This is a genomic window from Parendozoicomonas sp. 2304DJ65-17 (assembly GCF_058148445.1).
In genome coordinates, this window is the sequence record NZ_JBYVJV010000006.1 from 114,571 (window position 1) to 229,913 (window position 115,343).

The window sequence follows — 115,343 nt, forward strand, 5'->3', positions numbered from 1 at the left end:
AACCGCGCCGTTCTGGCTGCTGGTCTCAGGAGAGTATTCTTTTTTACGATCAAATTCATACTCATGCCAGTTAGTCACAGCAAAGTTCTGCCCGGCAACTTTAAAGTCATACCCAAGAACCCAGCCAGCCATATAACCATTCCACTTTTTAAAGAAGGTCTGGTTTACGTAGTGGGCACCAAGGAAAGGTTTGAACCAGAATCCGGTTTCAGGATCAAAGTAGTTGTAACCGAAACCAACAACACGATCTTCTTCTTTAAAACCTTCTTCCTGGAAACGATACAGATGACCGTACAGGTTGAAGCCAGTATCCCCCAAGTAGTAGCGGATCGTACCTTTTGTCGCTATACGCAGCTTACGGTTATCGGCATTGCTCTTACTTTTTGTTGGGTTTTCAAGATCAAAGAACCCATAAACCTCACCCCAGTCGTAACCTGCACCACCTTCAACTTCAAGGAAGAAGAAATCCTTTTTGTGTGCTCCACTTGCTGTATGGTCCGTTGTGCGCTTAGACCAGTCCAGATAGTTGAGGCTGACATTAGAAAATCCCCACTGCTTTTCTGCCGCCGCGTTACCCGCAAAAACAGCAGAAGAAAGAGCCAATGCAGCCATTATTTTTTGTGTGTTTTTCATACATTTACTTCTTATATTTGTATGTTTTTGTGTGTTTGGCGGCAAAATGGTACACATTTTGTGCGAAAAATAAATATTTATGTTTGTTTGTATTCACTTCTAAAGGTTTTCATTCTCGAAAATACGGTATCTTCTTCGAAATTGTGTAGAAATCACTGGCTAATCTGTGGAATTATGCGCAACAAATAATGATAAAGAGGCACCGAGATGTCTGAGCAGCGAGTCCTTTTTCAGGTTAAAGAACATATTGCTTACGTATCCCTGAATCGTCCGGAAAAGCATAACGGTCTTGATGAACAGCTGTTTCGTGACTTAATCGGTACAGCAAAGCGCATCCGCAAAGACAAAAACATCCGTGCAGTTATTCTCTTCGGTGAAGGTGAATCTTTCTGTGCAGGTCTCGACTTCAAAGCTCTCAGCAAGAACCCAATGATGGTTCCCAAGCTGTTCCTTAAACTGCCGTGGACGTCTGCCAATGCTTTCCAGCGTGTAGCATATATCTGGAAAACACTCCCTGTACCCGTTATCAGTGTTGTAAAAGGCAACTGTTTTGGTGGTGGTTTGCAGATTGCTCTGGGAACGGATTACCGCATTGCTACCCCTGATTCCAAATGGTCTGTGATGGAAGTGAAGTGGGGGCTTATTCCGGATATGAGCGCTACTGCAACACTGACAACACTGACTCGCTACGATATTGCTCAGGAACTGACTATGACTGGCCGGGTTTTCTCAGGTCAGGAAGGTTTTGAGTATGGCCTGATTAGCAAGCTCAGTGATGACCCAATGAGCAAGGCTGAAGAGCTGGCTAATGTTATCTGTGAAAAATCTCCAGACCAGATTGCCGCAACCAAATTTCTGTTTAGAAAAACCTGGAAAGCAGGCCCTCGTCGCTCATTGCTTTGGGAAAGACTTGTGCAAATGCGTTTGCTGGGCAGAAAGAACCAGAGCATTGCTATGAAGAATGGTTTGGCCGGCAAGGATAAAGAGTCCAAGCCATTTGTTAACCGATCACTTTTTTAAAAGTGCCGGTAATGCTGGCGGCCTTTAAACAAGGCCGCCAGCAGTTCTATTTTGTTGCTAATATGCTGCTTTTTAGATCTTTCACCCACTGAGGCAATAGGCTGTCCTTAAATACGGCCACCGCCACATCAGTAAAACCAAAGTCTTTCTCAGTATTATCTTTAACGGTTCCCGGAAGAATTTTAAGCAGGTTATCGCTCATAGTTGTTTTATGAGAGTTAATAACGACTTTCAGTTTCCCCGGCTCACCAACAACATCCTTGCCTAAGCTCGAAGCAAGCCATCGGTAAACTCCTTTTCTTGCTGTGTAACTGGTGTCGTGAGTTACCACAATATGATCAGCTCGTTTCAGCCAGGCGTTTTGCAGTCCACCCAGATCTACCTTATTAAAATCTTCTTCGATCACTGATGGAGGTTGTATTTCTACAAGAATATTCCCGTTATCTAAACGAACTGGCTCGATAACATTGCCGCTATATGCAGCCCCAAAAACTTCTTCAACTCTATTACCATCAGCAAAATAGTTGAGCAGATGGCTTTTTCCATCAGAGCCTGTGATGGCAATAACACGCCCCTTCAGATTTGCAATTCTTTGAACATCCACTTGAACACTCTTTCTCTCCAAGTTTTTCAATCCATCTTCAGTGACCTTAAGATTAACTATATCTTTGTACTCTTTCTCAGATTGCTGCTTCTGCCACCAGCTAAAGACCTTGCTCAACAGGTTGTGATAAATGATTGAACGGGCAGCCGTGAGTGCTCTCCAGGCTCCGTATTCCGGCCCAGGTTTTCTTTGCTGTTCCAGAGAGCTCAGCCCTCCCCGCAGAGCTCCTTCTGTTGTAATCGAGCTATTTCCTAACCATATTTCCGGCAAGCTTAAGCTTTGAGTGTCGGTGTGATCAGCCAGCAGATAATTACCTTCTCCCAGATAAGCCAACTGCATTGCCTTACCATTGATCAAAGGTACTAGCATGTCATCACAATCAATATCGTGGGGGTAATGTTGGCCATTGTTTTCAACAAGCTCTGCCAAAACATCAATAACACACATTGATAATGGCGAAAGGAAGGAACTCTTGGAATCTCCGACAAAAGATCTGGAAAAAACATCTGTCAGCCATGGTGGTAGCTGGTCTGATAGCACGCCATCCTGAAGTTGGCTCACTCGGATGTTCTTACAAATAACATCTGTGCGACTTTCTTTGCAGGCTTCTAGCTCACTACTTCCAGGCTTTGGTGTTAGTGTTAATACGCTAGTATCGTGTTTGGAAGCCTCGCACGATAGCTGTAAAAGCTTCTCGCTAAGGCCTAACGCCCCATTAAATTCCGCACATATTGATTCTTTTGGGTTATTTATATTTACCGATAAAAATGGTTTTTCTGTATTGTGGTAAACCAACTCATATCCACTTTCACCGGTATTTATGGAGCGAGTTCCGTAAGGTAATAAAGATCTGGTTTGTAAAAAGATCTCCCAGGCTCCCGAGATCAAAGTGGGGCTTTCCATCATAAGAGAGTCAAGCCAGGAGTAAGGGCTGGTGTTCCCTTGGGAAAAGCGATAAATGCCGTAAGGAAGCCTGACTATTTGGCGTAATAGAAGATCGCTCCATGTGCGGGAGGTGGCATAATCAAGTGTAAAGCCCGCTCCAATCATCAGCTCTCTTGCTGGAACCCTTGAAAAGACAAATCTACTGAATAAATGAGTGCAAAGAATGGCGCTGCTGGCCATCAAAGCATGCTTTGCTTCATTGGTTACATGCCAGGAGGTTCTTGTTTGATATCCTCCAAATAGGCGTTTTTCCATTCCCTTTGGAACAGGAATATCTACTATCTCCTCAGCATGGGATAAAACTGCAGACCAGAAAAATACAAAAACAAAGCCCCCCACCAGTACTTTTGTTACAGCACTCTTAGACATTTCGCCCCCTACTTTTCCTTAGACAAAGTAGACGGCGTTTAAGCTATTTTCATTTCTAATACGGTCTCTGGTAGCAGGTATCAAGGCCTGGCCACTGGCGCTGGTCAGAATCATCTGTAAATAGAAACCCCTGTAGCTGGTTCATCCAACCAGGAATTAGACTCTCTCTAAATACCCCTACCCGGTGCATCCTGAAAGCATATTTATCATCCATGGTTTTACTTATGTCAGACGCAACACTTAAGAGAAACTCGTCGGTCCAAAATGAGGTACGAGGGTTAATGATGGTTCTTAAGCCATACTGAACGTTATGGTCATCAGCTCCCAGAGAGGAGACGATCCACTCATAAATCCCAGTAGCAAAATGATCTACATTCTGAGTAATAAATATGCGATCAGCTCTCCTTAACCACGCACGTTGAAGCCATTCAAGAAGGGCCCGCTGATCGTTATTGACATAGAGTGACGAGTTAAAAGGCTTCATTTCTACAAGGTAACTTCCGTTGGACAGGCTGACAGCATTAACTAAATTCTCACGCCCAATTCCTCCACCAACATCATCTACCAGTTTTTCATTGGCCAGATAATTGAGTAATTGACCTCTGCCACTGCTCCCGGTGATAACAAACACCATGCCCTTTATACTGGCTATGTTTTTCACATCCTCCCTGATAACTATGTCAGAAAGCTCATTAACCCTGTTTTCAGTTACAGAGAATCCATTTATTGGCCCTTCGTAGTGTTTTTTCTGCAGGCTTCTGACTTGCTCACTTTCCCACCAACTAAAAACATTATTCAAAAGGGTGTGGTAGAAAATAGAACGCGCCGCTGTCACGACTCTCCAAACCCCATACTCAGGCCCGGGTATCCGTTTCTTTTCCAAAGCCATAAGCCCGGTTGAAGACGCAAAACCACTCCCAAGCCATATTTCTGGTAATGTCAGATTTTGAGAGTCTGTATGGTCGGCAAGCAAATAGTTTTGCTCCCCCAAGCTAATAGCCTGCATATAAGTGCCATTGATCACTGATACAGGCATATCCTCGCAATAAACATCTTCCAGCTCGTTTTGATCTGCGTTTTCTATGAGTGCGCTCATAGCATTCATGATGCATTGGGAGAGAGGAGAAAAAGCGTACGCCCTTGCATCTCTGGTTAAAGGTTTGGAAAAAATATCTGTCAGCCAAGGCGATTCCTTTAATGAAGAGTCAGATAAAACCAGAACGCTCTGACATACCATTTCAGCCTGGCTCTTCTTACATACCTGTATTTCTTTCTCTGTAGAGTTTGGAGCCAGCGTGAGAGTGTTTATATTTTTTCTGAGAGCAGAGCACGCCAGCTGATGCAACACTCCCTCTAGCCCGGTCTTATTGTCATGGGAATCTGAACAAAGGGAACTATCAACTCTTTTTATATCAATCGAAAAGAATGGCTTTTCTTTATGGTGGAAGACCAATTCATACGCATCGTCCCTATGAATGGTCCGGCTTCCATAAGGCAATGAACTATTCATTTGTAACCAAAACTCCCAGGCTCCTGTAAGCAGAGTTGGGCTTTCTGTCATAAGGCTATCGAGCCAAGTGTATGCGTATGGATCGCGATTGCTAATGAATGACCGATACACCCCATAAGGGGCTCTTACCACCTGTCGAAACAGGAAATCTTTCCAGGTAGGAGAGAGGAAGCAGTCCATCACAGACCCTGCTCCAACCAGCAGGTTTGCGGCCGGAACCTTGGAAAGAAAAGATTTACTGATGACATAACTACTGAAAATAATACTGCTGGCTACTAACGCATGTTGAATCTCATTTTGCCTGTGCCAAGCCCCTTTTGTTTGATTATTCTTAAGGAAGCGCTGCTCCATTCCTGCCGGTATAGATATTTCAGAATGGCTGTGAGCTTTAACGGAGAAAGGTATACAAAAGAAAATAAGCCCAAAGATTACTGACGCAGCTTTCGAGACGGTCCTCGCAGTCATTACTCCCCCCTATTTATCGTGCAGACAAAATAGACGGCGTTTAAGTTATTTTCACGAGGTGGGAGTGAGGGGCTCTGAAAGGAAGGTTAGTTATTACCTGTCAGTAACATATTGGCCTGAGCCTTATTTACAACTTCAAACCAGAGTTGGGCATCTGTTGTTCTGGCAAAAGTAAGATAATCTTCCAGCAGGTCATCCGGAATATCCTGATAGGTCCAAGCAAAGCGTGCTAGAGATACCCTTTGTAGCTCCTGATAAATAGCCGGGCGCTGCTTGGTTAAACGCTCGCGTATCAACTCAGTATCAAGCTTTTGTTCTTCTGGCATATTCTGGGAAACAAGTTCCGCCATTGATAACGCGCTCTGCACAATGAAGTCAGCACCTTGATCAACAGCATGGGTTTCCTTCATTAGCGAGAATAATAGCTGAGTTCTTTTTAGGGATAGCTTTTGTTCCTGAACCCAGACATTTAAAGGAGCCTTAGGTGCGCTTTCTGCTGAAAGAAGTCTCTCCTGGCCGGACAGTTCTTTACCTCCTGCAGAGTACCATTCCAAAAGAACCCGGGCTTCAGTGTCGGAAAGATTATTACGCAAAGCTCTGACTGTACGACGCTTGTAACGCTTCTCAGAGGTAAGAAGATTGAAACGACGCTGAAGTTTGTTAAAGGTGTCTTCCGGGAGGGCTTTCTTATAATTCTCCAGCATTGCACTCATGGAACCGTGCCAACCTGCATAATTTTTCTGCAGGTTGGCTGAGCTATAAAGTTCTTCTGCCAATTGTTTTTCAGCGGCAAAGCCATGATTGCTGAACAGACTCACAGCGGAGATAACCAGTATGAAAAGACAACTTTTTATCCCCCGAAAATGCACGCTCCCTCCTGACTTTTTTCTTCTTTTTATAGCAATGCGACTTTTATTGTTTCCGGATCATCAGTGAACACACCAGAAACTCCCCAGCTCATGAGTTCTACCGCTCTCTTGCCAGAGTTTACTGTATAACAATAAAGTTCATAGCCCGCATTAACCACTTCTGTTGCCTGGGACTTCGTCAGCAGTTTTTGGTTACTGTGAACTGTAATCGCATTCACTTCCTTTGCCTGCTCCAACCAGTTATCAGGAAGCTCTTCAAACAAGTGGCCAACAGGAATCTCTGGTTTTTGTTCTTTACAGATAACCAGAACATCATGGTCAAAGCTGGAAATAATCAGCTTTCCGCCTTCTACAAGAGGGTGCTCCTGCAGTTGATCCAAAACTCTGGTTGTCAGCTCTTCCGGAGAATGCTTGTGCATCTTTATTTCAAGGTTCAGCCCCATATCCAGGCTATGAATCAAATCCAAAACTTCGCGAAGGGTTGGGATTTTTTCACCTTTGAATTGATCACCATATGAAGAGGCGAACAAAACTCCTGCATCCACCTTTCTCACCTCAGGCAAGGTCAGAGACAACAGTTCTCCTTTCCCATCCGTACAGCGGTTCAACGTCCTGTCGTGATGAATAACAAGCTCACCGTCGCCTAATAGAATTACATCCATTTCCACCCACTGCACACCTTTGTCATGTGCAGCGCGAATGCCAGCAAGGGTATTTTCCGGTGCAATTTTAGCGGCACCACGGTGCCCAATAATTGCGCTCATTTTCATGAGGTTATCCTTCACTCATTTTTGCTGAAAATTTCCGTAACACCCTACAACGGCAAGGTGCGGAGATCTTGAAATTAAAGCGGGATGGGAACCAGGCAAGCCTTGGGGCACGTCCATTCCGCGACTTTGATAATACTCTTTCCAGAACGGCATTATCTGACCTGTTACAGGGTCCCGGAACTCTAATGGTGTTTCAGGAAACACATGCTCCCCGTTATTACCATGAAACCAGGCATCCTGAACCAGAGAGCTGCAATACCAATGTTCTGTCGAGGGCATATAGGTTTCGTTGTAAGGCTTATCGATATAATGCTCAACTCTCGAGAGAGCTGCCCGAACCTGTTTTGTGCCCATATTTCTTACCCGGCAAACCAGAACTCTGGGAGAGCCTTCCTCATCGGGGTGGGCTTTTTCCAGAAAGTCATCCAGGGAAACATGTCTGACTCGGGGAGGAACCGCTTCCACCAGCTCACCCTCTGCAGTGCAAAGTGCCACATGATTGATGATGAAATTATGAATCCCCGAAAAAATACGGGAAACGGCAGCCATACGTGGCTCATCACGGGTATGGAGAAACAGAATATCTCCGGGAAGAGGAGGGCAGGGGCCGGGAAGTTTGGGATATGGCATTTTGGCCCCTGTCATCATTCTTGTCTGAATGGGATGTTTACATCAGAACAAGTCGGGTATCTGTTCGGGACAGAGCTTTCATTGGCTTGCCGGAAGCACCAATACCCCGCAAGGTACGGAACCCTTCATCAATCACCGCCATAAGCTTGTCCAGCGTTTCCGCTTCAGCATAGAAGACGCCATCGTGACAGCCAAGCACGTTAAAGGCGGTGATAATTTCAGGGTGGTGATCAATAAGCTTTTCGGTCAGATGACGGCTGCTGACTTTCTGGTCGGTAAAGATCCATGCACCAGTGCCATTCGGGCGGGAAAACTTCTCACCAGTCAGCTCTTCACCATACTGATCCATCACCAACAGGGTTTCTGTTTTCTCAATGGGATTGAACTTGTCTTCCAGAAGACTGGGAACCTGTGTGCTCATCAGGTCTTTCAGCTCTGCCATGCTGGCAACAGAGCCAAAACAGATAAGATCTGTGGGACCAAGAGGACAATGTGCAACCTTAATGGCATCAAGGTTGAGTAACGCTTCACGAATCTTGTGGACATCGTTATCGCCAGCATCAACCAGAATAATAAAACTGAGATGTGCTCCAGCCATGTTCAACTCCCCCAACAATTTAAAGGTTCTCCGGCCATAATATCACCTGTTAGGGCCGGGTATATGATATGTATCAGCCCAATTCATTCCTGAGCTTTTCGATAACCTTTGCCGTATCCGGCCTTTTATTGCGCCAGATTGAAAAAGATTCCGCAGCCTGTTCAACCAGCATACCCAAACCATCAATAACAGTTTGAGCACCGCGTTCTCTAGCCCAACGGTTAAATACGGTTTCTTCTGCACCGTACATCATGTCGTACACAGTCGTATGTTCGCTAATCGCTGTTTGCGGCAGAGGAGGGCATTCCCCCTGAAGGCTTGCAGATGTTCCATTAATAATGAGGTCAAATGGACCTTCAGCTTCAGAGAACCCGCATGCGGAAACATTCCCCAGTTCACCGAACAGCTTCACCAGTTCTTCCGCACGGCTGACTGTACGGTTGGCGACAACAATGGCGGCAGGGTTTTGTTCCAAAATAGGTTCCAGCACACCTCTTACAGCACCACCAGCTCCCAGTACCAGAACTCGCTTACCCTCAATAGTAATATTATGGTTTACGGTGATATCCCTGACTAAGCCAACACCATCGGTTGTATCACCCCAGAGTATGCCGGTTTCATCTTTCCAGAGTGTGTTCACAGCTCCCGCACGGCGAGCTCTGTCAGTCATTCTTTCAGCTGTGTTCCAGGCATCCTGCTTGAAAGGAACAGTGATGTTCAGCCCTAAACCCTTGTCGTTATAAAACTGCTCAACAGCTTCAGAAAACTCTTCGGTTGGAACCAGCAAGGCTTCGTAACGAAGTTTCTCGCCAGTCTGCTCGGCAAACATTGCATGTATTGCCGGTGATTTGCTGTGACCGATAGGGTTTCCCATCACCGCATACTGATCTGCAGCTACATTCATTCTTATACTTCTCCTACATCCTTTACGACTAAACCCATTCCCGGGGTTTCAGGTAGTTTTCATACAGGTCGGCTTCCGGGGTGTTTGGTTCCGGCTGCCAGTTATAATCCCAGTCTACTTCCGGCGGCATCGACATAAGAATGGACTCAGTTCTCCCACCAGACTGCAGCCCAAAAATCGTGCCCCTATCATAGACAAGGTTGAACTCCACATACCGCCCACGGCGATACTTCTGGAATTTTTTCTCTCGCTCTCCCCACGAGATACCTTTACGCTTTTCAATAATGGGCAGGTAAGCTTCCAGATAGCTGTCGCCCACGCTGCGCATAAAGGCAAAGGTGTCTTCAAAAGACCATTCATTCAAATCATCGAAGAACAGGCCACCAACCCCACGGGGTTCCTGCCGGTGCTTGAGATAGAAATATTCATCACACCATTTTTTGAAACGTGGATATACATCTTCACCAAACGGTTCACAGGCATTACTGCACACCTGATGCCAGTGACGGCAATCTTCTTCAAAAGCGTAATAGGGAGTTAAATCGTAACCACCACCAAACCACCAGACCGGAGCTTCGCCTTCTTTTTCAGCAACGAATAATCTGACATTGGCGTGGGATGTTGGCACATAGGGATTCTTTGGATGAATCACCAGAGAAACACCCATGGCCCGAAAACTTCGACCGGCCAACTCTGGTCTGCGTGCTGACGCAGTGGCAGGAAGGGAAACACCAGAGACTGAGGAGAAATTCACTCCACCTTTTTCGATAACAGAACCACCTTCAAGAACCCGGGCACGACCACCACCGCCACCCGAGTGCTCTGTTATATCTGTTCGAAACTCAGAACCATCAATCCGGCTTAATGCCTCACATATCTGATCCTGTAAGTTTTTCAGATATTGCTCAACACTGCTGGTATCTAAACTGCTGGTTCCAGTCATGCAGGAATCTCTTTTATTTTAGTAAAAAGGGTATGTTCACAATTAAACATGCGACTCAGTGGCTCTGAATGCCGTCAGGCGTTAGAAAGGCTTGCGATAATCGTAGTTATTCTACATTGAGCAAGCCTGACGCCACGAATGACGGCATTCAGAGCCACCCGAAGGGCATTTCCAAAAGTTTCTATGGCTACGTTGCAGCTCCTCGAAAGGCAACCAGCATTCCGGCGGAGCTGCGCCTTGCCCTAAAAACTTTTGGGAATGCTGAGTGCGATGTTTAATTGTGAACATACCCTAAATCAATATCTTACCACTGTTGCCTTTTGTTCGGGAGTTGCTCGGGTAAGGCTTCTGCTTTCTTCTGTGTGAGTAGCAAAGTCCACAACCACTGGCATGTGGTCAGACAGCGCTCTTTCAACAACAGGTTTCTGCACAACATAACCATTAGTAGAACGAACTTTGGGGGAGTGGAAAACATAGTCCAGAGTTTCATCCAAACCTTCATCTTCAAACAGAATCTGGGTGAACCATTTCTTGCGCTCCACTCCCGTCGCATCCTCTACCGAGGGAATTACCGGGAACTTACTGGTCAGCATTTCCAGCGGGCTTTGGGGTGAATACCATACCTGACTTCTTTTACTGAGAAGCTCGTATTGCCCGGGAGGAAGAACATTAAAATCTCCCCCAATAACCCATTGAACACCTTCTGCTTCAAGCTCATCCAAACGCTTCCTAACCTGCGCAGTTTGCTTCTCACTCACTCCGGTATGCTGGGCAAAGGAAGCATCCATATGGATATTCAATATGTGCAGATCCTTTCCATCAGAGGTGAGAACAGGTGTTTCCAGAATGGCTCGCTGATAAAGCATTGGCCTGATAAAAGATTTGGGAACCCTGGCCAAATTGTGGCGCTGGGGAGCTTCGATCCGGTAGCGACTAAGAGTGACCAGATTTTGCTCTGCAGGTATTTTTCGCTCAGTTAAAAGCTGATTATCACGAAGGCGGGTGTAGGCCGTTGCGCTGTAACAAGGGTAAAGATCTTTTAAATCGTCCAGAAGCCACTGGATTTGATCCATCCCGATTCTCGTGTCTCTGTCTACCTCCTGAAGAATAACGAAGTCTGGGTTTTCTTTTCGGATAACATCACTCACCAATCCCGAAACCTTTTTCTGCTGGCCAACATTCAATTCTGGCACTGCATCCGGACCATCCCAGAAGTTATAAATCCCTCCAGTCATGAACTGAACATTCCAGGTCATAACCCGGTAAGGTCGCCCAGAGGGCAAGACTTCAGCAGAGACTGGACAATGAAACCGAATCGATTCGTTTAAAAAGGCTTCAGGCTGATTATTGTCTTTTACATCATTAGAAAAGGCAGCTGTTGCAAACAGGCAAAGGGGTACGTTGATCCATACCTTACGGGCAAGGAAAAATAGCGCTTTCATCGGATACATGAACCCAGCAGGAACGAAAAAAGCGCAACATTCAGCGAAGAGCTCTCCCCCAAAAGCTACGCCCCGGGTCGCAAGTATAGAGAAGATTTAGCTACGCAGGACTTGGCCTGTTTCAAGGTCACAAATTCGCGAAGGAGAGGTAGAGTTTCCGGTGTGTCCTTCCACCACCAGATCTACCTCACCTTCGAACAATGACACAACTTCAGACTGTTCCCTGAGGGCATCTTCACCCGCCCTGTTCGCCGAAGTTGAAACCAGAGGCTTACCCCAATCATTGCAGAGTTGCTGAACGAGGGGGTGGGCACTGATACGAACAGCCACCGAACGGTGCTGACCTCTCACCCATTCCGGCACCCATTGATTAATATCTGGAATCAGCCAGGTCACAGGACCGGGCCAGCTTTCATCAAGCAGTTTCTTCTTTTCTTCAGAAAGCCCTTTCAGTAATGGAGCAATCTGCTCCTGACTGGCGGCCACCAGAATCAGGCCTTTCTCGACTGGGCGACGCTTAATAGTAAGAATTTTCTCAACCGCTTTCTGGTTCCAGGGGTCACATCCCAGCCCCCATACGGCTTCTGTAGGATAAGCAACAACACCACCATCATTGATAACAGCAGCTGCAGTTTTGGTGTTTTCAGTAAGAGTGTTTTTCACAGTCATCAGGTGTTGAAGTTACGTTTGTTATTAAGCTTTAGAGCGCCGCTTATAAGCGGCTTTGGCATTCTACAGAGTTCTATTATTAATCGCTCGGGAAAACCCACCAGAAACAGATGTTATAAAACCTTCCAGCTCAAGGTGAAGCAGAGTTTCAGAAAGCTTCTGCCCATCCATGCCGGAGCGAACCAGAAGTTCGTCGTGGTGGTGGCTTGTATCAAAACCAATAAGGTTCAGAACTATTTGCTGATCAGAACAATCTGGCTCGGCATGGTTGGAGAAATCCTTCTGATGTCTTGTTTCCATTGAGATAACACCATCCAGCTCCTGCAAAATCTGCGTAGTGTTTTCTACCAGACATGCGCCATCCCGAATAAGGGCATGGCATCCACGAGCGCCCGGATTATTCACCGAACCTGGCATAGCAAAAACTTCTCGCCCCTGTTCAAGAGCACAGCGTGCCGTTACCAGAGAGCCGCTGGCAACTGCAGCTTCAACCACCAGCACACCAACACTTAAGCCGCTGATAATGCGGTTTCGTCTTGGAAAGTGGCCGGATTTCGGTTGGGTGCCGAGAGCAAACTCCGATATCAAAGCACCATTCCCTGTAATAGTTTCAGCAAGGGATTTATGCCGCTGGGGGTAAATATGATCAACCCCGCCAGCCAAAACAGCGATGGTTTGGCTTCCGCCCTGCAAAGCGCCCTGATGAGCGGCGCCATCTATACCTAAAGCCAGCCCACTGGTAATAGTTACACCATGTTCACTCAGTTCACAGGAAACCTGTCGAGCAACATCAAGTGCCGCGTAAGAAGGCTTTCGGCTGCCAACCATTGCAAGCTGGCGGGAGCTGAGAGCGTGAATATCTCCATCAACAAAAAGCAAGGGAGGTGGGTCATGAATCGTTTTCAGCAGGGCAGGGTAGTGGTGGCTGCACTGAGACAAAACATAGTGACTGTCACTTTCTTCCAGCCACCGTTTATCTCGCTCAAGAGCCGATTTTATAAATGTGTTGTTTTCAGCACCCAATACCGCTTTTACGAGAGATACAGGCAATAGCTCTCTGAGTTGTTTTCCATCAGCACCAAGCACCTTTTCAGGAGAACCAAACCCTTCAAGTAACTGTTGATAACGAACAGGGCCAAGGCCGGGAATATGAAAAAGCAGCAGCCAGGGTTCCAGCTGCTGCCATTGAGATAGATATGTAGAGGAAAGTGTGTCGCCATTCATGGCGACACAGTCTAGACAGTCTTAGGGAGCCCGCAAAAGATCGCCAGTGTGGAGCGGCTGAGAGGCTTGCATAACAATGGCAAAGCTCATCTTTTCGTAGGCACGGAATACCATAATGTGACCAACCCGCTCGGCTGGAAGGGCAACAATCTCACCGGTCATTTTGTCCTTAACATTGTTCTGACGGTAAATCGCCATAACACTGCCATCTTTCAGGCCTTCCCGGGAACCAAGGTTAATCAGTACATTGTTGTAAAGACCGATCTGGTTAACCCCGCCAACCACATCAAGAATGGTTCCTTCAACGTCTCTGTTTTCTGGAGCAGAAGGGTAGAAAGAAGTTGCCAGACGACGCTCCTCAGAAACCAGCAGTTTATCCCCTACGCGCAGTTCTTCACTTGAGCGGGTGACTTGCATTGTTGCAATATCATTGGTGATTTTCTCAACATCCAGAGAACCAACACTTTGAACCATTGTGCCCAAGAACTCACCGGTTTTGGGGTCGGTATAATTCTTTTCGCCACGATAAACACCATAAACACTGGCAGTTTGATCAAACTCACCACGCACATAAACCGTGTCGCCAGCACCACTGATCACCTGCTCCTGACCATTGGCCAGAATGTAGGGTGCTGTTTTCATAACCTCAGGGCTCTCAACCACCCGGCTTACATCAAGAAAGCTGCTGATAACATCCAGAGGAATAGCAGGAATAGCGTTTGCGAGAGGTGTAGAACGAACCTTTGGCCCCAGCTTCAGGGTTCTACCTGTCAGGCCACGGTTAACGGTCAGCCGAGGTTTACCTTCGATGTAAATCAGGGTGACTACATCGCCGGGATAAATAAGATGGGGGTTATTAATTTGAGGGTTGAGGCTCCAGACCTCAGGCCACTGCCATGGGTTTTCAAGAAAACGTCCTGAAATATCCCAAAGAGTATCCCCTTTCACAACAGTGTATGAGTCTGGCCGATCATCACGAAAGGGTGCTGCGGCCCATACCTGTGCGACCAGACTCCACAGGAAAGCTGTCAGCAGAGCTTTCTTCATATTTGTATCCTTGGTTCTATTTTTCTTTTGTATTAAACCAATACTAACAGCTGTCTTGTCAGAAAGACCAATCGCGCGCTATTTCCTTTCCGTTATGCGGTTCAGCGCACGGAATAAACTAATCGTCTGTGCCGTCCATGAAGCTACGCTGGTAAGCGGTAGTATCTGTCTCTTCTTCCATATCAGAGTCATTTCCACCACCCATTGAATAATCCTGAGAGGGGCTGGTGGAATGGTCGCTACCAGGGTGCGGACTGCGGAATCGAAGACTAAACCCGGAGGTTCCAGGGCTGGAACCAGTGGAAACTCTACTAGGAGATGGAGATGGAGATAGAGATAGAACTGGACTTCTTACAGAGTGTTCTTGCTCTGTAAATTCTCTGCGGTTTTCTTCCTGCTGCTGTTCGCTTGTTTTTTTACGCTTCGGCCTTGGTCCCATAAAAGAGTTATAGAGCGAGATACCTGCGACATTATTTAAGGCAAATAACCCAGAACTATACACCGCAGGCATAGATGTTAAATATCCGGCAGCTCCCTTACAGAGTGCCACCACACCGGAGACCCAGCCAGCGCCTACAATAGCAGCGCCCCCCATAACCGCTAAAACCAGAGCCAAACAAGCAAAATACCTTGCTGTTGAGCTTGTGCGTAGCTTGTCAACAAAAGCTGCAAACGTTAATCCAGCCCCTGTTGCTGCATAAATAGTCTGCCAGTAAGGATGAGAGGCCGGCAAAACCATCAGAGCAGTACTAATAGATGTTGCTGCCTGTATGGTGTTGGCGTGTTTATCCAGGAGCTTTGCCGCCGGACTATCTTTTAAACTTTCCCCTAGTTTGTAGCTTCCAATTTTTCTGCAAGTTCCTGCCAGGACCTTAGCACCTCCCATAAAGGCCAGTGCTGGCCCTCCGTAACAGAAGACGGATAATCCTGCGAGGAGCTCAACTAACTGTTCACCACTTTGCGCAGCCGGATCTTCTGGATATACACCTCCGCTGGTACCGCCAAAAATTGCTCCCGAAAAAGCATGTGCTGGGTTACTACTAAGAGCTGCAGCCGTCAGAATACCTTTGGCTGTACCCCACATAACCCTCTGAGGCATAGTGGGAGGAGCCGTCGATACTTCCTCATCTTCGTCTTCAAAAACAAAACTTCTTAAAGGTTCACGCTTAAGTTGTTTTTCTCTGAGCTGGTTTCTTTTCTTACCAAGCTTGGTTACTACCTTTTTTGCATCCTCAACAGGCATCCTGCCTTTGCATTCCACGGTGTCATTTTTTCCTGGTGGAGAAGGCCAGTGCACTAAACGAACGGTTGTATTGTCACAAGCGTCGGTAGTGAACATCGCTGCATGGGTGAACCTGTTTCCTGACTTCATCAGCTTGTCGAAAAGCTCCTGCTCTGCATCCTCAACAGACAGCTTGTCTTCATCATGCTGGAAGAACAAAATTTTACAGTCTGATGGTGGTTCAGCCCCTGGTTTCTTTTGTTGTTGCTGCTGGTTGTAAGCAAGCTTTAATTTTGACGCAAGGAACAAATCACCTCTGTTTTTTGCGATGTTTATTTCAGCTTCTGGGTTTTCTCTCCCAGCCCGGGTGGGATCCTGTAATTCAATGCCGCACTCAAGAAGTGTCTCAATCAGATGAAGGTTCCACATTTTATGGAGAGCATTATGCATAATACTCTTGCCTTCACCGTCTGTTGTTCTGTGATAAAGGTTCAGAAGCCTGTCTGCTTCGTCTTCAAATCTTTCTTCTGCCAGTGCATCCTGCAACTCATCAAGAACAGCTTGCTGATCTTCTGTTAACTTGCAGTTCTCAAGATATTCCTTGATATTCTCTTCAAGCCGCTCTCTTTGCTCGGTTGTTCCTGAGAAGTTCTGGCACACAGCATTCCAGAACACAGCTTCTTTTTGTGGGTCCCCGTCCTCCCCACCCAGCTTCTCGTAAAGCTCCTTGGCTCTCTTTGGCGAAACAGGTTCTTGGCTACTGAATAGAGAAGACAATACTTTTTCACAAGGCATAGAGCTGTCTAGAACCTGATCAGTCATGGTCTCCAGCCTTCCCTTACTCATATGGCTCACTATTCCCTTTGGCAGATGTGACATCTTTGTACAGACTCTTGCTGCCAAATCTGCCAGGTTCACATGCGGACCGAGGTGGCACAAAAGAAGCCTGCCTGCGCTCGTATCTGCCTTACATCTCACCCCGGAGCATCTTGGTATAACTTCTGGTTGAAGAGGGTCTTCCTCTCGAACGCTAAGTGCGCGCTTTCCCAAACTGAAAGGTCTTATTGAGCAGGCCATATCTGATTCCTTATTAATGCCTCGAGTTAAAGGGCTTACTCAGATATGAGCCTTAACAACACTGTTATATCCGCAACCGATGTTTCTGTTAGCGATTCTGTTAGTGATACTGCCTGTTTGCTGAGAAATTACTAATGCCTGCCCGAAGTAGTTTTCGTACAATAAGAACAAGTGGATATAAAAAGCAGAGCTGACATAACTTATGGCAAAACTCGAAATTCTTGAGTTTCCTGATCCTCGCCTCCGTAAGCCGGGCGAAAAAGTCGAGGTTGTTGACGAAGAGATCAAGCAACTGATCGACGACATGTTCGAAACCATGTACGCCGCCGATGGCTGTGGCCTGGCTGCTACACAGGTTGATGTACAAAAGCGCATCTTTATCATGGATTTCTCTGAAGACAGAGAAGAAGCCTGGACCTTCATTAATCCAGAAATCATTCCTCTGACGGAAGAACCTTCAGAATTTGCTGAAGGCTGTCTGTCCGTTCCCGGATTCTTTGAGAACCTGGATCGCCCAAACCGGGTGAAAGTGAAAGCCTTGGACCGTGATGGCAAAGAGTTCGAACATGAGTTTGAAGGCCTGCCTGCGGTTTGTGTTCAGCATGAGAATGATCATCTGGACGGAAAGCTGTTTGTAGATGCTCTCACCAAGCTCAAGCGTGACCGAATCCGTAAGAAGCTTGAAAAGGCCCAGCGTCTCGCAGCCAAATAATCAGCTCTGATTTCAGGCGGAGTCCCATCTTTTTCCTTCCGGCACTCCGCCTGTTTCTCCTTCTGTTTTCCCTTTTGCTTCGCCAGAGGCGATAATTCCCCTTTTATATTTGTTTCCTGACGCCGGAGCACCATGAGCAAAGCACTACGTATTGTCTTTGCCGGCACCCCTGAGTTTGCCGCCATACATCTTCAGTCCGTTCTCGACAGCGAGCACGAGGTTATTGCTGTTTATACACAGCCTGATCGTCCTGCTGGCCGTGGCCGTAAACTCACCCCCAGCCCGGTGAAAGAGCTGGCTCTCAAGCATGACCTTCCTGTTTATCAGCCAAAGAGCCTTCGTAACGAAGAGGCCCAGCAGGAATTGGCTGCTCTGAATGCAGACCTGATGATTGTTGTGGCTTATGGCCTGATTCTGCCAAAAGTTGTGCTGGAAACTCCGAAGCATGGCTGTATTAATGTTCATGGCTCTATTCTGCCTCGCTGGCGTGGTGCGGCACCGATTCAGCGTGCCGTAGCTTCCGGAGACAAAGAATCCGGCGTCACCATTATGCAGATGGATGAAGGTCTGGATACCGGCGATATGCTGTTAAAGGTGACCTGCCCAATCAACCAAACCGATACCAGCCAGAATCTTTATGATCGCCTTGCTGAACTGGGCGGCCCGGCACTGATCGAAACTCTTTCCATGATCAGCACAGGCAGTCTCCAACCAGAAAAGCAAAATAATGAGCTTGCCACTTACGCTCATAAAATGAGTAAGGAAGAAGGGCAGGTTGACTGGAGCCGTTCTGCAGCCGAACTGGATTGCCAGATTCGTGGCTTTAATCCTTGGCCGGTTGCATGGATGCTTCAGGATGCTGAACAACAGGACAAGCGCACCCGTATTTGGGAAGCCTCTCCTTTAGATGAAAACGCCGGTGTCGCTCCGGGCACTATTATTCGTGCAGACAGAAACGGTATCGACGTTGCCTGTGGCGAAGGTGTTTTACGCTTGAAGAAACTGCAACTGCCCGGCAGTAAAGCGATGAATGTTCTGGATCTGCTTAACAGCCGCAAAGAGATGTTTGCTCCTGGTACCGTGTTTACCAAGGTAGAGCTTTCCTGATGGGTGAGAGAAGAGCAGCGAAAAAGCCAGTACGCCTGCTTGCGGCAAAAGTTATTGCCAAGGTTATTAATGGTGAATCTCTGGCAACAGCACTTCCTGTTGCGGAAGCCGATGTTGAGAGTCGTGATCAGCCGCTGTTGCGGCAGCTTTGCTATACGACGCTGCGCCACTGGTTCTCCCTCAATACCATTCTCGACCAGCTGCTGAGCAAACCATTAAAGAACAAAGATACTGATGTGAAAGCCGTGATACTTCTCGGCCTTTGCCAGTTATTTCACACCCGTATTCCTACACACGCGGCTATTGGCGAGTCTGTTACAGCGGTAAAAGGCTTGAAGAAAAACTGGGCCAACGGACTTGTGAATGCTGTTCTTCGTAATGCGCAAAGAGAAGAAGAAACGCTACGCAAATCTGTTTCCAAACCTGCAGCTCTTAGCGAAATGCCAGACTGGCTTTATGGCAAGCTTGCCAAGCGCTGGCCCGAACATTTGGATTCCATTATTGCCGGAACCAATAGTCAGGCTCCAATGACACTCCGTGTGAACAGCGCCAAAATATCCCGTGCTGAATATATGAAGAAGCTCAAGGCTGCGGATATAAACGCCAACAGTTGTCAGTTTTCTTCTCACGGTATTCAGCTTGAAGAACCAACATCCGTCGAAAACCTTCCGGGGTTTGCTGATGGTCTGGTCAGTGTTCAGGATGAAGCTGCGCAACTCTCTGCTGCTATGCTGGAATGCCAGCCCGGTGAACGTGTTCTTGATGCCTGCGCTGCTCCCGGTGGTAAAACCTGTCATCTTCTGGAAAGCACTGAAAATCTGGATATGACTGCGCTGGATCTTGAAGCCAAACGTCTGGAGCGGGTTGAAGAAAACCTTGAACGTTTAGAACTTCAAGCCGGAGTTATTCAGGGCGATGCCAGCAAGCCTGAAGAATGGTGGGACGAACAACAATACGATCGCATTCTTCTGGATGCGCCATGTTCCGCAACAGGTGTTATACGTCGGCATCCAGATATTAAATTACTGCGCAGACCAGAAGACATCACTCAACTGGCAGAGCTTCAGGGCAAGATTCTTGATGCCATGTGGTCACTTTTAAAGCCCGGTGGAACTATGGTTTACGCAACCTGTTCTATTCTGCCGGAAGAAAACAGCCGCCAGATTGACAGCTTTCTTGCCCGAACAGCAAATGCGGTGCAGGATACCCCAATAAGCGTGTGTGGTATTGATACCGGATTTGGCTTGCAGTTACTGCCAGAGGCAGGCGGCCATGATGGTTTCTTTTACTGTCGTCTACGAAAAGAAAAGATCAACTGAGCTTTCATGAAAATTATCATTCTGGGTGCCGGGCAGGTTGGCGGCACTCTGGCCGAGAATCTGGCCAACGAAGAAAATGATATTACCGTTGTGGATACCAACGCCGAACGCCTGAGAGAACTTCAGGAGCGTATGGATATTCGCACTGTTCACGGTATGGCATCTTTCCCGTCTGTTCTAAAGCAGGCTGGTGCTGATGATGCCGACATGCTGGTTGCCGTAACCAACAGTGATGAAGTGAATATGGTGGCTTGTCAAATAGCTTTCACCATGTTCCATACTCCAACAAAGATTGCCCGTATCCGGCAAACCGCTTACCTCACACGAACAGGTTTGTTCAGTGAAGAAGCTTTCCCTGTTGATGTACTTATCAGCCCTGAGCAAGTGGTTACCAACCACATTAAGCGCTTGATAGAGCATCCCGGCGCTTTACAGGTTCTGGACTTTGCCAATGGCCGATTGCAGATGGTGGCAGTAAAAGCTTACTACGGTGGACCTCTGGTAAACCAGGAACTGCGTACCATTCGGGAACATATGCCCAATGTGGATACCCGTGTAGCAGCTATTTTCCGACGCGGTAAAGCGATCACGCCTGAAGGCACAACAGTGATTGAAGCCGATGATGAAGTGTTCTTTATCGCTGACCGCCGCCATATTCGCGATGTTATGAGCGAGCTGCGCCGTCTGGATCAGGACTACAAACGCATAATCATTGCTGGCGGCGGCAACATCGGTTTGCGTCTGGCTCAGGCAATTGAAGACCGTTACAACGTTAAAATCATTGAACAGAGCCTTTCTCGCTGCCATCAGCTGTCTCAGGACCTGAACAAAGCCATCGTGTTTAACGGTAGTGCGTCTGACAAAGACCTTCTTCAGTCAGAAAGCATTGAAGGCACCGATATCTTTATTGCTCTTACCAATGATGACGAAGCCAATGTTATGTCATCCATGCTGGCCAAGAGATTAGGTGCCCGCAAGGTAATGACCCTGATTAACAACCCAGCTTATGTGGACCTGGTGCAGGGTGGAGAGATTGATATCGCCATTTCTCCACAGCTGGTAACCATTGGCAGCCTCTTACGGCATGTAAGACGTGGTGACGTAGTAAATGTTCACTCACTCCGCCGTGGTGCAGCTGAAGCCTTTGAAGCCATTGCTCATGGCGACAAGCACAGTTCCAAAGTTGTTGGTCATACGATTGGTGAAGTTGCACTTCCTCACGGCACAACAATTGGTGCCATTGTTCGTAATGATGAAGTGCTGATTGCCCACGATCACATTGAGATTGAAGCTGGTGACCACGTTATCTTGTTCCTCACCGACAAGAAGCGTATAACCGAAGTTGAGAAGCTGTTCCAAGTGGGAATCGCCTTCTTCTAAGAAGGAGGTATGTGGAACATAAAAAGATATATACGAGGGCCTGTTTAAACAGGCTCCGATAAACAACAAATAATATTTGGCAGACAGACTTTCTGTCTGTGGGGAGCACAGCCGGTTCATGCACCCATCGGTTATTTTTCGAATTCTTGGGGTTTTGCTGGTTCTGTTTAGCCTGGCAAGTCTTCCTCCTATGCTCGTTGCCTGGATTTATAACGAGCCAGAAATCACTCTTTTCTCTTACACATTTCTGGTAACGGTTCTTACAGGAGCAGGTTGCTGGCTACCGTTTTACCGAACCCGCCATGAACTCAGACCAAGAGATGGTTTTCTTGTAACAGTATTGTTCTGGTTGGTACTTAGCCTGTTTGCCTCGATTCCATTCCTGCTGATGGATTTACCAGCTCTGTCGTTTACTGATGCCTTCTTTGAAGCGATGTCAGGTTTAACAACAACTGGAGCAACAGTTCTCACCAATATCGAGACCCTGCCGCGATCTATATTGTTTTATCGCCAGCAACTCCAATGGCTGGGCGGTATGGGAATTATTGTTCTCGCAGTAGCCATTCTTCCCATGCTCGGTATTGGTGGTATGCAGCTTTATCGCACAGAAGCGCCCGGCCCAATAAAAGATAGAAAGCTTCAACCACGTATTGCAGAAACAGCCAAAACTCTTTGGTACCTCTATCTGGCTATGACCATTATCTGCGCACTGGCTTACTGGTTGGCAGGTATGAACCTTTTCGATGCTGTTTCCCACAGTTTTTCAACTGTGGCGATAGGCGGCTTTTCAACATACGACGCCAGCATTGGATATTTCGACAGCGCTCTGATTGAAGGTATCGCTGTATTTTTTATGGTGCTGTCAGGGATGAACTTTGCGCTGCATTATTTCGCCCTGCAAAGCCGTAACCCTCTTTATTATTTGCAAGACCCTGAGGTTAGGGGATACCTCGGCATACTTTTATTTGTCGGCGTCATTACCGTGGTTGCTCTTCATTTTACTGGCACCTATACAGACTGGGACGCTGTGCGTTACGGCGTGTTTGAGGTGGTTTCGGTTGCAACCACAACCGGATTCTCCATTTCTGACTTCTCACTCTGGCCGATATTCCTGCCAATGCTGTTGTTCCTGACCAGCTTCTCCGGTGCCTGCGCCGGTTCGACTGGTGGCGGAATGAAAGTTATCCGTATCATCCTGATTTTTAAGCAGGGCTCACGGGAACTTAAACGACTCATTCACCCTAATGCGATATTTGCCATAAAGCTGGGGAAAAGGGCGGTTCCAGATAGAGTGGCTGAAGCCGTATGGGGATTCTTCTCGGCTTATATTTTCCTGTTCATCATTATGGATCTGGCGCTGTTAGCTACAGGTCTGGATCTGACGACAGCCTTTTCAACTGTTGCTTCCTGCCTGAACAACCTTGGGCCTGCCCTTGGTGAAGCATCTGCTAACTACCAAGGGCTGCCCGATACCGCCAAGTGGATTCTTTCCTTCGCCATGCTTCTTGGCCGGCTGGAAATATTTACTCTGGTGGTGCTGTTTTCTCCGATGTTCTGGCGACACTAAAGAAACGGAATGCGCCCAGCTTTTGCTTCAGGTTTAACCAGGCATGGCTGGCGCTTTCTTCCACAATCAGATTCATCATGCTGTAGGCTTCCATTGGTGTTTTAGGAGCAGCAAACTCTCCGCCACCGTATTGGAAGCATGTGCTGTGGCCATCACCCCAAGCTCCTTTAATAACCTCTCCACCATTTTTAGCCAGATAATAATCAATACCGTTATGGCACAGGAAAGAGCGCAATTCATCACATGCCGATGTTTCGTAAGAGGCGAGACTGCTTAACCCCGAACCTTCATTGCCATCAGGAACAGAAGCAACGCAAAGCTGCTGATTGTCCTGCCATGAAACACCGTTGGTTTTGAAGGTCCAGAACTGCAAACCATAACGGCCACTCCAATCTCTTGGGCAATCATTATTCATACTGTTGCTGTCACCGGCACCAAGATGATCCATTCCCAGATCATTCACTCCACAACGGGCAGCGGTTGAAAGGGTGACAGGGTTAAAGCGTTTGTTGGAGAAGGTGTTGTCACCTTCCACAGCCCGCACATAGTGCTGGCTGCTGGCAATGCCATCACACTTTTGAGTGATATCCCGATCAAACCAGATTTCTTTGCTAGGATAGATAAAGGCAACATCTTCCGCTCTTACTGCGCCATCTCTATTGCAGTCCAGCCCCATAAACATGATTTGCCGGCCAGCTTTAATAAGTTCTTCCGAAACCAGCGATTCAGCCGGGCGTGTTCCGCCATTTAAACAGGTTTTAAACCCTTCTCCCTGCTTAGGAGGAGTGTGCATTTGGCGGCCATAAGTCTTAATTACGGAATGGTTAAACCAGTCATACTCCGAGCCATTCATATGATCTTCTAAACGAATCAAAATAAACTGATCAGGCCGACTATCGAGAAAGGATTTTATTTCAGCCAGTACACGACGAAGATTTATACGGTGCCAAGGCGCACTGCAATCGGTTTGATGACAGAGGTAAGCCACGCCATCACTACCGTGAACATCCAGTTCTAATACCCGTGCACCCAGTTCAAGCTGCTGGTAGATAGACAAGTCCTGATTAGAGCCCAGCGAGAATATTTCATCGATATAGTCATCACTCTGATAAGAGTTATGGCTTCCAAGACGATGTTGATGGTAGAAGCTTGCCTTGTTACCAGAGTCGTACATCAGGTTAACAGCAGCTTCCCAATCCAGAGGTTTACGCTTACTAATCCTGAAGCTATCAACTTCATCGTCCCAGCCAATATCACTGATATAGGCATGACTGCGGGTTATGGCTTTCTTTCGTCCTTTAAAGTCAGGATGGCTGAACATATCAACGGAAGTCTCAGGCCCAAGCATCACGGACGAAGCTCTGTTTTTAAAACCTTTAAGATCGGCCACATCTTCAGCGAAGCACTTTGGCGTACCCCGAAATCCCGGATGTTCAAAAAAACAGGAGAAAGTTGTCGTTGGTCTTTGGAAAAGGGTGAACGAGCTGATGGCATCTTCAAGGTGATCCATCTCATAAACGTTCACAAAGAGATTAGCGCCTTCACCCTGTTGATTGGTGTGCTTATAGACTCTTACTGCACCCTTGTTATAAAGACGAACTGAAGAGAGTTTATCGTTAAGGTAAGAAGGAATGTTGAGGGATGCGCGTTCTTCCGCCTTTTCGAGAGCGTAGCAGACAGCTTTTTCATCCCGCTCATAATTTCGGGCACCAAACAGACAGACTGCCGGTAAGGTTTGTTCTGCGGCCTGCTCTTCACTCAGTTCCGTCCACGAATAAGACGGAGCACTCCAGCAAAAATAGATGAAAGGAAGTAAAACTCTAAAGAATTTAAATCTGCAATTTGTACTGCTCATTGGACAGCCTTACCCGAGAGTATCTAAAACTACTCAGGTAAAGTTGTTGAGAAGTTCGGGGTTGTCCAATTGGTATTTTTGTAGCCCCAAATGAGCCGTATTGATATTTACACTCACTCTCGAATGGCAACAACCCCCTAAAGAACACATTTTCATCACCTGATCAGGAGTTATCCACTCCCTGCTATCCATTCCTGCTGCATATCTAGGGTATAATCCGCACAATTTTTATTATCTGGCCTGCTTTCCCAACCGGATCAGGCAATGGAATACAACCCGAGGTGGAACTGTGACCAATCAGAATGCGCCCGACGTCAGTACGTTTCAGGGGCTGATACTTACCCTGCAAAACTTCTGGGCAAGTCATGGCTGTGTAGTAATGCAACCCCTGGACATGGAAGTAGGTGCCGGCACATTCCACCCGGCGACATTCCTGCGAGCCATCGGCCCTGAGAACTGGAACGCGGCCTATGTTCAGCCTAGCCGCCGCCCAACCGATGGCCGTTACGGTGAGAACCCTAACCGTCTGCAGCACTACTACCAGTTCCAGGTAGTGATGAAGCCAAACCCTGCTAACTTCCAGGAACTGTATCTCGACTCCCTGCGAGCGCTGGGCGTTGATCCTCTGGTTCACGATATTCGCTTCGTTGAAGATAACTGGGAATCCCCAACCTTGGGTGCCTGGGGTCTTGGCTGGGAAGTATGGATGAACGGCATGGAAGTTACTCAGTTCACTTACTTCCAGCAGGCCGGTGGTATTGAGTGCTACCCGGTGACCGGCGAAATCACTTACGGTCTGGAACGTCTGGCCATGTACATTCAGGAAGTAGACAACGTTTACGACCTGATCTGGACCCGTGGCCCACAGGGTGATGTAACTTACGGCGACGTGTTCCACCAGAACGAAGTTGAGCAGTCCACTTTCAACTTTGAACATGCCGACACTAAGGTTCTGTTCGAACACTTTGATTTCTACGAGCAGGAATCCAAGCGACTGGTTGAACTGGGCCTGCCTCTGCCAGCTTACGAGTTCACCCTGAAAGCGTCTCACACTTTCAACCTGCTGGATGCCCGCCACGCGATCTCCGTAACTGAGCGTCAGCGTTTCATCCTGCGAGTACGTACTCTGGCAAGAGAGGTTGCAAAGGCTTATTACGATGCTCGTAAGAAGCTTGGTTTCCCAATGGCCGATGAAGATATCCGCCAAGAAGTTCTGAACATGCAGGAGAGCAACTGATGTCTACTCAAGATTTTCTGGTTGAGCTGGGCACAGAAGAGCTGCCTCCAAAAGCGCTTCGCAAGCTTTCTGATGCCTTTACCAACGGCATTCTGACTCGCATTGATCAGGCAGGCCTGAAGCATGGCGCTCATCAGTCTTTTGCCGCTCCACGCCGTCTGGCTCTGCTGATTCGTGATCTGGAAACCAACCAGCCAGACAAAGAAGTTGAACGTCGCGGCCCTGCTGTCCAGGCTGCCTTTGATGCTGAAGGCAACCCAAGTAAAGCAGCCCAGGGTTTTGCCCGTTCCTGTGGTGTTGAAGTTTCTGACCTTGACCGTTTGGAAACCAAAAAAGGTGCCTGGCTTGTTTACCGCTCAGTAGAGCAGGGCAAGGCAACTTCTGAACTGATTCCTTCCATCATTTCCGCTTCACTGGAAGAGCTGCCTATTCCAAAGCGCATGCGCTGGGGTAAAAGCCGCACGGAATTTGTTCGTCCCGCACAGTGGTTGGTAACACTGTTAGGCAACGAAGTTGTTGATTGTGAAATTCTTGGCCTGAAGTCTGGCCGTGAAACCCGCGGTCATCGCTTCCACTACAACCAATCCATCGCTATTGAACAGCCAGCTGATTACCAGAAGCTTTTGGCTCGCACCGGTTTTGTTGTGGCTGACTACGATAGTCGTAAAGAAACTATTCGTCAGCAGGTTGAAGCTGAAGCTCAAAAGCTGGGTGGTGTAGCGGTTATTGATGAAGACCTTCTGGACGAAGTAGCTTCCCTGAACGAATGGCCTTCTGCACTGTCTGGCCGTTTTGATGATGCCTTCCTGGAAGTTCCTTCCGAAGCTCTGATCTCTTCTATGAAAGAGCACCAGAAATACTTCCACATTGAAAATGATAAAGGTGAGCTGATGCCTCACTTTATCACTATCACCAACATCCAGAGCAAAGACCCTTCTCAGGTTATTTCCGGTAATGAGAAGGTTATTCGTCCTCGTCTGGCCGACGCGCGTTTCTTCTATGAAACAGACAAGAAAACGACACTGGACGCAAACCGCGAAAAACTGAAACCTGTCGTATTCCAGAAAATTCTTGGTTCTGTTTACGATAAGACTGAACGCATCGCACGCCTATCGTCGTTTATTGCGCAACAGGAAGACGGTAACGCCGAAAACGCCAAGCGTGCCGGTGAACTGTGTAAGTCTGATCTTGTGTCTGAAATGGTTCTGGAATTCACAGATCTGCAGGGCATTATGGGCATGTACTACGGCGAAAACGATGGCGAGCAGCCTGATGTTTGCAAGGCTCTGAATGAGCAGTACATGCCTCGTTTCGCTGGTGATGAGCTGCCAACAACCCTTACTGGCTGTGCTGTCGCCATCGCAGACAAGATCGATACCATCACCGGTATCTTTGGTATTAAACAGCCACCGTCTGGTAGCAAAGACCCATTCGCCCTCCGTCGTGCGACACTCGGCGTATTGCGCATTATCGTTGAAAAGAAACTCAATCTGGATCTGCGCAGCCTGATTAGTGAAGCCATTGATGGTTACAAGGCACAGGGGGTTGAACTACCTGCCGGTGAAGAGCTGACTGAAACAGTCCTTGATTTCATGCTGGAACGTTTCCGTGCCTGGTACCAAGGCGAAGGAATCTCCGCAGAAGTATTCCTGTCTGTACGCGCTCTGAAGCCTTCTCGCCCATTCGATTTCGATCAGCGCGTGAAAGCTGTTGCCGAGTTCGGAAACCTTCCAGAAGCTCTGGCGCTGGCCTCTGCAAACAAGCGTGTTTCCAACATCCTGGCCAAAGCTGGAGATGTTGTGATTCCAGATGTTATTGATGCTGGGTTACTCACTGAAGCGGCTGAGAAGAACCTTCATAGCGTTCTCTCCGCATCTATTGCTGATGTTACACCTCTGTTGGCAGAAGGTAACTACAGTGCAGCCATGAATCAGCTGGCAAGCCTCAAAGAGCCCGTTGATACCTTCTTTGATGAAGTGATGGTTAACGTTGATGACGAGAAGGTGAAGCTGAACCGCTACGCTCTGCTGAAGCAGCTGCGCAGCTTGTTCCTCCATGTTGCAGATATTTCTCTGTTACAGGCCAGCTAATCTTTTTTGATTAGACTTAAAAGTGCGGCTTTGGCCGCACTTTTTTTATCTGCCGAAAAGATTCTGCAAACTAAAATTCGCTTTATAGACGTTTCCAGTTTCCAGCTCTTTCATTATTATTCTTTTCAAATTTATTTCAGGCATTTGGTAGTTGATGAATCTGGTAATTCTCGACCGTGACGGTGTAATTAATGAAGACTCGGATGACTATATAAAGTCCCCTGAAGAGTGGCTCCCAATACCGGGAAGTATAGAGGCCATAGCTAAACTCTCTCAGGCCGGTTTTACCGTTGCTGTAGCTACCAATCAGTCAGGTATAGGAAGAGGTTATTACTCTCTTGATACTCTTCAGGCTATGCACCACAAGATGAATAGTCTGGTAGAAGCTGCCGGTGGCAAGATTGCCTGCATTCGCTTCTGCCCCCATACTCCCGACGACCACTGTGACTGCCGCAAACCCAAGCCAGGCCTTGTTCGGCAGATAGAGCAAGACCTCTCCTGTAAAGCAGAAGGAGCCTGGTTTGTTGGTGATACTTCGAAAGATATGGAAGTTGCCAAAACCTGTGGTTGTAACCCCGTTTTAGTGAAAACCGGAAAAGGTCAAAGAACTTTGCAAAAAGGTCTGGCTCTTGATGGTGTTCGTGTTGTTGAGAATCTGCTGGAGTTTGCTGATTTTCTAATCAAGGACTGACAATGATAAAAATGCTGTTTTTGCTTTGCTGGCTGAGAACAATTGTTTTTTATGTTCTCTGGGTTACATGGACTTTACTTTGGTGTTCATTTGTAATTTTCGCTGTTTACTTCGTGCCAAAACACGCACGCCATGGTTTTGTTATCAAAACATTTTGTGTTGTGACTTTGTTTTTAAACCGAGTTATTTGCGGAATTACCTGGAAGGTTGAGGGGGAAGAAAATATTCCAGATCAGCCTTGTGTTGTTGCCAGTAACCACCAATCCCCATGGGAAACCTTCCTTGTTCAGATGCTGTTTACTCCCCAGTCCACAGTTATAAAAAAGGAACTGCTTTTTATACCGTTCTTTGGCTGGGCATTTAAAAAAGTGAACCCCATAGCTATTGATCGAAAGGATGGTCGATCCGCATTACAACAGGTTGTTGAGAAGGGGAAAGAGTGTCTCTTGAATGGTCACTGGGTTGCGATTTTTCCTGAAGGAACCCGTCATCGCTGGCCTGAAGTAGGGCGCTTTACCCGTGGAACTGCTTCTCTTGCGGTTTATGCTGGGGTTCCTGTTCTGCCTATGGCACACAATGCCGGCAGGTATTGGCCAGCCCATAAATGGCTGAAAACTCCTGGCGAAATAACCGTAAGAATTGGCCCTGTCATTGAAAGTAAAGATAAAGAAATTCCCGATTTAACTGAAAAGATTCGTGAGTGGGTTGTTAGCAATAAGCCTTACTAATCCAATTAGAGCTGGAATATAAGAAGAGCAGGGCAAAACCCTGCTCTTTTTGGTTTTACATCATTTCCAGATCTTCACCTAGATTTATTGCCCTTTGCCTGTATCTACTCAGCTCACCTTTAATCTGAGTATGATTTCCACGGACGTCGTAGTAGCAGTTCACAGCCTTTTTTTTCATACCGTACTGATAGGTGTCAGCTCTTCTTTCTAAAGGCTTGTTATATACCTTTTTAAGTTTATCTGTGCACTCTCCGATATACCCCCAGACCTTTTGACTTGTACTGCTTGCTGGATGACGCTCTTCAACATGGTATTGTTGTTGTCCTCTTCTTCTTTCGAGAAGTCTTGATGCGATTGTGCTGTTATCTCCCTCTTCTTCTATACCCTGTTGTGTTCTGAGGGCATCGAGCCGGTATTGCGCTGATGCTGACGAAGGCACATAAGATGTGTATCCATTCAATTGTCGCCATTGCCTTTCATTAACAGCAATATCCCTTCTTCTCTCCCTTTTTCTCTGTCCGTTATAGTTATACACACCTTTTAAGTGGGTTTTATGCTCACCCTTAACTTTTTCAAGTGTTTCCTCTCTCGCATCTGATGAGCTGAACCATGGCAAATTATTCTTAGCAACAGTCACAGCCCTTTTTAACAACCCCTCGTTTTTCTCCACTCTCTCCAAACAGTTTTTAATATTTTTATGAGTTTCATCCAGGCGCCTTTCACACTCTTTTTTTCCTTCAAACAATCGAGTGTGCACATACTTACCTGCAATATGTAAACTTGTGGCAATAAATACTCCTGTCAGGCCAAATGCGATCTCAACAGCAGGTCCGGCCAAACTACCCAAGTCATATCCAAATAAAGTGGTTGATGCTGTTGCCAATCCCATCTTTAGTACCTGTGAGGCCTGGCTTGCGGGGCAATACCCAAGACCGAGTGCCTCCGCCGCTCCAAGTGCAGGGGTAAATCCGTTTTTAACTATTTCCGCAATTGGCCAGCGGCCAAAGTACCAGAGCAACCCGCCAATTGCTGTTCCAATTCCGCCACCAACAACATAGGCACTTTCAACCCCTTCTCTAATCTTTGCCCAGAGGGAGTCCTCAGTTAAATATTCTTCGTGAAATTGCTTTCCTTTAGCAACATGGCTCTCACCGTTAGTTGCAGAAATGCTGTGTTCCCCCCATGAGCTGGAGTTGGGAGGCAAGTGAGCCTGAAAGCCTCCTTGTCCTGGTGGTGCGGGATAAAAACCATTTTGTGGGTTATTTGTAGCGCTAAACATGGTGAGGCCCTCAATATCCATATCAGAGTTACCTCTTTGACCACCAGCTAACAGCTTTGTTTGGTTGTGGATAACCAGTGAGTCAGTATTACTAACAATGAGAAATAAGCAGGGCAGGGGAGTTTAGGGTGATATTGCGGGAAGCCTTACAGGCCGGGGCTTTAGCCGGCCTGTAAACAGGAGACTACTTGCTCTCCATTAGCTTTTCTATGGTACCAATAAGAATGTGGATAACCTTGATATGCACTTCCTGAATGCGATCCGCATAACCGAAGTGGGGCACACAGATCTCTATATCAGCCATACCAGCCATTTTACCGCCATCCTTACCCGTAAGGGCAATTGTCTTTACCCCCTTCTCAGAGGCGGCCTCAAAGGCTCTGATGATATTTGCGGAATTGCCGCTGGTGCTGATTCCAAGAACAACATCACCAGATTGGGCTACAGCTTCTACATAGCGGCTAAATACATACTCATAGCCGAAGTCATTACTTACACACGAGATATGGCTTGGATCGGATATAGCAATACCAGGGTAACCGGGGCGATTATCCCGATATCTGCCTGTCAGCTCCTCGGCGAAATGCATAGCATCACAATGAGAGCCGCCGTTTCCGCAGGACAGAACCTTTCCGTCAGCCTTGAATGACTCAGCGATCAGCTCAGCGGCATTCTGGATTTTCTGGAGCTGCTCTTCATCAGACAGAAAACGTGCCAGCACTTCCTGCGCTTCTGTCAGCTCACCTCGGATAAAAGATTGTATTTCCTGCATTTTCATACCTTAGATGAAAAGGCCGGTACTCTTTTGAAAAGTACCGGCCTGTTAACTTCTTTAAGGGTTATACGTCGAGGTTGGCAACCTTGAGCGCATTGCTTTCAATAAAGTCTCGACGAGGCTCTACCTGATCTCCCATCAGCGTCGTGAAAATCTGATCTGCCGCAATAGCATCTTCGATTGTCACTTTCAGCATCCGGCGGTTAACCGGATCCATGGTAGTTTCCCAAAGCTGGTCTGGGTTCATCTCTCCAAGTCCCTTATAGCGCTGGATACCATGACGCTTGGTAGATTCATACATCAACCAATCGAGCCCTTGATCGAAAGTATCAACTGGCTGGGTACGCTCTCCTTTACGAATATGGGCACCTTTCTCCAGCAATCCATTCAGCTTATTACCCAGCTTAACGATCAATGCATAATCATTGGATGAGAAAAATTCATTCTGAAACAAAAATATTGTTTCCAGACCATGTGCCTTTACAGAAACCTCTGGCAACCAGGAGTTATGTTCACGGTCTTCTACAACACGCATAGACATCATGCTGCCAGACATAACATTACTGGAGAGCTTTTCATCAAGCTTGCTAACCCAGGCTTCGACCAAAGCTTTGTCTTTCAGGTTATCTTCGGTCAATGTTTCTGCATAAATCAGCTGCTGTAAAACTGCAGGTGGATACAGGCGCGATAAGCGGTTGATAACATTTTGAACCTTACGATATTCGTTAACCAGAGATTCCAACTGGTCATCTGCAATACCAGGAGCATCTTCATTCACATGCAGGCTCGCGTTTTCCAGAGCCATCGTGGTGAGATATTCCTGTAAGGCATCATCATCTTTCAGATACTGCTCCTGCTTACCACGCTTAACCTTATAGAGAGGTGGCTGTGCAATATAGATATAGCCTTTCTCAATCAGTTCAGGCATTTGCCGGAAGAAAAATGTCAGCAACAAGGTACGAATGTGTGCACCATCAACATCAGCATCCGTCATGATGATGATGTGGTGATAACGCAGTTTTTCTGGGTTGAACTCTTCGCGGCCAATACCACAGCCTAAAGCTGTGATCAGTGTGCCAACTTCCTGAGAAGAGAGCATCTTATCAAAGCGTGCTTTTTCAACGTTAAGAATCTTACCTTTCAAAGGCAGAATAGCCTGCGCACGGCGATCACGGCCTTGTTTGGCGGAACCGCCGGCCGAGTCACCCTCCACTATATAGAGTTCGGACAGTGCTGGATCTTTCTCCTGACAGTCCGCGAGCTTCCCTGGCAGGCCAGCAATATCCAATACACCTTTACGCCGCGTCATATCACGGGCTTTACGGGCAGCTTCACGGGCACGGGCAGCATCCAGCATTTTCCCAACAATCGTTTTCGATTCCTGAGGGTTTTCCAGCAGGAAAGTCGAGAATAGTTTACCCATCTCCTGTTCAACTGCTGTTTTTACCTCGGAGGAAACCAGTTTGTCTTTTGTTTGGGAAGAGAACTTTGGATCAGGAACTTTTACTGAAACGATGGCAGTCAAACCTTCCCGGGCATCATCACCAGTAGTACTGACTTTTTGTTTTCTCGCCAGACCTTCCGCTTCAATATAATTATTCAACGTACGGGTGAGGGCACCCCGAAAACCAGCCAGGTGCGTGCCACCATCACGGTTAGTTATATTGTTAGTGAAGCAGTAAATGTTTTCCTGAAAGCTGTCATTCCACTGCATGGCAATTTCAACACCAACACCATCTTCATGCATGGAATTAAAGTGGAATACTTTATTCACAGCTGTTTTGTTCTGATTCAGGTATTCAACAAACGCTTTCAGACCACCTTCATACATGAACTGATCTTCACGACCATCACGCTCATCCTTCAGGTTTATACACACACCGGAATTCAGGAAAGACAGTTCACGGAGGCGCTTAGCCAGAATGTCGTAACTGTAATGAATATTGGAAAAAGTCTCAGCAGATGGCCAGAAAGTAACTTCTGTACCAGTAGTTTCTGTTTCTCCAACAACTGTCAGTGGTGCTTTAGGAACACCATGTACATAAATCTGCTGGTGAACACTGCCCTGACGACGGATAGTCATACGTAGTTCACTGGAGAGGGCGTTTACAACAGATACCCCTACACCGTGCAGACCACCGGAAACCTTGTAGGTGTTGTCATCAAACTTACCGCCTGCGTGCAAAACGGTCATGATAACCTCGGCAGCAGAGACACCTTCACCTTCGTGAATCTCTGTAGGAATGCCACGACCATCATCCCGAACAGTTACAGACTCATCAGGATGAATGATGACATCAATCGCTGAACAGTGTCCTGCCAGCGCTTCATCGATAGAGTTATCGACGATTTCAAAAACCATGTGGTGAAGACCGGTACCATCGTCCGTATCTCCGATGTACATACCAGGGCGTTTACGAACTGCATCCAGCCCTTTCAGCACCTTAATATTCGATGCATCGTAAGTTTGTTCACTCATTCCGCCACTCTCTCCAATAGCACTGATAGCACCGTTTACTCTGCCCATAGGTCAGATTTCGGCCCACCACCAGTCGGTTATCCTGCATCCATCAGGGTTGTCTCGGCAGATTTCTGCTCCGCCCTGGAATCTTCAATCAGTACACCATGTTCCACATGGAACATTTTTACTTCTGACTCAGCACTCCAAACTTCACCCAGAGAGCCTTTATCAACACAGGTAATAAATACCTGTGCATTCATATCTTCGAGCATTTTACAAAGTCGGGCCCGATGTTCACGATCGAGCTCGGAAGGAAGGTCATCAACAAGATAGACACATCCAAAGGGTTTGCTATCACTGAACAGCTTCCCTTGCGCAAGCTTTAAGGCGCATACAACGGCCTTTTGCTGGCCACGGGATAAAGTATCTACAGCGGGAAGTCCTTGGTATCTCAGTTTGATATCTGCCCGATGAGGGCCCCACTGAGTATATCCAGCTTCCACATCTCGCCGGTAGGAACGCTTCAGTACATCACGTAAGGAGCTTTCTTTATCCCAACCCCTTGAATAGGTGATCTGAAGATCAGTGATTCCAGACAAGCTTTCAAGGGTCTTTTGAAAAACAGGATTCAGCGCTTCGAAATAAGCACGCCTGTAATTATCTATTTCTTCTCCGCTCCGGGATAGCTCTGCATCCCATACATCCATCAGCGAATCAGACATTTTACCATGTCGGAGCAATGCATTCCGCTGTTTCATGGATTTATAAGCCCGCTTCCATGCTGGCAAAAAACGATGTTCCACATGGAACACTCCCCAATCGAGAAACTGCCTTCTGTCTTTCGGGGAACCTTCAAGCAGCCTGAAAGTGTCTGGATTTATAACCTGCAAAGGGAGGATAGAGGCCAAGTCCGAACTTAATCGGGAAGGCTCTCCATTTATATGTATCCTGCAGGAAGCATCCAGTGAACGGCTAACACCAAGAGCAAAGGCGGAGTCTTTCCCTTGAACACGGCCAAATACGGTACAGGCTTCCTGTGTTTGACGAATAACAGGTTTGACCTTGGAAGAACGAAAAGAGCGTGTTGTACCGAGAAGATGAAGTGCTTCTAGAAAACTGGTCTTACCGCTACCGTTGGCGCCGTAAAGAATATTAATAGAAGGGGAGGGGGAGAGAGTTACAGATACAAGGTTTCTTATATCTGTAACCCGAACTTTCTGAAGAAAGGACATTTCTATATAAAAGAAGGATCAGAGGCGCATGGGCATAACCACGTAAACAGAATCACTGTTTTCGGGTTCTTCCACCAAGGCGCTGCTGTTTGGATCAGACAGAGTCAGCTTCACTGCATCGCAATCAATAACAGAGAGAACATCCAGCAAGTAGCTTACGTTAAAGCCAATCTCCAGAGAGTTGCCTTCATAAGTAACTGTCACTTCTTCTTCCGCTTCTTCCTGCTCTGGGTTATTCGCCATAATCTTGACGGTGTTCTGATCCAGGATCAGACGAATACCTCGATACTTCTCATTGGAGAGAATAGAGGCACGGTTCAGAGCCTGACGCATAATCTGGCGATCACCGATAACAATCTTGTCGCCGCCACGAGGCAGAACACGTTCGTAATCAGGAAACTTACCGTCAACCAGCTTGGAGGTGAAAATAAACGCACCAGTGGTTGCACGGATATGATTGGCGCCCAGAGTAATGTTTACAATCTCTTCGCCATCAGTAAGCAAGCGTGCCAGCTCAAGAATACCTTTACGGGGAACAATCACCTGATGGCGATCATCCTGACTGATGTCTGCTTCAACAGTACACATAGCCAGACGGTGGCCATCGGTAGCAACAGAGCGCAGTGCATGCTCACGTACTTCAAGGAGCATACCGTTCAGGTAGTAGCGTACATCCTGTTGAGCCATGGCAAAGCCAGTCCGGTCAATCAGGCGACGAAGACGGGACTGAATAATTGAGAAAGAGTAAGAGCCAGACTCTTCATCAATACTTGGGAATTCATTGGCAGGAAGCGTGGAAAGTGTAAAGCGTGAACGCCCGGAACGGAAAATCACACGCTGATCTTCCAGCTGGAAAGTGATATCACTGTCTTCAGGCAAAGACTTACAGATATCCATCAGCTTCCGTGCCGGTACAGTAATCTCACCATCTTCCGCAGGGCTTTCGAGGTGAACTCGGCCTACCAGCTCCACTTCCAGATCGGTACCGGTCAGAGACAGGGTGTCGCCTTCGACAACCAGAAGAACGTTGGACAATACGGGCAGTGTTTGCCTGCGCTCAACGACTCCAGCAACCAGCAACAGTGGCTTAAGCAGGGCTTCCCGGTTAATGGTAAATTTCATTGTTTCCTTTCTCGCCTCTAGCTAAGGAAATTCGTCAATATCTGGTTAACTGAACTACTTAATTCAAAAGCAATTAACTGGTAAGCAAACGCAAGAGATTCTTATGATCTTGCTCTATTTCAGCATCACTTTCACACAATTGCTTCACTTTCCGACAGGCGTGCAAAACCGTTGTATGATCACGCCCACCATAAGCATCGCCAATCTCCGGCAAGCTGTGATTAGTCAGCTCCTTTGACAATGCCATAGCAATCTGTCGAGGTCGAGCAACAGAACGACTACGCCTCTTAGAAAGTATGTCTGAAATTTTGATTTTGTAATATTCAGCAACTGTGCGCTGAATATTTTCAATGCTTACCTGTTTGTCCTGAAGAGCCAGAAGATCTTTCAGAGACTCGCGAATAAGATCAACATCAATCTTACGCCCCATAAAGTGTGCACTAGCAATAACCCGCTTCAGAGCACCTTCAAGCTCACGCACATTGGAACGTATACGTTGTGCAATAAAGAAAGCAGATTCATGTGGCAGTTCTACACGTGCCTGTTCTGCTTTCTTCATAAGAATGGCAACACGTGTTTCCAGCTCGGGAGGTTCAACAGCAACAGTTAAGCCCCAGCCAAAGCGTGACTTAAGACGTTCTTCCAGACCGGATATTTCTTTTGGATAACGATCACAGGTAAGAATCATCTGCTGGCCACCTTCAAGCAAAGCATTAAAGGTGTGGAAGAACTCTTCCTGGGAGCGTTCCTTTCCAGCAAAGAACTGAATATCGTCAATCAACAGTGCATCAACAGAACGGTAATAACGTTTGAAGTCATTAATAGCATTCAGCTGAAGTGCCTTAACCATATCGGCAACAAATCGTTCGGAGTGCAGATACACAATTTTGGCATCTGGATTATGTTGTGCAAGCTGGTTACCCACCGCATGCATAAGGTGAGTTTTACCCAAGCCTACTCCACCATAAAGGAAAAGCGGGTTGTAAGCAGAACCAGGGTTCTCAGCAACTTGTCGTGAAGCAGCCAGTGCCAGCTGGTTGGACTTACCTTCCACAAACGTATCAAACACAAAAGACCTGTTAAGAGAGCTTGTGTGCTTAATACTGCCTTCTACTTCTACCTGTCTTTTAGGAGTAACAACCCGTGAAGGAGCAGGAGTAATAATTGGAGAAGGCGAACTGAATTGTGGTCCCTGTTCCGCTACCAGAACATCATTATGATTCGTTTCATGATAAGCCGATGCAACAGGTACAGGCTCAACCTGTGAAATCTCCTGAACCTCTGGCTGGTCCACTTCAGATTTTCGCCGAAGTTCATTCGCGATCGGATTTACAAAACGTTTACGTACAGAAGCCGGTGTAACAGCTGCGGGAGTTTCACGCCCAAAATCAAGAGTCTTGCTACTGACTTGTTCGGGAGCAGCATTTAATGGCTGAGAAACAGAAGCTGGTGCTTTCTCTGCGACAGGTGTTTTTTCCGAAACCTGATTCTGGCTGTATAGATCCAGATTAGTCTGGCCGTTATCAGAATCTTTATTCCGGGAAGTACGCGCAGAGGCAGGTGCGGCAGAAACAGAAGACTTACTCTTTCCGGAAGTAAACTTGAATGATGGCCTGCGGTTACTCACTCCAAGGGCAATAGCCGGAGGATTGCCGTCAGACAGCTCCATTAAAACTTCTTCTATACGGGGCAGGTACTTGTCTTTCATCCAGTCAAGGACGAACCGGTTTGGCGCCAGCAGGCATAACTCATCGTGGTCAGCCATGACTTTGAGCGGGCGCAACCAGGTATTGAATTGCTGTAGAGGCAATTCGTCCTGAAGGATTTCCATGCACTTCTGCCAGAGTTCACGAGGCACTGGGACAACTCCGGTCATTCTGAACGACTGTGGTCAATTTTAATGTTGAAAACTCCGTTATTTTATCCCGATCGGAATAGGTTATCCACACCCCTAATAACAAACTTCACCATTATTAAAGGTTTTTTATTATCTTTTTCATACGGTTAAAACAAATACAAAAATTTCTGTGGATATCAATTTTATAGTTATGCCTGTGGATATGTCTGTGCAAAAAGATTGAATTTCTTGAGATATAGCTGTTACAAATTGATGAAACCATGGTCTTCAATTGAAAGAAAATTTCGAAAAAACAGAAGCTTAAGAAAGACAGATAAAGTGGATAAAAACTTATTTCTCAGGCGTTGATAAAATAACAGCGGAAAAAGTAATAAACTGGGGCAACACCAACAAGAACTCATCAAAACCGATATTCAAAAAAGAATATTTTTTACATATATGAGCTTTTATATTGGCAAAAATCACTGAAATATGTAGATATACGATGAATTGATCGTTTTTTATACATCTTTTAAATTGACGCTATATAAGGTATTCCCTAAAATTGCGCGTCATTTTATTTTTCTCGTTTCACGACGAGGGATCCCTCAAAAGAGTAGATAGACATGAAAAGAACTTTTCAACCAAGCGTACTGAAGCGTAAGCGCACCCACGGTTTCCGCGCTCGTATGGCCACCAAGAATGGTCGTGCCGTTCTGGCTCGTCGTCGTTCCAAGGGCCGTAAGCGTCTGGCAGCCTGATCGATCAGGGCCTGCATATGACTTTCGGATTCAGCCCGAGTTTAAGGCTGCTGAAGTCATCAGAGTTCAAACGGGTTTTTGATAAGGCTGATATAAAGGTTTCCGACAGGAACATTCTTATACTGGCACGAGAGAACCATCTGGATATCCCCAGAGTTGGTTTGATTATCGCCAAAAAGAATGTACGAACCGCCGTATCCAGGAATAGGATCAAACGGGTTATTCGTGAGACATTCCGCCACAGTCAACACAGTCTTCAGGGACTGGATTACGTTGTTCTGGCCAGAAAAGGCCTGGGTGAACTCGATAACAGGCAACTACACAGCCTGCTCGACAAGCAGTGGTTACGTGCTCGAAAAAGGTCAGCATCCTTACGGAAATCTGATCAATCCAGCCCTAAAAAGCCCGATAGAGCCCGCCCCCCTGTCGATTAACAGTCCACAGGGGATTGCCAACAGGTACAGAACATGATGAATCCAATACGTTCTTTCGTTCTGTTACTGATCAGGGGCTACCAATATGGAATCAGTCCCCTGATGGCAAACCACTGTCGTTTTTATCCCTCCTGCTCCTCCTATGCCACGGAAGCCATTAACACTCACGGCCTCCTCAAAGGCGGATATCTCTCATGCCGACGTTTACTGCGCTGTCACCCCTGGAATCCTGGGGGATACGATCCCGTACCTGACAGTCAGAAAAGACAGGCATTGAAACAGGCGGATCCGGACACCTCCAACCGTTTCGATGGCCACTAAATCATGGATTTGCAACGTACCCTCTTAATCGCGGGTCTGGTTGTTGTCGGCTACCTGATGGTGCTGCAATGGAACCAGGACTATAACCAGCCGCAAGCTGTCAGTCAGGCCGCCACTCAGCTCCCTGCCAGCAACACTCCGGATATCCCGGTTGCATCAGCAACTTCCGATGCACCAGTTCTCCCCGGTGACGAAAAGTCAGAAATTTCTGCCCCATCACACGCTCAGCTGATCACTGTAACAACTGATACTTTGATCCTGACTATTGATACCCGTGGTGGTGATATCGTTCGTGCAGAACTCCCCAAGTACCCTCAGGTAAAGGGTGAGAAAACTCCTTTTGCTCTGCTTGAAAACAGCACCAGCCGCCTGTTTGTCGCACAGAGCGGCCTGACCGGAACCAATGGTCCAGATCGCAAGGGCAAGCCTCTCTACAGTGTTGAGCAGACCTCCTACAACCTGGGTGATAATGAATCAATGAACGTAGACCTGTCTCTCAAGACAGAGAACGGCGTTGATATCACCAAGCGTTTCTCCTTTACCAAAGGCAAATACCAGGTTGGTGTGGATTATATTATTCACAACGGCAGCAACAGCGACTGGAAAGGAAACTTCTACGCTCAGCTGAAGCGTGATAACTCCAAAGACCCAAGCCAGGAAATGAGCAGTGCCTCCGGCATGAACACTTACCTGGGGGCCGCTGTTAAAAGTAATGAGAAGCAGTACCAGAAGCTGGAGTTTGATGAATTCACCAACGAGCCTTTCAAAGAGAAAGTGGAAGGTGGTTACGCAGCAATCGTTCAGCATTACTTTGTAAGCGCGTGGGTTCCTAAACAGGATCAGTTCAACACTTATCAGACCCGCACCTTTAACGGCGACAACATTGTCAGCGTTGTTGAGCCTGCCGTTGAAGTCGCTCCTGATACTACAGAAACTGTTGGCGCAACTCTGTACCTCGGTCCTAAGAATCAGAAAACTCTGTCCCAGCTGGCACAGGGTCTGGATCTGACTATCGATTACGGTGTGCTGTGGTGGTTTGCCAAGCCCCTGTTCCTGCTGCTGAGCTTCCTGCACTCTCTGATTGGTAACTGGGGCTTCAGCATCATTGCTCTGACCATCATTGTGAAAGGTGTGTTCTACCCACTGTCTGCAGCCAGCTACCGCTCCATGGCGAAGATGCGCAAGATCACTCCAAAGATGCAGGCTCTGAAAGAGAAGCATGGGGATGATCGTCAGGCGCTGTCTCAGGACATGATGAAGCTGTACAAGGAAGAGAAAGTAAACCCAATGGGTGGCTGTCTTCCAATTCTTGTGCAGATGCCAGTATTCATCGCTCTGTACTGGGTACTGCTGGAATCTGTTGAGCTGCGTCATGCTCCATGGCTGGGCTGGATTCAGGATCTCTCTCAGATGGATCCTTACTTCATCCTGCCGCTGATCATGGGTGCATCCATGTTTGCACAGCAGATGCTGTCTCCAACGCCTCCAGACCCCATGCAGGCACGTGTGATGAAGCTGATGCCTGTCATCTTTACTGTCTTCTTCCTGTGGTTCCCTGCCGGTCTGGTACTGTACTGGGTAACTAACAACCTGCTGTCTATTAGCCAGCAGTGGTATATTACCAAGAAGATTGAAGCTGCAGATGCTTAAAATCTGGGTTTCTGACAAAAAGCGGACTTTTTAAGTCCGCTTTTTTTATGTCTGTACAAAAAACTACAGCAACAAGCCACACACCGGGCTGTCTGGCCTGTAGCTCCTATATTTGAGAAAAGAAGGATCTTGTCAGGCTTATTAAAACATGCACATTATTACCCCCGTTATCAGGGCTGTGGGAGCGGCTGTTTCCACCGTACTAAGACCCATAGCAACAATGCTACGCTGGGTTGTGCAAAGCATTCCTGGAGTCAGAAGGCTGATCGCCCAAAGAGGAGAGGGTGGCAGGGTTCAAGAAAGACCACTGGAGCTGCGAACTATCCGTTCGACAACGCTGGAAGAACTGACAGACCAGGAACAACCACTAGCAGAAACATCTTTAGTTACTGCAAGAAAACGCCCAAAAAGACGGGCATCTCCGCCTCCCATAACACTTTCTTCTTTTGAGCCTGCAGAGTCACTGTCCTCTCCCTCTCTGTTTGTCCCACAGAGATTAAAGAGCAGTTCTCTTGATTTGGAGTCGATATCTGAAAAATCAAAAGAGTCCTTAACTCTTTCGGTGGCAGAACAGTCTTTTAAGCCACAGCCTTTGGATGATCAGCCAGAGCTGGTCACATCATTATCGGAAAGCGGTTTATTAAGTTCAGCAGAAACAGCTTCAGAAAGAGAAGACTTAACAGATTTCGGGGGAGATGAGCTGTCTCCGGTAGAGAGTCAGTCCTTTGAGTTTCCCATTCTTTCATCACGTTCCTTTACGAGCACAAGAATAAGAAAACGCAAAAAACATCCCCCACAAACACTACACAGATCTGGGAGTTTCAGCGACAGTGACTTAGACGATTCTAGCTCATTGCCAACCAGAAAATCTTTGTATCAAAAGGTAGAAGAACACTCTTCAAAGGATACACAAACCAGGCTAAGCGTACTGCAACAAGAATGTGATGTTGATGAAGAAGACTGGAAAGATATTATCGAACAGGCTGTAGAAGAATCCCTTTCCCCCAATATTCTGGCAGGCGCATTTTCATCAGAAAGTGAAACATCATCGACAGATACTGCAACATCAGGCGACTCAACAGACTCAGGCACAGAGCCCGTTGTTGATGTACGAGCCAAAATCTATGGCATAACTCACGGAACAGTTTCCAGCTCAGATGAAATCAGCTCAAGCGATGATCATATTTCCGGAACTGATTCCAGTGACAGTGACTTCTACGCTCAAACCGAGACAGCAGGAAATGTACCTTTACCACCATGCGTGGTGGAAACCCGCTCAAGCATTCGGGCTTTTTATAAACAGGTTGATATCAGCAAATCAGATTCACAACTTTCCAAACTACTCTCACGGAGCAAGATCCCCCGAGACGAATGGAAAAATATTCGGCATCAGCTGGTGTTACGCAGCTATAGCTGTCCTTATGCCAGCGACTTGCCTGCGCTCCTCGAGCAAACTCTCGCGGAATATCGTTCCCCCACAGAACAACTTCTGCAGAATACCACCAGAAAGTTGGGATGGAGTGCCGATAGAAAACGACCATTGTCTGCCAGCGATGTAAGAGATAGCCAGAAACTTCCAGACCATACTGACCCAGCTCTGGTAAAAATAATGAAAGCACTGGCAACAGTAACAGCTTCAACTGTCAGAGCCCTGGAATGGAATCCTTATCAAGATAGCGAACGAACTATTCACAATCACCAGAAAGTGCTTTGGCAAACTCTGGAGGCTATTGATGAATTAAAAGATCAGGTTCATGACTTTAACAAAGAACTAGACCCGCAAGATCTAATTGCGGAAGTGGTGAAAGATCTTGAATCTATGGAATCTGCAGTATCTGTTAAACAAGAGGCTATACAAGCCTGCTTAGAGAATGACTACAGAGAAAAATCAAAAGTCACAACCAAACTCAACAGAATTAAAAGAGCGGCATTTGAAGTTTTGGATGAGGATATTTCTACACTCCAAGCGACCCAACGAAAACTGAGTGAAGAAGCAGAAATGCTTTCTAGAAAAAAAGAGAGAGCAAAGAAAAAAGCTGCAGTCATCCTTATACAGGAAAAAATAGATAAGCTTGAAAAGGTGAAATTGAAAATTGTCAGGAGGTCATTTAACCCTGAAAAAATTAAAAATAAGGATGGAATAGTTGTTGATGCAACAAAACAGTTGAAGCAGTTTGATAGCAAAGTAGAGAGTGCGATGGATAAGTTTAAACTGGGCGAGCGGTTTAGACTCCATCTCAACGAGTTACTGAATGCTGAATGCGCTGAAACACTCCACTCCAGAATTCCCATTACAGTAGATAATCAGATTCATGTTATAGAATCAGAAGCCACTCCCGCCCATGCCATACGTTTTTCTCTGGGTGACAATCCTGTGCCGGGAAGCCCCCATGAACCTTACGAAACACCTTATGAAGGGAAGATAAATAACTCAGCCAGCCGAACCACAGATCACGCCCGCAACGTCTACCGCCAAAAAGTTACACGGGGCAAGGACGTTATCAGCGAATACACCCGCATGGGTATTCCATGTCCTTACTGGCTTGAAGATAAGCAGGAGCGGAAAAACGCTATTGATGTCGCCTGGAAAGAGGCGATGACCATTCAGATAGCCTGTACACATAAAATCATACCAGGCTTCTCTGCGGCTTTGGATAGCAGTAAAGAAAACGCGATAACTTTACCCATGGCTTATCTCTGTCTGTTAAGCCCAGACAAACTCAGAAACACGACAGGTATTCATGAAGACGAATATGCCATGGCGGAAGAATCCATTGATCGTCTTTACGAACTATCAGAAGAACCCTTTGAATTAAGCATGACTGATGACGAAAACGTTAAACACACCATCTGGATTAAACCTGATCCTCTGGCGTTTATTACGCCCCTGAACCAACTGGCCTTTGGTGCAACGGGATCCCTGATTAAAACTTATGACCTTGCGGATAAATACAATGAAAAGTCTGTAAACCAGTTAATAGGCAATCTGGGTAAACCAATTGAAGGTTCAAAGGAAACCCATAAAGAGATTGGTGGTTCTGTTGGAGAGCTTCTGCAGAGTAATCCGAACTTATCACCTTTGGAAAAAGAAAATATTATTGCCCACGCAAAAGAACTGGCCCGTATTTACAGAAACAGACTCCACCATAAAGGCGGTAATCGTCCTGCCTATATGGGCTGGCTGATTCAGGAATTATGTCGTTATACCGGCCGTGATTTCTGGGCAGGCTGCAAGAGCGGTAAAGACCGCACAGGCAACTATTTCGTAACCTCTAATGTTGAATCTGCGGAAGCCTATTTAAGAAACGAAGCCGCGAAGAAGCATCCGGAATTAACAACCACAGCAGCCCAACGTCTTAACCTCGGTCAGGACATGGATACCCCTGAAAGAGTTTTAAATATGAACACTGCGCTTTACCTCGATCCCAGCCTGCCCATTACCGGAGCATGTGTCGGATTTGATGGTCTGAAGTGTGATAAAAAATCTCTTGGTTTGAACAAAGCGCAATTGGGGCGGGTGAAAAACTAACGGCTTCGGCAACAGTTCTTTGCCCATCCTTTTACCCTTCATTAGACTAGCGCCTTTCTAATCAACTCAGATTGGCCATGACCTCTTCACACACCTCAACTCACCCTCCACACAGTCAAGACACCATTGTTGCCCAGGCCACAGCACCAGGAAGGGGAAGTGTGGGGATTGCGCGTGTTTCCGGCCCCCGCGCCGGTGAAATCGCCAAAATCATTCTTAAGCGTGATTTAACGCCACGTCATGCTCACTACCAGCCGTTCTATGACAGCAACGATAACGTTATTGATGAAGGGCTGGCCTTGTATTTCCCAGGCCCGAATTCTTTTACCGGTGAAGATGTGCTGGAACTTCAGGGCCACGGCGGCCCGGTTATTCTTGACCTGTTACAAAAAGAGATCACCAACCACGGTATTCGTCTGGCCCGACCCGGTGAGTTTTCTGAACGGGCCTTTCTAAACGACAAGCTCGACCTCGCTCAGGCAGAAGCTATCGCCGACCTGATCGACAGTTCCTCAGAAGAAGCTGCCCGCAGTGCTGTTCGTTCTCTACAGGGTGCGTTCTCCAAAAGAGTGAACGAACTTGTGGAAGAACTTATCCACCTGAGAATCTATGTGGAAGCGGCCATCGACTTCCCGGAAGAAGAAATCGACTTCCTTTCTGATGGCAAGGTTCAGAGGAATCTTGAGCAGGTTATAGACAAGTTATCCACAACCTTCGCCGAAGCCAGACAGGGTTCTCTGGTTCGTGATGGTATGACAGTTGTGATCGCCGGACGTCCAAATGCTGGCAAATCCAGCCTTTTGAATGCGCTTTCTGGTAGGGACAGCGCCATTGTCACAGATATTGCCGGCACAACCCGGGACGTACTCCGTGAACATATCCACATTGATGGTATGCCTTTGCACATTATCGATACTGCCGGCTTGCGGGACAGTGAAGACGTTGTGGAACAAATTGGGGTTAAGCGAGCTTTCGATGAAATCTCTCAGGCAGATCTTGTTTTATTGATGGTGGACAGCACCACAACCAGCGCAACAGATCCTCACGATATCTGGCCAGAGTTTGTTGATCGTCTTCCTGCCGGGGAAAAGATCTCTGTTATTCGTAACAAGGTTGATCTTTCAAATGAAGAAGCGGGGATAACAGAAGGGCAATTCCCGGTTATCCGGCTTTGTGCACAAACAGGACAAGGTGTGGATAACCTGCGCCAACACCTGAAAACACTGATGGGTTACACAGGAACAAGTGAAGGTAGCTTCAGCGCCCGCCGTCGCCATATAGAAGCTCTGGAGCAGGCCAAAACCTTCCTTTACCAGGGGCGAGATCAGTTACTGGGCATGGGAGCAGGGGAACTTCTGGCAGAAGATTTACGTCAGGCACAACAGGCTTTGGGAGAAATCACTGGAGAATTTTCCAGCGATGATCTTTTGGGGAGAATTTTCTCAAGCTTCTGCATCGGAAAATAAACAGACATAAAAAGTCATACAGAGGAGCTATCCACAGCTAGCTCCTCTTTTTTGCCCACATTTTATCTACAAGAAAACAGTGCCAAATGACAAAAAACACGGTTTTTAACACTTTATTAAGCTGTGATTAGATTGCTAGCTCCCCTAATTCTCTAAGGGTTCGGTAGACTATCAACAAATAGAAGTGGAAATCTTCAGGTGGATAACTGTGAAAAAGACAGGTGAAATCAGGTTGTTTATAAACCTGAATATAACGAGGGGGAAAACAGGTGTATTGAGCAGTGGACAAAAAAATAAGCTCGATTGAACCGAAAATTTATTCACACTGAAAACAATAGAAAATCAACGCTTTCTAACCTTTTCCGAACACAGTTGTTATCTTCTGCAAGTCTTTCTATTAAAGGGATTGAGGCACTTTTCCACACAAAACAGCTCCCTAAATAAAAACATAAATAAGAAAAGAATAAAGAGATACATATATATCTTCCTTAATTCATAAGTCGTGAAGATATGTTGAAAAGAGGGAAAGGGATAAATCAGGTCATCAGGAAAACAGATAACCCTATGCCAGTAAGAGATTTCCACAGAAAAGACTGGTTTTCTTTTTACCAGCAAACTTTATACTCTCGCGCCTCACATTTACTATCAGATCAGCCACAGTCAACAGAGTTACGGAGGAAGTAGCCGAATGGACTTTCCAGCACGTTTTGATGTCATTGTTGTCGGTGGCGGTCATGCCGGTACAGAAGCAGCACTGGCTTCTGCCCGAATGGGAGCCAAAACCCTATTGGTGACCCATAACATAGAAACCCTTGGCCAGATGTCCTGTAACCCGGCTATTGGCGGTATTGGTAAAAGCCATCTGGTGAAAGAGATCGATGCTCTCGGCGGAGCCATGGCAAAAGCCACCGATCTTGGTGGCATCCAGTTCCGGGTATTGAATTCTCGTAAAGGGCCAGCAGTTCGTGCCACACGGGCTCAAACCGACAGAATTCTTTATAAAGCAGCAGTTCGTGAAATTCTGGAAAACCAGGACAACCTCTGGCTGTTCCAGCAATCTGTTGATGACCTGATTGTTTCTGGTGACGATGTTAAAGGTGTTGTTACTCAGATGGGCCTGCGCTTTGAAGCAGAACAGGTTGTTCTGACAGCGGGAACATTCCTTGGTGGTTGCATCCATATTGGTTTGCAAAATTACGGTGGCGGTCGTGCTGGCGATCCAGCCTCTATTAATCTGGCTAACCGTCTTCGTGAACTGCCTTTACGGGTTGAAAGGCTGAAAACCGGTACACCTCCTCGCATTGATGCCCGTTCTGTGGACTTCTCTGTGATGCAGGAACAACCAGGCGATACACCGATACCTGTTATGTCTTTCACTGGCTCCCGTGCTGATCATCCAAAACAGATCAGCTGTTTTATTACCCACACCAATGAAAGAACCCACGATATTATTCGCGGTGGCCTTGATCGTTCTCCTATGTACACAGGAGTTATCGAAGGTGTGGGCCCCCGTTACTGCCCGTCTATTGAAGATAAGATTCAGCGTTTTGCTGATAAGAATTCCCACCAGATCTTTATCGAGCCGGAAGGTCTGACGACTCACGAGCTGTATCCCAACGGAATATCCACAAGTCTGCCTTTCGATGTGCAGCTGGAACTGGTTCGTTCTATCAAAGGTATGGAGAACGCCCATATTGTTCGTCCGGGCTATGCCATTGAGTATGATTTCTTTGACCCCCGCGATCTGAAACCTTCTCTGGAAACAAAAGTTATCCACGGCCTGTACTTTGCGGGTCAGATCAACGGTACAACCGGTTATGAAGAAGCCGGTGCCCAGGGACTGCTGGCAGGTTTGAATGCGGCACTGCGTTCTAGAGGTGAAGAAGCCTGGTGTCCTCGTCGGGATGAAGCTTACATCGGGGTGATGGTTGATGACCTGATTACCAACGGTACATCTGAACCTTATCGCATGTTTACCAGCCGTGCGGAATACCGCCTGATTCTGCGGGAAGATAATGCGGATATCCGTTTGACACCAAAAGGCCGGGAACTTGGTCTTGTGGATGATGAGCGCTGGGCATCTTTCTGCGCCAAGCAGGAGTTGATCACCAGTGAGACGGAGCGTTTAAAAACTACGTTTATCCATCCTTCCAAACCAGAAGCAGAAGCTATCAACAGCAAGCTGGAAAATGCTATCTCCCGTGAATACAGCCTGATGGAACTGCTGAAACGTCCGGAACTGAATTACCAGGATGTGGCCAACTTGAAAGGTGAAGCTGTGGATAACGAATCTGTTGCTGAGCAGGTTGAGATTCAGAGCAAGTATCAGGGTTATATTGAGCGTCAGGCGGAAGAGATTGAACGTCTTCGCCGTCATGAAGAAACAGCTCTGCCGGAAAATATGGATTTTGATGCCATCACTGGTCTATCCAATGAAATCCGCCAGAAGCTGAATGATGTGCGCCCGGCTACTCTTGGTCAGGCTTCCCGTATTCAGGGGGTGACTCCAGCTGCAATTTCGCTTTTGCTGATTCATTTGAAAAAGCGTTCACTGGTTACAAACGCATCTGTTGAGTAACACTCTCTGCTGAGGCTGTTAACAAAACAGCAAACAATGGTAGTCAGGGGTTACTGAGTTCACCATTGCTAACGAGGCAGCTGTCCTTTACTAAGGGGGCAGCTGCTTTTTCGTGATAAAATAAGCGGTTTTAAGAATCGTCGATACAAGGTCAGGCTTTGTGAACAACCTTGAGGTTATGCTGCAGTCCGGTGCAGATGAGATGGGTATTGAAATCAGCCCGGAACAAATTCATGCACTGTGTGAATATGTTGGTCTACTGATGAAGTGGAACAAGGTGTATAACCTGACCGCCGTACGCAACCCGGAAGATATGGTTTCCCGCCACATTCTTGATAGCCTCAGTATTCTGCCTTTTGTGAAAGAGATTGTGGCTCCCGGTGAAAGCTTTATTGATATTGGCTCTGGCCCAGGGCTTCCTGGAATTCCGCTGGCTATCATGCTTCCCGATCGTCGCGTATCCACGCTGGACTGTGTAGGAAAGAAAACCCGGTTTCAGGTTCAGGCCTGTACTGCACTTGGCATAGAAAATGTTACAGTTCTGAACGAACGTGTGGAAAACTGGAAACCGGCAGAGCTATATGATGTGGTGATGTCTCGCGCGTTCAGTTCCATGAAAGACATGATGGTGGGGACAGACCACTTACTGAAAACAGATGGTAAATGGCTGGCCATGAAAGGTATTCACCCGGATAACGAACTGGAAGAACTGCATGCCGTTCGCCCGGATATTAAGGTGATTGAATCCCATTCCCTTGATGTTGCTGGTTGTGAAGGACAGCGGCATCTTGTCATACTGGAACGGATGGAAACGGCACGGGCTTAACAACAACCGTGGAAACAGTTTAAGGGGCCTCGCAGATGGCAAAAATTCTGGCCATCACCAACCAGAAAGGTGGTGTCGGTAAAACAACTTCATGTGTCAATCTGGCAGCATCTCTTGCTGCAACCAAGCGACGGGTGTTGCTTGTTGATCTTGACCCCCAGGGTAACGCCACCATGGGATGTGGTGTGGATAAACATGAGTTGCCTGTATCTGTTTACGAGGTGCTGGTTGGTAAGGCTAGTGTTGAACAAGCCATTGTGCCTTCCGAGTCTGCCGGTATTGAAGTACTGCCAGCCAATGGTGATTTAACCGCTGCAGAGGTTGAACTGATTAATAAGCAGGACAGCGAAGGTTGTCTGGATCGCGCTCTGCAGCCCCTGAGAAGCCACTACGATTTTATTCTGATTGACTGCCCGCCGTCGCTTAACATGTTGACTGTGAACGCTCTGGTGGCCTCTGACGGCGTTATTATCCCCATGCAGTGCGAGTACTATGCACTGGAAGGTTTGGCGGCTCTGATGGAAACTGTATCCGGTATTGCTGCTGCCAGAAATTCTCGTCTGCATATTGAGGGTCTGTTGCGCACTATGTATGACCCGCGAAACAGCTTGACGGTTGAAGTATCTCGTCAGCTGATTGGGCACTTTGGCAATAAAGTTTACCGAACTGTTATCCCCCGTAATGTCCGTTTGGCAGAAGCCCCAAGCCATGGGTTGCCAGTATTGAAATACGACAAACACTCCCGCGGAGCTATTGCTTATCTGGCTCTGGCTGGTGAGCTTATTCGCCGGCAGGAAGCCGGTAAAACCAAGAAATCGGCTGAAGCGGCCGAAACAGCCGTGAGGTAAAACTGTCAGTGGCTAGGAAAAAAGCATTAGGAAAGGGCTTGGGAACGCTACTGCAAAGTGCCCGGGTTGCAGAAGAGATTGAAGAACTGCAGAAACCATCCTCGTTAGAGTTAGAAGTTGCCCGTGACAAAATGTTGCGTGAGCTACCGGTCGAGTTTATAGAGCGTGGTCGTTATCAGCCCCGCCGGGATATGAGCCCGGAAGGCTTGGAAGAACTGGCCAGTTCAATCCGCAAACAAGGTGTTATGCAACCTATTGTTGTTCGCCCTGTTGGTGAAAAAGGTGAAGACCGTTTTGAAATTATTGCCGGTGAACGTCGCTGGCGTGCTACCCAGCTGGCTGGCCTGGATAAGATTCCTGCGGTTATTCGTGAAGTTCCCGATGAAGCGGCTATCGCTATGGCGCTTATCGAGAACATTCAGCGTGAAGACCTTAATGCTATCGAAGAAGCGATTGCGCTTGCCCGCCTCAAAGAAGAGTTTGAACTCACCCAGCAGGAAGTGGCTGAGGCTGTTGGCAAATCCCGGGTCACTGTGACCAACCTTTTGCGTCTTCTTTCTCTGCGTGAAGAGGTTCGTAAGATGCTGGAATACGGCGATATTGAAGCCGGCCACGCAAAAGCTATTCTCGGACTTTCTGAAGAACAACAGTTGGAAGCGGCTCGCACGGTAGTAGCTAAAGGTTTGTCAGTGCGTCAGACCGAGTCAATGGTTCGTCGGATGCAGCAGGAAGCAGCTGCACCGTCTGAAAAGAAAAAAGTTGATCCGGATATTCGCAGCCTGGAAGAAGATCTCTCCCAAAAGATCGGAGCAAAAGTTGCTATTCAGCACTCAGCAAAAGGTAAAGGAAAGCTGGTGATCAGCTACAATACCCTTGATGAGTTGGATGGTGTGCTGGCGCACATTCAATAACGAACCAATTTAAGTTAGTCCAAAACAATAACATCATCAGATTTGGGGCTTGCCGCTTCACTCTGATGATGTTTTCTTTTTCTCCGCCTCCTAACTGGTGCAACACCTGGCACAAGCACTTCTCCACAACCTGTCAGTGTTGTTCTAATAGTTGTCCGAAAGTTTTCATAGGAGGGGGAATCAAGGTTCTTTGGTAATTCGGTCGCACCTTCATAAAAATACCCTGCTGCTTTCAGCATGGCTGGAGCGCAATCATAACCGTTTCCCTGCTCAGGAAGATCTACAGCTACACTCTGAAAGGCTTTGAGCCGCTCAACTTCTTCACTCTGAGTTTTTCTGTAGAACTCTGTTAAAAATACTTTGATTTTTTCGATTTCAGGAGCCTTAGATTCTGGGGACAGGGAATCAACGGAGTAAATCTTCTGGTTCTGATTATCGACCACAACCAGCACCCAGTGGTTGACTCTGTGTACAGGAAAAATAAGTCGTTCAAAATCTTTTACTCTGAATGGGAGTTGTGGGATTTTTTCTTTGTCTCTGTTAACTGACCAAAAGGTGTCAAATGTCAGGCATCTTGGAGCGCCCTCTGTTAACTCGCTTCGTTTCTGATAAACACACAGAGCTCCATTGACGACATTGTCGTTTACATAAATTTCAGGATCGAGAGTTTTGAAATCTTCGTGATTGATTTCAAAACTTTGAAGTTCACCATCTATGCGTACTCGAGAGGCTTTTTTCTGAGAGCTTTCTGGTTTCACGTTTTCGGAGAATGCCACCAGTATATTTGCGGAAACACACTCTGGCGGTTCAAACCTCATGGGTTGCGTATCTTCAGGGTCATCCGGGATTATCATTGGGTCTCCCCTGCCTCCTTTAAGGGTGGCAGGTTTCTCTATAGGAGTGTCTGGTTCTGGATGATCAACTAGAAGAATTGTCGGGGGAGAGTCGCTTGCTTGGCCTATATCCACATCCATAGGAGTGGAAGGTGAACTAGTAGTCGTCGAGTAAGGGTTTTTATCTTCGATTATTTCCTGTGGAGAAAAAGAGTCTCTGAATTTTTGGCGCTTCTTAACTGGTTCATCTTCTGATTCACCTGCACCAATAACGGACTGATAAATATCACTATCCAAAATAGAAGGAAGTGTTGAAGGGGCTTCGACAGGTGGTTCTTGTTCTGGTGAAGGCGTTAATACAGGTGTCGTCTCAATTTCCATGCTTTCAGGAGCTGGCGAATATTTAGCTGCTAGAGATGGTGGAGAAGAGGGGGCTACTTTCTCTGGCATTTTGAGAGGAGTAGCAATACTTGGTGGAGAGCTAATCTGTGCTGGCTGTTCGTAAAGAGTTGTTGTTGGAGAAGGCTGTATGGAAACCGATGGATCGGTTGAGTGAATTTCACGATCACCTATTTCTTGCTCATCCTCTGTATCTAAAAAATCATCACAAACTACAGGGGGGGGGAATTCTCTAGGAAGAAAGGTAGAGTTATCTGCAATGCTGATTTCTATACCATCAGCTCGCTGTTCAGGTTGGGGACGTTCATCCTCTACTCCCCAAGCATAATAAATCCCTCTTAAGATTCCTCTTAAACAATCCATACCCATATGACCCCAGCAATTATTAGCTGGAAATTATTCTGCATTTAACAGATTGGAGACATAACGATTAAGTAAGAACCACTTACTGAAAATACCCACATAAAATCAAAGGAAAAGGCATTTCGCAGTTATATAAAACCCGGTAATAAATGCGGTTGATCGTAGGTAATATTACTCATATAATTGCCACGCCTAGCAGACGCTTGAAAATAAGGCAAAAAAGACGGGGCGTTCAAATAGTTTTTATAAGAAGTCGTACAGGTTCAACTCAAGGTAATAAATGTTGAACGTACAGAACAAAAACAGAGGTATGAGGGACATGTCAGTGAAGTCGCCTCATTTGCGGAAACCACCTGTTTTCCGGGTCATTATTGTCCAGGCAATTATTACGATCCTGTTATTTGCAGGGCTGCTTGTTGTTGACAAGACCGCAGCTGTATCAGCACTTCTTGGAGGGCTGGTCTGCCTCGTACCTAATGCCTACCTTATTTTCAAAGCTTTTTCCCTTTCAGGCGCTCGGGCAGCGAAAAATATAGTTAAGAATTTCTATCGAGGCGAGGCCGGCAAGTTTTTATTAACTGCAAGTGGCTTCGCTCTTGTTTTTGCGCTGGTCAAACCTCTGGATGCAGTGGTTTTGTTTGGCGCATTTATGTTGGTGCAGGCAGTTAACTGGTTTACACCCTGGCTTCTTAAGTGAAGCTGGTCATTCCAGACTGCGAAAATACGGGTGAGCTAACGAGATAGTTTTATGGCAGCAAATACAGCCTCTGGTTATATACAGCACCACTTGCAGAACCTGACTTTTGGTCAGCTCCCGGTTGGTTATGAGCGGTATGATGGCTCAGTGCTGAGTGAAGCAACCTGGACAATTGCCCATAGCGCCGCCGAGGCGAAAGACATGGGGTTCTGGGCTATCCACGTAGACAGCATGTTGTGGTCTGTTCTGCTTGGTTTCGTTTTCCTTGGCCTGTTCCGCATGGTTGCCAAGAACATTACCAGTGGTGTGCCTGGTGGTTTGCAGAACGCTATTGAAACCATTGTTGAGTTTATTGATACCAGCGTTAAAGAGAGTTTCCACGGCAAGAATCCGGTTATTGCCCCACTGGCTTTGACTATCTTCTGCTGGATCTTCTTCATGAACCTGATGGACCTGATTCCGGTTGACTGGATTCCAGGTCTGGCAACTCTGGCCGGTGTTCCTTATATGAAGATCGTGCCGTCTACCGACCCTAATATCACCATGGCAATGTCTATCAGCGTCTTCCTGCTGATGCTGTTCTACTGGGTGAAAGTAAAAGGCTTTGGTGGTCTGTTTGGTGACCTGGCCCTGCACCCATTCTCTAGTAACAACCCTGTCGCCAAGGTTGCCCTGATTCCTGTGAACCTGCTTCTGGAAACTGTATCTCTGATCGCTAAGCCAATCTCTCTGGGCTTACGACTGTTCGGCAACATGTACGCCGGAGAACTGATTTTTATCCTTATCGCCATGATCGGATACCTGCAGCTGCCTCTGCACTTTGGCTGGGCCGTACTGCACATTCTGGTTATTACCTTGCAGGCATACATCTTCATGACCCTAACCATCGTTTATTTGAGTATGGCTCATGAAGATCACTAAGTAATCGCGTAAGCGCTGCATTAACCCTGAGAAATCACTACACCATCTGACAATAAGAGTCTGGAGGAAATATGGAACTGGTAGTTGGTCTGACCGTCATCAGTGTTGCAATCATGCTTGGTCTCGCGGCCCTGGCTACAGCCATCGGCTTCGGCATGCTGGGTGGTAAGTTCCTGGAAGGCGTTGCTCGCCAGCCAGAGACTGCACCTATGCTGCAAACCAAGATGTTCATTGTGGCAGGTCTGCTCGATGCGATCCCAATGATTGCTGTTGGTATCGCCCTGTTCTTCACCTTTGCCAACCCGTTCATCGCACAGGCTGCTGCAGCCCTGCAGTAATCCTGGGTTAATGGCTAAGTGAGCTTTCTGTCAGTTCTGTTTTTCCGGCGCCACGTTTTAAAACGGCGGTGTCCGGAAAAACCAGCAGAAAGCAAAACATTAACTGAATTGCGAGAGGTATTGGTGTGAACATCAATGCGACCATAATTGGTCAGACGATTGCGTTCGCATTCTTCGTGTGGTTCTGCATGAAGTATGTATGGCCGCCCATCATCGGCGCCCTGAACGAGCGACAGAAGAAAATTGCTGACGGCCTTGCTGCGGCAGACCGTGCATCAACTGATCTGGAACTTGCCCAAGCCAAGGCCATGGAAGAACTCCGTCAGGCACGTGATCAGGCTAAAGAAATTGTAGATCAGGCCAATCGACGCGCCGCGGTGATTGTTGATGAAGCCAAAGACAATGCTCGCGAAGAAGGTGAACGTTTGATTACTGCTGCTCGTGCTGAAATAGAGCAGGAAGTGAATCAGGCCCGTGAAGCCTTGCGTGCTCAGGTTGCCAGTATTGCAGTTGCCGGTGCCGGCAAGATTCTTGGCAAGCAGATTGATGAGGCAGCTAACAGCGAACTGGTAGACCAGTTGGCAGCTGAGCTCTAAGGCGGAGGCGACTATGGAACTGACCACTTGCGCCCGTCCTTACGCCAAAGCTGCGTTTCAATATGCTCTTGACCAGAAGGCTTTAGAAAGCTGGTCACAGATGCTGAAAAACGGCGCAGCTGTGGTTCAGAACGAGAAAGTCAACGTACTGCTTGGAATGCCATCACTTACTGCAGATCAAAAGGCTTCTGCCTTTATTGAAGTCTGTGGTGACAGCCTGAACGATGGTGGACGTAATTTTGTCCGCACTCTGGCTGAGAACAAGAGAATAACCCTGCTTCCTGAAATTGCCGAACTGTTCGAAGCCTTGAAAGCTGAACAGGAACAGAGCGTCGACGTAGAGGTTCTCTCCGCATTCCCTCTCTCTGACGAGCAGCTCGAAAAGCTGGCTGAGAAGTTACGGGGCAGACTGAGTTCTGAGGTCAGAATGGTTAATGCAATTGACCCGGAACTGATCGGCGGCGTTGTCATTCGCGCTGGAGATCTGGTGATTGACAGCAGCGTTAAGGCAAGGCTGGAGAAGCTTGCCCACGCAATGCGCTCTTAGACAAAGAATCTAAATTTGGCAGGTTTGGTAATGCAGCAACTGAATCCTTCAGAAATCAGCGACATCATCAAGGGCCGTATCGATAGCCTTGATGTAGCTGCTGAAGCCCGTAATGAGGGCACTATCGTCAGCGTATCTGACGGTATCGTACGTATCCACGGTCTCGCTGATGTTATGTACGGCGAGATGATTGAATTTGACGGCGGCGTGTTTGGCATGGCCCTGAACCTGGAACAGGATTCAGTCGGCGCCGTAATCCTGGGTGACTACAAAGGACTGGCCGAAGGTCAGAAGGCCAAGTGTACCGGCCGTATCCTGGAAGTACCTGTTGGTAACGAATTGCTGGGTCGTGTTGTCGACGCTCTGGGTAACCCCATTGACGGCAAAGGTCCACTCGAAGCCAAGCAGACTGCTCCTGTAGAAAAAGTAGCACCAGGCGTAATCGCCCGTCAGGGTGTAGACCAGCCAGTACAGACTGGTTACAAGGCTATCGACTCCATGGTTCCAGTTGGTCGTGGCCAGCGTGAGCTGATCATCGGTGACCGTCAGACTGGTAAGACCGCTGTTGCTATCGACGCCATCATCAACCAGAAAGGCACCGGCGTTAAGTGTGTCTACGTTGCTGTTGGTCAGAAGCAATCTTCTATCGCGAACGTTGTACGTAAGCTGGAAGAACACGGCGCAATGGATCACACCATTGTTGTTGCGGCTGGCGCGGCTGATCCTGCAGCGATGCAGTTCCTGGCTCCGTTCGGTGGTTGCTCTATGGGTGAATACTTCCGTGACCGCGGTGAAGATGCCCTGATCGTATACGATGATCTGACCAAGCAGGCTTGGGCATATCGTCAAATCTCCCTGCTGCTGAAGCGTCCTCCCGGTCGTGAAGCTTACCCTGGTGACGTTTTCTACCTCCACTCCCGTCTGCTGGAGCGTGCCGCACGTGTTAACGCGGACTACGTTGAGAAGCTGACAGGTGGTGAAGTTAAGAACCAGACTGGTTCCCTGACCGCTCTGCCAATCATCGAAACCCAGGCGGGTGACGTATCTGCATTCGTACCGACCAACGTAATCTCCATTACCGATGGTCAGATCTTCCTGGAAACCGACCTGTTTAACGCGGGTATTCGTCCTGCGATGAACGCCGGTATCTCTGTATCCCGGGTAGGTGGTGCAGCCCAGACCAAGATCATCAAGAAACTTGGTGGTGGTATTCGTCTGGCACTGGCTCAGTACCGTGAACTGCAGGCTTTTGCACAGTTCGCTTCTGACCTTGATGAAGCGACTCGTAAGCAGCTGGAACATGGTCAGCGCGTAACCGAGCTGATGAAGCAGAAGCAGTACCTGCCACAGTCAGTAGCTGAGATGGGCGTTGTTATCTTCGCCGCTGAAAAAGGCTACCTGGAAGACGTTGAACTGAACAAGATCGGTGATTTTGAAGCTGCCTTGCTGAGTTACGTAAACAGCGAGCACGCCACTTTGATGGCCACCATTAATGAATCTGGTGACTACAACGGCGAGATTGAAAGCGGCATCAAGGAAGCTATCGAGAAGTTCAAAGCAACCCAGACCTGGTAAAGGGAGCGGATTGCGATGGCAGTCGGTAAAGAGATAAAGACGCAGATAGCGTCGATACAGAATACGCAGAAAATCACCTCCGCCATGGAGATGGTTGCTGCGTCCAAGATGCGGAAAGCACAGCAGCGTATGGAGCGTTCTCGCCCATACGCTCAGAGCATTCGTCAGGTTGTTGGACACATTGCCAACGCCAACCCCGAGTATCGCCATGACTATATGGTTGAGCGTGAAGTGAAGCGGGTTGGTTACATCGTTGTCTCTACAGACCGTGGCCTTTGTGGCGGCTTGAACACCAACCTGTTCAAGAAAACCGTAGCTGACATGAAAGCATGGCACGACCAGGGCGCGGAAGTTGATGTTTGCGTTGTTGGTAACAAAGCAGCCTCTTTCTTCAATAGCTACGGCGGCAATGTCGTTGCGGCTATGAATCATCTGGGTGACGCGCCAAACATTGCCGATTTGATTGGTGGTGTGAAGGTGATGCTGGATGCTTACGAGCAGGGTCGTATAGATCGCCTGGTGGTGACTTACAACCAGTTCGTAAACACCATGACTCAGTCTCCAGTGTGCGAGCAGCTTCTGCCTCTGCAGGCGGATGAAGACGCAAACCTGAAGCACCCTTGGGATTACCTGTACGAGCCGGACGCAAAACTCCTTCTGGATGAGCTGCTGGTGCGTTATATCGAGTCCCAGGTGTATCAGTCTGTGGTTGAGAATAATGCCTGCGAACAGGCTGCACGGATGGTTGCCATGAAGAGCGCAACCGATAATGCCGGCGGCCTGATCGATGAGCTGAATCTTGTGTACAACAAGGCCCGTCAGGCAGCGATTACTCAGGAACTTTCCGAGATCGTGAGCGGCGCGGCGGCCGTTTAATTTTAAGGTCGGAGTCTGATGGAGCGTATCCAGAGGGCTCAACCTGTTAAAGATAAGAGGTGAGGACACACTTATGAGTAGCGGTCGTATCGTACAGATCATCGGCGCCGTTATCGACGTCGAGTTCCCGCGCGACGCTGTCCCTCAGGTCTATGATGCCCTGAAGGTAGACGGTAAGGAACTAACTCTGGAAGTACAGCAGCAGTTGGGTGACGGTGTTGTCCGTGCCATTGCTCTGGGTTCCACAGAAGGCATCAGTCGTGGACTGGTTACCAATAACACCAATGCTCCTATTCAGGTTCCTGTAGGTACCAGTACTCTGGGCCGGATCATGGACGTATTGGGCGATCCTATCGATGAGAAGGGCCCAATTGGTGAAGAAGAGCGCATGTCTATTCACCGTGCGCCCCCTTCCTATGCTGAGCAATCTGCCAGTAACGAACTGCTGGAAACCGGCATCAAGGTTATCGACCTTGTAGCCCCGTTTGCGAAAGGCGGTAAGGTTGGTCTGTTCGGTGGTGCCGGTGTAGGTAAAACCGTAAACATGATGGAGCTGATCCGGAACATTGCGATTGAGCACTCCGGTTTCTCTGTTTTCGCTGGTGTAGGTGAGCGTACCCGTGAAGGTAACGACTTCTACCACGAAATGACTGACTCCAACGTTATCGACAAGGTATCACTGGTTTACGGTCAGATGAACGAACCACCTGGTAACCGTCTGCGTGTAGCACTGACAGGTTTGACCATGGCTGAGAAGTTCCGTGACGAAGGCCGCGATGTACTGTTCTTTGTGGATAACATTTACCGTTATACACTGGCCGGTACTGAGGTATCCGCACTGCTGGGTCGTATGCCTTCAGCGGTAGGTTACCAGCCAACTCTGGCAGAAGAGATGGGTGCCCTGCAGGAGCGTATTACCTCCACCAAGACAGGTTCCATCACTTCCATCCAGGCCGTATACGTACCTGCGGATGACTTGACTGACCCATCTCCAGCTACCACCTTCTCGCACCTTGATGCGACTGTGGTACTGAGCCGTGATATCGCTTCCAAGGGTATTTACCCTGCAATCGATCCTCTGGATTCCACCTCTCGTCAGCTGGATCCTCTGGTTATTGGTCAGGAACACTATGACGTTGCTCGTGGCGTTCAGACTGTTCTGCAGCGCTACAAGGAACTGAAGGACATCATCGCCATTCTGGGTATGGACGAACTGTCTGAAGAAGATAAGCAGACTGTATCCCGTGCCCGTAAGATTGAGCGTTTCCTGTCTCAGCCATTCTTCGTTGCGGAAGTATTTACCGGCGCGCCTGGTAAGTATGTGCCTCTGAAAGAGACTATCCGTGCGTTCCAAGGCATTCTGGCTGGTGAGTACGACTCCCTGCCTGAGCAGGCGTTCTACATGGTTGGTGGTATCGACGAAGCCGTTGAGAAAGCCAAGTCTCTCTAAGCGAAGAGTGAGTTATTCACAGGAGGGATTGATACCATGACCATGAATGTACACTGTGACATTGTTAGTGCCGAAGAAGACATCTTCTCTGGCAAAGTAGAGATGGTTGTGGCTACCGGTACCGAGGGTGACCTCGGTATCACTCCAGGCCACACACCTCTGATCACCAGCCTGAATCCTGGTCCTATCCGGATCATTCACGAAGGCGGTGAAGAAGAGATCTACTACATTTCTGGCGGATTCCTGGAAGTTCAGCCCAAGACTATCAAGGTACTGGCAGACACCGCTCTGCGTGCTGAAGATATGAGTGAGGCTGCTGCCGAAGAAGCTAAGAAGCAGGCTGAGAAAGCACTGTCTAATCAGCAGGGTGAGTTCGACTACAGTCGTGCTGCTACCCAGTTGGCCGAGGCTGCTGCCCAGCTGCGTACTTTGCAGGCTATTCGCAAAAAACTGGGTAAATAAGGCTTTTCTACAAGGCTTGAATTTATTCAGAAAAGTTAGATGTGAGGTTATATTTCACTCTTAACTGTTTGAAAAATAGTCAAAATAAAACCCTCAATACCAGTTTTGGTATTTGAGGGTTTTTTGTATCTGTAGGTATTAGTGTTTCGTCGTTTAAACGTGTTTGCTAAGAAGACACCTACTAATAAACAGTACAGACACTTCTGCGCAGATTTCCATAGCACCACGGTAAGCTTTAAACCCCTGTGGATAGTTTGCTATAAACCTTCTCCTGCTTCATATAACTGCCCATAAAGTTCTTCAAGAACATATCCAGCATCTGTTCTCCAGTCGCATGCTTTTCCTGCAAAGCCCCTCCACCTGCAGCCAGCAGACAAATCCCGTGAACCCCAGCCCAGATCACCCGTGAAGCTATGTGGATATCCTGCAGGCTCTTTCGTGCTCCAGTTCTGCTGAGTTGTTCTGTGAACAGGGCGAATAACCTGTCTATCCGACTCTTTTGCCACTCCGGCAGAACCTTCTGATCCGGTATCCGGTGTTCAAAGGCTAGATGCCACCTGTATGGGTACTTTCGTGCATATGCGAGATAAACCCGGGAAAGTTTCCTTAGAGCAAGCTGTGGATTGTTTTCGTCACGAATGGCAGTGGCTGACAAGGTATGAAGCTCATCCAGTGTTTCAGCGTTTGCTGCCAGCAATAGCTCCCCATAACTGCCAAAACAGTTGATAACTGTTGCCGGAGCGTAACCAATCAACTTGGCCACTTTTCGAAGGCTGAGTTCCTGTGGAGGATAAAGTGTAAGGAAGTCTTTAGTGGCTTTCAGAGTGAGGCGCTGAAGCTCATCTTTGCTGTGTTCGTTGCGTCTGGCCATATCCTTTAGCCCTGCACATTACACACTGTTCAGAAAAAACTTCAAATAATAAACAGTGTTCATTTTATAAATTTTACAGCGTTCAATTCATTCTGGAGGCTCTGGAACGGGGGCGTCAAGAAATCAGCTGAAAAACAACTGAACAGTGTTCAGTATTTTGGAATTTATAGAAACAGTGTTCAGTGTGCCTTTAATAAAACAATGTTCACTTAACCTGCGAATAAACAGTGTTCAAATGAAGTCACTGAACACTGTTCACTCATCATCTTCTCCTTTGAGTTTTTGGATAATGAATGAATAGCTGGTGCCTAAAGGGAGGATCATAATATTGGCTTGTAACCCGACTCCCATATTGATTTTGAAGCCTCCACTCATATCTATGCCGGATGTATTTGCTAACAGGGAATCTCTTGAAGTTTCATGAACTCCGATAAGAAGGGCCATATAAAGTGAGTTTCGAAATGTAAGGCTGACAGGGCTGTCCCAATAACTCATCTCTTCATCCTGACCGACATGAATCCCTCCGCTGACTTCAGCGGAAAATCCCATCGTTATTTCAGCTGCGGGGCGAATATCGAGCCAGCGATTTCCAAGTGTGCTCTGGCAGATGCCGAAATCCAAACCGCCATTCAATCCAATCAAACAGCTCCCGCCAACATATCCACCGGCAACGAAACAGTCATAAGTTGGGTCAGCAAATCCTCTGAATGTCTCCCATATAGTCGGGTTTACGCGGAGAGAAGATATTTGCTCGAGGTAGTTCTTTTTGCGGGCTACAGGGCTTAAACGGATACCCTGCTCGAGAATCGAACACTCGCGTAAACCTTCAGAGATCAAGTCATCACACTCTGTAGGGTTGTTTATAAAAGCCTCTAATGGTTCAGCCAGTTTAATGAGCGTGGTAATTCCGCCTTTGCGGGAATAAATGATACGGGCAGTGCAGCCAAGCAGTTCATCCAAATCCCCACCATAAGCAGCGGGTGATGTTGTAGAAAATGCGGTGAGCAAAAAAAGAATAAGAGCCTTATATGGCAAACACATAAAGCGGAGTGAGGGCCGAAGATTCATAACGTTGCCGTACAGCGACTTGAAATAGAGGGTAAAAGGTAGACAAAGGCTTCGTAGTACTCCTGTAGATAACTGTTGAGAAAAGAAAAGTTGTGTATCTGACCTGCATAGTTGGCGGAGCAGTTTCAGAGCCAGTAACTGCTAAGCTCATTCGGAAAAGTGAAGAATGCAGATACTTGAAATGATTGAACAGATAAGGAAGGATTTTTGCAAACAAGCGCCTGCGGTGGAGTTCTGCACACTGCGTTTTGTAGAAACCTCAAAAGAATCCATAAAAGTTGTTAATGAGGAATTGGATGAGCATCAGCTATCCAGTGACTGCGGAGGTATAGTCACAGTTATCCACAACGGTGGAACCGGCTATGCGGCAACTCCTCGCCTGGATAGTGAAGGTATAAGAACAGCTATCAAACAAGCGGTTCAGTGGGCTGAACTAAGTTCTGAGTTCAGTGTATTTCCTTCCAGAAAAATAAATATGCCTGTGCCTCAGGGAAACTTTCAGGTTAAGGAAGATTATCCCTGGGAAGATGTTAGCCTCTCAGATCGAATTCTTATGCTCACCAATATCTGCGGTGCGATGGGAGGAGATCAGCGAATTGTTACTCGCCATGCGGGGCTGGAAAGAATTCATCAAACAACTCATTTGATTTCACCAGACGAAGCTACGTGCTTTCAGGAGAAGGTGTGGATAACTCCTTCTATATACGCGCTGGCCCACGAAAGTGGCGAAACGCAATGTCGCTCTTGGGGAGGACAGCTTGGTTTATTCGCACGGCAAGGCGGGCTTGAGCATCTTGAAAAAGAAAAGGATGAATTGGGTAAGCAAATCTGTGAGGAGGTTATCCAGCTTTTGAAGGCTCCTGAGTGTCCTTCAGAGGTGCGTGATCTTCTGGCCATGCCTGATCAAATGGCGATTCAGATTCATGAGTCCATTGGTCATCCTCTGGAAATGGACAGGATTCTGGGGGATGAAAGAAATATGGCCGGTACCAGTTTTGTGACCGCCGATATGGTTGGCAACTATCGCTATGGAAGTGATTTTCTGAATGTGACTTTTGATCCGCATGTTGCTGGAGAGCTGGGAGGTTATAACTGGGATGACGATGGTTCCAAGGCGGAAAAACACCACCTTATAAAGAAGGGTATTTTGCAAAGACTGTTGGGAGGCCACCTGTCTCAGCAAAGGTCCGGCTTACCCGGCGTCTCATGTAGTCGGGCTGAGAGTTGGTATCGCCCTCCGGTAGATCGTATGGCCAATATCAATGTTGAGCCGGGAAGCTCTTCCCTTGAAGGCATGATCGCCTCCGTTGAAAAAGGATTGCTGGTAAAAACTAACCGGAGCTGGTCTATCGATGACTCACGCAACAAGTTCCAGTTCGGTTGTGAGTGGGGAGAGTTAATAGAAAATGGAAAACTTACCGGAGTGGTAAAAAATCCCGGCTACAGGGGAATTTCAGAATCTTTCTGGCGAAACCTGAAAGCTGTGGGCAACAGAGACACTTTCAATATTATGGGAACGCCCTACTGTGGCAAGGCTGAGCCAGGGCAGGTAATTACAGTTGGGCATGCATCTCCAGCTTGCCTGTTCGAACAGGTTGAAGTGTTTGGAGGAAGTCATGCTTGAGTATTTTTCCTCACTCTGTCGTTTTCTGGATGGACAAATATCCTGTGATGAAGAGTGGTCTGCATGGCTTGAAGGTGAAAGCACAGACTATTGCCGAATAAACAAAGGATTGCTCAGACAGAGCGGTCAGGTTGATAAAACCTCAATAAAGCTAACTCTTCATAAAGGAGAAAAGCGAGCTTCCGGAAATATTGTCCTGACAATGATTCCAGAGAATGACAGGCACGCACTGGCTCAAATGATGGGCAAACTGCGTGAAACCTTGCCGATGATTCCTGATGACCCGTTTTATCGGTGGTGTGATAACCCGGTGTGCACAAAAACTGTAGTTGAACCCGTTGAAAACAAGGCAGGGTTCTGTGGCCGAACTGCAGTCAGGGATATTCTGAATGTTGTTGCCGGAATAGATTTTGTCGGAATCTTAATGATTGGTTGGGTATATCGGGCATTCGGCAGTTCCCGAGGTCATCATCACTGGTTTGAAAATTACAGTTTTTGTCTGGACTACTCGGTCTATCACCATGGTGATAAAGCTGTTCATGATCAGATTTCTGGAGGGAAGTGGGACCGGGACACTTTTCTGAAAAGGCTCGAACCAATAAAAGAAAGAGTTTCACTTCTAGGGCAAGAAGTGAAAGAAGTTCCCCGGGGTGACTACAGGGTTTACCTTGCCCCTTCTGCTGTGAACGCTTTGCTTTCCCGAGTTGATTTCAGTGCAAGAAAATTCCACGAAAAAGACACTTGGCTCTCACCGTTATTTGAAGACAAGAAGAGTCTCAGCCAAAAGTTTTCTCTGGACTTGGTGACCGGAGATGGTTCTGTACCGGGCTTTCAGCAGCAGGGTTTTGTAAGACCTGACTGCCTTACACTCATAAAGAAAGGTGCGGGTGGCTCACTGATCACTGGTCCCAGAACCGCTGTGAAATATCAGATTCCTTTTAATGGTGGTGAAGATAAAACGTTCTTTGATTCTATTGATCCCCCAGATCACCTGGTTATGTCTGCAGGAACTCTTGAGGAAGACGATATTTACCGGCAGATAGATAATGGCCTTTATATCAGTGATCTCTGGTATACGAATTGGTCAGACAAAAACAGCGGACGTATGACGGGTATGAGCCGTTATGCCTGTTTTGAAGTGAAGAACGGAAAGCTGGCACAACCCATCGGTGTGATGAGGTTTGATGATTCACTCTACAACTTGTTTGGAGATGAGCTGGAAGAACTCACCCAACACAGGGATAGAATCATGGATTCCTTTGCGTTCTACCGTCGAGATACTGGTTCACACATTCTGCCCGGAGTATTGATCAGGAATATGCACTTTTCCTTCTGAAGAGGTTAACCTGTTGGCTTCTGAAAGAAGGGGGCCGACATGAAACCACGGATGAGCATGATCACATTAGGGGTAGAAGATCTTTCTCGCTCTATAAATTTTTACCAGAACGGCTTGGGTTTTCCTCGTTATGGTGATGATGAAAAAGTTGCCTTCTTTAACCTCAATGGAACATGGCTTGGTCTGTATGGGCGTGAAGCCCTGGCTGAAGACGCTCAGGTCAGTGCAGAAGGTTCAGGTTTCAATTCTTTTACGATTTCCCATAACGTACATTCTGAAGATGAAGTTAAAGATGTCTTCCAGCAAGCTGTCCAAGCTGGAGCTATTCCGGTAAAAGAGCCACAGACAGTTTTCTGGGGTGGCTTTAGTGGATATTTTAAAGATCCCGATGGCCACCTCTGGGAAATTGCCCACAACCCATTCTCCTGGGTTGGCCCGGAAGATAACTAAACAACCAACAGCCTCTATTTTGTTTTTGGTGAGTCCCCCATCAGGTAGCGTGGCCCCGGGCCATTAGTGGATGCCTGATCATCTTTGTTGTAAAGCCCGCAGTTTTGCATAGAGAGGCAGCCACAACCAATACAGCTGGACAGTTTATCCCGCATGTTTTGCATACGGGTAATGCGGTCATCCAGTTGTTGCTTCCATTTGCGGGATAACTTCTCCCAGTCTTTTTTGGTGGGAGTTCGCTCTTCCGGGAGACTGCGAAAAGCTTCTCCTATCTCCTCCAAAGTCATCCCAAGGTTTTGAGCAACCTGAATAACAGAGATCCGGCGAATAACAGAGCTATGATAACGGCGTTGGTTTCCGGGAGTTCTGGAGGAGCTGATTAAACCTCTGGTTTCATAAAATCTCAGTGCAGATGTCGCAACACCGCATCGTTTGGCTATTTCACTGATGGTCAGGTGAACGGGAGCTTTTGGCATAGCAGTTGTCCGCTGGAAATAATGCAAAATAATATATTGACTTAAACTTAACTTGAAGTTTTATGATCGGTTCCAGATTTCATTAACAGGGGGAGCAAGTGCTCTCGGTTAGATCATAAGGCTGTACCAATGAAGAAAATTCTAGTTATCAATAGCAGTATTCAAGCAGAGGAATCTCGCTCCAGAGCTTTAGTAAGTGATGTTGTTGAGCGTTTGCAGACTAAGAACAAAGAGTCAGCGATTGTTAGCCGTGATCTGGCCAGAAACCCACTTCCACATCTAGATGAGAACGCTTTGGCGGGCTTTCGCGGAGCAGAGAATGAGCTGGGTCGTCAGGCTGTTGAGTTATCGGATACTTTGATACATGAACTGCAAGACAGTGACTATGTAGTAATTGGTACGCCCATATATAACTTTTCTATACCAACAACATTCAAAGCGTGGATTGATCATATTGCCCGACCAGGGGTTACCTTCAGCTATACCGAGGATGGGCCTGTGGGAACGGTAAAAGGGAAAAAGCTTTATATTGTGACTGCAAGAGGTGGTGGAAGTATTGATGCTGTTGAACGTCAGCTGACAGATACCTTCTCAATGTTGGGGATGGATGATGTGACCTATATTCATGCTGCCAGCCTTGATACTCCTGACAAAGAAGGTGCGCTGGCCAAGGTTCAACAACAGATAGCAGCTTTGTGATTGAAAGAGTTGCGACAAATTGCGAAAAAAAACTACCAAAACCTGAAACTAAAATGACGGTTCAGGAGTAAAAAGAAGTACATAGAGTTAGAGATTCTCTAAGGAGTTGCGATGACGAGACAGATGCTTCACTGACCAGGAAGCAAAGTGTGTAAAAGTGTGTTGTGTGTTAAAAGCGCATTGCCCAAGTCTTTATAAGAGCTGAGGCAATGCGCTTTTTTTATTTCTTAGTTAGGTCACAAAGCCCTTGAGAGGGGATATCCAGTGCCGCATTGAAACGCGCTGACATATTCTGAAAGGCGACAAGTGCTGTTAGTTCCATAACTTGCTGCTCATCAAAATGCTTGGCAAGTTCCTGGTGCAACTCATCAGGAATCTGACAATGTTCACCAGACATAGCTTTGGTCCAGGCAAGAGCTGCTTTTTCCTCTTCTGAAAAGAGTGAACTCTCTTCCCAGTTATCCAGCTCTGCAAGTTTCTCTTCTCCTCCGGCTTCACCAATCAGAGTCATGCTGTTGAGATCTACACAGAAGTGGCACCAGGTAAGTTTGGCCACATAAACCTGAACCATTGCTCTAAGCACCGGAGAAAGAGGCGAAGATTTTCGGCTGAGTCTGGCCCAGAAACTGGCGAACAGAACAAACAGAGAAGGTTTGCGGGACCAGACCAGAGCGGGTTGAAGGTGTTGTCCGTAACGTTTTTCCTGCTGGCGGAAAAACCAGCGTAGCCAGAAGGGAAGTTTGGCCGGGTCAGCAGGTGTTATTCTCATATCAGCTCCAGGCACGTAAAGCTGGTCACCCTACATGCCCTTATAGCGCTAGTCCAACTGTTTACTGATACCGGTAATTTGTTCGCGAATCATTTTGCGGGTGTGTTCAAACCTTTCAGGGTAGCGCCAGTTCTCTTCGTTAAGAGATAACCATGATCGCCAGGATACATCACTGACTTCCTTCCAATCCTGCGGAGAAGGCTCCTGAGATGAGTCTACCTGAGAACAGCGATAAACATGGAAGCCATTGCTGAATTCTTCGAGCAACTCATGAACAGAAACTTGTATACCTGTTTCTTCAAGAGTTTCTCGGTAGGCCGTACAGCGGGGAGATTCCCCCACTTCTGAAGTACCACCGGGAATAGACTGTTTCCCTGTCAGGCGCATTGTAATAATAAGAACGTCATCGCCCTGGGTAAGAAGGCATCCGGCATTGGCTCCGGATTCTTTGTCTTTTGCGTAAGGGCAGGGTTTCGGAGGTGCTTTCTGACAACCTGCCAATGCCACCACAAGTGTCAACAAAGGAAGAATGAACTTAAGCTTGTGACTGAACATGAATAGCAGGCCGTTTTTCTACTTTTATCCGTATTTAAAAATGATAGCTGCTACATGGCAACAACTATTGAGCTGATCCCCTGCGCAAAAGCGGAAGGTTGTTTAATCGACAACCGAAACTACAAACAGTTCCATCGAATTATAAGGAGGGAAGGAGTCCAATACCTTGAAGGAGAAGTATTGACCCCAAAATTGCCAGACACAGGTAGCTGAATCCATAAATTGCTTTTTCAGGAAGGCGATTGAGTAATCCATATCCCATAAGAACTCCCAAAGGTGTGAAAGGGAGTAAAACCGCAGAAGAAAGCAGGTTTTCTGTACTTAGCTGCCCAAGAGCTCCATAACCAATAATCTTGCTGAGGTTCATGCCCGCAAATATCCAGGCCTGAGTTCCCATAAGAAGATGGCTGCTGAGGCCTAGAGGAAGTAAATAAATTGTTACTGGCGGCCCACCGGCATGGATACCAAAGCTGGTGAATCCTCCCAGTGCTCCCCAGAAAGAACCCCGGCTATAGCTGGGGGACTTTCGGCTGTTATTGTCTCGTTTTAACCATTGGAAAACACAGAATGATAAAGAAGTTACACCTATCAGCAGGCGAATATGTTGCTCAGAAAGCTGGCTGAATACAAAAGCCGCAATAAAAACACCGACAAGACAGCCCGGCAGAATGGTTTTCAGCGCCTTAATATCTACCTGACCCCTGAATTTCCACAGTGATATAAAATCCATGACCAATAGCAGGGGAAGAATAATGGCCGCTGCCTGAACGGGAGGCATAACAAGAGCCATTAGCGGAACACAGGCTGTGCCGAGCATATTTCCCAGCCCGCCTTTAGCCATGCCACTGATTAAAACGGCAGGTATGGCGACAAGATAAAATAAAAAATCGGTTGGCATCATGAATGAGGAATTCTGAGAATTAAGAGGGAAATATATAGACGCTCAGAATTGTCATGAATAACAAGTGAGTCAGATTATCTAACTCACTTATGCATAGTTTTTCAGATACAGCCCTTTAGAAGAAGATTGCTAAAACAAGGGTGATTCCTACCCAGTACCAGGTGCCGTGGGTAACCAGATTAATTGAGCGCTCGATATCTGATGTTTTAGGGAGAGCTCCGCAACCAAGTTCAGGGCTTTCTAACTCCTTGCCGTGATAGATAGCTTTTCCACCAAGAGTAAAGCCAAGGCTTCCTGCACCTGCAGCCATAACTGCGCCGCCGTTTTTACTCTTATATTTGCGAGCCTGGGTTTGCCAGCAATGCAATCCGTCACGCCAGTTACCCTGAAGTGCATAAGTTAATGCGGTTAAACGAGCAGGAACCCAGTTCAGTATGTCATCCAGGTAGGCTGCCGCGCGGCCAAAGTACAAATATTTCTTATTTTTGTACCCCCACATTGCGTCCAAAGTGTTTGAAAGGCGAAAAAGAACAACTCCCGGAGCACCGGCGATAATAAACCAAAAAATTGCACCGAATACCGCATCATTACCGTTTTCCAGAACAGATTCGATAGTTGCTCTGATAACCTGATCTTTTGGCAGATCATCGGTTTTCCGGCTGACAATCCAGCCTACTTTCTTACGAGCCTCATCAAGATCACCTCTGCATAGAGGCTGGCTAATATAGCGCGCATGCTCCGCAAGACTTCTTCCACCAATAGCAAAATAGAGAAGAGCAACTTCTATCCACCACCCCAGATAAGGAATGTCGGCAACCAGCCAGGCAATAAAGACAAAAGGGGTAATCGCTGTGATCAGAGCCAGAACACCTGAAGGAAACCTATTCTCAGGGTTCATCTCTTCTTCTGTTGGATAAAAGAATGATTCAACCTTCTTCGCGATATTTCCAAAACCGACAAGAGGATGCCAGCGGGAGACTTCGCCGAATAAAAAGTCGAGAAGAACAGCCAGTAAAAGCTGTGTGCCAAAAGAAGTCAGAAATTCAGTCATGGTTCCGTATGTGTGCCCTCAACAACCACCGGCGATGATAGAACAAAAACAACTGCCAGAAATCCAGAGCATCGTATGACCCAAGAAAATCCCCAGTTCCTTTGACTCAGGTCGCACAGGTGAACCGGGGATGCTTGATTCAAGTCAAACTGCCTGGTCAGTGCGCGTTTTATCTTGTTGGCATTCAATATTCCATGGCCCGGTCCTTTTCAGTTAAACAGATCGCGTCAGACATACGACAGGAGTTCGGCAGTGCTGATCGGCAAAGTTGTAGGCAATATCTGGGCAACTCGTAAACACGAAGGCCTGGATGGCTTCAAATTAATGGTCGTGCGCATTCTGGATGCGAAAGGCGAAGAAACAGGCGATGCCATGGTGGCTATTGATAATGTCGGTGCCGGTTTCAGCGACATTGTTTTGATAGCCCGCGGTGGTGCTGCCCGTATGGTTTGCCCTGAACCCAAAGTTCCCGTTGATGCTGCCATTGTTGGCATTGTCGATGATCTGGACGTTACCAGCGCATAATTCACTAAAACAGGAATTCCCCTCCATGACTCAGATTACCGCTGAAGTAATTGAGCAGATCGTTCGTAAGGTTGTTGCTGAACAGGTTGGTGCTGTTGCCAAGCCTGATTTTGAAAAGCACGTAGATTCTTCCGGCGTCGCTGTTGTTAAAACCAACACTGTTAAGTGCAAGCCTTTTGACACTGGCAAGCCTGGTGACCAGGTATTCATCACCGACATGCTGGAGCTGAACGAAAGTGAGCGTCTGGGTTGCGGCATGATGGAAATGCGCGAAACCACTTTCGACTGGGAACTGCAGTACGACGAAATCGATTACATTATTGAAGGTACCCTGAAAGTAATCATCGACGGTCGTGAAGTTGTTGGTAACGCCGGCGATATGATCCTGATCCCTAAGGGCAGCAAGATCCAGTTCAGCGCGCCAGATTTTGCCCGCTTTATGTTTGTTGTTTACCCAGCCAACTGGGAAGAAATTGGCCGTGACACTAACAGCTAATTAGAGCTGTTCAGTTAACGGTGTAACTAAGAGGCGGCATTAGTCGCCTTTTAGTGTTTCAATTATTACAAGGTGCAGTTCATGTCTGAACATAAAGAACGCGTCATACAGGAATATGTTCCTGGTAAACAGGTTACTCTGGCCCACCTTATTGCAAATCCTCAGCGTAACCTTGTCACCAAACTGGGCATGGATCCTGATGAAGTCAGTGCCATCGGCATTATGACTATTACCCCCAGCGAAGCTTCTATTATTGCTGCCGATGTGGCGACAAAAGCCGCAGGCGTAGAAATTGGTTTCCTTGACCGTTTTACTGGTTGTCTGGTTGTTTCTGGAGATGTAGGCAGCGTCGAGTCTTCTCTTAATGCTGTGCTTGATCTTCTCGGTGGGATGCTCAAGTTCTCTCCCGCTGAAATTACTCGTTCATAGTTGGGTAAAAACAGAATTCGACTATGCAGAAAACGGTTATGAAAAAAACCATGCTGGTAGGAACAACCGGCTCAGGTAAAACGACGCTTAAACAGGCTCTTTTTGGCGAAGAACTGAAGTACCTGAAAACACAATCAATGGAGTACTGTGGCAAGGTTCTGGACACTCCGGGTGAGTATCTGGAGAGCCCACGCTTTTACAATATATTGATGACTTCTTCGACCGATTATGAGGTTGTAGCACTGGTTCACGACAGCTCCACCAAGTCATCAAGCTTTCCCCCAAACTTCACCAGTATGTTCAACCAGGATGTGATCGGGATTATTACCAAAACCGATACTGACCTTTCCAACCCTTCTTTCTCAAGGAGAGCTTTGGAGAATGCAGGCGTGAAAAAGATTTTTGAAATCAGTTCAGTTTCAGGCAGTGGACTGGAAGAGCTGAAGAATTTTCTCCACTAAAGTGTGACCGATTTTGACCGTTTTATGGAGAATGTGAAAAAAGGCGCTGATTGCGATCAGCGTCAAAATATACAAAATAAAGACATAAACTACAGATAAAAATAGACAATTAAAAAGATAGTCTTTTCAATTAATTATAAATAAACAAAACATTCCTGAAACTGTTATAGCACCTGTGATTTAAATCAAAAACAAAACCAAAGCCTTCTATTAACCTGCTTGCCATAAGCTCTGATGGTGGTATCCATGGCAGGAAAGAATGCATCGGGTTTTATTGAAACCCGTGGTTATCTCACAGCTGTTGCAGCCGCAGATATTTGTCTGAAGTCAGCAAATGTTAATCTTGTCGGCCTGAAAAAAGTTCGATGTGGACTTTTTACCGTAATTATTACAGGTGATGTTGGAGCTGTTCGGGCTGCAATAACAGCGGGGGTTGCAGCAGCAGAAAATATCGGCAGAGTTATTTCAAGTCATGTTATTCCAAGACCGGGAAAAGGGATTACCGGTCTTATTCAGGATGTGACCTTACCCAGAAAGAAAACACCTCCACCTGTTGTAGATAAAACAGTAGAGAAGCCAGTAAAAATTCCTGCTTCTGCCTCAATTACGCCTGATCCTGAGCCCAATAAAGAAGACCTTTTAACGAAAGTTTCTTCTATAAAAGATGAAGAACAAACTCAGGAAGAAAACAATACTGAATTTAAGTTAAAAGAATCTGATCCTGTTCAGTCGGCATTGCCAGAGCGTGGAAAAATGACTGAAGAAGAACTCCATGCCTGTCGCACAGTTGATCTGCGAAAGATGGCGCGTGGGTTAAAGGGAATAGATTTGAATGGAAAGAAAATAAAGTTTGCCAGAAAGAATGAGCTGGTTAAGGCAATACTGGCCTGCTGGCAGAATGATAAATAAACGATAACTGTTCCAACCCGGAGAGAAAAATGGCTATATCAAACGCGCTGGGAATGATTGAAACCAAGGGACTGGTCGGCTCTATCGAAGCTGCAGATGCCATGGTGAAAGCGGCGAACGTGACTCTGGTCGGCAAGCAACAGGCTGGCGGTGGTCTCATCACTGTTCTGGTTCGCGGCGATGTTGGTGCTGTAAAAGCTGCCGTTGATGCTGGTGCTGCAGCCGCAGAGCGTGTTGGCGAAGTTGTTTCTGTACACGTGATTCCACGCCCCCATGGTGAAGTCGAGACTATCTTGCCTTCAGTGTAATTAATTTAACGGTCTGAATGATTCGGATTGTTAATAAATAAAACTGTTCAGGAGTCATTAAATAGCTCGCGGAAATAATACTTATATTTGATTCGGTATTTAACTACGCATTTTGTTTTTAATTAATGACTCCTTTTTAAATTTAAACTGCATGTGTTTATTCAGCATTTTTTACTGATACGTCGTTGTTTATCTGCATGCTTTAAGAGTTATTTTCTTTCTGGTTAAAGGTAAGTAAATAACTACATAAATGGATAAGAAATCTGATTCGGGGCTTCCTGAATTGAATTTTAATGTTGCATAACACTGCGTGCGGCCGGGATAAACGGCACCTGCATCGCCAGGGGTATAGTGAATGAAATCCAAGCGCTTTGAAGTCCTAAAAGACAGACCCGTCAATAAAGATGGCTATGTTAAAGAGTGGCCGGAAGTTGGCCTTATTGCTATGAACTCCCCCCTTGATCCAAAGCCTGGAATCAAGGTTGTTAATGGAAAAGTAACAGAGCTTGATGGCAAGCAGCGGGAAGACTTCGATATTCTCGATGCCTTTATTGCCGACAACGCCATTCGCTTGCAAAACGTTGAAGCGGCAATGGCTGTTGATTCACTGGATGTGGCTCGCAAGCTTGTTGATATTAATGTAAGTCGTGATCAGGTTCTTGAACTGACACTGTCTATGACTCCAGCAAAGATTGTTGAAGTTGTTGGACATATGACCGTTTTGGAAATGATGATGGCGGTTAACAAGATGCGTGCCCGTAAGACTCCATCTAACCAGTGCCACGTTACCAACCTGAAAGATAACCCTGTTCAGATTGCTGCGGATGCTGCAGAAGCGGCTCTGCGTGGTTTTGACGAGCAGGAAACCACTGTTGGTGTTGCCCGTTATGCACCATTCAACGCTCTCTCTCTTCTGGTGGGCGCACAGGTAGGGCGTCCGGGTATCCTGACTCAGTGCGCTGTTGAAGAAGCTACCGAGCTGGTTCTTGGTATGCGTGGACTGACTGCTTATGCAGAAACTGTATCTGTATACGGCACCGAGCCAGTATTTATTGATGGTGATGACACTCCATGGTCCAAGGCATTTCTGGCTTCCGCCTATGCTTCCCGCGGCCTGAAGATGCGTTACACCTCCGGTACCGGTTCTGAAGTACTGATGGGTTATGCCGAAGGCAAATCCATGCTGTACCTCGAAGCCCGCTGCCTGTTTATGACCAAGGGCGCTGGTGTTCAGGGCATCCAGAACGGTTCCGTGAGCTGTGTTGGTGTACCAGGTGCGGTACCTGGCGGTATCCGTGCGATTCTTGCAGAAAACCTGATCGCCATGATGCTGGATCTGGAATGCGCTTCCAGTAACGACCAGACCTTCACTCACTCTGACCTGCGTCGTACTGCTCGCTCACTGATGCAGATGATTCCAGGCACAGACTTTATCTGCTCCGGTTACAGCTCCACTCCGAACTACGACAACATGTTCGCCGGTTCTAACTGGGATGCGGAAGATTACGACGACTGGAACACAATCCAGCGTGACCTGAAGATTGATGCAGGCCTGCAACCCGTTAAGGAAGAAGAGGTTGTTTGTGTTCGTAACAAGGCCGCCAAGGTTATTCAGGGCGTCTTTGAAAATCTGGGTCTTCCAGAAATCACTGATGAAGAAGTTGAAGCGGCGACTTACGCACACGGCAGCAAAGATATGCCAGAGCGTGATGTTGTTGTGGATATCAAAGCAGCCGGTGAAATGATGGAGCGCGGCGTAACCGGTATTGATGTTGTTAAAGCTATTAAGACCAGTGGCTTTGATGATGTTGCCGAATCTCTGCTCAATCTGATGAAACTGCGGGTGTCTGGTGACCATCTGCACACCTCCGCCATTCTCGATAAAGACTTCAACGTAATCAGCGCAGTGAACGACCGTAACGATTACATGGGTCCTGGCACTGGATACCAGCTAAGCGCTGATCGCTGGGCTCAGCTGTCCGACATCGATAACGCCATGGATGCGTCCAGCATCAAGTAAGGAGGGACAGAATTATGCAAATTAATCCGGATGATGTAAGAAAAATCATCGAGTCTGTAGTCAGCAAATATGCTGCAGAAGCTGAAACTGAAGCAGCTCCTGCTCCTGTTGCCTCTGTAACTACCGGCACTCTGAAAATGATTGACGGTGCTGAGGCTGTGAAAGGCACTCGTACCGACGAAGTTGTTATCGCTGTTGCGCCAGCTTTCAGCATTCATCAGAGCCAAACCATCCACGGCCTGGCTCACAAAGATGTTATCCGTGAAATGATGGCGGGCATCGAAGAAGAAGGACTGGTACCACGTCTTATCCGTGTACTGAGAACTTCCGATGTTTCCATGATTGGTAACGACGGCGCCAAACTCAGTGGCTCCGGCATCGGTATCGGCATTCAGTCCAAGGGAACATCTGTTATTCACCAGAAGGATCTGGCCCCTCTGACCAACCTGGAACTGTTCTCCCAGGCACCTCTGCTGCAACTGGAACACTTCCGCATGATTGGCAGAAACGCTGCTAAATACGCCAAAGGGGAGTCTCCCCGCCCTGTTCCGGCTCTGAACGACCAGATGGCTCGTCCTAAGTATCAGGCAATCGCTGCACTGCTCCACATCAAGGAGACAGAAAGCGTTGTACCTGGTGGCAAGCCAGTCGAAGTCAAAGCCGTATTCAATTAAGGAGGGATGACATGGAACAGCAGGTATTAGAAAAGCTGATCAGAGAAGCTCTTGCTGAAATGGGAGGAGCGTCTGCTCCTGCACCCGCCAAGCAGGGTCTGGAAGGTTACCCTCTGAGCCAGAAGCAGCCAGATACTGTGGAATCTGCAACCGGTAAAAAACTGGCCGACTTCACCATGGACGCGGTTATGTCCGGCGCGGTAAAAGCCGACGACTGTCGTATTGCTCCGGAAACTCTGGAAAAGCAGGCTCAGATTGCTGAAAGCATCAACCGTGAAGCTTTTGCCGGCAACCTGCGTCGTGCGGCTGAGCTGATTGCCGTGCCCGACGAGCGGATTCTGGAAATCTATACAGCTATGCGTCCTTACCGTTCTACCAAGGCGGAAATGATTGCTATCGCTGAAGAGCTGGAAGGCAAGTACAACGCAGTGATCAACGGCAAACTGGTTCGTGAAGCCGCTGATATGTACGAAAAGCGCGGTCGTCTGAAAGAGGCCTGATCCTGTATGAAACTGATTGCAGGCGTAGATATCGGCAATGCGACCACGGAAAGCGCGGTAGCGCAGGTCGATGACGAAGGTACGAAAATACTGGGTTGTGGTATTTCCAAAACCACAGGGATCAAGGGTACCGCTGAAAATATCAAAGGCGTTTTTGCCTCCATTTCAGCAGCCCTGAAAACTGCGGGAATCCAGCTTTCGGATCTTACGTTAATAAGGATTAACGAAGCTGCGCCTGTTATCGGTGACGTGGCGATGGAAACTATTACCGAAACCATCATCACTGAGTCCACGATGATTGGTCACAACCCTCACACACCCGGCGGTATAGGTCTGGGGGTTGGCCAGTCTGTTCTTTTGCAGAACATTAATGGCTCTCATATAGGTCAGGATGTGATTGCCCTTGTCTCAGAAGAAATTGATTTTGAAGTCGCTGCCAGACAGATAAACCGCTTTGTCAGCGATGGTGTAAATATCCGTGGCGCCATTCTCCAGAAAGACGACGCAGTGCTTGTGAATAACCGGTTGGAACGCCCCATACCGATTATTGATGAAGTCCATCACTTCGATCGTATTCCTGTACATATGCTCACGGCTATTGAAGTGGCCCAGAAAGGTCAGGTAGTGGAAACACTGTCTAATCCTTATGGCATAGCCACTGTTTTTAATCTGAATTCTGATGAAACCCGCATGATCGTGCCGATCTCAAGAGCGTTGATTGGCAACCGTTCTGCGGTGGTTATAAAAACTCCCAGCGGCGATGTAAAGGCAAGGGTTATTCCTGCCGGTAAGTTGCAGCTGTTTGGAGCAACCAAGAGTCGTGAAGTTCCTGTTGATCACGGTGCCGATGTGATTATGCAGGGGCTGGAAGTGTGCCAGCCGTTACAGGATGTACGCGGTGAGCCCGGCACCAATGCTGGCGGCATGCTGGAAAAGGTTCGGTTGGTGATGGCAAGACTGACAGCCATGAAACCGGATCAGATCAAAATTCGGGATCTTCTGGCTGTTGATACTTTTGTTCCCCAAAAGGTGAAAGGTGGGGTAGCAGAAGAGTTTGCAATGGAAAGCGCCGTTGGCCTCGCCGCAATGGTAAAGGCCGACAAACTCCAGATGGATATGGTGGCCGGAGATATTGAAAAGACTCTTGAACGCCCGGTTGATGTTGGGGGAGTTGAAGCCGAGATGGCCATTCTTGGCGCACTGACAACTCCCGGTACTGAAAAACCTCTCGCCATTATTGATATGGGAGCCGGTTCAACCGATGCCTCACTGATTGATCGCAACAACCGCATTGTTTCCTGCCATCTTGCTGGCGCGGGTGACATGGTCACCATGTTGATTGATCGCGAACTTGGCCTGGGTGATATCGAGCTGGCAGAGGACCTGAAAAAGTATCCTCTGGCCAAGGTCGAAAGTCTGTTTCATCTGCGCCATGAAGATGGAACTGTCGAGTTCTATCGGGAGCCTCTTGACCCTCGCCTGTTTGCCCGTCTGGTGATTCTTAAGGACGGCGGTATGTATCCAGTGATGACGGATGATTCTCTGGAAAAAATCCGCAAAGTTCGCCGGGACGCAAAACGGAAAGTCTTTGTTCGCAACGCTCTTCGTGCTCTGAAGCGAGTCTCTACCACTGGCAATATTCGTGACATTGACCACGTGGTGCTGGTTGGTGGTTCCGCCCTTGATTTTGAAATCCCTGAAATGGTGACTGATGCCTTGTCTCGTTACGGAATTGTGGCGGGCAGAGGCAATATTCAGGGCTGCCAGGGGCCAAGAAACGCCGTAGCCACTGGGCTGGTTCTCTCATTTGGAGAGCAGTCTTATGGATAAGATTGCCGTTCACATTTACTGCTGCCCGGGCGTGAAAAAAGAACTTCTCAAACCTGTTCTCTGCGGTATTGAGGAAGAAGGCATCCCCTGTGAAGTCACAGATGTTCACGAAACCAATGTGCACAGTGCTGGATGTGAAGCGGCAAGAAGCTCCCGACTGGATGTGGGACTTGGAGTAAGCAAAGGATCAATCACCCTGCACCACGAAAGGGTGGGAACAGATCCCATTTTTACTGAAGGCTGGGCGAATCCGGATGCGCTGCGCAGGATCGGCGCAAACAGTGCCCGCCTGATTAAACGGACTCCGTTTTTATTTGAAGACGATTTAGAAAGTCGGAACAGCCATGAATAACAGAACAACACCGGAACAGGCTGCGGAAATAGCCGGTCTGGTTCTTACAGAGCTAACCGCTCTGCAAGAAGGCATGACTCTGGCTAAAGCCCGCGACCTGATTGAAAAAGGCAAATCAGAAGCAGAAAAACTGGGTATCAACCTGGTGTTTGCTGTGGTTGATGAAGCTGGGCATGTGGTTGCCCATGAACGCATGGATGGTTCCCTGCTGGCGGCGCTGGAAGTTGCCAGACACAAAGCTCATACAGCTCTCTCTATGAGACTGCCAACAGAAGAAGTTGGTGAGCTGGTGAAAGAGAGTGGTGATTTCTTCGGGCTGGGACACAGCTTTGATGGACGTCTGGTGACGTTCGGAGGCGGGCGCCCGGTTTTTGAAAAAGGTCGGCTGATTGGCGGCTTTGGGGTGAGTGGAGGGAGCTCCTCTCAGGATATTCAAATTGCTAAAACCTGTCTTGGGGAAGCTTAATGGACGCGGCTGTTATGGAAACCAAAGTTATAGAAGACATTGTTCGTCAGGTTTGTAGCCAGCTGCAAAGCACAGAAACGGCAGCTCCGGAAAAATGCCATAACGGTATTTTCGGTTCCATGGACGAAGCTATTGAGGCAGCATCCGTTGCCCAAAAGAAACTGTTCAATGGCAAGCTGGAAGTTCGCAGCCGGATTATCAGCGCTATTCGTGCAGAGATTCAGGAACACATTACTGAACTCGCAGAAATGGGTGTTGAGGAAACCGGCATGGGCCGGGTAACCGACAAAATCCTTAAGCACCAGCTGGTACTCGACAAAACTCCGGGTGTTGAAGACCTGAAAGCGTTCGCCTATTCCGGCGATGATGGACTGACAGTTCTGGAACTTTCTCCCTATGGTGTTATTGGTTCTATTACACCATCCACCAACCCCAGTGAAACCGTTATCTGCAATGCTATTGGCATGATTGCAGCGGGCAACGCTGTGGTATTTGCTCCACACCCCGGAGCCAAGAAGGTTTCTCTCTACACGGTTGAACTGATTAACCGGGCTATCTGCAAAGTCTGCGGGCCGCAGAATCTTGTGGTTACTGTGGCTGATCCAGGCATCGAAAACTCCAACATTATGATGAACCATCCCAAGGTTCAGATGCTGGTGGCAACCGGTGGTCCGGGTCTGGTGAAGGCTGTCATGTCGACCGGTAAAAAAGCGATTGGCGCTGGTGCTGGCAACCCACCTGTATTGGTTGATGAAACTGCTGATCTGGAAAAGGCCGCTGCCGATATCGTGGCGGGCTGCAGTTTCGACAACAACATTCCCTGCATCGCTGAGAAGGAACTGTTGGCGGTGGATTCCATTGCTGACTACCTGCTTTTTGAAATGCAGAAGCAGGGTGCCTGGTTGATTACTGATAAAGCTGAATTGAAAGCACTGGAAGACAGAGTGCTGAAGGACGGCAAGGTGAACCGGGAGTGCGTAGGGCGCGATGCTGCAAAAATTTTGCAGTCCATTGGCATTAAAGCGCCGGATTCTATCCGTATCATAATGGCAGAAACATCAGCAGATCATCCTTTTGTTCAGGAAGAACTGTTGATGCCGGTTTTGCCAGTCGTTCGTGTTGCCAATGCTGACGAAGGTATTGAGCTGGCGAAAAAGCTGGAACATGGCTTCCGTCACACAGCCATTATCCACTCGAAAAATATTGATGTACTCAGCCGTTATGCCCGGGATATGGAAACCACCATCCTGGTGAAAAACGGACCTTCGTTTGCTGGCCTGGGCGTCGGTGGAGAAGGGCACACAACATTTACTATCGCTGGGCCTACAGGAGAAGGGCTGACATCAGCCCGTTCCTTTGCCCGTAACCGACGTTGCGTACTGGTTGGCGGCTTCGCCATCAAATAACTGTTAACAGCTCTCATAAATAGCAAACGGGAAACATCCCCTGGAGAACACCATGCAGGACAAGTTAGTAGAGAAGATGATGGGTGAAGTTATGGCTCAACTGCAAAAGCAGGAAGCCGCTCCAGAAGCTGCACCTGCTCCGGTTGCCAAGCAAGAATGCAGAATGCCTGAATTTGTTGGCACCGCTATTGGTGACACCATTGGTCTGGTTATTGCCAACGTAGACAGCGCTCTGCTGGAAGCCATGAACCTTGAGAAGAAGTATCGTTCTATCGGTATTCTCGGTGGTCGTACTGGTGCTGGCCCACAGATCATGGCTGCTGACGATGCAGTAAAAGATACCAACACTGAAATCGTTTCTATCGAATTGCCTCGCGACACCAAAGGCGGTGCAGGCCACGGTAGCCTGATTATCTTCGGTGCTGACGATGTATCCGACGCTCGTCGTGCTATCGAAGTTGCTCTGGGTAACCTGGAAGAGAAGTTTGGTGATGTTTATGCCAATGACGCTGGTCACCTGGAATTCCAATACACTGCCCGCGCTTCTTTTGCACTGAACAAAGCTTTTGGTGCACCAATTGGTAAGGCGTTTGGTTTGCTGGTTGGCGCTCCTGCGGCTATCGGCGTAATGCTGGCTGATACTGCCCTGAAGGCTGCTGACGTTGATGTTCTGGGTTATGCCTCTCCTGCAGGTGGCACCAGCTACTCCAACGAAGTTATTTTGCAGATCTGTGGTGACTCCGGCGCGGTTCGTCAGGCAATTCTGACTGCCCGTGATGTTGGCATAACTCTGCTGGAAACTATGGCTGGTCCAGCTCCTTCCAGTTCTACTCCTTACATCTGATCAATGCTATCCGGAGGTGCTCTGCACCTCCGGATATGATCTGTGTCAGATTTTTCCCTCTTTGTCGATTCTGGTTCCGGTTCCTGTTTGACCTTTCTCAAGGACGAGTAAATACAGGTCGGTATCCTTCAGGGTCAATAAATCTTCCTGATTACTGGAGACGTAGATGGATCTGGTTACGCAGGTTCAGAACAGTGGCGTTGTTGGTGCCGGCGGTGCCGGATTTCCTACCCATGTAAAACTGAATGCTCAGGCCGAGTACCTGATCATTAATGCTGCTGAATGTGAACCCCTTCTTCAGACCGATCAGTTCTTAATGCGCGAGCGTGCAGAAGAGCTGGTAAACGGCGTTCTTCTGGCTAAGCAGCAGGTTCAGGCCGAGAAAGCTGTTATTGCCGTGAAAGGAAAATATGGCGATGCCATAGCGGCCATGGAGAAAGTGATTTCAGAGCAGAATGCCGCTGTTGAAATCTTTGAATTGCAGAATTTTTATCCGGCAGGTGATGAGCAGATGACTGTGTATGAAGTCACTGGTCGCTCTGTTCCTCCTGGCGGAATTCCTCTGAATGTTGGTTGCGTGGTTTCCAATGTCGCCACCATGATCAATGTTTATGAGGCAACGCAGGATATTCCTGTTACCCACAAATATGTGTCTGTTCTGGGTGAAGTGAACCAGCCACGTGTTATTCGTGTCCCTGTAGGCGCGAGCCTGCGTGAATGCTTGAATGCCGCTGGTGGAACCATACGTGCTGACTTTGCCATTATTCGTGGCGGCCCGATGATGGGTGGCATTGTGTATCAGGATCAGGTGGATGAACTTCATCTGAAGAAAACTGATGGTGCGCTGATTATTATTCCTGCGGATCACTATCTGGTGAAGCGTAGTGAACTGACCGAAGAGCAGGTTATTAAGCGTGCGAAGTCGTGTATTCAGTGTGGTTATTGCACAGAGCAATGCCCACGTTACCTGATCGGCCATGATCTTCACCCGCACAAAATGATGCGTGCTATCCAGAACATTGATGAGCTGGATGAGTCCTGCGCAGAAGCACAATTGTGCTGTGCCTGTGGTGTGTGTGAAATGTACGCCTGCCCAATGGGAATCGATCCCCGTCAGGTGAACATGATTATTGCTGGCAAGCTTCGTGAAAAAGGTATTCGTTACCAGCACGATGGCAGTGAAATCATTGCCCGCGAAGGACGTGAAACCCGCAAGGTTCCACCTGCGCGTTTGATTTCCCGTCTGGATCTCACCAACTGGGATCACCAGACAATGGCAGAGTTTGTTGATATCCCTGTCACCACTGTGAAGCTGGCAATGGGTCAGCATATCGGCGCGCCAAGCACACCAGTTGTGAAAGTTGGTGACGCTGTAACAGTTGGTCAGATGATTGGCGCTATTCCTGAAGGAAAGCTGGGTTCAACCATTCACGCCAGCATTAACGGAACAGTAACAGCTGTTGAAAATAGCCACGTTGTTATTAGTGGAGAGCCGCTGTGAGTAAAGCATTAGGATTGCTCGAATTTACCAGTATTGCCCGTGGTATGGCAGCGACTGATGCCATGAGCAAGGCTGCAGATGTTCGTTTGGAAGAAGCGAAAACCATCTGCCCCGGCAAGTATCTGGTTATTGTTTCCGGCCAGGTTTCTGCTGTGAAATCTGCTGTTGACGCTGGCAAGCTGGAAGGCGGCAAGGATGTTCTTGATGAGTTGGTGATTCCCAGCATTCATGAAGAAGTGACATCTGGCCTGAATGGTTCCAGCACTGTTGCCAAGCGCGGCGCTGTTGGAGTGCTGGAATTCTTCAGTGTGGCCGGTGCTATTCATGCTGCGGATGCTGCTGCCAAGGCTGCCAATGTTCAGATGATTGACGTGCGTCTGGCCATGGGTATTGGCGGTAAGTCTTTCATTGTTATGACTGGCGAACTGTCTTCCGTGAAAGCTGGCGTTGAAGCGGGTGCTATGGCTGCCGGTGATGGTGGCATGATGATTCACAAGACTGTGATCCCTTCACCCACCCAAGACTTCTTCAATAAATTACTGTAACCAGATAATAAATCGCTTGCGAAGCCCGAAGCGGGATTTCTCAGGGAATCCCGCTTTTTTATTTCTCTTCTACACTCATCGGAAACAATATTAGGTGGAGTCGAGAATCAGAATGAAAAAACACTTCCTGTTACGTTCAGCCCTGCTGACATTCTTTACAACCTTATTTTCATCTCAGGCCTTTTCGGAGCCGGGATATGAAAAGAGCATTCAAGCCGTTGTTCTGCAAAAAACATCGAAAACTATAGATGGAAGCCCAATCCAGTATTTGACTGAAGGTACTCCTGAAGTCACGGCTTTAAGAGTTACCCTGGCTCCGGGAGCGAAAACCGGATGGCATTATCATCCTGTAACCGTTTTTGGTTATGTGCTTTCTGGTGAGCTGGAAGTGGAAATGGAGAATGGCGAAAATCACTACTTCAAGCAGGGAGATGTGATTTTTGAGGTGATGCATAAGGTGCATCAGGGATTTAATCCCGGTGATGAAAAGCTTGAATTAGTAGTGTTTTATGCGGGAGCCGAGGGAGTGCCCAATGTTGTTAAGGCACCCCCACCGGAAGAGAAGTAGGTTTGAAATAAGATTATTTCAGCCCGGTAAACTCCATCATCTTTTCAATATCCAGATATTCTTCCATGGCATCAGCAATACGGTTGATGCCATCTTCCCGAATCTGGTCGTAATCCGGAATTTCTACATCTTTCAAACCAGCCCATTCCAGAATGGCGCGGCAGGCGTCGCTGTGTTCAAAAATGCCGTGCAGGTAAGAACCCATAATCTGCCCGTCAGTAGACATAACTCCATCAAAACGGCCATCTTCCAGCTTAATGAGCGGATGCTCAAGAGAAGCGCCTTCTGTTAAACCAGCATGGATTTCATAACCTGTAACAGTGACAGGATCTTTACCGGGAAGTTGCATGGTTCCGGAAACCCGGTGTAATTGCTTATCCCGCTCCATGGTTGTTTCCAGCTCAACCAGGCCAAGGCCTTCACTGCTGCCCGCCGGGCCTTCAATGCCCTGTGGATCATGCAGCATGGTTCCCAGCATCTGGTAACCACCGCAGATTCCCATCAGCTTTCCGCCAAAACGAAGGTGGCGCTGAATCGCACGATCCCAGCCATTTTCCCTAAGGAACTTCAGATCGGTACGAGTGCTTTTACTGCCGGGAAGAATAATCAGGTCACAGGGAGGAATCTCTTCGCCTTTCCAGACCATTTGCACATCGATGTTGGGATGCAGGCGCAGAGGGTCAAAGTCTGTGTGGTTACTGATACGGGTGAGAACGGGAACGGCAACTTTCAGAGTTCGGTCGGCATGTTGATTGAACTTCTGGTCAACCACAGCATCTTCCGCCTCAAGGTGCAGACCGTGAAGGTAGGGCAGAACACCCAGAACAGGTTTCCCGGTTTTCTCTTCCAGCCACTCAAGGCCAGAAGTAAGCAGAGAAACATCACCACGGAAGCGGTTGATGATAAAGCCTTTAACCCGCTTCTGTTCTGATTCAGACAGCAGAGCCAGCGTGCCATAGAGATGTGCGAACACACCGCCACGATCAATATCAGCAACAATGACTACCGGGCAGTCAGCTGCTTCAGCAAAACCCATGTTGGCAACATCGCCTTCACGCAGGTTGATTTCTGCAGGGCTGCCAGCACCTTCAACCACAACGGCATCTGAAGAAGCTTTCTGGCGTTCAAAAGCTTCAAGAATCAGCTGGAGAACTTTGGGTTTGTAATCGTGGTAGGAGCGGGCATCCATTTCAGAAATAGCATGACCATTTACAATAACCTGAGCGCCGGTGTCAGAGTTTGGCTTCAGCAGAACCGGGTTCATATCCGTATGAGGTTCCAGACCACAGGCCTGCGCCTGAACGGCCTGTGCCCGACCAATCTCGCCACCATCAACAGTCACAGCACTGTTCAGTGCCATGTTCTGGGGTTTGAAAGGTTTAATGCTGAAACCACGACGTGTAAATACTCGACACAGGCCTGCGCAAAGCACGCTTTTTCCTGCGTCAGATGTAGCTCCCTGTATCATCAGGGAGTGGGGCAAATTGGGCTGACTCATAGAAAACCGCTTATAAAAACTGCTGAATAAAAAATTAGTGGGGGAATTGTGCGATATGACGAGTGCTATATTCGTCCATCGTCGTAATAATATCTTGCTCGGAAAAACCAAGCTGCTCCGCTAAAACCAGACACCCACCAAGGCCACAGCCCTCAATCACAAGCCCATGCTCATAAACACGAACAGACTCATGACAGGATTTGTTGAAGCCGGCATTTGGCATCAGTAGTGGAATATCTGCGCCGGGAATCAAACTGTCACTGAGATGTTGGTATAAACCATCATAAACCCAGCGAGTCGTTGCCTGAGCGGTATTTATTTTAAGAGTTGCAGCCAGAGAAGAATCTTCTCTATTCAGCAACATCCACGGGGCGATATACATCAGGCCACCGGCGAGCAGAAGAGGGTGTTCTCTGTTCTGGCGAGCAACACCTTTCAACAGATAAACGACAGCCTTTTGGAAACTGTCATGGGTGCGATTGCTGGAAAGAAGCGCTTCTGTTGTCAGTGGTTTCTGTGAACTTTCAAACTCGGCCTGCAACTTATCAATAAGAGCCTGCTTCTGGCGTAATTTTTCCGGGTCAGCGGTACTACCGGCGGCCGGTACATTTTGACCCAGCAACAGGTTCAGCCAGAGGCTGGAGAAAGTTGTGCCGCCGACACCACACTCCCCAAGAACACTGATCCAACCATCTCTGTTCTCCTGCTCAAGGTTTGGGAGCAGTGCAGAGTTAACCAGTTCTTCGACACCTTCAGCAGAACAGTTCCACTGTTCGATACCATCCAGCGTGCAATCTTCTTCAGAGATAACAGGCTGAGCGGGAAGATCGAGGTTATAAACTCGCATCACCACTTTGTGGCCGTTTCTGCGAAACATCTGCAACAGCGCATGGGTTAGCAAAGCGGGAGTCATGCCACCATTGCTCAGTAAAGGTTGAGGCGTAATCCCTGGCAGGCTGGTAATGTCCCGACCGGTTGCGATCATTTCGCTGTTATTTGCTGGGGTGAATCCCATCAATCCTGCCCCTGCACCGGCATCACTAAGATTGTGCAGATCTGGCAGGCTGGCAACGGCGTTAAGGATGCTGAAACAGATGGTGGGTTTGGGCACTACTTCTATCCCTAAATGAATAAAGCCACAGAAAGAAAAAGAAACGCTTCAATTATCTCAATCACTGCACCACACACATCGCCAGTGAAACCATCCAGTCGTTTGACTGTTTGCTGGCGTAAACCATGCCAGAGCAGTGCAGCTAAACCTAAAGCAGGCCAGGCACCGGCAAGTAAAAAAGCGGGAAGAGCTACACCAGCCGTGAGAGCAACGCGGCATTCGTAACGGGTCATAATGTCTGAACAGAAATCAGAAAAAGCCTGCCCCAAACCTTTCGGGCGAACATAATCTGTGGTGAGGAACAGAGCCATTCCCGCTGAACGACTGAGTACGGGTATTAACAGTACAGGCAGCCAGTTCTCAGAAACAGCCAAACCAACAATAGCGCCAGCTTTAACAACCAGAGCCAAAACCATAACCATCACCGCCATTGGACCGCAGGTTGGGTCTTTCATAATGGTCAGGGTTCGTTCTTTATCACCAAGACCGCCAACCCAGGCATCGGCACAATCTCCTAAACCATCCAGATGAAGGCCGCCACTTACCAGAGTGACCAAAGCAAAAGCGGTGATACCGATAAGCGACAAATGAACAGCAGATAATGATCCGTGCCAACTACTGAGTGCTGCAGATAACAGCAGTGAGCCACCGGCGGCCAAAAGGCCAACAATTAAACCCACCAAAGGCAGGTAAACCAGTGCGCGGCCCATATCCTGATCTTCAATGGTTTCCAGGTGCTTGGTTGGCAGGCGGGTAAAGAAACCAACCGACAGCGCCAGTGCTCGGGTATGTCGCTCTATGGTTGAGATGGTTTCTGCTGTCATAAACCGGTTCCGGTAGAAGAGTTTGAAGTGGTATCCAGAAACATCAGTCTGGGCCAGTGTTCGCCTTGTTCATCAACATAAACCTCAATGCGGCAAAGGCTTGCGTAAGGCAGGTTCAGGCGAGTGGTGGAGGCGGTGCTGGTTTCCGGGATATCCAGAATATATGCGATCAGCTTACGGATAACGCCGCTGTGGGTAACCAGAAGAATATGTTCACGGTCAGATGATTGGCTAAGTAAATCCTGCCATGAACTTTGAATGCGTTGAGCAAAGCTTCGAACCGGCTCTCCTTCGGGAGGAGTATTGTTGAACGGATCACTCCAAAAAGATGAGAGAGCTTCAGGTTCTGTCTGGTGAATATGCTCGTAGCTTTTTCCATCCCAGAGACCGAAATCAATTTCCTGCCATCCAGGCAGCTTTGTTAACGGAAGGTTTGACTGTTCGGAGAACTTTTCTGCAAACGCTGAACAGCGCTGCAGTGGTGAACTGATAATACGATTCCAGCCACCGTGGTTAGAATTGCGGTAGTTGCTGACAGTTGAATGCAGCTCCTGCCAGCCTTGTTCCGTTAAAGGATGATCAGTGGAACCCAGAAGGCACTTTCCACCTTCTGGTTTACCGTGGCGAAGCAAGTCTACTGTAATTGTTCTGGGCTGCTTAACCATGAAAGATCAGCCTTTCATGGTTAAAGGCAGACCCGCAGCAACAAACGTTACTTTATCTGCAATACGGGCGATGGACTGATGCAGGCGGCCGGACTCATCCACAAACTGTCGGCTGAGTTCGCCCATAGGGACAACACCCATTCCTACTTCGTTGGACACCATCAGGATACGGCCAGGAAGTGTGGGCAGGATTTCCAGCAATTCCTGACGCTTCTGTGGCCACAAAGCCTTATCTTCAATGCAGAGAAGATTGGTTACCCACAGAGTCAGGCAATCCACCAGAATGCATTTATCTTCTCGGGCTTCATTTTGCAGAACCCCGGCAAGATCATAAGGTTCTTCAATCACCGGCCAGTGATCAGGACGTTGCTCGCGGTGATGATCCACGCGCTTCTGCATCTCTTCGTCGTATACAGTCGCGGTGGCAATGTAGGTAACATCCAGCCCACCCTCTTTAGCCTGCTGCTCGGCAAAAGAGCTTTTGCCAGAGCGAGCACCACCAAGTATTAATTCCAGCATTCAATAGTCTCTGGGAATCCGATTCTGCTTATCTTAAACCTTTTCCCGGGAAGACTGCTGCCACAGAACTTCACCACCAGTCTGGCGAGCAGTGTAACGAGCGAGTACGAACATCAGGTCAGAGAGGCGGTTAAAGTAACGGCCCAGCGGAGCGTTGATATCTTCGCCTTCGTTACGGGCGGTGATAATACGGCGCTCAGCGCGGCGGGCAACCGTACGAACCATGTGGAAATGACAGGTTTGGGAGGAGCCACCGGGCAGAATAAAGTTTTCCAGAGGAGGAAGGTCGGCGTTGAATTGATCAACCAGAGCTTCAAGGCTATCTACATGCTCGTCTTGGATAATTTGCCAGCCGGGCATAGCCAGTTCACCACCGGCATCAAACAGACGGTGCTGGATTTCAACCAATGGCTCCAGCAGCTTGTGACGCAGAACCTGACCGTTACGAACTTCGTTAATCAGCAGGCCCATCCAGCAGTTCAGCTCATCAACGGTGCCGATGGCTTCCATTCGAGCATGGTCTTTGGGTACTCGACGGCCTTCACCCAGGCTGGTTTCCCCTTTATCGCCGGTGCGGGTATAGATTTTGGAAAGACGGTTGTGCTCGGACATAAGGGCTCGCCTCAGACGGATTGACTCAGTTTTAAAAAAGTAACAGTTCTCTACAAATGCTTTGGTGATGTAACTCAAATGCTTAATTTGGGCTGCTGGGAGAAGTTGATATACATCAGGAGAATCAGTGATAAGAGTTAAATAGCGTCTACCTTATAAGCCTTCACCACACAGGAGGCCTCTATGACATTACCCCGAATTCTTGGTTTGCCGGCAGGGCTGCTTTTCGGCGCAATAATTACTCTTCTTCTCGCTCATTATTACAATGTTTTGCCTTCAGGATTACCCGGAGCTCTGGCGATTTGTTTGGTGATGGGCGCGGTGCTCGGGGAAATTGGTAACCGCCTTCCCGTATGGAATAAATATATTGGCGGCGGGCCTATTCTGGTGTTTCTGGGAGCTGCCGGAATGGTTTATATGGGCTGGCTGACCGACAGGGAAATAACTGCCATTACCGGGCTAATTAAGGGCAGCCAGTATATTGATTTGTTTATAGCTGTTTTGATTTTCGGGAATATTCTGGCCATTCAAAAAAGTATGCTGGTTCGCTCACTGGTTGGTTACATTCCAGCGATTTTACTGGCTGTATCAGGTGCTGCTGTTCTCGGGATTATGGCCGGATTTCTGGTGGGTATTGGGCCAGAAGAAATTATTATGCTTTATGTTCTGCCCATTATGGGGGGCGGAAACGGTGCTGGAGCTATCCCTCTCTCAGAGATTTATGAATCGGCCACGGGGCAGCCAAGAGATGTTTATTATTCGAAGGCTATTTCCATTCTTACTATTGCCAATATTCTCAGTATTCTGGCGTCCTCCCTTTTAGACCGACTTGGTAAGCGTTACCCCAACCTGAGCGGTGAAGGGCTTCTGGTTCGTGGCAGCAGTTCAGAAGCCAGTAATGTTGAGAATGATGGTAAATACACCTCGGCGGATTTGGTTGGTGGCTTGATTCTGGCGGTGGTGTTTTATGTGCTGGCAGAGTTGTTTGCCAAAGTGTTTTTGCCCGGCTTTGGCGATGTGCAGATTCATCGTTATGCTTGGCTGGTTTTACTGGTAGCCGCGTTGAATGTTTCTGGCCTCGTTCCACTGTCGTTACGCAGTGGTGCTCGTCGGGTTGCTGATTTCTTCAGCAATGAACTGTTGTGGGTATTGATGGTGGGAGTAGGGGTCGCCTACACAAGTATGGATGAAATAATCGCGGCTATTAACCCAACAACAATATTTGTTTCAGCTTTAATTGTGGTGGGTGCCATTTTAGGTGGAGCTATTGGGGGCAGGCTGTTCGGTTTTTATGAAATTGAATCTGCTATTTCCGCCGGGTTGTGTATGGCAAACCGGGGAGGCTCTGGAGATATTGAGGTTCTGGCTGCCGCGAACCGTATGAAATTATTGTCCTATGCCCAGATATCCTCACGCTTGGGAGGCGGAATTATTCTTGCCATAGGTGCGGTATTTTTCAGTATGTATGGATGATTGAAAGGCATAGAATATGCGGCTTTCAAGCCCAACTTAGGCGGAACTCATGGCGCTGAAAGCCACGATATTCAAAGCAGAACTGCAAATAGCCGATATGGATCGCGGCTATTACCAGACTCATTCATTAACCACTGCTCGTCACCCTTCAGAAAATGATGAGCGAATGATGATGCGCATTCTTGCGTTTGCACTCAATGCATCCGATGACCTGCAATTTACCCGTGGTTTAAGCGCTGAAGATGAAGCGGATATCTGGGAAAAGGATCTGGTCGGTGGTGTGAAAACCTGGATAGAAGTTGGCTTGCCTGATGAGCGCCGTATGCGTAAAGCTTGCAATCAATCTGAACAGGTTTTTATTTACGCTTACGGTGATAGAGCTGCTCCGGTGTGGCGTGAACAGAACAAAGCGGTATTCCGCCGGTTCTCCAATCTGACTGTTTTCTTTATTCCGGAAGAACAGGTGTCTGCTATGGCAGAACATACAGAACGAACCATGGAGCTGCAGTGCACAATTCAGGACAAGCAGGTGATGCTGAGTAGTGAACATGGTGTTCTGGATATTCACCCTGAGCTTTGGTCTGGAAGTGTTTAAAGCTTTGTAAATTTCTCAACTTGAGTAAGTTTTTCTTAACGAAGCTCTTTGGGTAGAATTGCATACAGAAGTAACGCAATCATGTCTAAAACCGGTTTTCGGTTTCGGATATGGTTGCGTTTTTTATGGGTATCGTTGGCTATAAAAACAACAAAACAGTAGTCATCGGGATAAAAACAACAAACTCAGTTGTGATAGCTTTACCCGTTTGGTCCACCGGAAAGGAATTTCTTCCGGCAGGCTTCCAGACAACCTAAGCTGACTGAGCTACCAAGGGCTGATTTTCATAAACATTTTTTCCAAGTGTTTACTGAAAGGCATCCCTTCTGATTTCGTTTATGCAAAAACACGACATGAAGAGCTATCACATCTACGGTATGGGCGCGGCACTGGTTGATACTGAGATTGAGGTTGATGATGCCTTTCTCGCAGCCAACGGCGTAGAAAAGGGCATGATGACATTGGTTGATACTGATCGTCGCCATGAATTGATGGAAGCGCTGAAAGACCATCTTGTACATTCCCGCAGAGCCAGTGGTGGTTCTGGTGCTAACACCGCTATTGCAGCCAGCTACTTTGGCAGCAAGGTTTTTTATTCCAGCCGGGTGGCTAATGATGACAATGGTGAGTTCTATCTTAAGGATATGAGCGATGCCGGCGTTTCAACCTGCAGCCTGGAAGAAAACGACGGTATTACCGGCAAATGCCTGGTTCTGATTACCCCTGACGCCGAACGTTCTATGAACACCTTTCTGGGCATTAGTGAAACTCTCTCAGCCCGCGAACTGGATGTCGAAGCTATCAAAGCTTCTGAATACCTTTATATCGAAGGCTATCAGGTCACTTCCGAAACCGGTCGTGCCGCAGCTATTGAAGCCCATAAAGTTGCCAAAGAGAACGGTGTAAAAACCGCGCTGAGTCTTTCCGACCCAGGCATGGTGACTTACTTCCGTGAAGGTTTGGAACAGATGATTGGCGATGGCGTTGATCTGCTGTTCTGCAACAAGAAGGAAGCACTGGAGTGGGCCAAAACTGAAGATCTGGATGAAGCTGTTGAAGTTCTAAAGAAAACTGCCCGCACGTTTGCCATTACTCTTGGCAAGAGAGGCGCGCTGGTTTTTGATGGTTCTGGGTTTATTCAGATTGCTCCTTACCAGGTGGAAAAGGTTGTTGATACCAATGGTGCTGGCGATATGTTTGCCGGAGCCTTCCTTCATGGTTTGACTGCTGGGCATGGTTTTGAAAAGGCCGGTGAGCTTGCCAGCATGGCGTCCGCTTATGTTGTATCCGCTTACGGCCCTCGTCTTGATCCGGTGAAGTACGAAGAAATTCTGGAAACCGTTCTTGTTTAAGTGAATGGTGTTTAGGGCGTTCAGTTCAAACTGGGCGCTCTATAAAAGACGACGGTCTTTAGGTGCAAAAACCTTTTAGATAACCAGCGAAAAACGATTATTGTCGTAAGAAGAATAAGAGAGAAAAAATAAGAGGGGTAGAAGAGTGATCTACGGACTCGGTATCCTTACCAAGCCCACTGATCCGTGTTCCCTGTACAAGATCGTCCTGATCTTCGGTCTTTCCTTAACCAGTGTTACAAGTCCTTTGCAACATATTCCAAATGTTCTTTAACGAGAACAAGCAGGAGCCTTACCTGGCTTCCTTTTACCAAATCCCTTGGCGAACCTGCACGTATAGAATATGTTTGATCCTGTTAGATGATAAGTCGTTATAACCACTGTCGTTTGTGGGATATTTCCTACAAAACATCTTTATAGACAGTTGTTTTTGTTTTTGACCACTAGACGTCGGGCGTTGTTTTCGTATCCACCTCTGCTACAGCATAGTTTTTGTCGTCATCAGAGTCGTCTCTGAAGTCATTAATAGTTTCTTCGTCTAATACAACTTCGACTTTCTCCAAATCAACGATGGGAGCAGACAAAGAGTGTTTGCTCAGCCACTCGCAAAGCAAAGGGTTCTCGCTCTGGAAGCTTTCAGGTGTATAACTTCTTAACTTTTTCAGAGAGTCTGGGATCAGACTATCAATCTCTTTATCTGACGCTTCTTTTCCTTTTGCCTGATTTGCCTGTTGTGCGGCTAAGCGAATGACTCCGGTGAGACGGTCATAGACGGTTGGGAACTGTCCACTAAGAACCAGTTCACCCATAACGATGTAATTACTTGAGTCGTCTTCCTCTTCTTCTGGTTGAGAAGTAGAGGTTTGATCGTCATCTTCGTCGTCATCAGGGTCGTTCATGTCCAGACCATTGTCTTTTAACTGAGCGATTGCTTTTTCAAGAGCGACAAGCTCTTCTTTGGCTTCCTGATTGTTTCTAGCTTTTTCCTTCAACAAAGCTAAATAGGCTTCAGAAACAATCTCCAGGTTTTCAAGTAAGTAGCTGTCTACATTCAAACCTTTACCGGATATTTCAGCTGTTGTTTCATCGGTGAAATCGTCGGGGTCAAGGTTGTCCAGATCATAAGGTGAGCCTGCAACAACAACTCTGAAATTATGCTCGGCCATATACTGAGCAAGTTCAGGGTTATCAGCCATTCCATCGTTATTCTGATCAAGAATCTGTTTTAAGGTCTCGGCACTTCTTTTAATAACTTCTGGCTCAGACCGGTCATTACCAAGAACCGGAATACCAAAAACGGTTTCTTTAACCACCAGAGACTTTTTCATTTCTTCTTCGGCCTTTCGGGATTCTTTTAGGTAATCCTGAAAGCTTGAAGACTCAACCTTTTCTGCTGGAGCAAAAGCTTCTACTGGAGCTATGGCAACGGCGGTTGAAGCCTCGGGGGAAGCGTCAGCCTGAGAGAGCTGAGCGGTTACGGCAAAAACAGCCGCTGCTGCGAGAGATAGTTTTGGAAGATAGTTTCTGGGCATGGCTTTCACTCCGTACAGACAAAAGGGTGAGGGCTGAATGCCCACGAAAGCAGAAAGGTTAGACGATAGTTCTGTGTCTGCTATTGGTGAGAGCTGCTCTTTTGTAAGTTTTTGTTCCCTGTTGTGTGGAAGGTTTTTTTATTGCTTCTACTCTGTGCGCTACCGATATTTTGGGACTGGGGACGGAACATCGAATGAATTGGAGATGCGCGGCCTGCCAGAGGTGTTTGTTAACGGTATTGATTCTTTGGCTGAGTCAGGCACATCCCGTTTTAGCTGTAAAAGAAGGGACTGCAGCTCATGTTCCGAGTTTTGAGGAGCGGTCTTGCCCTTATGATCCATCCTGTGCTGGGACTTCCAAGGATGGTGCTAACCCTCCTCGCTTTTTTGATTTAACAGAAGAGGAAGCCTTGAATCATTACGAAGCTGGAATTATGGAAATGCCATATTCTGGCGACCCTGATGAGGTTATTAGATTATTTGGCAAAGCCATGAAGGAGGGTGTGAAGCCTTTAATGGATCATATGATGGAACATGCTAACTCCCCTGTTTGCAGAATGGACTCCAGATGTAGCTCCAAGCTCAGGCGAGTAATAATGAATCCATTCGACAGAGAATCACGTCTTTATGGTTTAAGCCCCTTTAAGCCATCTTTTTGGGTCTGGGATCCAGATATATCAAGAATTCTTATGAAACACTGCTTCGGGAAAAAAGGTTTCTTAGAGAAGATGGATTTATTTTCTCCCTTCCAAGTGTTGATGGGTGATAAGTCCTTGTTCGGTAGTGATGTTAGCGATGAGCATGCAGAAAAAAGAGCTGTTTTTAAAACAGGGGTTGGGCCAAAAGCATTAGAAAGAATTACACCAACCCTCAATGAACACTCAAAAAAACTTGCAGAATCCTTAGTTGAAAAAGGTTCTTTTGACTCAGTTGGTGATTTTGGAGGCCGGTTTTTAATGTCTTCAATCCTGCAGCTGGTCTTTGGTTTTGATGTCTCCCAATACTCAGAAAAGCTTGAAGAGATTCGTAGCCACTTCAAGGGGGCTATCGAAGCGGCTGTTTCTTTGCCATTTAACGAAACCTATCAGGCTATGCCTGGACTTTTAAAGAATGTTTACATGAGGGTGTTTCACAAATATCTATACACAAAAAAATATCAGCTTCTGAGTGATATTGATTGGCTGATTGAAAAAGCTAGAGAGCATGGGGTTCTGGATAATTTGGATGAGAAAAGGGAAGGGGGAGGAGAACTCTTACGCGAGCTATTCAGGAAGAGAGAGGGGGCTCTGACTGATGAAGATAAGTTTGATCTCATTAATCCGTTGATTGCAGGTTCTGACACGGGATTATCCCTTTTAAACTCGTTGCTTGCAGAAATGTCTAGAAAAAAAGATATGCAGAAAAAAATGCGAGAGGAGGTTCTGCAAGTATTAAAAGCGAGAGGAGTAGCGATGGAGGATGCTCAAGATTATGTTTGGACATTTGAGGATATTCAGGCAGCAAATATGCCTGCTCTAAATAGTTTTGTGGAAGAGGTGTTGGTGGATTTACCCCCTGCTCCTATAGAATCGAGGAGGGTTGCAAAGGATTTCACTATATATATTGGAGATGATGGCACTGTTCGCGAGGAAGGCGATGAAAAAGTTGCTGTTTATAAGCTCCATTTCAAGAAAGGTGAAACCATAGTATTTCCTCTTTACTATTTGAACCCATGGAGTGGTAACCCAAACCCATTCATGCCAGATATGAAAGGTATGGAAACCAGGGAACGCTTAAAGAAGATACAGACCTTTGTTAATCGAAGCAGACATGAATGTCCTGGTCAGCATTTTGCCAGAAATATGTTGAAGCTTGCTTTGGTCAGCCTTATCGCCACAGGTAAAGAAATCGACGTGGAGGACGCCCCTTCCTCTTACAACCTTCGCTTTCGCGGGACAACAATAATTACCGATAAGCTTCGCTTTGTATTGAAAACGGCTGAAGATATGGGAGGGCACCACGAAGCTTCAAAAACAGATTTACCTTTAGTTACTGAAGCGCCTCTTCAGACTCCTAAAAAGAAGAGAAACAGGAGGAGAGAAAAGGCTCCCCAAACTTCATCTAAAGAAAAGCCCAGAGCGTATCAAACACGATCTTCTGGGAGCGTGCAATATCCGCCGATTCCATCACAGTAGCAACGGGATAGTTCTCTGAAGCCATAGAGATCATGGCAACCTTGGGTGGGTAGATAGCAATGTAACTGGCATCTACCGGCCCATCGGTTTTCAACCACTTACGTTCTGAGTACTCGGCATCTTCACCGCCTTCACCTAAAGCAATTACCCGTACATTTATCTTTTGCCTCACCCGTTGCAGGGTGTAATTGGGAAAAGGACGATACAGATGATGACGAATACTTTTGGTGGAGAACACACAATATTCTTTGTCAGGCTGTTTACTGACAGTTGCCAGAATATCCTTAAGAACAAACTCGATGCCATCATCCCCTTCATAAAAGCGCACATTGCCCGCTGTGAAATCAGGTTTCAGGTGATGAAGGCCGGGGATAATATCGGTTTTCAGGGAATCTATTGTTTGTTCAAGAGCGGATTTTTTTTCTTCTGCAAGCAGTAAAAGTTTGTCAGGATCTTCTGCCCGAAATACTCTGCGCTTCCCTTTTGGGGCGTAACTTATCACGCCCCGTGCAGCCATCTGTTTCAGGCTTTCATAGGTTGTGCCGCGGTTAATGCCGGTATGGCTGGCAATCTCCCGGATTGAGGAGGGACCTAGCTGGAACAGGGACAGATACAGGCTGATTTCCCGCTCTGACATTCCAAGTTGTTGCAGTGTGTTCAGGTTCATAGGAATACAGCTTTATCCATGAACCGAGAAGTGTATACCCTTTTTGTCAAAAAATTTATGACAAAAAGGGTTGTCTGAAAAATATAACAGGCTAAATTGCGTGTTACTTTCTAGCTTTGTCAGTAATGCGATGACAGTGGAGTATCTTTCTAAACTGTTTTCGCGGTGTTTGCGGCTCTGCACCGGGTGTTTTCCATTGCCTTAATTGCTCTGATTGAACAGAGCCAAGAATCAATGGAAAGCGGCCAGTGCCGGGCTTTTTTGTTTTGATGCATCTGCGCATGTGATCAAAGCGTGTGCGTAGAATGGAAATCTGTATGAACACAAATGTAATTATTCTGGCCGCCGGGCAAGGCAGCCGGATGAAGTCCTCCCTTCCCAAGGTTCTCCACCCAATTGCCGGGCGATCCATGCTGGAGCATGTGATTGGAGCTGCTGAGCAAACTCTGGGCGATCAAAATAATATTCATGTGGTGATCGGTCACGGCGCTGATCAGGTTCGTGAACGTTTGGCTCACGCTCAGGTGAACTGGGTTGAGCAAACAGAACAACTGGGTACTGGTCATGCAGTAATGCAGGCCGCACCTGCCTGTGAAGGTGCGGATGTTGTATTGGTTCTTTATGGGGATGTGCCCATGATCCGTTCCAGCACTCTGCAATCACTGGTTTCTGCCTGCGATGGCAAAAACCTGGCTCTCCTCACTGTTGATCTGGCGAACCCCAGTGGTTACGGCCGCATCGTGCGTGATGGGCAGGGCGCGATTCAGGCGATTGTTGAAGATAAAGACGCTTCTCCTGAACAGAAAGCCATTACCGAAACCAACACTGGCATTATGGCCATTCCAGGTTCGCGAGTTTCCGAATGGCTGGGTAATCTGAACAACAATAATGCTCAGGGTGAATATTACCTTACAGATATTGTTGCCATGGCTGTTGAAGAAGGTACTCCTGTTGTCAGCGCCCGCCCCGGCAGTGAAATGGAAGTTCAGGGCGTAAACAACCGTATGCAGCAGGCTCAACTGGAGCGTTTGATCCAGTTGCGTCAGGCGGAACAGTTAATGGTTGATGGCGTAACTTTGCTTGATCCTGCCCGTATCGATATTCGCGGCAAACTCACTGCAGGTCACGATGTTGTGATCGACATTAACTGCGTGTTTGAAGGTGAAGTTGAGCTGGGCGATGGTGTTCAGATTGGCCCTAACTGTCATATCAAGAATGCCGTGATTGGTGCTGGTTCCATTATTAAGTCCAACACCATTATTGAAGATGCCGCTGTTGGTGAAGGTTGTGATGTTGGCCCAGTCGCACGACTGCGCCCAGGCACTCGCCTTGAGAACAAAGCCAAAGTTGGCAACTTCGTAGAAACCAAAAAAGCTCATATCGGCAAAGGCAGCAAAGTAAACCACCTCAGTTACGTAGGTGATGCTGAAGTGGGTGAAGGTGTAAATATCGGAGCAGGAACAATCACCTGTAACTATGATGGCGCCAACAAATTCAAAACCACCATCGCAGACGGTGCGTTTATTGGCTCAAATACTGCTTTGGTAGCTCCGGTCACCGTTGGTAAGGACGCTGTTGTTGGAGCCGGTTCCACGGTAACGGCAGAAGTTCCCGATGGTCACCTCGGTGTTGCCCGCGGAAAACAGCGCAACATTCCAGGCTGGCAGAAGCCAGTGAAGAAGTCTTAACGGCCTCTTCCATCAGATCAAAACCAGTTTTTAAAGTTTAAGGTAAACGACATGTGTGGAATTGTTGGTGCAGTAGCACAAAGGGATGTGGCTCCTATTCTGGTAGAAGGGCTGAAGCGTCTGGAATATCGCGGTTACGACTCCGCCGGCCTTGCCGTTCTTGATAAAGAAGGTGTAATGGGTCGCCTGCGTCGTACAGGTAAAGTTCAGGAGCTGGCAGACGCACTTACTAAAGAACCTGTACAGGGAGGAACCGGCATTGCCCATACTCGCTGGGCAACCCACGGTGAACCTACCGAACGTAACGCGCATCCTCATGTGTCTGGTGATATTGCCGTTGTGCACAACGGTATTATTGAGAACCACGAAGAACTGCGTAAGCAACTAAAAGAACTGGGTTACACCTTTGAGTCTGATACCGACACAGAAGTTATTGCGCACCTGATCCACCATGAACGCAAAAGCAGTGATTCTTTGCTGGCAGCCCTGCAAAGCACTGTTGCCCAATTGGATGGCGCTTACGGAACCGTAATTGTTGATCGCCGCGAGCCAAACCATATGGTTGTTGCACGTTCAGGCAGCCCACTGGTTATTGGTCAGGGTATTGGTGAAAACTATGTTGGTTCTGACCAGCTGGCACTGCTGCCAGTAACTCACCGCTTCCAGTATCTGGAAGAAGGTGATGTTGCAGATATTACCCGTGAAACCGTTTCTATCTTTGATACCAACGGCAACCCGGTAGAGCGTGAGCTGGTGGATTGCGATCTTGATCATGAGGCCAGTGATAAAGGTGAATATCGTCACCACATGCTCAAGGAAATCTTCGAGCAGCCAAGTTCTGTATCCAATACACTGGAAGGTCGCCTGAGCGACAGCCATATTTCTGTTGAAGCGTTTGGTCATAACGCTCGTGAAATCTTCGAGAAAACCAAGGCCGTACAGCTGATCGCCTGTGGTACCAGCTACAACGCCGGTATGGTTGCCCGTAACTGGTTTGAAGATATGGGAATCCCTTGTCGTGTAGAGATCGCTTCCGAGTTCCGTTACCGCAAGGCGTTCGTTCCTCAAGACTGTTTGTTTGTCACTATTTCTCAGTCTGGTGAAACAGCAGATACTCTGGCAGCACTGCGTCTGGCAAAAGAGCAGGGCTTTATGAACAGCCTGACCATCTGCAACGTACCGGGTTCTTCTATGGTGCGTGAATCTGATATGGCATTTATGACTCGTGCGGGTGCTGAGATTGGTGTGGCTTCCACAAAGGCTTTCACAACTCAGCTGACATCTTTGCTGATGCTGGTAACAGCCGTTGCACGCAGTCGTAACCTTATGAGCGAAGAGGCAGAAGCAAGTATCGTAAATGATCTGCGTGGCCTGCCTGCGGCTATTCAGGAAGTGCTCAAACAGAAAGATGCTATCACTGAAATGTCTGAAGACTTTTCCGATAAGCATCACAGCCTGTTCCTCGGTCGGGGTACTATGTTCCCCATCGCTATGGAAGGTGCGCTGAAGCTGAAGGAAATCTCCTACATTCACGCAGAAGCTTACGCGGCTGGTGAATTGAAGCACGGCCCTCTGGCGCTGATCGATAGCGATATGCCTGTCGTTGTTGTTGCTCCAAACAATGAGCTGCTGGAAAAACTGAAATCCAATATGGAAGAAGTGCGTGCCCGTGGCGGCCAGCTCTACGTATTTGCAGACCCTCATTCCCGTCTGGTTGCAGCAGAAGGCGTGAAGGTTATTAACCTGATCGAAGTAAGCCATTGGGTTGCACCTATTATCTACACCCTGCCACTACAGCTGCTCTCCTACGATGTTGCTTTAATTAAAGGCACAGACGTTGACCAGCCTCGTAATCTGGCGAAGAGCGTGACGGTAGAATAGCCACAAAGGTTATAGATCGTGTAGGTGAGTAATAAAGATGGAAACCAAGTAATAAAGTTGGAAACCGAGTAATAAAGTTGGAAACTTAAGCCGTTCAGCATTACTTTAGTGTGTCAGGGTAATGCTGGACGGTTTTTGTTATGGCAAAAAAGCAGTACGGTAACTCAGAAGCAAAAAACAGGCGATGGATCAAAGAAGGTCGAGGAGCTGGGCGTGGGCGTGAATATAAGCCTTGGTTAACTGTTAGAGATTTACCATCAGAGGGAAGGTCTCATCGAATCTTTGGTCACAAATCTGAGCGAACCCATCATCTATTATCGGACTTGGAACTTGCGGTATTCCTATTGCTTGAGTGGTCCACAAAAACTATAGATATAAGAGAGCAATTTCCTTTACGGCTGGAGGATACCCTCTGTCTGGCTAGTGAGGCAGATCTGAAGCACCCTTCGCTTCAAGGCGTTATGCAGATCATGTCCTCAGACTTTTTAGTCAACACCTTAGATACTAGTAACCCTAAGTTTGTTCTTCAGGCGAAATACTCAAATGCTCTTTCAAAACCAAGAACCGTAGAGAAATTAGAAATTGAAAGGCGTTATTGGCAGCAGAAGAAAGTTCCGTGGATGCTAGTAACAGAGATTGATATTCCTCGAACAGTCTTTCAGAACATCAACTGGCTTTATCCTGTCCAACGAGACCACTTAGACGATGATGACGTTTCAGAAAAAATAAATTTCTATGTTCACCATTTAAATAAGAGCCCCGGGTTAACAGTAATTGAGCTGGCGAAAAAGCTTGATGCCGCTTATTCACTCCCTATAGGACAGTCTTTGTTAGAGCTTAGGCAGCTAATGGCCAAACGATTCTTCCTCTTTAATATCACTACTCCCACAACAAAAATAAAAGCTTCTGACTTGAGCTTGGGAGAAGTGTCAGCCTTGTTGGAGGTTCAGAGTGTTTCGAATTAACGAAGTGCTTTGTTATGAGAAGGTAAGGTACAGAGTCTTAGCTTTGCTTTCGGAGGAGGTAGTTTGGATTAACCTTGATGACGGCTCTGCTCTACCTTCTATTGCTCTGGTAAAAGATCTTGAGAAAGCAATCCTTAATGAAAGCATGGTGAGGCAGAGCGACCCTTATGAAGAATTAGCTTTTATGTCGCCAGAGCCATCTTCAACGGCTTACAAGAAGAGGGAGAAAAACTTCGACCTTATAAAGCATTTAGTTGGGTCTGTTGAGTTCTTTAACCCAAAAGTTAGGGCAAAAATAATCAAGGAAATCGTTGAAGAGAAGGGGACAAGCAAGAAGAACTTATATTTGTTGGCTAGACGCTACTGGCAGAGAGGGCAAACAGCCAATGCAGTTCTTCCAGATTATAAAAACTCAGGGGGGAAGGGGAAAAAACGCTCTCCTAAGGGTAAGAAATTAGGTAGACCAAGGGAGTATACTCCGGGTGTGGGAGCTATTGTTGATCCCGAAATTGAAAGACTTTTTCGAATAGCTATAGATCGCTACATCCTTAATGAGAAAAGAAGGTCATTTCCCTCAGCGCATCGAAAATTCAAGAATCTCTACGAAAATTATTACCCTGAAACCCCTGAGTCTGAAATACCAAGTAAGTGGCAGATGCTGCACTTTTTTCAGAGAGAGTACGGGCAAGCAGAAAAAATTCAGAAACAAGCAAGTAAAATTGAGTACAACAAGGATATAAGGCCTTTATCTTCTACTGCGACCGTGCAGGCTTTTGGGCCAGGCTCAAGGTTCGAAATAGATGCGACAATAGCTGATATTTATTTGGTCTCGAATAGCGATCGACGAAATATTGTTGGGCGCCCCACCGTTTATATGGTGATTGATGTATTTAGTCGCATGATTACAGGGTTTTATGTTGGTTTTGAGTCCCCCTCTTACGTAGCAGCCATGCAGGCATTGACAGTGTCTATGACGGATAAGGTAGCACTGTGTAAACAGTATGGTTTAGATATAACGGAAGATGAGTGGCCTGCAGTGGGTTTGCCTGATGCCATTCTGGCTGATAGGGGAGAGCTTTTAGGGCATCAGATTGAAGCCTTAGAACGTAATTTCTCCGTTCGGATTGAGAACACTCCTCCGTATCGTGGTGATGCTAAGGGTATTGTAGAGCGTAGTTTCAGGACAATTCAAGCCGAGTTTAAGCCCTATGCTCCCGGTGTTGTTCAAAAGACATTGGTAAAAAAGCGGGGAGGAAAAGACTATCGACTGGATGCAAAACTAACAATTACCGAGTTCACTGAGATTATTCTGTCTTCCATCCTTTATCGCAATCAGTTCCATACGATGGAAAAATATGACCGTGATATTGATATGCCCGCAGACTTACTGATGACTCCGTTATCTATATGGACGTGGGGGCTACAGAATCGGACAGGGAGACTAAGGGTTGTATCCGAGGATGCTTTGAGAATCAGTATGCTACCCAGGGAGAAGGTCACATTCTCAGAGCTTGGGGGGTGTATGTTTGGTATTTATTATACATCTCAGGAAATTCTTAAGCGTGGTTGGTTACATCGCTCCAGTGATGCGGTTCGGCCAGAAAAAATGGATGCTGCATATGACCCAAGAAATGCAGACTATATCTATCTGTTCCCAAAGAAAAATAGTGCTCATTACTGGGTTTGCAATCTAACCCAGCGGTCGAGACAGTTCTCTGGTTGCTCGTTCTGGGACGTATGGCAAGTTATGACAGAGCAGAAACAGGCTAATGCTAAAAGTAAATTGGACTCTGACCGTAGAAAGCGGGAATTAGAAGCTTTGATTGACAAGAAAATAGAGTCTGCTATTTCTTTGAGCCCAAATGATGAGAGTGTTACCAAGTCTGAGCGAATCAGAGCAATCGGTAAGAACAGAGAAAAAGAAAAAGAAGATGAAAGAAAGCGTACAAGCTATTCCCCGCAGCAATCAGGGAAAGAGATGGCAAAGGTTATTCCAATAACAGAGCAAACAGAGGACTACAGTTTTCCAGATTATATTGATGAGCTTTTTGAAGAGGATGACTAAATGGGTTTGCCAACCAATATCACTGAAGCCATCTATCAAGACCCTGGTGTAAAAAAGTATCGGAATAACCCCTTTATTGAAGCTCTGCCTCCAATATTGACCACCCAAGAGATAAGACAGGGCTTAATGGGGCAGATAGATTACGACCCGAGAGAAGCCTTTGTTGATGGTAGTAAACGAGTTCATATTATTGCTCAACTCCTTGATGACTTTTTTCAACCACTTTCCAGCCATATTCAGCTAGAAACAAAACTATCGGTCATGATTCGGCAGGGGTATGTAGGAAGAAATCTGACTGATGGTTCACTGAGCACACACATGCAGAATGGCTATGAAAGGGTGATGAAAGGAGATCTGGATGTATTTCGTTTTCAGCAAGCTAAGTCAACAGCCAGAAGTCTGTCTCTCATTGGTTGTTCTGGCAGTGGAAAAAGTACCACTCTAAGCCGGATACTCTCGACTTACCCACAGGCGCTCTATCACGAGAAGTATAATTTCACCCAGGTGGTGTATCTGAAAGTGGACTGTCCTCACGATGGCTCACTCAAGAATTTATGCATCCATTTTTTCAGGGTTATAGATGACATTCTTCATACGGATTATGAAAGAAAGTATGCCTTGAAGCGAAACGGTGTTGATACTTTGCTGGCATTGATGGGGCAGATAGCTAATCTGCATGCTGTTGGTGTGCTCGTTATTGATGAGATTCAGCACCTAAGTCGACAACGTTCCGGGGGTGTCGAGATGATGTTGAACTTCTTTGTCACCATGGTCAATATGATTGGTATCCCTGTGATTTTAGTGGGAACACCAAAAGCCAGACCTATATTTGAGACAAATTTTCGATCAGCAAGAAGGGGAGCTGGTTTTGGTTCTTTGGTTTGGGAGCCCATGCAAAAACTACCTTCTTCTAAAGATCCAGATACTGGGAAAATCAAAAAAAGTGAATGGGTCGCTTTTACCGACAAACTCTGGAAATACCAGTGGTTGCAGAAGCGTGAAAAGGCTTTGTGTGAGGAGCTTCGGGATTGTTGGTATGAACTGTCTCAAGGTGTTCTCGATATTGTAGTAAAACTTTTTGTTCTGGCTCAACTAAGGGCCATTGCAACAAAGACAGAACGTCTGACGCCTAAACTTTTCAAACAAGTATATAAAGATGAGTTAAAGCCTGTTCATCCGATGCTGGCCGCTCTTCGATCAGGTGACCCAGAACGTATCGCGGAATACTCGGATCTATCATTCCCTGATATTGATTCCAAATTATTAAAATTGCTTACTGCTATTGAGGAGTCCCAAGCGTCACAACAAGAGATGCTGCAGGAGTATGGTGGGAATGAGCAGGCAGAGCGACTTCATAATCTGCTTGTGGCTATGGATTGTGAGTCAGATTTGATTGTTCCTTTAGTGAAAAGGGCTATCAAACAAAAGCCTGATCTTACTGTCCGGGAATTAATGCCAGTAGTACTCCACTGGTATCAGGAAAATCAGTCACAAGAAGATCAAGTTGAAGAAGGCAAAAGTATTAAAAAAATCCTCCCTAAAGACTGGAATACACTTGGTTCAGATGACCTCCGGTTTCGGTATTCTCAACAGATAGATGGTCAGTCGTTCTATGAGCAGCTAAAACAGACAGATATTGTTTTTGATGTTGATCTCTGGCTGAAAGAAGCTGGTTAACAATGCTCAACTTTCCACTGCCGTATCCAAATGAATTGATCTACAGCACAGTTGCGAGAGCTGGGGTAAGGCTTGGGGTTGTAAGCCCGAAGTCCCTGCTTGATGAAATCTTCGGCGATAGAAAAGTTATAGCAACTTTGGATCTGCCAAATCAATTGAATTGCATCGTTGACCGACTGCCTCCAAGTTTTAATGTAGAGAAGATCGCATATCAACATACTCTGCTGCCTGTTTATGCCCCTTTCACCAGTGAAGAACGCAGACAACAGTGTTTACGATGGATGGCATCCTGCTCACAAGGAGCTGTTCATCTTATGTTGGGTGTAGCCGCATCAAGAGTTAAACAAACAGAGAACATCCGATACTGCCCACAATGTCTTGAGAGGCAGCGACAAATATATGGCGAGTATTATTGGGACCGACGGTGGCAATTGGCAGGTGCTAATTGCTGTTTGGAGCATGGGTGCCTCAAAGCTGCTCTATTACCTAGGCATGGATATCACCGGCACCAATTTTTTCCTGCGTCTCCTCAAAATAGTGAAGAGGGAGTTGGACTATCTGCGAGAAAGCAAGACATAGCTGTTGCTTGCCAAGTGAACGATTTACTTTCTTCTGAACCAGCTCGGTCTCCATCATTTAGGCAATGGAGCATATTTTATAGGAAAGCTGCTGTACAAGCAGATTGTTGTCGAGGAAGACAAATACAGTACGGAGCCATCAGGGAGAGGGTTGTGCAGTACTGGTCCTCCGAGTGGCTCCGCTATCATGGTCTTCAAGTTACTGATAGCCAGTGCTGTTGGCTAAGAAACATATTCCGCAAACACCGCAAGTCATTCAGTTATCTTGAGCATACCGTTGCTCTTTCCCCTTTCATGCCGGAGAAGTGGCGTTTGACTGATATTGTTCGTGAAGTTGGGGGCATTTCAGTCTGTGAGGCAACTCATGAAAGACAAAAAACTGCAATGTTTGTAACGGAAGAAATCAGTCAGAAACGGCGGTGTTGGCAAGATCTGGTCATTAAAGCTGGCCCCAAGAACGCAAGACGAAGAAATGGGTCTCTATATGCATGGCTATACCGGAACGATAAGCCGTGGCTCCTAGACGAGAATAAACGAAATAGAATACAGCGGGACCAGTGTGTTTCTAAAGTAGACTGGCAAAGAAGAGATAGAAACACAGTCAGAGCGCTCATGGCTCTACGTGATGAATATGAAGTAGTGCTGAATTGTCCAAGAAGGTCGAAGAACTGGTATCTTTCTAAACTCAAAAATACTGCATCAGTCGAGAAAAATCAGGAAAAGCTTCCTCTCGTCCGTGCTTTTTTTCAGCATTATTGCGAGGACTCATCGGATTACCAGATACGAAGGGTTACCAACATGTTAATCCGTTTTCGATATCCCATACACAGACCAGCGCGATGGCAACTCTTGCGTGCTTCGGGGTTAAGTGATGAGCGCCTGACTAGAGTAACAGAGCATTTTTTACAGGAAGTTTTAAATTACAATGCAGGGAATAAAGTTTGATCTCATTAAGCCAGACACGGTTGTTAAAGAACTTGGTAGGCTTTTCCGCAGATTAGACGGGCATCAATGGGGTATTTCGCTTGGGCTTTCTCCCCCTCAAAGTAAAAAAGCTTTGAGAGTTTCAAATGTGCCGGTGCTCGCAAGGAGAAGAGTTCTTAACCCCAGTCAGGAGGTCAAACAGGCAGGATATAAGCAAGAATTTACGATCACTGACACCAGTAGCTGGCAAGTGAGAACCATCGCTGATTGTCCGCTATGGAAAAACGCTGGGTTTTATGAAAAAGATCAGCTGTGTTTTGTATTCGAGACGGATACGGGCCTTACTGTTTTTTTACCACAACTCGAGCTTGCCAGATCTCTGTTTCTGCATGATGGCTATTTATCTCGTACAGCACTCGAGCCAGACTGTTTGAAGGCTGAGTTTGATATATCTAATGATACAGAACATAACAAGGCTACTGTTAATGTTATGCCTTCTTCAGGGTACCCCCTGAAATCATTTAATGACCCTGAAACGAGGCGCATACTAAGCTGGATTCTTGTTGATCCTGAAGCCAGAGCTTCTTTCGAGAGTATTGGGCAACACCAAAAAATTAATGGCTACGATGCCAGTGGGCATAGATTTTGGAACTTCCAGTTTCGTCCGCCTTTACTACCCAAAGCACGTTTCGCAGTCAGGGGGCAGTACAATCACCACCTCAAAACTGTCTTTATCTATGAAATAGAGGCGATACGTGACATCAAAGTAGATATGCCTGCATTGGTTGAGTTCTATCATCCGAAGTTTCAAGAGGTGGTAAATAGCTCTGGTAATACAACAGGTAAAAGCCAGTATGAAAAAAGTGAAATGGGCAAATTGCAGGAGCAAGATGCTCGTAGTGATGATTCGCGAGATCTGCTTCAGGCCCCAGTTGTTGAGTTTGAATTCTCAAGCGGTTTCGTAACAAAGAAAATTGCCAGGAAGTCACGGCAGAGCTCGGCAGGTCGAAAGGTTGAAGATGATGAGACATCACCAAGCACTCTTGATGCTAGCGTTGATGAGGGCACGGCAATTGGCTCGTTAAGAGGGGTTGAGTGGGATACTGTCAGTGATACTACAAATGATGCTCATTTATACCTCGATAAGTTCAGCGCATTTATGAAAATGCTTGAACTTTTGAAAGCTGAATATGGATGCACAGTTCAAAAGCCTGAAATTAGAAAGCTCCCTGCACTTGAGCGTTGTACCAAGCACCTGATGAAACCTGAATACACCCCTCGTTGTTGGGTGATCTCTAGCGTGCAATGTGGAGGTAGGTATTTCCATATGTTGGAAGTTGATACATCCGATGCAGCTAAAGCACTCTCTACTCAACTAATCAGGCTGACTCCATATGCCGAATGGAACCAGCAAATTACTACAGAGATAGAGCATGGCCTATTGAAGCAATCACTGCGTTGGCCAACAAGTACCTTTATGAGGGTAGCTGGTAAAGGTGGATACAAGGGCATTCCTCACCCCAAAACAAAAAGTGATGTGCATGATGGGTTAAGCCCTGAATCCATAAAAATCTGGGCACAACGTGTACATCGCTGGATGACTGTTGGGCACTCTTGAACGGTGAGACCAGCCTCTATAACGGCAGTTGGAAAATAACTAGCAAAGTTATACAGAGATCACTGCTGCAACACATACGGCCAATGCCGTAGAATGCAAATTGACCGACATTTCCTTTATCTTCCGGCAGCATAGGAAAGTTCATTCAGCCCAAGGGTTGTACGTATTACCAGGGAGACAGCAGCATGGCAGCAGATCATAACGCCCAGCTATCAAATTTCCACTTTCTTGCTGAACATGATTCTCTTTTTGTTGAGCTTGCAACTGCGGCTGAGCGGTCATTCTCCAGTGACCCCAATACAACTCTTTTCAAACTCCGACAGCTCGGTGAAGCTTTAGCCCAGGATATAGCTGTACGGGTTGATATTGAGTTTGAGGAAAAAACAACACAAGCTGACCTTCTCTATAACCTGACCCGTGAGCTCCGATTCAGCCCTGAAGTCCGTCAGTTGTTTCACGCTCTTCGCATGAATGGTAACGATGCTGTTCATCAGTTCAGAACCAGTCATAAAGAGGCACTCGCCGGATTGAAGATAGCTAGAGAGCTGGCTATTTGGTATCACCAATCCTTCGGTAAGCAGGGTGTTAAATTTAAAGCTGGTGCATTTCAGCGTCCGTCAGACCCCAGTGAACAGCATCGCCACCTGGTTGAAGAAGTTGAAAAACTCAAAAGTGAACTGACAGAGGCCAACATACAGTTGGATTCCAGCCAACAGCTCAATGATCTGGTCAAGAAAGAGAAAAGCGAATACCAAGCTCTAGCTTTGCTTATGGATGAAGAATCCAAACAGCAGTCCGAGCAAGCTAAAGCTCACGAGCAAGAGCTGATTAAGCAACAGGAGACGTATGAAGCCAAACTGGCAGAGCTCCAGAAGCAGATAAAAGAACAGTCAGATAAGGTTCGCTCCACCCAGCGCAAGAAGGTGGCTAAAAACACCCAGAATGCCAGTAAGAGCATTATTCTAAGCGAGGAGCTTACTCGCATATTGATCGACCAGTCACTCTCGGAAGCGGGCTGGGAAACAGACACCCAAGAGCTAACCTGGAAGAAAGGTGCGAGACCCGAGAAGGGTAAAAACAAAGCCATTGCCGAATGGCCCACACTGTATCAAGGAAAGAAAGGTCGTGCAGACTATGTGTTATTTCTTGGCCTTACTCCTATAGCCATAGTTGAAGCCAAAAAAGAGAACACAGACGTCGCTGGAAAAATCCCCCAAGCTGAACGGTACAGTAAAGGTTTTAAATTAGAATCGCCTTTGACAGGCGCGTGGGAACTGGCTGGTCGGACAATTGCGTGGCCTGATGATGAAGATGGGCATTACCAGATACCTTTCGTCTATTCCTGTAATGGACGTCCTTACATCAAACAGCTGGAAACACAGTCCGGCACATGGTTTCGTGATGTACGTCAGCCCAGTAATCTTTCGAAAGCCCTTCACGGTTTCCATTCTCCTGATGGCCTCTCTGATCTTCTGAAACGTAGCAAAGAAGAGTCAGAAAAAAAGTTGCAGCAAGAAGGTTTCAGTTATTTGCGGTTACGGGATTATCAAATAAAAGCTATTAAGGCTGTAGAAAGCACGTTAGCGAAAGATATTCGTATCGCTCTTCTGGCCATGGCCACAGGCACCGGTAAAACCCGAACCATTATTGGTTTAATGTACCGTTTCCTTAAAACTGAACGTTTCAAAAGAATTCTGTTCCTGGTAGACAGAACAGCACTGGGTGACCAGGCGCTGGACAGTTTTAAAGAAGCACCACTGGAGCAGAACCAAAGCCTGTCAAAAATCTACAACATTGCCGAACTAGGTGATATGGCAGCGGAGGCGGAAACCCGTATACAAGTTGCTACTGTGCAGGCCATGGTGCAACGCATTTTTGCATCTGATAACCCTCCGTCTGTGGATAGCTTTGACTGCATCATCGTCGATGAAGCGCACCGTGGTTATACCCTTGATCAAGAAATGACAGAGGGAGAAATATCCACAAGAGACTCGAGCCAATATCTCTCCAGCTATCGCAGAGCTCTGGATTATTTTGATGCCGTCAAAATTGGACTTACAGCCACTCCCGCAAAGCATACCAGTGAGATATTTGGGCGCCCCGTCTACACATATTCCTATCGGGAAGCCGTGGCCGATGATTGGCTCATCGACCATGAACCACCCATACGTTACATCACGGAGCAGACCGAGAAAGGAATCCAGTTTAAAAAAGGTGAGACTGTTTCTGCCATAGACACCCAAACAGGTGAGGTCGTAACAGAGGAGCTGGAAGACGAGATGAGTTTTGATGTCGATGCTTTCAATCGCAAAGTCATAACACCCGGCTTCAATAAAGCTATCTGCGAACAGTTAGCTCAAGAGCTGGTGCCATCCGGCCCGGAAAAAACCATGATTTTCTGTGTGACTGATCGACACGCAGACATGGTAAAAGAGCAGTTGGACAAAGAGTTTGAAGCGCTTTACGGAAATAAATACAAGCAAGCTGCCGTCGCAAAAATTACTGGCCAGAGTGATGAAGTAGCCAAGCTCATTCGCCGCTATAAAAATGAAACTAAGCCGAACATTGCCATCACCGTTGACCTCCTGAGTACTGGCATAGACGTTCCGAAAATCTGCAATATCGTGTTCCTGAGACGGGTAAAATCCCGCATCTTGTATGAACAGATGGTGGGGCGCGCCACTCGCCGCTGCGATGAAATAGGCAAGACCGTATTCCGTATTTATGACCCGGTTGATATCTATGCAGCTTTGAGTGAAGTCAGCACTATGAAACCTCTGGTGAAAAACCCCAATATCACCATGGAACAGCTGGTCGATGAGCTGACCGATCAAAACAAGTTGGAAACGGCACTGAGCAGTCCCGGGGAGCAGGAAGGGGAGAGCCAGGCTGATGCTGTATTAAGCCAGCTTGGGCAGAAACTCATGCGTGTGCTGCGTAAGGCTGAGAAGAGGGCCGAAAACAATCCTGAACTAAAGAGCAAGCTGAATGAGTTGCAAGAGCTCTGGGGTGTTGAACCTAAAAAGCTGCATACCCATCTACGTTCTCTTGGGCCTCGTAAAGCTTCGGAATTTATTAATCGTCATTCAGGGCTGTTAAACCAGATGGATGAGGTGTCCAACATGATTGGCTCTGAGTACAGGCCCATCATTGCACCGGGCCTCGATCAGGTAAAAGAGCGAACTCAAAGTTACGGTGAACATCAACGGCCGGAAGACTACCTTGAGAGTTTCAATGATTTCATCAAACAACAGCTTAACGAATCCGTCGCGCTAGCAGTTGTTGTCAACAGACCTCGTGACCTTACCAGGCAGGGGCTTAAGGATATTAAACTCTTACTGGATGAGGCCGGATACTCAGAGGCTAAACTGAAAGCAGCCGTGCGTAACCAGACCAATCAGGATATAGCCGCTAGCATTCTCGGCCATATTCGCAAGGCAGCTTTGGGAGAGGCACTTATCTCATTCGAGCAGAGAGTGTTCAGTGCTATGGATAAGATTTATGCCAGTCATCCATGGAGCCCTGTACAAAGAGAGTGGTTAAACAGACTTGCGAAACAGCTTGTACATGAAGTGATCATTGACCAACAGTTTGTTAATGAACGGTTCTCCGATGATGGTGGCGCGAAACAACTGAACAACATTCTGGGAGAGCGGCTCAACCTTGTGCTAGAGCAGCTGAACGATGAAGTCTGGGCGGTACGTGGGGTTGGTTGATACTCGGTTCCGCGGCTTTGTCCTATACCTATCTTCGCTTTATTCATGAATAATGGCGGCATACTTCTTTTATAACGCAGGGCTTCACCACGGCCCTGGAGAACACCATGACTAATGACAATATCGTTCAGAAACTCTGGAATCTCTGTGATGTGCTCCGTGACGATGGTATCAATTACTCGGATTATGTCACCGAGCTGGTGTTGTTGCTGTTTATCAAAATGGCCCACGAGAACACCGAAGCAGGCACACTACAGAATCACCTGCTGCCTAAGGGGCATCGCTGGACAGATTTGAAGGATATATCCGGCATTAATCTGTTGGAAAGCTACCGGCAAATACTTCTAAATCTCTCGTCAGGCAAAGATGCGCAAGGTGAACAGATTCACACCGATCCGCTGATTACTGCTATTTATGCCGATGCTCAAACCCGACTGCGGGAACCTCGTCATCTGGAACAGATGATCAAATCTCTGGACAAGATCAACTGGTTCGATGCCCAGAAAGACGGTCTGGGTAATCTCTATGAAGGCTTGCTACAAAAGAACGCCAACGAAACCAAGTCCGGTGCCGGACAATATTTCACTCCCCGTCCTTTAATTGATTCCATGGTGCGTTGCATTAAGCCTCAGGCTGGAGAAACAATTCAAGATCCTGCGGCGGGTACCGCGGGCTTTCTAATCGCGGCAGATCAGTACATAAAAAAACAGACTGACAAACTTTATGACCTTTCTTCCAAAGCTCGACGTTTCCAAAAAAATGAAGCTTTTATAGGCGTCGAACTGGTGCCATCAACCCGTCGTTTATCACTCATGAACTGCCTGCTCCACGGCATGGAAGGCGATGCAGACGGTGTCGTGCACTTGGGTAATGCTCTCGGTAAAGCAGGTTCCGATTTGCCTGCTGCCGACATCATTCTGGCCAACCCGCCCTTTGGTACCAGTAAAGGTGGTGAAGCGTCTATTACTCGTGATGACCTCACCTACCCAACCAGCAACAAACAACTGGCCTTTCTGCAACATATCTACCGCAACCTCAAACCCGGTGGTAGGGCTGCGGTGGTATTGCCAGATAATGTATTGTTTGAAAGCGGTACTGGCACAGATGTACGACAAGACTTAATGAACAAGTGCAACCTGCACACCATCCTGAGATTACCTACAGGTATCTTTTATGCTGCGGGTGTGAAGACTAACGTATTGTTCTTCACCAAAGGATCACCAGAGAAAAAGTTTCAAGAAGAGAACTGCACCAAAAACGTATGGGTCTATGACCTGCGAACCAATATGCCCAATTTCGGTAAGCGAACACCCTTTGGTGAAGCTCAACTGAAGCCCTTCGAGAAGGTGTTTGGGAAGAAACCTGATGGCACTAGCAAGCGCACTGAAGGTGAGTGGAGCTTCAATGCGGAAGAGATTGAGCTGGACAGCACCGATGAAAATCAAGATGTCGATAACAAACTTGCTCACAGTCGCTGGCGTTGTTTCTCTCGAAAATGGATTGCTGAACATAAATCTGATTCTCTCGATATCAGCTGGCTGAAAGATACGGACAGCGTAGATGCTGAAAACCTGCCTGAACCCGGTGTGCTGGCTGGAGAAGCTATGGGTGAGCTGGTGCAGGCGTTGGGTGAGCTGGATAGCTTGATGCGGGAGCTGGGTGAAGGCAAAGCGGCTGATGGGCAGAAGACATTGATTGGTGAAGTTTTGGGTGGGGTTGAGTGATGACGGAAATAATACCCCAGCAATGGGCTATGTCCAGCATTGGTGAAGTTGCTCTTAATACTAACAACCTTAGAAAGCCAATATCGCTGGCAAAACGAGCTGAGATAAAAGGAAGTTACCCTTACTTTGGAGCCACTGGGCAAATTGATTCGTTAAATGACTTCACTCATGAGGGAGAGCATATTCTCATAGGTGAAGATGGGGCTAATCTACTGTCAAAGTCGAAGCCACTGGCATTTATAGTTGGTGGTAAATACTGGGTTAACAATCATGCTCATGCACTAAAAACGTTGGGTGGAATGCCATGCACGTATATTTCTTTATATGTGAATTCTTTGGATTTAAAACCATGGATAACTGGATCTGCTCAGCCAAAACTGAATAAGGGGAATTTGGATGCTATCCCTGTTCCAGTTCCACCATTAGCTGAACAACAAATCATCGCCCAAAAGCTCGGCACTCTACTGGCACAGGTAGAAAACACCAAAGTTTGCCTTGAACGCACCCGCGAAACTATGAAGCGTTTCCGTCAATCGGTACTGGCTGCCGCTGTGAGTGGGAAGCTGACGGATTGTTCAACATGTATTCCTGAAAGTGACTATGTGAAGTTCGAGGATATATTAAAAAACAAAAAGCAGCTGTCCTACGGGGTTTTGAAACCCGGTAATTATGATAAAAATGGTGTCCCTATGATCAGGGTAATGGATGTAGGGAAATGGGGTGAGCTTAATAATACTGATATATTTAAAATTTCAGCGCAGTTGTCTAATGAATTCAAAAGAACGGTTGTTGAGGCTGGTGATATTGTTCTTTCTGTAATGGCAACAATCGGAAGGGCAGTTATCATTCCTCCGGAACTGGCTGGAGCGAACGTTAACCGAGCTTTAGCCGTTATAAAACTATCAGAGCAGGTTTTGCCGAAATTCATTTTACTGCAGATTTTATCTCCCGCTTTTCAACAAGCTTTTGTGGAAAAACAGATAGGCTCGGCGCAGCGACGAATAAACTTATCGGATCTTAGGTTGTTTAATTTATGGTTACCAAATAAGTCGATTCAAGCCGAAATCGTTCGCAGAGTAGAACAACTCTTCACACACGCCGACACCATCGACAAACAAACCGAAGCCGCACTGGCCC

At 47.2% G+C, this 115,343-nt stretch carries 101 protein-coding genes and 1 pseudogene (2 of these 102 only partly in view); 65 read left to right on the forward strand and 37 right to left on the reverse strand.

Annotated features, from left to right (window positions below; translation table 11 throughout):
- A protein-coding gene (locus ACY2RR_RS15780) for an outer membrane protein OmpK (protein ID WP_490109130.1) crosses the window boundary here: on the reverse strand, nt 1-633 show its 5' portion. Its footprint begins 123 nt before the window's first position; only the first 633 of its 756 coding nucleotides appear in the window; its start codon is at nt 631-633; its stop codon lies off the left edge, out of view.
- A gap of 207 nt (nt 634-840) precedes the next feature.
- Here ACY2RR_RS15780 and ACY2RR_RS15785 point away from each other — a divergent pair, with 207 nt between their 5' ends.
- Nucleotides 841-1,653, forward strand: a complete 813-nt coding sequence (locus ACY2RR_RS15785) for a crotonase/enoyl-CoA hydratase family protein (RefSeq protein WP_490109131.1) — start codon at nt 841-843, stop codon at nt 1,651-1,653.
- Between the two features lie 46 nt (nt 1,654-1,699).
- Here the strand turns inward: ACY2RR_RS15785 and ACY2RR_RS15790 are convergent, their stop codons facing one another.
- The 13 genes from ACY2RR_RS15790 to ACY2RR_RS15850 all read right to left on the reverse strand — a co-directional run bounded on the left by ACY2RR_RS15790 (nt 1,700) and on the right by ACY2RR_RS15850 (nt 16,710).
- Complete coding sequence (locus tag ACY2RR_RS15790; protein WP_490109132.1) at nt 1,700-3,571, reverse strand: hypothetical protein; 1,872 nt, start codon at nt 3,569-3,571, stop codon at nt 1,700-1,702.
- Between the two features lie 55 nt (nt 3,572-3,626).
- Nucleotides 3,627-5,432 carry a hypothetical protein gene (locus ACY2RR_RS15795; protein WP_490109133.1) on the reverse strand — a complete coding sequence of 602 codons (1,806 nt, stop codon included), beginning with the start codon at nt 5,430-5,432 and terminating at the stop codon, nt 3,627-3,629.
- 200 nt (nt 5,433-5,632) lie between these two features.
- Nucleotides 5,633-6,364: a hypothetical protein gene (locus tag ACY2RR_RS15800; protein WP_490109134.1), complete on the reverse strand. Its 732-nt coding sequence runs from the start codon at nt 6,362-6,364 to the stop codon at nt 5,633-5,635.
- Between the two features lie 77 nt (nt 6,365-6,441).
- Complete coding sequence (locus tag ACY2RR_RS15805) at nt 6,442-7,185, reverse strand: glycerophosphoryl diester phosphodiesterase (protein ID WP_490109135.1); 744 nt, start codon at nt 7,183-7,185, stop codon at nt 6,442-6,444.
- A 15-nt stretch (nt 7,186-7,200) separates the two neighbouring features.
- On the reverse strand, nt 7,201-7,815 hold the full coding sequence (locus tag ACY2RR_RS15810; RefSeq protein ID WP_490109136.1) for a YiiX/YebB-like N1pC/P60 family cysteine hydrolase: 615 nt from the start codon (nt 7,813-7,815) through the stop codon (nt 7,201-7,203).
- A 37-nt stretch (nt 7,816-7,852) separates the two neighbouring features.
- The gene (locus ACY2RR_RS15815; protein ID WP_490109137.1) at nt 7,853-8,413 is read right to left on the reverse strand and encodes a hypothetical protein; all 561 of its coding nucleotides are present in this window, start codon (nt 8,411-8,413) and stop codon (nt 7,853-7,855) included.
- 73 nt (nt 8,414-8,486) lie between these two features.
- On the reverse strand, nt 8,487-9,317 hold the full coding sequence (aroE, locus tag ACY2RR_RS15820; protein ID WP_490109138.1) for a shikimate dehydrogenase: 831 nt from the start codon (nt 9,315-9,317) through the stop codon (nt 8,487-8,489).
- 28 nt (nt 9,318-9,345) lie between these two features.
- Nucleotides 9,346-10,260 carry an oxygen-dependent coproporphyrinogen oxidase gene (gene hemF, locus ACY2RR_RS15825; RefSeq protein ID WP_490109139.1) on the reverse strand — a complete coding sequence of 305 codons (915 nt, stop codon included), beginning with the start codon at nt 10,258-10,260 and terminating at the stop codon, nt 9,346-9,348.
- 296 nt (nt 10,261-10,556) lie between these two features.
- The gene (locus ACY2RR_RS15830; RefSeq protein WP_490109140.1) at nt 10,557-11,702 is read right to left on the reverse strand and encodes an endonuclease/exonuclease/phosphatase family protein; all 1,146 of its coding nucleotides are present in this window, start codon (nt 11,700-11,702) and stop codon (nt 10,557-10,559) included.
- Nucleotides 11,703-11,798: 96 nt separating this feature from the next.
- A complete protein-coding gene (tsaC, locus tag ACY2RR_RS15835) occupies nt 11,799-12,371 on the reverse strand; it encodes an L-threonylcarbamoyladenylate synthase type 1 TsaC (protein ID WP_490109141.1) in 573 nt (190 codons plus the stop codon).
- 63 nt (nt 12,372-12,434) lie between these two features.
- The gene (dprA, locus tag ACY2RR_RS15840; protein WP_490109142.1) at nt 12,435-13,595 is read right to left on the reverse strand and encodes a DNA-processing protein DprA; all 1,161 of its coding nucleotides are present in this window, start codon (nt 13,593-13,595) and stop codon (nt 12,435-12,437) included.
- A 21-nt stretch (nt 13,596-13,616) separates the two neighbouring features.
- Nucleotides 13,617-14,642 carry a LysM peptidoglycan-binding domain-containing protein gene (locus ACY2RR_RS15845; RefSeq protein ID WP_490109143.1) on the reverse strand — a complete coding sequence of 342 codons (1,026 nt, stop codon included), beginning with the start codon at nt 14,640-14,642 and terminating at the stop codon, nt 13,617-13,619.
- A 118-nt stretch (nt 14,643-14,760) separates the two neighbouring features.
- The gene (locus tag ACY2RR_RS15850; RefSeq protein WP_490109144.1) at nt 14,761-16,710 is read right to left on the reverse strand and encodes a hypothetical protein; all 1,950 of its coding nucleotides are present in this window, start codon (nt 16,708-16,710) and stop codon (nt 14,761-14,763) included.
- Nucleotides 16,711-17,143: 433 nt separating this feature from the next.
- Here ACY2RR_RS15850 and def point away from each other — a divergent pair, with 433 nt between their 5' ends.
- From def to ACY2RR_RS15875, 5 genes are all read left to right on the forward strand, one after another.
- A complete protein-coding gene (gene def, locus ACY2RR_RS15855; RefSeq protein ID WP_490109145.1) occupies nt 17,144-17,653 on the forward strand; it encodes a peptide deformylase in 510 nt (169 codons plus the stop codon).
- Nucleotides 17,654-17,785: 132 nt separating this feature from the next.
- Complete coding sequence (gene fmt, locus ACY2RR_RS15860) at nt 17,786-18,760, forward strand: methionyl-tRNA formyltransferase (protein WP_490109146.1); 975 nt, start codon at nt 17,786-17,788, stop codon at nt 18,758-18,760.
- Entirely contained in the window at nt 18,760-20,079 is a 1,320-nt protein-coding gene (gene rsmB, locus ACY2RR_RS15865; RefSeq protein WP_490109147.1) for a 16S rRNA (cytosine(967)-C(5))-methyltransferase RsmB, read from the forward strand. Before fmt ends, rsmB begins: the two co-directional genes overlap by 1 nt.
- A 6-nt stretch (nt 20,080-20,085) precedes the next feature.
- Nucleotides 20,086-21,459 carry a Trk system potassium transporter TrkA gene (gene trkA / locus ACY2RR_RS15870; RefSeq protein WP_490109148.1) on the forward strand — a complete coding sequence of 458 codons (1,374 nt, stop codon included), beginning with the start codon at nt 20,086-20,088 and terminating at the stop codon, nt 21,457-21,459.
- A gap of 118 nt (nt 21,460-21,577) precedes the next feature.
- Nucleotides 21,578-23,026 (forward strand): TrkH family potassium uptake protein, encoded by a 1,449-nt coding sequence (locus ACY2RR_RS15875; RefSeq protein WP_490109149.1) that lies wholly within the window; start codon nt 21,578-21,580, stop codon nt 23,024-23,026.
- Here ACY2RR_RS15875 and ACY2RR_RS15880 read toward each other — a convergent pair.
- Nucleotides 22,983-24,881 carry a phosphatidylinositol-specific phospholipase C domain-containing protein gene (locus ACY2RR_RS15880; protein WP_490109150.1) on the reverse strand — a complete coding sequence of 633 codons (1,899 nt, stop codon included), beginning with the start codon at nt 24,879-24,881 and terminating at the stop codon, nt 22,983-22,985. The two genes, ACY2RR_RS15875 and ACY2RR_RS15880, sit on opposite strands and share 44 nt — an antisense overlap.
- Before the next feature lie 289 nt (nt 24,882-25,170).
- Between ACY2RR_RS15880 and glyQ the strand changes: the two genes are divergently transcribed.
- The 4 genes from glyQ (at nt 25,171) to ACY2RR_RS15900 (ending at nt 29,627) form a co-directional block, all read left to right on the forward strand.
- Complete coding sequence (gene glyQ, locus ACY2RR_RS15885; protein WP_490109151.1) at nt 25,171-26,118, forward strand: glycine--tRNA ligase subunit alpha; 948 nt, start codon at nt 25,171-25,173, stop codon at nt 26,116-26,118.
- On the forward strand, nt 26,118-28,208 hold the full coding sequence (gene glyS, locus ACY2RR_RS15890) for a glycine--tRNA ligase subunit beta (RefSeq protein WP_490109152.1): 2,091 nt from the start codon (nt 26,118-26,120) through the stop codon (nt 28,206-28,208). The genes glyQ and glyS overlap by 1 nt, the downstream gene beginning before the upstream one ends.
- A gap of 154 nt (nt 28,209-28,362) precedes the next feature.
- Nucleotides 28,363-28,899 carry a D-glycero-beta-D-manno-heptose 1,7-bisphosphate 7-phosphatase gene (gene gmhB / locus ACY2RR_RS15895; RefSeq protein WP_490109153.1) on the forward strand — a complete coding sequence of 179 codons (537 nt, stop codon included), beginning with the start codon at nt 28,363-28,365 and terminating at the stop codon, nt 28,897-28,899.
- Nucleotides 28,900-29,012: 113 nt separating this feature from the next.
- A complete protein-coding gene (locus tag ACY2RR_RS15900) occupies nt 29,013-29,627 on the forward strand; it encodes a lysophospholipid acyltransferase family protein (protein ID WP_490109154.1) in 615 nt (204 codons plus the stop codon).
- A gap of 55 nt (nt 29,628-29,682) precedes the next feature.
- On the opposite strand, the gene ACY2RR_RS15905 is transcribed toward ACY2RR_RS15900, so the two are convergent.
- From ACY2RR_RS15905 to dnaA, 6 genes are all read right to left on the reverse strand, one after another.
- Entirely contained in the window at nt 29,683-30,927 is a 1,245-nt protein-coding gene (locus tag ACY2RR_RS15905) for a hypothetical protein (RefSeq protein ID WP_490109155.1), read from the reverse strand.
- A 163-nt stretch (nt 30,928-31,090) separates the two neighbouring features.
- Entirely contained in the window at nt 31,091-31,678 is a 588-nt protein-coding gene (gene lpcA / locus ACY2RR_RS15910) for a D-sedoheptulose 7-phosphate isomerase (protein ID WP_490109156.1), read from the reverse strand.
- A gap of 67 nt (nt 31,679-31,745) precedes the next feature.
- A complete protein-coding gene (gene gyrB, locus ACY2RR_RS15915) occupies nt 31,746-34,160 on the reverse strand; it encodes a DNA topoisomerase (ATP-hydrolyzing) subunit B (RefSeq protein WP_490109327.1) in 2,415 nt (804 codons plus the stop codon).
- A gap of 77 nt (nt 34,161-34,237) precedes the next feature.
- Nucleotides 34,238-35,374 (reverse strand): DNA replication/repair protein RecF, encoded by a 1,137-nt coding sequence (gene recF, locus ACY2RR_RS15920; protein ID WP_490109157.1) that lies wholly within the window; start codon nt 35,372-35,374, stop codon nt 34,238-34,240.
- Nucleotides 35,375-35,392: 18 nt separating this feature from the next.
- The gene (gene dnaN, locus ACY2RR_RS15925; RefSeq protein WP_490109158.1) at nt 35,393-36,496 is read right to left on the reverse strand and encodes a DNA polymerase III subunit beta; all 1,104 of its coding nucleotides are present in this window, start codon (nt 36,494-36,496) and stop codon (nt 35,393-35,395) included.
- Nucleotides 36,497-36,569: 73 nt separating this feature from the next.
- A complete protein-coding gene (dnaA, locus tag ACY2RR_RS15930; protein ID WP_490109159.1) occupies nt 36,570-38,372 on the reverse strand; it encodes a chromosomal replication initiator protein DnaA in 1,803 nt (600 codons plus the stop codon).
- A 587-nt stretch (nt 38,373-38,959) separates the two neighbouring features.
- Here dnaA and rpmH point away from each other — a divergent pair.
- The 10 genes from rpmH to ACY2RR_RS15980 all read left to right on the forward strand — a co-directional run bounded on the left by rpmH (nt 38,960) and on the right by ACY2RR_RS15980 (nt 51,657).
- A complete protein-coding gene (gene rpmH / locus ACY2RR_RS15935) occupies nt 38,960-39,094 on the forward strand; it encodes a 50S ribosomal protein L34 (protein WP_155158554.1) in 135 nt (44 codons plus the stop codon).
- A gap of 17 nt (nt 39,095-39,111) precedes the next feature.
- Entirely contained in the window at nt 39,112-39,528 is a 417-nt protein-coding gene (gene rnpA / locus ACY2RR_RS15940; RefSeq protein WP_490109160.1) for a ribonuclease P protein component, read from the forward strand.
- Between the two features lie 33 nt (nt 39,529-39,561).
- On the forward strand, nt 39,562-39,849 hold the full coding sequence (yidD, locus tag ACY2RR_RS15945; RefSeq protein WP_490109161.1) for a membrane protein insertion efficiency factor YidD: 288 nt from the start codon (nt 39,562-39,564) through the stop codon (nt 39,847-39,849).
- A gap of 3 nt (nt 39,850-39,852) precedes the next feature.
- Nucleotides 39,853-41,499 (forward strand): membrane protein insertase YidC, encoded by a 1,647-nt coding sequence (gene yidC / locus ACY2RR_RS15950; protein WP_490109162.1) that lies wholly within the window; start codon nt 39,853-39,855, stop codon nt 41,497-41,499.
- Nucleotides 41,500-41,647: 148 nt separating this feature from the next.
- Nucleotides 41,648-45,028 carry an inositol phosphate phosphatase SopB gene (locus ACY2RR_RS15955; RefSeq protein ID WP_490109163.1) on the forward strand — a complete coding sequence of 1,127 codons (3,381 nt, stop codon included), beginning with the start codon at nt 41,648-41,650 and terminating at the stop codon, nt 45,026-45,028.
- A gap of 77 nt (nt 45,029-45,105) precedes the next feature.
- On the forward strand, nt 45,106-46,494 hold the full coding sequence (gene mnmE / locus ACY2RR_RS15960) for a tRNA uridine-5-carboxymethylaminomethyl(34) synthesis GTPase MnmE (RefSeq protein ID WP_490109164.1): 1,389 nt from the start codon (nt 45,106-45,108) through the stop codon (nt 46,492-46,494).
- A gap of 688 nt (nt 46,495-47,182) precedes the next feature.
- Nucleotides 47,183-49,072 carry a tRNA uridine-5-carboxymethylaminomethyl(34) synthesis enzyme MnmG gene (gene mnmG, locus ACY2RR_RS15965; RefSeq protein WP_490109165.1) on the forward strand — a complete coding sequence of 630 codons (1,890 nt, stop codon included), beginning with the start codon at nt 47,183-47,185 and terminating at the stop codon, nt 49,070-49,072.
- Nucleotides 49,073-49,232: 160 nt separating this feature from the next.
- Nucleotides 49,233-49,898 carry a 16S rRNA (guanine(527)-N(7))-methyltransferase RsmG gene (gene rsmG, locus ACY2RR_RS15970; RefSeq protein WP_490109166.1) on the forward strand — a complete coding sequence of 222 codons (666 nt, stop codon included), beginning with the start codon at nt 49,233-49,235 and terminating at the stop codon, nt 49,896-49,898.
- A 35-nt stretch (nt 49,899-49,933) separates the two neighbouring features.
- A complete protein-coding gene (locus ACY2RR_RS15975) occupies nt 49,934-50,746 on the forward strand; it encodes a ParA family protein (protein WP_490109167.1) in 813 nt (270 codons plus the stop codon).
- A gap of 2 nt (nt 50,747-50,748) precedes the next feature.
- Entirely contained in the window at nt 50,749-51,657 is a 909-nt protein-coding gene (locus ACY2RR_RS15980; protein ID WP_490109328.1) for a ParB/RepB/Spo0J family partition protein, read from the forward strand.
- Nucleotides 51,658-51,671: 14 nt separating this feature from the next.
- Here ACY2RR_RS15980 and ACY2RR_RS15985 read toward each other — a convergent pair whose 3' ends face one another.
- Nucleotides 51,672-53,258 (reverse strand): Ulp1 family isopeptidase, encoded by a 1,587-nt coding sequence (locus tag ACY2RR_RS15985; protein WP_490109168.1) that lies wholly within the window; start codon nt 53,256-53,258, stop codon nt 51,672-51,674.
- A 313-nt stretch (nt 53,259-53,571) separates the two neighbouring features.
- On the opposite strand from ACY2RR_RS15985, the gene ACY2RR_RS15990 reads away from it, so the two are divergent.
- The 9 genes from ACY2RR_RS15990 (at nt 53,572) to ACY2RR_RS16030 (ending at nt 60,714) form a co-directional block, all read left to right on the forward strand.
- Nucleotides 53,572-53,949: an ATP synthase subunit I gene (locus tag ACY2RR_RS15990; RefSeq protein ID WP_490109169.1), complete on the forward strand. Its 378-nt coding sequence runs from the start codon at nt 53,572-53,574 to the stop codon at nt 53,947-53,949.
- A 51-nt stretch (nt 53,950-54,000) separates the two neighbouring features.
- A complete protein-coding gene (gene atpB, locus ACY2RR_RS15995) occupies nt 54,001-54,870 on the forward strand; it encodes a F0F1 ATP synthase subunit A (protein ID WP_490109170.1) in 870 nt (289 codons plus the stop codon).
- 71 nt (nt 54,871-54,941) lie between these two features.
- Nucleotides 54,942-55,208: a F0F1 ATP synthase subunit C gene (atpE, locus tag ACY2RR_RS16000; protein ID WP_281648060.1), complete on the forward strand. Its 267-nt coding sequence runs from the start codon at nt 54,942-54,944 to the stop codon at nt 55,206-55,208.
- A gap of 125 nt (nt 55,209-55,333) precedes the next feature.
- On the forward strand, nt 55,334-55,804 hold the full coding sequence (locus ACY2RR_RS16005; RefSeq protein WP_490109171.1) for a F0F1 ATP synthase subunit B: 471 nt from the start codon (nt 55,334-55,336) through the stop codon (nt 55,802-55,804).
- Between the two features lie 13 nt (nt 55,805-55,817).
- Nucleotides 55,818-56,351: a F0F1 ATP synthase subunit delta gene (locus tag ACY2RR_RS16010; protein ID WP_490109172.1), complete on the forward strand. Its 534-nt coding sequence runs from the start codon at nt 55,818-55,820 to the stop codon at nt 56,349-56,351.
- A gap of 30 nt (nt 56,352-56,381) precedes the next feature.
- A complete protein-coding gene (gene atpA, locus ACY2RR_RS16015; RefSeq protein WP_490109173.1) occupies nt 56,382-57,926 on the forward strand; it encodes a F0F1 ATP synthase subunit alpha in 1,545 nt (514 codons plus the stop codon).
- Nucleotides 57,927-57,941: 15 nt separating this feature from the next.
- Nucleotides 57,942-58,802 carry a F0F1 ATP synthase subunit gamma gene (gene atpG, locus ACY2RR_RS16020; protein WP_490109174.1) on the forward strand — a complete coding sequence of 287 codons (861 nt, stop codon included), beginning with the start codon at nt 57,942-57,944 and terminating at the stop codon, nt 58,800-58,802.
- 73 nt (nt 58,803-58,875) lie between these two features.
- On the forward strand, nt 58,876-60,252 hold the full coding sequence (gene atpD / locus ACY2RR_RS16025; RefSeq protein WP_490109175.1) for a F0F1 ATP synthase subunit beta: 1,377 nt from the start codon (nt 58,876-58,878) through the stop codon (nt 60,250-60,252).
- A gap of 36 nt (nt 60,253-60,288) precedes the next feature.
- Nucleotides 60,289-60,714, forward strand: coding sequence for a F0F1 ATP synthase subunit epsilon (locus tag ACY2RR_RS16030; protein WP_490109176.1), 426 nt, complete (start codon nt 60,289-60,291; stop codon nt 60,712-60,714).
- Between the two features lie 235 nt (nt 60,715-60,949).
- Here ACY2RR_RS16030 and ACY2RR_RS16035 read toward each other — a convergent pair whose 3' ends face one another.
- The gene (locus ACY2RR_RS16035) at nt 60,950-61,585 is read right to left on the reverse strand and encodes a TetR/AcrR family transcriptional regulator (RefSeq protein ID WP_490109177.1); all 636 of its coding nucleotides are present in this window, start codon (nt 61,583-61,585) and stop codon (nt 60,950-60,952) included.
- 255 nt (nt 61,586-61,840) lie between these two features.
- Nucleotides 61,841-62,593 (reverse strand): hypothetical protein, encoded by a 753-nt coding sequence (locus ACY2RR_RS16040; RefSeq protein WP_490109178.1) that lies wholly within the window; start codon nt 62,591-62,593, stop codon nt 61,841-61,843.
- Between the two features lie 226 nt (nt 62,594-62,819).
- Between ACY2RR_RS16040 and ACY2RR_RS16045 the strand changes: the two genes are divergently transcribed.
- The 3 genes from ACY2RR_RS16045 to ACY2RR_RS16055 are packed head-to-tail and all read left to right on the forward strand — an operon-like array spanning nt 62,820 to nt 66,063.
- Nucleotides 62,820-64,277: a TldD/PmbA family protein gene (locus tag ACY2RR_RS16045; RefSeq protein WP_490109179.1), complete on the forward strand. Its 1,458-nt coding sequence runs from the start codon at nt 62,820-62,822 to the stop codon at nt 64,275-64,277.
- Nucleotides 64,270-65,613 carry a metallopeptidase TldD-related protein gene (locus tag ACY2RR_RS16050; RefSeq protein WP_490109180.1) on the forward strand — a complete coding sequence of 448 codons (1,344 nt, stop codon included), beginning with the start codon at nt 64,270-64,272 and terminating at the stop codon, nt 65,611-65,613. Before ACY2RR_RS16045 ends, ACY2RR_RS16050 begins: the two co-directional genes overlap by 8 nt.
- Nucleotides 65,614-65,652: 39 nt before the next feature.
- Nucleotides 65,653-66,063 (forward strand): VOC family protein, encoded by a 411-nt coding sequence (locus tag ACY2RR_RS16055; RefSeq protein ID WP_490109181.1) that lies wholly within the window; start codon nt 65,653-65,655, stop codon nt 66,061-66,063.
- A gap of 14 nt (nt 66,064-66,077) precedes the next feature.
- On the opposite strand, the gene soxR is transcribed toward ACY2RR_RS16055, so the two are convergent.
- Nucleotides 66,078-66,539 (reverse strand): redox-sensitive transcriptional activator SoxR, encoded by a 462-nt coding sequence (gene soxR / locus ACY2RR_RS16060; RefSeq protein ID WP_490109182.1) that lies wholly within the window; start codon nt 66,537-66,539, stop codon nt 66,078-66,080.
- Between the two features lie 129 nt (nt 66,540-66,668).
- Here soxR and ACY2RR_RS16065 point away from each other — a divergent pair, with 129 nt between their 5' ends.
- On the forward strand, nt 66,669-67,238 hold the full coding sequence (locus tag ACY2RR_RS16065) for an FMN-dependent NADH-azoreductase (protein WP_490109183.1): 570 nt from the start codon (nt 66,669-66,671) through the stop codon (nt 67,236-67,238).
- Nucleotides 67,239-67,458: 220 nt separating this feature from the next.
- Here the strand turns inward: ACY2RR_RS16065 and ACY2RR_RS16070 are convergent, their stop codons facing one another.
- The 4 genes from ACY2RR_RS16070 to cbiB form a co-directional block, all read right to left on the reverse strand.
- Nucleotides 67,459-68,007, reverse strand: a complete 549-nt coding sequence (locus ACY2RR_RS16070; protein ID WP_490109184.1) for a carboxymuconolactone decarboxylase family protein — start codon at nt 68,005-68,007, stop codon at nt 67,459-67,461.
- Between the two features lie 48 nt (nt 68,008-68,055).
- Nucleotides 68,056-68,562: an NUDIX hydrolase gene (locus ACY2RR_RS16075; protein WP_490109185.1), complete on the reverse strand. Its 507-nt coding sequence runs from the start codon at nt 68,560-68,562 to the stop codon at nt 68,056-68,058.
- 139 nt (nt 68,563-68,701) lie between these two features.
- On the reverse strand, nt 68,702-69,463 hold the full coding sequence (locus tag ACY2RR_RS16080) for a sulfite exporter TauE/SafE family protein (RefSeq protein ID WP_490109186.1): 762 nt from the start codon (nt 69,461-69,463) through the stop codon (nt 68,702-68,704).
- Nucleotides 69,464-69,578: 115 nt separating this feature from the next.
- Nucleotides 69,579-70,514: an adenosylcobinamide-phosphate synthase CbiB gene (gene cbiB, locus ACY2RR_RS16085; RefSeq protein WP_490109187.1), complete on the reverse strand. Its 936-nt coding sequence runs from the start codon at nt 70,512-70,514 to the stop codon at nt 69,579-69,581.
- A 252-nt stretch (nt 70,515-70,766) separates the two neighbouring features.
- On the opposite strand from cbiB, the gene ACY2RR_RS16090 reads away from it, so the two are divergent.
- From ACY2RR_RS16090 to ACY2RR_RS16170, 17 genes are all read left to right on the forward strand, one after another.
- Entirely contained in the window at nt 70,767-71,039 is a 273-nt protein-coding gene (locus tag ACY2RR_RS16090; RefSeq protein WP_490109188.1) for a EutN/CcmL family microcompartment protein, read from the forward strand.
- Nucleotides 71,040-71,064: 25 nt separating this feature from the next.
- Nucleotides 71,065-71,535: a cupin domain-containing protein gene (locus tag ACY2RR_RS16095; RefSeq protein ID WP_490109189.1), complete on the forward strand. Its 471-nt coding sequence runs from the start codon at nt 71,065-71,067 to the stop codon at nt 71,533-71,535.
- 81 nt (nt 71,536-71,616) lie between these two features.
- The gene (eutS, locus tag ACY2RR_RS16100; protein WP_490109190.1) at nt 71,617-71,964 is read left to right on the forward strand and encodes an ethanolamine utilization microcompartment protein EutS; all 348 of its coding nucleotides are present in this window, start codon (nt 71,617-71,619) and stop codon (nt 71,962-71,964) included.
- Nucleotides 71,965-71,987: 23 nt separating this feature from the next.
- A complete protein-coding gene (locus ACY2RR_RS16105; protein WP_490109191.1) occupies nt 71,988-72,425 on the forward strand; it encodes a EutP/PduV family microcompartment system protein in 438 nt (145 codons plus the stop codon).
- Nucleotides 72,426-72,671: 246 nt separating this feature from the next.
- Nucleotides 72,672-73,334: a BMC domain-containing protein gene (locus ACY2RR_RS16110; RefSeq protein WP_490109192.1), complete on the forward strand. Its 663-nt coding sequence runs from the start codon at nt 72,672-72,674 to the stop codon at nt 73,332-73,334.
- Nucleotides 73,335-73,363: 29 nt separating this feature from the next.
- Complete coding sequence (locus ACY2RR_RS16115; protein ID WP_490109193.1) at nt 73,364-73,642, forward strand: BMC domain-containing protein; 279 nt, start codon at nt 73,364-73,366, stop codon at nt 73,640-73,642.
- A gap of 355 nt (nt 73,643-73,997) precedes the next feature.
- A complete protein-coding gene (locus ACY2RR_RS16120) occupies nt 73,998-75,662 on the forward strand; it encodes a propanediol/glycerol family dehydratase large subunit (protein WP_490109194.1) in 1,665 nt (554 codons plus the stop codon).
- A gap of 14 nt (nt 75,663-75,676) precedes the next feature.
- A complete protein-coding gene (locus tag ACY2RR_RS16125) occupies nt 75,677-76,336 on the forward strand; it encodes a propanediol/glycerol family dehydratase medium subunit (RefSeq protein ID WP_490109195.1) in 660 nt (219 codons plus the stop codon).
- An 11-nt stretch (nt 76,337-76,347) separates the two neighbouring features.
- On the forward strand, nt 76,348-76,836 hold the full coding sequence (locus ACY2RR_RS16130; protein ID WP_490109196.1) for a diol dehydratase small subunit: 489 nt from the start codon (nt 76,348-76,350) through the stop codon (nt 76,834-76,836).
- A gap of 6 nt (nt 76,837-76,842) precedes the next feature.
- Entirely contained in the window at nt 76,843-78,666 is a 1,824-nt protein-coding gene (locus ACY2RR_RS16135; RefSeq protein WP_490109197.1) for a diol dehydratase reactivase subunit alpha, read from the forward strand.
- Nucleotides 78,659-79,018 (forward strand): glycerol dehydratase reactivase beta/small subunit family protein, encoded by a 360-nt coding sequence (locus ACY2RR_RS16140; RefSeq protein WP_490109198.1) that lies wholly within the window; start codon nt 78,659-78,661, stop codon nt 79,016-79,018. The genes ACY2RR_RS16135 and ACY2RR_RS16140 overlap by 8 nt, the downstream gene beginning before the upstream one ends.
- Nucleotides 79,011-79,484, forward strand: a complete 474-nt coding sequence (locus tag ACY2RR_RS16145; protein ID WP_490109199.1) for a GlcG/HbpS family heme-binding protein — start codon at nt 79,011-79,013, stop codon at nt 79,482-79,484. The genes ACY2RR_RS16140 and ACY2RR_RS16145 overlap by 8 nt, the downstream gene beginning before the upstream one ends.
- Entirely contained in the window at nt 79,484-80,890 is a 1,407-nt protein-coding gene (locus ACY2RR_RS16150) for an aldehyde dehydrogenase family protein (protein WP_490109200.1), read from the forward strand. The genes ACY2RR_RS16145 and ACY2RR_RS16150 overlap by 1 nt, the downstream gene beginning before the upstream one ends.
- 52 nt (nt 80,891-80,942) lie before the next feature.
- Nucleotides 80,943-81,734 carry a propanediol utilization microcompartment protein PduB gene (gene pduB, locus ACY2RR_RS16155; protein ID WP_490109201.1) on the forward strand — a complete coding sequence of 264 codons (792 nt, stop codon included), beginning with the start codon at nt 80,943-80,945 and terminating at the stop codon, nt 81,732-81,734.
- A gap of 166 nt (nt 81,735-81,900) precedes the next feature.
- The gene (locus ACY2RR_RS16160; RefSeq protein ID WP_490109202.1) at nt 81,901-83,235 is read left to right on the forward strand and encodes a 4Fe-4S dicluster domain-containing protein; all 1,335 of its coding nucleotides are present in this window, start codon (nt 81,901-81,903) and stop codon (nt 83,233-83,235) included.
- Nucleotides 83,232-83,780 carry a BMC domain-containing protein gene (locus ACY2RR_RS16165; protein WP_490109203.1) on the forward strand — a complete coding sequence of 183 codons (549 nt, stop codon included), beginning with the start codon at nt 83,232-83,234 and terminating at the stop codon, nt 83,778-83,780. The genes ACY2RR_RS16160 and ACY2RR_RS16165 overlap by 4 nt, the downstream gene beginning before the upstream one ends.
- A 112-nt stretch (nt 83,781-83,892) precedes the next feature.
- Nucleotides 83,893-84,348 (forward strand): cupin domain-containing protein, encoded by a 456-nt coding sequence (locus ACY2RR_RS16170; RefSeq protein ID WP_490109204.1) that lies wholly within the window; start codon nt 83,893-83,895, stop codon nt 84,346-84,348.
- Nucleotides 84,349-84,361: 13 nt separating this feature from the next.
- On the opposite strand, the gene ACY2RR_RS16175 is transcribed toward ACY2RR_RS16170, so the two are convergent.
- The 6 genes from ACY2RR_RS16175 to ACY2RR_RS16200 are packed head-to-tail and all read right to left on the reverse strand — an operon-like array spanning nt 84,362 to nt 89,577.
- On the reverse strand, nt 84,362-85,846 hold the full coding sequence (locus ACY2RR_RS16175; RefSeq protein ID WP_490109205.1) for a cobyric acid synthase: 1,485 nt from the start codon (nt 85,844-85,846) through the stop codon (nt 84,362-84,364).
- A 34-nt stretch (nt 85,847-85,880) separates the two neighbouring features.
- A complete protein-coding gene (locus ACY2RR_RS16180; protein WP_490109206.1) occupies nt 85,881-86,957 on the reverse strand; it encodes a nicotinate-nucleotide--dimethylbenzimidazole phosphoribosyltransferase family protein in 1,077 nt (358 codons plus the stop codon).
- An 11-nt stretch (nt 86,958-86,968) separates the two neighbouring features.
- Entirely contained in the window at nt 86,969-87,781 is an 813-nt protein-coding gene (locus ACY2RR_RS16185) for an adenosylcobinamide-GDP ribazoletransferase (protein WP_490109207.1), read from the reverse strand.
- Nucleotides 87,778-88,446: a histidine phosphatase family protein gene (locus ACY2RR_RS16190; protein ID WP_490109208.1), complete on the reverse strand. Its 669-nt coding sequence runs from the start codon at nt 88,444-88,446 to the stop codon at nt 87,778-87,780. The genes ACY2RR_RS16185 and ACY2RR_RS16190 overlap by 4 nt, the downstream gene beginning before the upstream one ends.
- A gap of 6 nt (nt 88,447-88,452) precedes the next feature.
- Nucleotides 88,453-88,965, reverse strand: a complete 513-nt coding sequence (cobU, locus tag ACY2RR_RS16195) for a bifunctional adenosylcobinamide kinase/adenosylcobinamide-phosphate guanylyltransferase (protein ID WP_490109209.1) — start codon at nt 88,963-88,965, stop codon at nt 88,453-88,455.
- A 33-nt stretch (nt 88,966-88,998) separates the two neighbouring features.
- A complete protein-coding gene (locus ACY2RR_RS16200) occupies nt 88,999-89,577 on the reverse strand; it encodes a cob(I)yrinic acid a,c-diamide adenosyltransferase (RefSeq protein WP_490109210.1) in 579 nt (192 codons plus the stop codon).
- Between the two features lie 183 nt (nt 89,578-89,760).
- Here ACY2RR_RS16200 and ACY2RR_RS16205 point away from each other — a divergent pair, with 183 nt between their 5' ends.
- From ACY2RR_RS16205 to ACY2RR_RS16215, 3 genes are all read left to right on the forward strand, one after another.
- Nucleotides 89,761-91,050, forward strand: a complete 1,290-nt coding sequence (locus ACY2RR_RS16205) for a 2-hydroxycarboxylate transporter family protein (protein ID WP_490109211.1) — start codon at nt 89,761-89,763, stop codon at nt 91,048-91,050.
- Between the two features lie 49 nt (nt 91,051-91,099).
- The gene (locus tag ACY2RR_RS16210; protein ID WP_490109212.1) at nt 91,100-91,645 is read left to right on the forward strand and encodes a YaeQ family protein; all 546 of its coding nucleotides are present in this window, start codon (nt 91,100-91,102) and stop codon (nt 91,643-91,645) included.
- A gap of 338 nt (nt 91,646-91,983) precedes the next feature.
- Nucleotides 91,984-92,997 (forward strand): adenosine kinase, encoded by a 1,014-nt coding sequence (locus ACY2RR_RS16215; RefSeq protein ID WP_490109213.1) that lies wholly within the window; start codon nt 91,984-91,986, stop codon nt 92,995-92,997.
- A 443-nt stretch (nt 92,998-93,440) separates the two neighbouring features.
- Here the strand turns inward: ACY2RR_RS16215 and ACY2RR_RS16220 are convergent, their stop codons facing one another.
- A complete protein-coding gene (locus ACY2RR_RS16220) occupies nt 93,441-94,529 on the reverse strand; it encodes a hypothetical protein (protein ID WP_490109214.1) in 1,089 nt (362 codons plus the stop codon).
- A 194-nt stretch (nt 94,530-94,723) separates the two neighbouring features.
- On the opposite strand from ACY2RR_RS16220, the gene ACY2RR_RS16225 reads away from it, so the two are divergent.
- Complete coding sequence (locus tag ACY2RR_RS16225) at nt 94,724-96,703, forward strand: cytochrome P450 (protein WP_490109215.1); 1,980 nt, start codon at nt 94,724-94,726, stop codon at nt 96,701-96,703.
- Here ACY2RR_RS16225 and ACY2RR_RS16230 read toward each other — a convergent pair.
- Nucleotides 96,630-97,370: a TrmB family transcriptional regulator gene (locus ACY2RR_RS16230; protein WP_490109216.1), complete on the reverse strand. Its 741-nt coding sequence runs from the start codon at nt 97,368-97,370 to the stop codon at nt 96,630-96,632. The genes ACY2RR_RS16225 and ACY2RR_RS16230 overlap by 74 nt on opposite strands.
- A gap of 317 nt (nt 97,371-97,687) precedes the next feature.
- Between ACY2RR_RS16230 and glmU the strand changes: the two genes are divergently transcribed.
- The 11 genes and pseudogenes from glmU to ACY2RR_RS16285 all read left to right on the forward strand — a co-directional run.
- Nucleotides 97,688-99,058, forward strand: a complete 1,371-nt coding sequence (gene glmU / locus ACY2RR_RS16235) for a bifunctional UDP-N-acetylglucosamine diphosphorylase/glucosamine-1-phosphate N-acetyltransferase GlmU (RefSeq protein WP_490109217.1) — start codon at nt 97,688-97,690, stop codon at nt 99,056-99,058.
- Between the two features lie 51 nt (nt 99,059-99,109).
- Nucleotides 99,110-100,939: a glutamine--fructose-6-phosphate transaminase (isomerizing) gene (gene glmS, locus ACY2RR_RS16240; RefSeq protein WP_490109218.1), complete on the forward strand. Its 1,830-nt coding sequence runs from the start codon at nt 99,110-99,112 to the stop codon at nt 100,937-100,939.
- Between the two features lie 140 nt (nt 100,940-101,079).
- Nucleotides 101,080-101,904 (forward strand): TnsA endonuclease C-terminal domain-containing protein, encoded by an 825-nt coding sequence (locus ACY2RR_RS16245; RefSeq protein WP_490109219.1) that lies wholly within the window; start codon nt 101,080-101,082, stop codon nt 101,902-101,904.
- A complete protein-coding gene (locus ACY2RR_RS16250; RefSeq protein WP_490109220.1) occupies nt 101,891-103,969 on the forward strand; it encodes a TnsB C-terminal domain-containing protein in 2,079 nt (692 codons plus the stop codon). Before ACY2RR_RS16245 ends, ACY2RR_RS16250 begins: the two co-directional genes overlap by 14 nt.
- The gene (locus tag ACY2RR_RS16255; RefSeq protein WP_490109221.1) at nt 103,970-105,646 is read left to right on the forward strand and encodes an AAA family ATPase; all 1,677 of its coding nucleotides are present in this window, start codon (nt 103,970-103,972) and stop codon (nt 105,644-105,646) included.
- A gap of 2 nt (nt 105,647-105,648) precedes the next feature.
- A pseudogene (locus ACY2RR_RS16260) lies at nt 105,649-106,104 on the forward strand (TniQ family protein); the annotation flags it as partial.
- 273 nt (nt 106,105-106,377) lie between these two features.
- Entirely contained in the window at nt 106,378-107,169 is a 792-nt protein-coding gene (locus ACY2RR_RS16265) for a TnsD family Tn7-like transposition protein (protein ID WP_490109329.1), read from the forward strand.
- Nucleotides 107,150-108,766 carry a Tn7-like element transposition protein TnsE gene (locus ACY2RR_RS16270; protein ID WP_490109222.1) on the forward strand — a complete coding sequence of 539 codons (1,617 nt, stop codon included), beginning with the start codon at nt 107,150-107,152 and terminating at the stop codon, nt 108,764-108,766. Before ACY2RR_RS16265 ends, ACY2RR_RS16270 begins: the two co-directional genes overlap by 20 nt.
- Before the next feature lie 185 nt (nt 108,767-108,951).
- Nucleotides 108,952-112,482, forward strand: coding sequence for a type I restriction-modification system endonuclease (gene hsdR / locus ACY2RR_RS16275; protein WP_490109223.1), 3,531 nt, complete (start codon nt 108,952-108,954; stop codon nt 112,480-112,482).
- Between the two features lie 107 nt (nt 112,483-112,589).
- A complete protein-coding gene (locus tag ACY2RR_RS16280) occupies nt 112,590-114,206 on the forward strand; it encodes a class I SAM-dependent DNA methyltransferase (protein WP_490109224.1) in 1,617 nt (538 codons plus the stop codon).
- Nucleotides 114,206-115,343: the 5' portion of a restriction endonuclease subunit S gene (locus ACY2RR_RS16285; RefSeq protein WP_490109330.1), read on the forward strand. 182 nt of this gene lie beyond the right edge of the window; only the first 1,138 of its 1,320 coding nucleotides appear in the window; the start codon lies at nt 114,206-114,208; the stop codon falls past the right edge of the window. The genes ACY2RR_RS16280 and ACY2RR_RS16285 overlap by 1 nt, the downstream gene beginning before the upstream one ends.

Bases quoted from the DNA above. Each gene is read 5' to 3' on its own strand.
- ACY2RR_RS15785 (WP_490109131.1), top strand. From the start codon at position 841: ATGTCTGAGCAGCGAGTCCTTTTTCAGGTTAAAGAACATATTGCTTAC.
- ACY2RR_RS15790 (WP_490109132.1), bottom strand. From the start codon at position 3,571: ATGTCTAAGAGTGCTGTAACAAAAGTACTGGTGGGGGGCTTTGTTTTT.
- ACY2RR_RS15795 (WP_490109133.1), bottom strand. From the start codon at position 5,432: ATGGAGCAGCGCTTCCTTAAGAATAATCAAACAAAAGGGGCTTGGCAC.
- ACY2RR_RS15805 (WP_490109135.1), bottom strand. From the start codon at position 7,185: ATGAAAATGAGCGCAATTATTGGGCACCGTGGTGCCGCTAAAATTGCA.
- ACY2RR_RS15810 (WP_490109136.1), bottom strand. From the start codon at position 7,815: ATGCCATATCCCAAACTTCCCGGCCCCTGCCCTCCTCTTCCCGGAGAT.
- ACY2RR_RS15815 (WP_490109137.1), bottom strand. From the start codon at position 8,413: ATGGCTGGAGCACATCTCAGTTTTATTATTCTGGTTGATGCTGGCGAT.
- aroE (WP_490109138.1), bottom strand. From the start codon at position 9,317: ATGAATGTAGCTGCAGATCAGTATGCGGTGATGGGAAACCCTATCGGT.
- hemF (WP_490109139.1), bottom strand. From the start codon at position 10,260: ATGACTGGAACCAGCAGTTTAGATACCAGCAGTGTTGAGCAATATCTG.
- ACY2RR_RS15830 (WP_490109140.1), bottom strand. From the start codon at position 11,702: ATGAAAGCGCTATTTTTCCTTGCCCGTAAGGTATGGATCAACGTACCC.
- tsaC (WP_490109141.1), bottom strand. From the start codon at position 12,371: ATGACTGTGAAAAACACTCTTACTGAAAACACCAAAACTGCAGCTGCT.
- dprA (WP_490109142.1), bottom strand. From the start codon at position 13,595: ATGAATGGCGACACACTTTCCTCTACATATCTATCTCAATGGCAGCAG.
- ACY2RR_RS15845 (WP_490109143.1), bottom strand. From the start codon at position 14,642: ATGAAGAAAGCTCTGCTGACAGCTTTCCTGTGGAGTCTGGTCGCACAG.
- ACY2RR_RS15850 (WP_490109144.1), bottom strand. From the start codon at position 16,710: ATGAGTAAGGGAAGGCTGGAGACCATGACTGATCAGGTTCTAGACAGC.
- def (WP_490109145.1), top strand. From the start codon at position 17,144: ATGGCAAAACTCGAAATTCTTGAGTTTCCTGATCCTCGCCTCCGTAAG.
- fmt (WP_490109146.1), top strand. From the start codon at position 17,786: ATGAGCAAAGCACTACGTATTGTCTTTGCCGGCACCCCTGAGTTTGCC.
- rsmB (WP_490109147.1), top strand. From the start codon at position 18,760: ATGGGTGAGAGAAGAGCAGCGAAAAAGCCAGTACGCCTGCTTGCGGCA.
- trkA (WP_490109148.1), top strand. From the start codon at position 20,086: ATGAAAATTATCATTCTGGGTGCCGGGCAGGTTGGCGGCACTCTGGCC.
- ACY2RR_RS15875 (WP_490109149.1), top strand. From the start codon at position 21,578: ATGCACCCATCGGTTATTTTTCGAATTCTTGGGGTTTTGCTGGTTCTG.
- ACY2RR_RS15880 (WP_490109150.1), bottom strand. From the start codon at position 24,881: ATGAGCAGTACAAATTGCAGATTTAAATTCTTTAGAGTTTTACTTCCT.
- glyS (WP_490109152.1), top strand. From the start codon at position 26,118: ATGTCTACTCAAGATTTTCTGGTTGAGCTGGGCACAGAAGAGCTGCCT.
- gmhB (WP_490109153.1), top strand. From the start codon at position 28,363: ATGAATCTGGTAATTCTCGACCGTGACGGTGTAATTAATGAAGACTCG.
- ACY2RR_RS15905 (WP_490109155.1), bottom strand. From the start codon at position 30,927: ATGGATATTGAGGGCCTCACCATGTTTAGCGCTACAAATAACCCACAA.
- lpcA (WP_490109156.1), bottom strand. From the start codon at position 31,678: ATGCAGGAAATACAATCTTTTATCCGAGGTGAGCTGACAGAAGCGCAG.
- gyrB (WP_490109327.1), bottom strand. From the start codon at position 34,160: ATGAGTGAACAAACTTACGATGCATCGAATATTAAGGTGCTGAAAGGG.
- recF (WP_490109157.1), bottom strand. From the start codon at position 35,374: ATGTCCTTTCTTCAGAAAGTTCGGGTTACAGATATAAGAAACCTTGTA.
- dnaN (WP_490109158.1), bottom strand. From the start codon at position 36,496: ATGAAATTTACCATTAACCGGGAAGCCCTGCTTAAGCCACTGTTGCTG.
- dnaA (WP_490109159.1), bottom strand. From the start codon at position 38,372: ATGACCGGAGTTGTCCCAGTGCCTCGTGAACTCTGGCAGAAGTGCATG.
- rpmH (WP_155158554.1), top strand. From the start codon at position 38,960: ATGAAAAGAACTTTTCAACCAAGCGTACTGAAGCGTAAGCGCACCCAC.
- rnpA (WP_490109160.1), top strand. From the start codon at position 39,112: ATGACTTTCGGATTCAGCCCGAGTTTAAGGCTGCTGAAGTCATCAGAG.
- yidD (WP_490109161.1), top strand. From the start codon at position 39,562: ATGATGAATCCAATACGTTCTTTCGTTCTGTTACTGATCAGGGGCTAC.
- yidC (WP_490109162.1), top strand. From the start codon at position 39,853: ATGGATTTGCAACGTACCCTCTTAATCGCGGGTCTGGTTGTTGTCGGC.
- ACY2RR_RS15955 (WP_490109163.1), top strand. From the start codon at position 41,648: ATGCACATTATTACCCCCGTTATCAGGGCTGTGGGAGCGGCTGTTTCC.
- mnmE (WP_490109164.1), top strand. From the start codon at position 45,106: ATGACCTCTTCACACACCTCAACTCACCCTCCACACAGTCAAGACACC.
- mnmG (WP_490109165.1), top strand. From the start codon at position 47,183: ATGGACTTTCCAGCACGTTTTGATGTCATTGTTGTCGGTGGCGGTCAT.
- ACY2RR_RS15975 (WP_490109167.1), top strand. From the start codon at position 49,934: ATGGCAAAAATTCTGGCCATCACCAACCAGAAAGGTGGTGTCGGTAAA.
- ACY2RR_RS15985 (WP_490109168.1), bottom strand. From the start codon at position 53,258: ATGGGTATGGATTGTTTAAGAGGAATCTTAAGAGGGATTTATTATGCT.
- ACY2RR_RS15990 (WP_490109169.1), top strand. From the start codon at position 53,572: ATGTCAGTGAAGTCGCCTCATTTGCGGAAACCACCTGTTTTCCGGGTC.
- atpB (WP_490109170.1), top strand. From the start codon at position 54,001: ATGGCAGCAAATACAGCCTCTGGTTATATACAGCACCACTTGCAGAAC.
- atpE (WP_281648060.1), top strand. From the start codon at position 54,942: ATGGAACTGGTAGTTGGTCTGACCGTCATCAGTGTTGCAATCATGCTT.
- ACY2RR_RS16010 (WP_490109172.1), top strand. From the start codon at position 55,818: ATGGAACTGACCACTTGCGCCCGTCCTTACGCCAAAGCTGCGTTTCAA.
- atpA (WP_490109173.1), top strand. From the start codon at position 56,382: ATGCAGCAACTGAATCCTTCAGAAATCAGCGACATCATCAAGGGCCGT.
- atpG (WP_490109174.1), top strand. From the start codon at position 57,942: ATGGCAGTCGGTAAAGAGATAAAGACGCAGATAGCGTCGATACAGAAT.
- atpD (WP_490109175.1), top strand. From the start codon at position 58,876: ATGAGTAGCGGTCGTATCGTACAGATCATCGGCGCCGTTATCGACGTC.
- ACY2RR_RS16030 (WP_490109176.1), top strand. From the start codon at position 60,289: ATGACCATGAATGTACACTGTGACATTGTTAGTGCCGAAGAAGACATC.
- ACY2RR_RS16035 (WP_490109177.1), bottom strand. From the start codon at position 61,585: ATGGCCAGACGCAACGAACACAGCAAAGATGAGCTTCAGCGCCTCACT.
- ACY2RR_RS16045 (WP_490109179.1), top strand. From the start codon at position 62,820: ATGCAGATACTTGAAATGATTGAACAGATAAGGAAGGATTTTTGCAAA.
- ACY2RR_RS16050 (WP_490109180.1), top strand. From the start codon at position 64,270: ATGCTTGAGTATTTTTCCTCACTCTGTCGTTTTCTGGATGGACAAATA.
- ACY2RR_RS16055 (WP_490109181.1), top strand. From the start codon at position 65,653: ATGAAACCACGGATGAGCATGATCACATTAGGGGTAGAAGATCTTTCT.
- soxR (WP_490109182.1), bottom strand. From the start codon at position 66,539: ATGCCAAAAGCTCCCGTTCACCTGACCATCAGTGAAATAGCCAAACGA.
- ACY2RR_RS16065 (WP_490109183.1), top strand. From the start codon at position 66,669: ATGAAGAAAATTCTAGTTATCAATAGCAGTATTCAAGCAGAGGAATCT.
- ACY2RR_RS16070 (WP_490109184.1), bottom strand. From the start codon at position 68,007: ATGAGAATAACACCTGCTGACCCGGCCAAACTTCCCTTCTGGCTACGC.
- ACY2RR_RS16075 (WP_490109185.1), bottom strand. From the start codon at position 68,562: ATGTTCAGTCACAAGCTTAAGTTCATTCTTCCTTTGTTGACACTTGTG.
- ACY2RR_RS16080 (WP_490109186.1), bottom strand. From the start codon at position 69,463: ATGATGCCAACCGATTTTTTATTTTATCTTGTCGCCATACCTGCCGTT.
- cbiB (WP_490109187.1), bottom strand. From the start codon at position 70,514: ATGACTGAATTTCTGACTTCTTTTGGCACACAGCTTTTACTGGCTGTT.
- ACY2RR_RS16095 (WP_490109189.1), top strand. From the start codon at position 71,065: ATGACTCAGATTACCGCTGAAGTAATTGAGCAGATCGTTCGTAAGGTT.
- eutS (WP_490109190.1), top strand. From the start codon at position 71,617: ATGTCTGAACATAAAGAACGCGTCATACAGGAATATGTTCCTGGTAAA.
- ACY2RR_RS16105 (WP_490109191.1), top strand. From the start codon at position 71,988: ATGCAGAAAACGGTTATGAAAAAAACCATGCTGGTAGGAACAACCGGC.
- ACY2RR_RS16110 (WP_490109192.1), top strand. From the start codon at position 72,672: ATGGCAGGAAAGAATGCATCGGGTTTTATTGAAACCCGTGGTTATCTC.
- ACY2RR_RS16115 (WP_490109193.1), top strand. From the start codon at position 73,364: ATGGCTATATCAAACGCGCTGGGAATGATTGAAACCAAGGGACTGGTC.
- ACY2RR_RS16120 (WP_490109194.1), top strand. From the start codon at position 73,998: ATGAAATCCAAGCGCTTTGAAGTCCTAAAAGACAGACCCGTCAATAAA.
- ACY2RR_RS16125 (WP_490109195.1), top strand. From the start codon at position 75,677: ATGCAAATTAATCCGGATGATGTAAGAAAAATCATCGAGTCTGTAGTC.
- ACY2RR_RS16130 (WP_490109196.1), top strand. From the start codon at position 76,348: ATGGAACAGCAGGTATTAGAAAAGCTGATCAGAGAAGCTCTTGCTGAA.
- ACY2RR_RS16135 (WP_490109197.1), top strand. From the start codon at position 76,843: ATGAAACTGATTGCAGGCGTAGATATCGGCAATGCGACCACGGAAAGC.
- ACY2RR_RS16140 (WP_490109198.1), top strand. From the start codon at position 78,659: ATGGATAAGATTGCCGTTCACATTTACTGCTGCCCGGGCGTGAAAAAA.
- ACY2RR_RS16145 (WP_490109199.1), top strand. From the start codon at position 79,011: ATGAATAACAGAACAACACCGGAACAGGCTGCGGAAATAGCCGGTCTG.
- ACY2RR_RS16150 (WP_490109200.1), top strand. From the start codon at position 79,484: ATGGACGCGGCTGTTATGGAAACCAAAGTTATAGAAGACATTGTTCGT.
- pduB (WP_490109201.1), top strand. From the start codon at position 80,943: ATGCAGGACAAGTTAGTAGAGAAGATGATGGGTGAAGTTATGGCTCAA.
- ACY2RR_RS16160 (WP_490109202.1), top strand. From the start codon at position 81,901: ATGGATCTGGTTACGCAGGTTCAGAACAGTGGCGTTGTTGGTGCCGGC.
- ACY2RR_RS16170 (WP_490109204.1), top strand. From the start codon at position 83,893: ATGAAAAAACACTTCCTGTTACGTTCAGCCCTGCTGACATTCTTTACA.
- ACY2RR_RS16175 (WP_490109205.1), bottom strand. From the start codon at position 85,846: ATGAGTCAGCCCAATTTGCCCCACTCCCTGATGATACAGGGAGCTACA.
- ACY2RR_RS16185 (WP_490109207.1), bottom strand. From the start codon at position 87,781: ATGACAGCAGAAACCATCTCAACCATAGAGCGACATACCCGAGCACTG.
- ACY2RR_RS16190 (WP_490109208.1), bottom strand. From the start codon at position 88,446: ATGGTTAAGCAGCCCAGAACAATTACAGTAGACTTGCTTCGCCACGGT.
- cobU (WP_490109209.1), bottom strand. From the start codon at position 88,965: ATGCTGGAATTAATACTTGGTGGTGCTCGCTCTGGCAAAAGCTCTTTT.
- ACY2RR_RS16200 (WP_490109210.1), bottom strand. From the start codon at position 89,577: ATGTCCGAGCACAACCGTCTTTCCAAAATCTATACCCGCACCGGCGAT.
- ACY2RR_RS16205 (WP_490109211.1), top strand. From the start codon at position 89,761: ATGACATTACCCCGAATTCTTGGTTTGCCGGCAGGGCTGCTTTTCGGC.
- ACY2RR_RS16210 (WP_490109212.1), top strand. From the start codon at position 91,100: ATGGCGCTGAAAGCCACGATATTCAAAGCAGAACTGCAAATAGCCGAT.
- ACY2RR_RS16215 (WP_490109213.1), top strand. From the start codon at position 91,984: ATGCAAAAACACGACATGAAGAGCTATCACATCTACGGTATGGGCGCG.
- ACY2RR_RS16220 (WP_490109214.1), bottom strand. From the start codon at position 94,529: ATGCCCAGAAACTATCTTCCAAAACTATCTCTCGCAGCAGCGGCTGTT.
- ACY2RR_RS16225 (WP_490109215.1), top strand. From the start codon at position 94,724: ATGAATTGGAGATGCGCGGCCTGCCAGAGGTGTTTGTTAACGGTATTG.
- ACY2RR_RS16230 (WP_490109216.1), bottom strand. From the start codon at position 97,370: ATGAACCTGAACACACTGCAACAACTTGGAATGTCAGAGCGGGAAATC.
- glmU (WP_490109217.1), top strand. From the start codon at position 97,688: ATGAACACAAATGTAATTATTCTGGCCGCCGGGCAAGGCAGCCGGATG.
- glmS (WP_490109218.1), top strand. From the start codon at position 99,110: ATGTGTGGAATTGTTGGTGCAGTAGCACAAAGGGATGTGGCTCCTATT.
- ACY2RR_RS16245 (WP_490109219.1), top strand. From the start codon at position 101,080: ATGGCAAAAAAGCAGTACGGTAACTCAGAAGCAAAAAACAGGCGATGG.
- ACY2RR_RS16255 (WP_490109221.1), top strand. From the start codon at position 103,970: ATGGGTTTGCCAACCAATATCACTGAAGCCATCTATCAAGACCCTGGT.
- ACY2RR_RS16270 (WP_490109222.1), top strand. From the start codon at position 107,150: ATGCAGGGAATAAAGTTTGATCTCATTAAGCCAGACACGGTTGTTAAA.
- hsdR (WP_490109223.1), top strand. From the start codon at position 108,952: ATGGCAGCAGATCATAACGCCCAGCTATCAAATTTCCACTTTCTTGCT.
- ACY2RR_RS16280 (WP_490109224.1), top strand. From the start codon at position 112,590: ATGACTAATGACAATATCGTTCAGAAACTCTGGAATCTCTGTGATGTG.